Origin of the sequence: Nocardioides sp. PD653-B2, assembly GCF_002117935.1 — a bacterium.
In the GTDB taxonomy this organism is placed as follows: domain Bacteria; phylum Actinomycetota; class Actinomycetes; order Propionibacteriales; family Nocardioidaceae; genus Nocardioides.
Genome location: NZ_BDJE01000026.1, coordinates 1 through 111,625, shown reverse-complemented (window position 1 = coordinate 111,625; position 111,625 = coordinate 1). Strand labels below are relative to the sequence as shown.

The following is a 111,625-nucleotide window of genomic DNA, read 5'->3' as shown; positions in this document are numbered from 1 at the left end:
TCCGTCCCCCTTCGCGCCCTTCGCCCGCGACGGCGCCCAGCCAGCTCTGGAGTGATTCGCCCATGCCTGCCGTGACCCCCGCCGTCGAGTCGGCGTTGCTCGACGCCCTGCCGACCGGGCTGTTCATCGGTGGTGCGTGGACCGCCGCAGCCGACCAGGCGACGTTCCCCGTGTGCGACCCTGCCACCGGCCTCGTCCTGGCCGAGGTGGCTGACGCCGGCGTGTCGGACGCCCTGGCCGCCCTCGACGCCGCGGACGCGGCCGCCGCCGGTTGGGCCGCTACCAGCCCCCGCGAGCGCTCCCGGGTGTTGCGCACGGTCTTCGAGCTGCTGCACGAAAGGGCGGACCAGGTCGCCCTGCTGATGACCCTCGAGATGGGCAAGCCGCTGGCCGAGGCGCGTGGCGAGGTCGGGTACGGCGGCGAGTTCCTGCGGTGGTTCTCCGAGGAGGCCGTCCGGATCAACGGTCGCTACGGCCGCAACCCCGAGGGGACGGGGCAGATGGTCGTCTCGCAGCGCCCGGTGGGCCCCTGCTACCTGATCACGCCGTGGAACTTCCCGCTGGCCATGGCCACCCGCAAGATCGCGCCGGCGTTGGCGGCGGGATGCACGGTGGTGCTGAAGCCGGCGGACCTCACGCCGTTGACCACGTTGGTCCTGGCGGCCCTGTTCGAGGAGGCAGGCTTGCCGCCCGGCGTCCTCAACGTCGTCACCACCCTGCAGGCGCCGGCGGTCTCGGAGGCGCTGATGACCGACCGCCGCCTGCGCAAGGTCAGCTTCACCGGCTCCACCAGGGTGGGGAAGGTGCTGATGCGACAGGCGGCCGACAACGTCCTGCGCACGTCGATGGAGCTCGGCGGCAACGCGCCGTTCCTGGTCTTCGAGGATGCCGACCTGACCAAGGCGGTGGAGGGCGCCCTGCAGGCGAAGTTCCGCAACATCGGCCAGGCGTGCACGGCGGCCAACAGGTTCCTGGTCCACCGGTCCGTGGCCGACGAGTTCACCGCGCGCCTCGCCGAGCGGGTTGCTGCGCTGCGGATCGGCCGCGGCACGGACCCGGAGGTGGAGGTGGGTCCGCTCATCCATGCCGACGCGGCCCGCAGGGTCGACGCGCTCGTGCACGACGCCGTCGCCCGGGGCGCCGAGATCGTGACCGGGGGTTCGCCAGGCGAGGGCGAGGGCGCGTTCTATCGGCCCACGGTCCTGCGAGGCGTGCCGCTCGGCTGCGAGATCCTGGCCGAGGAGATCTTCGGTCCGGTGGTCACGATCGTCGAGTTCGACGACGAGGACGAGGCCGTGCGCCTGGCCAACGACACCGAGTACGGGCTGGTCAGCTACGTCTTCACCGAGAGCCTCTCCCGCGGTACGCGGATGATCGACCGGCTGGAGACGGGGATGATGGGGCTCAACGTCGGGATCTTGTCCAACGCGGCCGCGCCCTTCGGTGGCGTCAAGCACTCGGGAATCGGCCGGGAGGGTGGCGCCGAGGGAATCGAGGAGTACCTCGCCTCCAAGTACACCCTGATCCCCGGCTGATGAGGGACGGGCCGTCGTTGCCTCGTGGGTCTGGGTACGCTGCGCGACACCGGCGGACCGTGATCGCCCCCGGCCCCGCGACCCCGCTGAGGTGAACGTATGTCCGGCCTGACCATCGACGACCTGGTAGCCATGGAGCAGCTCGGCTGCACCGTGATCGCCGGCGCCGACGGCGGACGCCGACCGGTGGTGTGGGCGCACTCCTGCGAGCTCGAGGACCCGTGGAACTGGGTCGGCGCCGACGAGCTCTTGATGACCGTCGGCATGTGCGTGCCGCGCGACGACACGGCACAGGTCCGCTTCGTGCGGCGGCTGCGCGAGCACGGTGTCGCCGGCGTCGCGATCGGCGACGACCTCAAGGCGCCGCCCATCTCGGCGGCGATGGCGGCCGAGGCGGACCGGCTCGCGTTCCCGGTGATCACGGTGAGCCACACGATCCCCTTCGCGGCGCTGGGGCGCACGGTGGCGTTGGCCAGCCAGAGCGGCCAGATCCGCCGGATCGCCCGGCTGAGCCGGCTCTACGAGCTCGCCCGCACGGCCACGTTCGGTGACGCGTCCCTGCTGAGTCGGTTGTCCGCGGAGCTCGGGCACCGCCTGCACATCGTCGACGTGCGGTACGCCAGCGAGGTGATGCGCGAGGGTCCGCCCCTCGCCCGCGGGGTGGTCGAGGAGCTGGCCGATCGTGTGTGCGACCAGCTGGACCGCCTGCCGGCGCGGATCAGCCTGGAGTCCGACGGTGCGGTGACGGCGACCGCGCTGGCCCTGTCGACCCACCGCGCCTGCATGTTGGTTGCCGAGGGTCCCGGCGAGGTCGACGTCGACGTCTTCGTGCTGCTGCATGCCCAGAGCCTGATCGCGATGGAAGTCGAACGGATCACCCGGGACCGGGAGCGGGCCGACCTCGACGGCGAAGAGATCTTCCGCCAGGTCATCCACGGCACCCTGGGCCTCGACGCGGCCCAGCTGAGCCTGCGTCAGGTCGGGCTGGCGGTGGCGGAGCCGCTGACGGTGGTGGGGTTCGACGCGGCCCACCTGCCGACGGTGCGGCTGCTGATGGGCGACGCGCCGCTGCCCCACCTGTCCTGCGAGCTGGGCGAGCACGGCTTCCTGATGGTGCCCACCGCCGGCGCGGGGGAGGCCGTCGAGCTGCTCACGCCCCACGTGCCGGCCCTGGGCATCTCGGCGTCGAGCTCGTCGCTGCAGCACGTGGGTGACAGCACCCGGCAGGCCTCATGGGCCCTGCAGGCGGCGCATGCAGCCGGTGGCGGGGTCGCCGACTACACGACAGCCGCCCCGCTCTTCCTGCCGCGGACCCTGGCCGACGCCCACTTCGCGACCCGGATGATCCTCGGCAGCCTGATGGAGCACGACGAGGCCCACGGCTCGGACCTGGTGAACACCCTCGAGGTGTTCCTCTCGACCGACCGCAGCTGGGTCGAGTCCTCCCGGCGCCTGATGATCCACCGGCAGACGCTGGGCTACCGGCTGCGCAAGATCGAGACGCTGAGCGGACGCAGCACGAGAGGCTCGGCCGACATCGCGATGTTCTGGATGGCGCTGGTTGCTCGGCGCATCACCCGCGAGGCCGAGTGATTCGTACGGTGGTCTGAACCGCTCGCCCCGATTCGACCGAGCGGACGATTCCGGCTCCTTGCCAGCCATCCCAGACTCGGGGTGGGGCGATCCGCGGGCGAAGTGCGGCGGAATCCCATATCTTCGTATTATTGATCTTCCGCAGAAAGTGGTCCCCATGCTCACCCGACTGTTCACGCCCCTGCGCGTCGGACCCACCGAGCTGAAGAACCGAATCGTGTCCACCGGGCACGACACGGTGATGATCGAGGACGGGCTCGTCACCGACCAGCTGGTGGCCTACCAGGCCGCCCGCGCCGCCGGGGGCGCGGGACTCATCGTCCTCCAGGTCGGGGGGGTGCACGAGAGCGCCAAGTACACCTCGCACGCCCTCATGGCGCACACCGACGAGTGCATCCCCGGATACCGTCGGCTCGCGGACGTGGGTCACGAGCACGGATGTCTCGTCTACGCCCAGCTCTTCCACGGTGGGCGCGAGGTCATGGAGAGCGAGGACGGGTCGCTGGGTGTCTCGTACGCCGCCTCGGCCGTCCCCAACGAGCGGTTCCGGGTCTTCCCGCGGGCCATGGACATCGGCCTCGTCCGCGAGGTGGTCGAGGGCTTCGGCGCGGCCGCGCAGCGGCTGCAGGCGGCGGGCCTGGACGGCGTCGAGATCGTGGCGTCGCACGGCTACCTCCCGGCCCAGTTCCTCGGACCCAGCACCAACCTGCGCACCGACGAGTACGGCGGCTCGTTCGAGAACCGCCTGCGCTTCCTGCGGGAGGTGCTGGAGACGGTCCGGCGACGCACGGACGGCAAGATGGCCGTCGGCGTGCGGATCAGCATCGGTGAGGACGCCCCGGACGGCCTGACCGCCGAGGACGCCCTCGAGGCGCTGGCGACCCTCGATGCTGCGGGACTGCTGGACTACGTGTCGGTCACTCGCGGCAGCTCGGCGACCCTGGCCGGGTCCGACCACATCGTGCCCTCGATGGCGCGGGAGCCGGGCTACACCGCCCCGCTGTCCGCACGCGTGAAGCGGCGGGTGTCGGTGCCGGTCATCGTGGCCGGGCGGATCAACCAGCCCCAGGACGCCGAGCTGGTCCTCGAGCGCGGGGACGCCGACGCGATCGGCATGACCCGGGCCCTGATCTGCGACCCCGAGATGCCGAACCTCGCCGAGCGGGAGGAGTTCGACAGCATCCGGGCCTGCATCGGCTGCAACCAGGCATGCATCGGGCACTTCCACGCGGGCTACCCGATCTCGTGCATCCAGCGCCCCGAGACCGGCCGCGAGCTGCTGTACGACCTCAAGGTCCCCGTCCGCGAGCCGCGCGAGGTGATGGTGGTCGGAGGCGGTCCCGGCGGCCTCAAGGCGGCCGTGGTCGCCGCCCAGCGCGGGCACCGGGTGACCGTCTACGAGGCCGGCCGGCGGGTCGGCGGGCAGGTGCTGCTGGCCGAGCGGCTCCCCGGCCGTGCGGAGTTCGGGGGAGCGGTGACGAACCTCTTGAACGAGGCGGCGCGCAGCAACGTCAAGATCGCGACCGGGGTCCGGGTCGACGCCGCCTTCATCGCGGAGCAGTCGCCCGACGCGGTGGTGGTCGCGACCGGAGCACAGCCCTACCGGCCGAACTTCGAGTTCTCCGACGAGGCCGTCGTGCTGGAGGCCTGGGACGTGATCCGGGGCGAGGTTCCGCCTCAGGGCCCGGTGCTCGTCGCCGACTGGCGCGGGGACTGGGTGGGCATCGGCACCGCGACCATGCTCGCCGAGCGCGGTCGACGGGTCACGCTGGCCACCATCGGCTACCAGGCCGGCGAGCTGCTCCAGCAGTACGCCCGCGACGAGCTTCTCAAGCAGATGTTCCGGGCGGGGGTGACGGTCGTCCCGCTCACCCGGCTGTTCGGTGCCGACGACGACACCGCGTACCTGCAGCACGTGCTGACCGACGAGCCGGTGCTGGTGGAGGGCATCAGCGCCGTGGTCCTCGCCCAGGGCCACGCGCCCGACACCACGCTGGGCGACGAGCTGGCGGCCCTGCCGGCCGACCAGAGGCCCGAGGTGCACGCCGTCGGCGACTGCGTGGCCCCCCGCACCGTGGAGGAGGCGATCCTCGAGGGCATGCGGGTCGGGCACGCGCTGTGAGCAGCCCGGCGAGCGATCCGACGAGCTCGACGAGCGGCCCCGGGAGCCGGCTCGCCGGCAGGGTTGCGCTGGTGACCGGGGCGTCCCGCGGCATCGGCGCCGCGATCGCCGAGCGGTTCGCGGCCGAGGGCGCCCGCGTGGTCGGTCTGAGCCGGACGGCGCCGAGTGGTGCGCCGATGCCCTCGGTGGAGCACCTCACCGCCGACGTGGCGCGAGACGACGAGGTCCGTGCGGCCGTCGAGCAGGTGGTCGCCCGGCATGGCCGCCTCGACGTGGTCGTCAACAACGCCGCGGTGGAGCGCGAGGGCACCGTGGAGGAGACCAGTCTGGACGTGTGGACCGAGGTCATGGAGGTGAACGTGCGGGGCGTCTTCCTGGTGAGCAGGCACGCGATGGTCCATCTGCGCCGTACCCGCGGGTCGCTCATCAACATCGCGTCGGTGGACGGGTTCTGGGCGGAGCCGGGGCTGGCCGCCTACAGCGCCTCGAAGGGTGCCGTCCTTGCGCTGACCCGGGCGATGGCGCTGGACCACGGTCCCGAGGGCGTGCGCTGCAACAGCATCTGTCCCAGCTACGTCTCGACCGACATGCTCGAGCAGTTCTACGACGCGCAGCCCGACCCGCAGCGCGCCCGCGCCCAGGCGGCGGGGGTGCACGCGCTGCGCCGCATCTCCGCACCCGAGGAGATCGCCGGGGTCGCCGCTTTCCTCGCCTCGGCCGACGCCGCCTTCGTCACCGGCCAGGCGATCGTGGTCGACGGCGGACTGACCGCCGGGCGGGCCTTCCCACTCGAGAACGTGGTCGTCTGAGGGCCCCGGCGACCGGGCTGCGCCGGTGTCACTGCGCCATCCGTCATACTGACATCGACGGTTCGCACCCGTGAGGAGCCGTTCGACACCCTGCCCGCACCGAGGAGGAACGCCGTGGCCCCCCGATCGCTCCGCGTGGGTCGGGACCTGACCGCCGAGGAGCGCCGTACCGCGGTGCTGCGGGCGGCCGTCGAGTGCGTGGCCGTGAGCGGCTACGACAACCTGCGGCTGCGCGACGTCGCCCGCGCGGCGGGCGTGTCCACCGGTCTTCTCCAGCACTACTTCGAGACCCGCGACGAGCTGGTCGCCGAGGCGTTCCGCCAGGCCAGTGAGGACCTGCTGCAGGAGTGGGGCGTCCTGTTGGCCTCGAACCCCCCGCCATGGGAGCGCCTGGACGCGCTGGTGAGCCAGCTGGCCCTCCGGGAAGGGCTGCGCACCCACTGCATGGTCTGGGTGGAGTTCGCCACCGCGTCGGCGCGCATCCCCAGCATGCGCGAGGGGTTCAGGTCGATCTACGACAAGTGGTATGCGCTGGTCCGCGAGACCGTCGAGGACGGCACGAATGCCGGCATCTTCACCCCGGTCACGTCCGTCCCCGACGTCGTCGAGCTGCTGCTGAGCCACATCGACGGCTGCGAGCTGAACATCGCCTCGGACCCCGAGGGGATGACCGGACCCCGGATGCGCGAGCTCACCCTGCGCCTGGCGGCGACCCTGCTTCAGTACGACGGGTACGACGCGGCCGACGGCTCGACCGGGAGTGGTGCACGCGAGGTGGCGCGCAGCGCTCCGTAGCCCAGGACCGCCGCGAGGGTGCTGCCCACCAGGATGCCCATCCGCGCCGAGTCCGCGGACGCTGCGTCGGTGAACGCGAGGCCGGCCACGAACAGCGCGACGGTGAAGCCGACGCCGGCGCACATCGCGACCGACGCGAGCTGGAGCCAGGAGACCCCGGTCGGCAGGACCGCCAGCGGCGTGCGGCTGACCAGCCAGACGGCGAGCAGGATCCCGACGGTCTTGCCGAGCACCAGGCCCAGCACGATCCCCAGGGCCACGGGGGCCTGGTGGAGGTCGCGGAGGTTGCCCAGGTCGATGGGGAGCCCGGCGTTGGCCAGGGCGAAGACGGGCAGCACGACGAAGGTGACCCACGGGGTGAGCCGCCACTCCAGGCGCTCCAACGGTGACTCGGCCTCGACGGTCATTCGTCGCAGCTCGCGCAGCGAGTGCGTCTTCGGCGAGTCGACGCGCACCAGCGAGCGCACCCACGCCAGGTACGGCTCTCGCGGGTGGAACGGGCGGGCGGGCGTCAGGAAGGCGAACACGACCCCGGCGATGGTGGGATGCACGCCGGACTGCAGCAACGCGTACCAGCAGAGCATCGCCAACGCGGCGTACACGGCCAGCGCCCGGACGTGCGCGCGGCGCAGCACGAGGGCCGCGAGGACGGTGAGGACGGCAACGCCGATCCAGCTCGCCACGACCCCCTGGGTGTAGAACACCCCGATCACGACGATGGCTCCGAGGTCGTCGACGATCGCGAGCGTCAGCAGGAAGAGCCGGGCGCCGGTCGGGACGCGGTCGCCCACGGCGGTGAGCACCGCCACCGCGAAGGCGATGTCGGTGGCCATCGGGACACCCCACCCGTGCTGCCCGGGGCCGCCGAGGTTGACCGCGGTGTAGATGAGCGCAGGGACGACCATCCCGCCGAAGGCCGCCGCGATCGGCAGCGCGGCCGCCCGTGGGTCGCGCAGCTCGCCGTCGACCATCTCGCGCTTGATCTCCAGGGAGACCAGGAAGAAGAAGACCGCCATGGCCGCGTCGTTGACCCAGTCACGCAGGGAGTGGCCCGAAAGCCCGGTCCAGCGGCCCACCGTGACGGTGACGGGGGAGCTCCAGAACTGTTCGTAGTGACCGGCGAGCGGGGAGTTGGCGAGGACCAGCGCGACCAGCAGTCCCACCATCATCACGACGGCGCCGGCCGTGGCCGTGGCGCCGAGCTGCTGGAGGGGCTGCACGACCCGGCGGGGCAGGGTGCGGTCCGAGCGGCTCCAGGGAGCCGGCAGGAGCGCCTCGTCCAGGTGCCGGGTCCGGGTCGGCGAGGGGCCCACGCCCGTCACAGGTCCAGCACCAGTCGCGGGGTCCGCGAGCGGCCCACGCAGACCATCATGGTGTCGTTGGTCGCCTGCTCCTCGTCGCTGAGGAGGCTGTCGCGGTGCAGGGGAACGCCGCCGAGCACCCGGGTCTCGCAGCTGCCGCAGATTCCCTCCCGGCAGGAGGTGTCGACCGCGACACCGACGCGCAGCAGCGCGTCGACGATGGGCTCGTCCGCCGGCACCTGCACGGTCAGCCCGGAGCGCTCGAGCACCACCTCGAAAGCGGCGTCCGCCGCGGCGTCGGGGTCGGCCGCCCGCGGCCGGAACCGTTCGACGTGCGTGGACCCGGCCGGGAGCGCCTGCGTCCGCTCCTCGACCGCGGCGAGCAGCGGCTCGGGCCCACAGCAGTACACGTGCACCCCGGGGCCGCACCGGTCGAGCACCCCCACGATGTCCGGGTGCCCGCCCTCGTCCTGGGGCGAGATCAGCACGCGGTCGCCGTACGCCTCGAGCTCCGGCAGGAACGCCATGCTCGCGCGCTGCCGGCCGCCGTAGAGCAGCCGCCAGGGGAGCCCTCGGGCCTCGACGGCTGCGATCATCGGGAGCAACGGGGTGATCCCGATCCCGCCGGCCACGAAGAGGTACTCCGCTGCCGGCTGGAGGATGAAGTTGTTGCGTGGTCCCACCACGGCCAGCTTGTCGCCACGCTCGAGGCTGTGCACGAACTGCGAGCCGCCCCGGCTCTCCGGCTCGAGAAGGACCCCGATCCGCCACGTGGCCAGGTCGTCGGTCCGGCCGCACAGCGAGTACTGGCGGGTCAACGGCCCCAGCTGCACGTCGATGTGGGCCCCCGGCGTCCACGGCGGGAGGTCCGTGCCGTCCACCTGGGCCAGGTGGACGGCACGGACGCCGACGGCGACCTCCTCGATTCCCACGACCTTGACGTCCAGGCGATGTTCGTCGTGCGAGATCACGCGTGTCTTCCTTCTAGGCAGGGTGCTGTCGGTGAGCCGGTCGGCTCAACGGGCCGAGCCACCGTGGATGGCGTCCCTGGTCAGCTTCTGGAAGTGCTCGATCTGGTTCTCGTCCGGGACGAGGCGTCCGGTGTCGATCAGGCCGCTGGTCATGCCCCGCTGCACGGACTCGATCAGCGGCACGTCCTCGGCGCCGACCTCGTCGAGGAACGCCATGAAGTCGCGCTCCACCTCGGGGTCGCTGTCGGGGTCGAAGAAGTAGTCGAAGTACCCGATCGTGTGGTCGACGGCCGTCGGCCGGAAGGAGTAGATCAGCAGGTTGTTCTGGCCCGGCCACGTCATCGGCGCGAAGTTCGGCCAGACGTAGTCGTTCTGGTTCACGCCGATCGGACCGTCGGCCTTGTACGGCGCCGCCGCGGCGTCGTGGAGGACACGGTCCTGGGGCGCGGTGTTCGAGATGAACGTGTGCGCGTCGGTGGCGAACGTGTAGCCGAGGGCGCTGGTGTCGAACGTCCGGGAGTAGTTCGGGTGCGCGACCAGGCAGTGGTAGCACTCGAGGTAGTTCTCGGCCACGATCTTCCAGTTGCCGGCGATGTCGAAGGTGGTGCGCTTGCGCATCGTGAGCCTCTCGAAGTCCACGTTCGCTTCGCGCAGCGACGCCTCGACGGGCCCGATCCAGTCCTGGAACGCCCCCACCTGCGGGTCGAGGCTGACGAAGACGAGGGGCCCCCACACCGCCACCGGCAGCTTGGTCAGGGGGAGCTGGGACTTGTCGAAGTCGTCGATCTGCTCCGAGCGCGGCGCGCCGACGAGCGTCCCGTCGAGGCCGTAGGTCCACGCGTGGTACGGGCACTTGAAGGCGCGGGTGTTGCCGCACCCGCTGGCGACCTCGGAGAACCGGTGCCGGCACACGTTGACCATCGCGTGGACCCCGTCGCGCGAGCGGGAGACGATGATCGGGGTGTCGACGAGAGTGGTCGTGATGTAGTCGCCCGGCTTGGCCAGCGCGTCGACGGTGCCGACGTACTGCCAGGTCTTGGCGAAGATCTCCTTCTGCTCGATCTCCAGGATCGTGGGGTCGGTGTAGTACGACGCGGGCAGCGTCTCGACGAGCGCGCCTGTACGAGGCCGCGGTTCTGCGTGGGTGGTCATGGTCGCTCCTTCGTGTGACTCGGAGCACGGTAGGCCGTAGATTGCTCTTTGCGCAAGAAACGTGCCGACTACTTCCGAAACACGCAGCACACTTCGCGAAGACATCCGGGTTCCGTAAGCCTGAGTTTCCCCCCGGCGGACAACCCCCGGGCGCACGGCTATGCTGCGAGGGTGTCAGAGACCCCCGAGGCGGGTTCCGGTGTCGGCTGGTCGGCGCACCGTTCCCCCCACCAGCTCGACGACCTCGACCGGGCGGTGCTGCACGAGCTGCAGCTCGACGGCCGTCGCTCGTTCCGCGACATCGCCCGCACGATCGGCGCCTCCGAGGCCACGGTCCGTTTCCGGGTGAACCGGCTGCGCGAGAACGGCGTCCTGCAGATCCTCGGCTTCGTCGACCCCGCCGCGCTCGGGTACGGCGTGCTCAGCAGCCTCTTCGTGCGGGTGCGGCCTTCCGCGACCATGGCGGTGGTGGAGACGATCGCGAGCTGGCCCGAGGCCATGTACGTCTCGAGCACCGTGGGCCGCGCCGACCTGTTCGTCCAGATCGTGTGCGAGGACCAGGAGAGCCTGTTCCGGCTCATCAGCGAGCGGATCGGGGCCTTGGCCGGCGTTGAGGGGGTCGAAACGCTGATGGAGCTCAAGGTGCACAAGGCGCAGTACGTCTACGCGAGCCTGGAGTGACCGCGCAGGCGGACAGCGCTCGCGGCCACCACCCGTTCCGGGGCGAGATGTGAACGCAATCACGCGAAGCGCTTGACAATTATTACAGAAATATTGGAATGTGAGCGCCGCCATAGTCCTCCAGCTCGGCGGGGGTCTCGGCTTCCCCGTCGCCGACCGGGGGCCCGATCGGTTCACAATCACGCTGGAGGATCCATGAGCGCGTCCGCTTCAGATCAACCCCTGGGGTCTCCCCCCGTCACCCCCGCTCGGTCTCGGCACCGGGAGCCTGCTGGGCTGCCCGCCGACGTGGCTGAGCGCTTCCGAGCGGCCACCTCGCCGGAGAACGAGGGCGAGTCGTTCGTCCGCAACGACTACCTGGTGTTGCTGGCCGCGTGCCTGGTGGCTCCGGTGCTGTTCATCGCCCTCGCGTGGCTGGCATGAGCGCCCCGAAGACGTCCGGCGGGAGCGATGGCGTCCCCCTGCTGCTGTCGGAGCGGAGCTGGACCGGACTGGACCTGCTGGCGTCCTCCGCCTCCACGTCGGTGGCCACCTGGTGCTTCATCATCGGCGGCACCGTCAGCTACTACCTCGGCGCGGTGGCAGGCTCCCTCACGATGATGGCAGGCGTGCTGATCGGCATGCTCTTCATCATCTTGGCCCTGGTGCCGGCCTCCACGAAGTACGGGCTGGACTCGACCTCCGCGTCCAAGGCGTTCCTCGGCAGCCGGGGCTGGGGATTCTCGGCCGTGCTGCTGTTCGTCAGCCTCGCCGGCTGGAACGCGTTGCTGCTCATCGTGCTCGGCCGCGCCGCCGATGCCATCTTGGTGGCAGCAGGGGTGGTGCGCGAGGACAGCGGTGCCTGGGTTGCCACCCTGGCGATGCTGCTCGGAGCCCTGGCGGTCTGGTCGATCGCGCGCAAGGGCCCCGATGCGGTGCGTGACTCCCAGAAGTGGATCGCCGCCGGGGTCCTGGTGCTCTCCTGCGTGGTCATGGGCCTGCTCGTGAACAAGGTCGGAGTCTCGGGCCTCCTCGACGCGAAGCCCAGTGCTCCCTCGCCGAACAAGGCCTTCAACGTCACCACCGGCGTCGAGCTGTTGATCGCGTCGGCGGTGGGCTGGTGGCCCTACGTGGGCGGCATGGTGCGTCTGGTTCCCAGTGCGCGCCGCGCCCTGTGGCCGAGCATCGCCGGCCTCGGCGTCCCCGTCGCGATGGTCTCGCTGATCGGTCTCTACGCGGGCCTGGTCGTGCCCGCCTCCGGCGGTGACCCCACCGTGTTCCTGACCCAGGTGGGGGGTCTGCTGTTCGGCGTCATCGGTCTGTCGTTCATCATCCTGGCCAACATCGGCTCCACGGTGGTGGGTGTCTACGCCATGACGGTGAGCCTGCGCAACGTGCCGGCGATCGCCAAGCGGACCTCGTGGAACACCACCACGATCATCTCCCTGTTGCCCGTGGTGTTCGTGATGGTGTTCCTCGCCGACGAGTTCTTCGAGAACTTCCCGTCCTTCCTGGCGATGTGCGCGCTGATCTTCGGTCCCATCTGCGGCGTGCAGATCGTCGACTACTTCATCCTGCGTCGTCAGCAGCTCGACCTCGCGGACCTGTACGGCGCCAGCCCCGACAACAAGTACAACTTCTGGGCCGGGTTCAACCCCGCCGGCTTCGTGGCGATCGCGGCGGGTGTGCTGGCGTACCTGGCACTGCTCAACCCCCTCACCTACGAGTCGCACGCCTTCTACTCCTACACCACCGCCACCGTGCCGTCGGTGCTCACAGCGGGAGCCGTGTACTGGCTGGTGAGCCAGCTCGTCATCGCCCGGGGCAAGGGCGGGTACTCGCGCGCCGCCCGTGACCGGGTGCGCTCGTCCGCGTCCTCGGGCTGAGCCGGCGAGCGACCAGGGGGCGGGGCCGCAGCAGCGGTCCCGCCCAACGGCGGTGTGGGCGAGCTGTGGCCGGGTGGGACTCAGGATCCGGTGAGGCGGGCGACCTGGAGGCGCAGGGCGTCGAGATCCAGGTCCTGTCCTGTGACCAGGGTCTGGAGCATGGCCCCGTCGATGAGGGTCACCAGGGCTCGGGCGGTCTCGACGCCCACCGACGGCTCCAGTGCCGCGGTGGCGTCCTCGAGCCACGCCAGTGCCAGGGGTCGGAGGCGGAGGTCGCGGGCAGCGGCGAGGTAGAGCTCGTAGTCCACGAGGGCTCGGTTCCGGTCGGCCAGGTACTCCTGCACGAGGTCGGGCAGGACGGTCGAGACCTGCACGTTCGTGGCCAGGGCCGCCGCCCAGGTGGACAGCTGGGCTCGCGACGTGGCCGCGGCGTGCTCCAGCGCAGCCTCCAGCAGGTCGTGCAGGGTGGGGAAGTAGTAGGTGGTGGCCCCGAGCGGGACACCCGCGCGGGCCGCGATCGCGCGGTGGGTCACCCGTTCGAGGCCCATCTCGGCGATCATCTCCGTGGCTGCCACGACGAGGTCGCGTCGGCGCCGTTCCGGATCCCGGGCCCGACGGCCCGTGCCGCCGCTAATGGGCGCCGGCCAGGTTGAGGACGATCACGCCGCCGACGATCAGCGCGATGCCCGAGACGGTCGCCGGGGTGAGGCGATCGCCCAGGAACGCCAGTCCGATGGCCACGATGGCGGCGGTCCCGAGACCCGACCACATCGCGTAGGCGACGCCGGTGGGGATCTCGCGCATGGCCTGGGCCAGCATGGCGCAGGCGAGGAGGTACGACGCCATCGCTCCCATCGAGGGCCACAGCTTGGTCAGCCCCTCGCTCGGCTTGAGGAGGCTGGTGCCCAGGACCTCGAAGCCGATCGCGACCACGAGCCACACATACGCCATCGCCAAACCCCTTGTGTACGTTTGTACTAATAGGAGCACCTTACCTCAGTGCGCGACCGGCTGTCGCGTTCGACCGAGCTCGGCCGGCGAGTCCGGCAGCTCGGGGGTCGAGGGGTCGGCCTCAGCGCAGGGTGGCGGGCCCGGATACGCCCAGGAGTGCCGCGGCAGCTGCCTGCAGCTCGGCCGTCAGCACGTCGCGGTCCATGGCCCGGACCTTCAGCGCGACGGCAGTCTCGCCTCCGTCGATGACCGCCAGGATGGTGGCGACCACGGAGTCGACGTCGGTGACGGGGGCGAAGGATCCGTCGTCGACGCCGCGCCTGACCGCGTGCCGGATCGGCGCGCTCCACGCGTTCCAGAACTCTGCCATGAGCTCGCGGAGCCGGTCGTCGTGACGAGAGGCGGCCACGAACTCGATCCACAGGGCGCATCGCTGCGCCAGGTCGGACCCGGCGTACACGTTCGCGAACATGGTGCGCAGGGCTTCCCAGGGCGTGGCTGTGGGGGATTGGGTGCCGAGCACGCCGTCGATGACGCCGTAGGCGTGTTGGGTGAAGGCCTCGCGGATGAGCTGGTCGCGTGAGTCGAAGTAGTGCTGCAGTGTCCCGACCGACACGTTCGCGCTCGCCGCGACGTCCTTCAGCCTGACGTTCGACGTGCCGCGTTGGGCGACCAGGCCGAGCGTCCTGTCCAGGATCAGCCGCTTGCGCTGGTACAGGACGTCGTCATCGAGGGCGGGTCGTCCGACGCGATTGACCGTGGTCACTGCACTCCTCAGATCGCCTGGTGCGGATTGCCCGTCTCACCCTAGGACGCCGGCCGCCAGTCACACGGTGCCCGCGTCGCGGCGGTTCGGGACGGCGAGCGCGGCCGAGTCATTGACAGTCGGCGTCCGCGTGCATTAATAATACCGCACTATGAGGAAGATGTCGTGAACACCGCCCCCGCCCAGCCCTCGTACCGGGTGACCAGTCCGGTCACCGGTCAGGTCCTCGAGGAGTTCCCCACCGCCACCGACGCCGAGATCGAGGTCGTCCTCGCCCGTGCCGCGGCCGCCCAGAAGGACTGGGCGAAGCGGCCCGTGGTGGAACGAGCCGCGATCGTCGCGGCGGCGGCAGAGCTGTTCGCCGAACGGGCCGACGAGCTCGGCAGCCTCGCCACCGCGGAGATGGGCAAGGACCGGGAGTCGGCCGCGGGAGAGGTGGAGTTCTGCGCCGACATCTTCGCCTACTACGCCGACCACGGGCCGGAGCTTCTCGCCGACCAGGTCCTGCCCGCCGACGGGGGAGCGCAGGCGCGCGTGCAACGGCTCCCGACGGGTGCGCTCCTGGGAGTCATGCCCTGGAACTTCCCCTTCTACCAGGTCGCGCGCTTCGCGGCGCCCAACCTCGTCGCGGGCAACGCCGTCATCGTCAAGCACGCCGAGAACTGCCCGACGTCAGCGGTGGCCATCGAGCGACTGCTGCGCGAGGCCGGGTTGCCGGACGGCGTCTACGTCAACGTCTTCGCCAGCCATGACCAGGTCGCCGGCATGATCGCCGACCGGCGAGTGGCCGGGGTCTCGTTCACCGGTTCCGAGCGCGGCGGCGCCGCCGTCGCCGAGCTGGCGGGCCGGAACCTCAAGAAGGTGGTGCTCGAGCTCGGCGGGTCCGACCCCTACATCGTTCTCGACACCCAGGACGTCGCCGCGGCGGCGTCCGCCGCCTGGGGCACGCGCATCTACAACAACGGGCAGGCATGCAACTCCAACAAGCGGATCATCGTGATGGCCGACATCTACGACGACTTCGTCGCCGCCCTGACGGCCGAAGCCACCGGCCTCGAGCCCGGTGACCCGGCCGAGCTGGGCCCGAACGCCTTCCCGCCGATGGCGTCGCGGCCCGCTGCCGAGGCCCTCGTCGCCCAGATCGAGGACGCCGTCGAGCAGGGCGCCACGCTCCATGTCGGAGGTTCGCTCGTCGAAGGACCGGGCGCCTACGTGCGCCCGGCCGTCCTGACGGGGGTGCGACCGGGCATGCGAGCCTACGCCGAAGAGCTGTTCGGGCCGGTGGCCGTGGTGTACCGGGCGGAGTCCGACGAGGACGCGGTCCGGATCGCGAACGACTCCGACTACGGACTCGGCGGCGCCGTCTTCAGCGTCGACCCGGCACGGGCGGCGGCCGTCGCCGACGCCCTGGACGTCGGGATGACCAACGTCAACACGGCGGCGGGAGAGGGAGCTGCGCTTCCCTTCGGCGGCACCAAGCGGTCGGGATTCGGCCGCGAGCTGGGGCCGCTCGGCATCGAGGAGTTCGTCAACAAGCGGCTCTACTACGTCCACGGCTGATCGTGGGGCGGGTTCCTGTCCGGACAGGCGGCCGGGAACCCCTCGGTAGGGACCTGAGGAGTGTCGGACCAATGGCAAGGGAGGTGGGCGTGTTCGCACAGGCCCTGGCAACGTGGCGCGGCCGCCGGTCCTCGGGGCGTCGGCGCGACGCGCTCGACCGGAGGACGATCGTGTGTCCCTGCCACGACGCGACCCTCTTCGACCTGCGGAGCAGCTGGGAGGCGGGCTACCGGCATCCCGAGACGCTCAAACGGGCGACCGCGGTGTTCATGGGGCCGTGCCAGGGCAAGTTGTGCGGGCAGGTCACCGGCGACGTCATCGCGGCGCTGCAGGGGGCCACGGAGCCGGAGGAACGTCGCCCCTCGGTCCGTCCGCCCCTGTTCCCGGTCCGGATGGGCGACCTCGTGTACGAGGACGAGTCGAAGCCGGCCGGAGGCGCGGCATGACCCTTCCCGGCGTGGCCACCGGTCGCCCGAGGGCAGGCTACGACGTCGTCGTCGTCGGAGCCGGGGTCCAGGGCCTCGCCACGGCCTACGAGCTCGCGCGGTCGGGCGTCACCAACGTCGCCGTCCTGGACAGGTCCTGGCCGGGCGGCGGCGCCAGCGGGCGCAACGGGGAGATGATCCGGTCCGCCTTCTCCAGCCGCGAGTGGGCACAGCTGTTCGACCTCAGCCTGCGTCGGTTCTCCGAGCTGTCGGCGGAGCTCGACTTCAACATCCTCTTCAGTCCGTCCGGCTACCTGGTCCTGTCCACCACCGACGAGGAGCTGCGCCGACAGGACCTCGTCGCCGCGAAACAGGCCGAGTACGGCGTGCAGAGCGAAGTGCTCGATGCAGCCGAGGTGCGCAGGCTCGTCCCGCATGCCAACCCGGAGCTCGCGCGCGGCGGCATCTTCCAGCGGCGCGCGGGTTTCGCCCACCACGACGCCGTGGTCTGGGGCTACCTCCGTGCCGCCGCCCGGGCGGGGGTGTCCGTCTTCAGCGGCGTCGACGTGCACGCGGTCCTGACCAGCGGCGGTCGGGTGACCGGTGTCCGGACCGACGGCGGTGACATCGCGGCAGATGTCGTCGTGAACGCGGCGGGCGCCTACTCGGACGACTTGAACCTCACCGCCGACGTCCATCTGCCGTTGGTCAAGGCCCGGCTCGAGATGATCGTGACCGAGCCCGTGAAGCCCTTCCTGCGGTGCGCTGTGGCGACACCTCACCTGCTCGGCTACTGCCACCAGACCGCCCGCGGAGAGTTCGTCGGCGGCACCGAGCTCCCCGGCCACGACGAGACCGACAGCCTGAACACGACGTACCACATGCTGCGCGACATGGCCACGAAATGGGTCCGGCTGTTCCCCGACCTGGGCGGGGTGCGCATCCTGCGCAACTGGGCCGGGACCGTCTCCCAGGCCCCGGACCTGGCGCCGGTCCTCGGAGAGGCGCCGGGTGTGTCCGGCTACCACCTCAGCATCGCGTGGGTGTACGGATTCATGGGCGCGCCCGCGGCGGGCCGGCTGCTGGCCGAGAGCATCACGACGGGTCGGGTCCCCGACGTCATGGCGCCCTTCGACGCACGCCGCCTCATCGAAGGGCGCTCCATCGCCGAGTCCACCCTCGTGGTCACCACCGACGGAAGGTCCTGACGTTGACCAGCGCTCACCCCGACGGGCCCGTGGCCTTCACGTTCGAGGGCCGCACGTTGTCGGCCCGGCCGGGACAGTCGATCGCCTCCGCGATCCTGCAGTCCGGCACGCCGGTCCTGACCCGGAGCTTCAAGTACCGTCGCCCGCGCGGGTACACCTGCGGGTACGACATCTGCGGCAACTGCCCCGTCACGGTCGACGGGCTCCCCGGCGTGACGTCCTGCACGACCCCCGTGCGGGGCGGCGAGGTCGTACGGCGCGAACGAGGTTGGCCGAGCGCGGACCGGGACCTGCTGAGGGCCACCGATCTCATGGCCAGGTTCGTCCCGGCGGGATTCCAGTTCCGGCTCTTCCGGTCGCGGCCCCGGCTCGCGCACCTTGCCGAGAAGGTGATGGGACGGGTCGCGGGTGCGGGCCGGTTCCCGACACCACAGGCGGCGCGGGCAGTCCGCACGCGTACCGAGGTCGACGTGGCCGACGTTCTCGTCGCCGGCGGCGGGGTGTCCGGCTGTGCGGCCGCACTCGGAGCCGCGGGGAGCGGCGCGTCGGTGACGCTGGTGCATCCCGGCCGGCTCGGCGGCCGGGGGAGCGCTCGAGACTCCATCGTCACCTACGGCCGAGAGACGGCACCGGCCGCCGAGGTCGCCGGTCGTCTTGCGTCCGCCGTGCTGGCCCACGACGGCATCAGGGTCGTCGACGGGTTCGTGATGTCCTACTTCGAGACCGGCGTGATCCCCGTGGTGGCCGACGGGCTCGTGCTCGAATGCCGCCCGAAGCACCTGGTCGTCGCCACGGGCTCCTACGACGTACCGGGCCTGTTCCCCGGCAACGACAAGCCTGGCGTCGTCCTCGCCGACGGCGTCGGCAAGCTGCTCCGGGTGGATCGCGTCGTCCCCTGGCGGCGAGCCGTGGTGATGACGGACGGCGACCGCGGCCGCGCCCTGGCCGATCAGCTCGAGCAGGCGGGTGTCGAGGTCGTGGCCATCGTGGTCCAGCAGGGTGCGGGCGCTTCGCCCGAGCCGGGGGCCGGGCCTGCCGACCGTCAGCTCGACGACGAGAGGGTCCTCCTCGGGACCGTGCGTGCCGCTCGGGGCGCGAGGGTGCTGCGCGCGGTGGACGTGGAGGTGGATGGCCGAGTGCGGACGATCCGCGCCGACCTGCTCTGCGTGGCCCTGGCTCCGCGTCCCGCCAATGACCTGGCGCTGCAGCGGCAGTACGTCGCGGCCGGCACCACGCAGGCGGTGGGCGGCGGGTGGGCCGGTGCCGACCTGTCCTCCTCGACGCCCGGCCTGTCGGTCGTCGGGTCGGCGGCCGGCTGGACCAGTGACGATCCCGACCGCGCTCATGCCGTGGGTGCCGCCGCCGGCTCCGCCCAGGAGAAGTGAACGATGGCCATGACCGCCAGCAACCCCCAGACGACGTCCTTGTGGGACATCGGCGCTGAGGAGAACTCGCACGGGCGGGATGCCCTGACCGGCGACACGTCCTGTGACGTGCTCATCGTGGGCGCCGGGTACACCGGGCTGTGGACCGCCTACTACCTGACCGAGCTCGCCCCGCACCTGCGGATCGTGGTCGCCGAGGCCGAGCATGTCGGCTTCGGCGCCTCCGGCCGGAACGGCGGCTGGCTCTCGCATCTGCTGCCGGGGAACCGGAACGTCTTCGCGCGCGGGCCGCGTGGGCCCGAGGGTCTGGTCGCGTTCCAGCGCGCGATGGTCGAGGCCGTCGACCACGTGCTCGACGTCAGCTCCACCCGCGGACTGGAGATCGACGCCCACCGGGGCGGGAACCTCGTGGTCGCGCCCAACGAGGCCGGTCTGCAGCGGCTCCAGGCCCGGCACGCCGCAGACCTGCGCGCGGGGCTGACCGATGAGGAGGTGCGACTGCTCACGGCCGGCGAGGTCCGGGAGCGGGTCGACGTCGTTGCGGCGGTCGGCGGCCTCTACGCGGCCCCCTGCGCCCGGATCCACCCGGGCAAGCTGGTCCGGCAGCTCGCCCGCCTGGTCGAGGCGCGCGGCGTGCGGCTGTACGAGGGGACGCGCGTCGACCGGGTGGAGCCGCGCCTCGCGCACACGGCCTCCGCGCAGATCTCGACGGAGCACATCCTGCTGTGCACCGAGGGATTCAGTGGTCCGCTGCTCGGGCCACGGGCGGTCGTGCCGATCAGGAGCTCGATGATCGCGACCCAGCCTCTCTCCGCCGAGGAATGGAGCAGGATCGGTTGGGCGAACGCGGAATGCCTCTCCGACACCTCGCACACGTTCATCTACGCCCAGCGCACGGCCGACGGCCGCATCGCCCTGGGTGGGCGCGGGAAGCCCTACGAGTTCGCCTCCGGCATCGACGGGCGCCACGCCTGCCATCCCGACACCCAACAGGCCTTGCTCGACCGCCTGTCGCTCTACTTCCCCGACGTCCACTTCGAAGCGGACTACGCCTGGTCCGGGGTGCTGGGTGTGTCGCGCGACTGGTGTGCGAGCGTCCGGCACGACCCCCGGACGGGCATCGGGGCATCGGTCGGCTACGCCGGCCACGGGGTCGCGGCGGCCAACCTGGCGGCGCGCACCCTCGTCGACCTGGTGCTCGCCCGGGACACCGATCTCGTCCGGCTACCGCTGGTCGACCACCGCCCGCCCCGTTGGGAGCCCGAGCCCCTCCGCTGGGCGGGGATCCACGCGATGTACCGGCTCTTCCGCACCGCCGACGGGCGAGAGGAGCGTCGGGGAGCGACCTCGACCTCGCTCATCGCGCGCTTCGCCGGCCGGTTGGCCGGTCTCGCGGACTGACGCAGCGGCACCACCTCGACCTGGTCGCGGCACCTACGGCAACGTGCTCCGGTTCCTGCCGCCGCTCGCGATCTCCGATCAAGTGCTCAGCGCGGGTCTCGACCTGCTCGTCGCAGTCTTCGAAGACATCGGCTGACCAGGTCGGGTCCCACAAGCCGGCCCCGCGGCTCGACGACAGCTCCGCCGCTGTCGCGGCACCGACGTTCAGGCCCTGTTCCCACCGACCACTCGTCCTGACTGGACGATGCTCCTGAGTCCTCGGCGTCTCGCTCACCCACGGTTCGCGGAGCATGCGCTCCCGAGATCAGGGTAACGACGGGCGTAACCAAGGGAAGGAGCACGTGCTCACATGGGCATCATCGGATTTCTCATCGCAGGTCTCATCATCGGAGCGCTGGCCCGCCTCATCAAGCCGGGCAAGCAGAACCTCAGCATCCTCATGACCCTGCTGTTGGGCATCGCCGGGTCGGTCATCGGGGGGATCATCGCCAGTGCGATCGGTACGGGCGACATCGGCGAGCTGAACGTCATCGGGTTCGTGGTGGCCGTGATCGCTGCCGTGCTCCTCATCGGAGTGGCGGAGAGTCTCTCGGGCAGGAGTAGGTCGCACGCGTGACCACAGGCTCGCGCGGCTGTCCGCGTGAGCCCAGGTGACAGAGCCCCCGGAGTGACGTCATCCATGACGACCTCCGGGGGCTCTTCACCCAATGTCCAGGTACCTGGGCTCGAGGTGTCCTCGTCCGCCACGCGCGCGGCGCGCGGCCGGGCGCGGCGCGACCCCAGCTCTCGGCGGCAGGCTCAGGTGTCGCTCAGGGCCTCGCGCAGCCACTGTTCGACGCCGGCGATGTGCACCGTCGCCCAGGCGCTTGCGATGTGGGGCTGACGTGCCGCGATCGCCTGCTGGATCGAGCGGTGCTCGGCCAGTGTTCGCGCGATGGCGGATTCCTCTGTGAGCGATCGCCACACCCGGGCTCGCTGTGTCTGCCCCGACAGGCTGTCGAGGAGCGATGCGAGTATCGGGTTGCCGGAGCCGGCCGCGATCCGACGGTGGAACTCGATGTCGTTGGCCATCAGATCCTCGGACGTCGAGCTCGGGCTCATCTCATTGAGCAGGTCCGCCAGCCCCTGCACGTCGGCGTCCGGCATCGTCGTCGCGGCGAGCTCGGTCGCGGCGGGCTCCAGCAGGCGGCGTACCTCGAGCGTGTGGAGCACGGTGTTCTCGCGGTGGAAGTCCATCACGAATCCCAGGGCGTCCATCAGCAGGCCAGGGTCCAGCCGGGTGACGTAGGTTCCGTCGCCTTGCCGCACGTCCAGGACGTGGATCATCGACAGCGCTCGGACCGCCTCACGCAGGGAGCCCCGCGAGATTCCCAGGCGTTCGGCGAGATCCGCTTCTCGCGGCAGACGGTCACCCGGACGGAGGTCACCCGACACGATCATCTGCTTGATCTTCTCGATTGCCGAGTCAGTGACGGCCATGGTCCCTCCCAGGTTGGCGAGCTGCAGCCTATATGCGCAACGGTCCCGCATCGGATCCCGAGCACTAGGGTCGACTTCCTTGCACCCATGCAGCCAGGAGGTAGCAGTGTCCGCAATCACGCCGCCGCGGCGTGCGCCAGAGCTCTCCGACACCGAGCTCGCAGCGCTCTTCGACCGATGCTCCAACCGCGGACGGTGGGGGGACGACGATGAGCGAGGAACCCTCAACTACATCGATGACGAGGTTCGCCTGGCGGCGTTCTCGACGGTCACGCTCGGCGCCATGATCTCGCTCGGGCGAGACATCTCGACCCAGCACTCGCCCGTGAACCCGCGACCGGCCGTTCACCTGCCGATCTACGAGCAGCACCGGCCGGTCTCGGCCCTCGACTACGTGGGCATCGCGCCGCACGGGTTCGCCGTGACGCACCTCGACGCGGTCGGTCACGTCTTCTGGAACGACGCCGTCTACAACGGACGGTCGGCAGCCGATGTCGTCCAGGCCAGCGGGCTCACGTTCGGATCGATCCTCGCCATGGGCGAGGGCATCGTCACGCGAGGCGTGCTGCTGGATGTCGCTCGCGCACGCGGCGTGGACTGGCTCGCCGACGACGAGTACGTGACGGTGGAGGACCTCGAGGCCGCCGAGGCGCTGGCCGGTGTCGAGGTCGGCCGGGGTGATGCCGTCCTGGTCCACGTCGGGCTGGAGCGTCGCGAGCAGGTCCTGGGTCCGGAGGACCCGACCCGGAGGGCGGGGCTGCACGCGTCCTGCCTGCCGTGGTTGCACGACCGCCAGGTGGCCGTCTACAGCGGCGACTGCGTCGAGCGGATGCCGTACCCGAGCGAACTCCTACCGCTGCCCTTGCACCAGATCGGGTTGGCGGCGATGGGGCTGTGCCTGCTGGACTGCCCGCGGATGACGCCGCTGGTGGAGACGGCCGAGCGCCTGGAGCGAAGCACCTTCGTCCTGGCGATGGCCCCGCTGCGGATCCCCGGAGGCACGGGCTGCGCGGTGAACCCGCTCGCGGTGTTCTAGCGCGGTGGTCGAACGCGGCCTGCAGACCAAATTGATCGGATGATCCGGGCGTCTCAGCGCCGTGCAATCGGATGCATGTGGATCTGGATGCAGAATTGTGCCGGAAACATTGGATGTATTTGTTGACACCTCCGACGTGCGTTCGTAACCTCTGTCACACCGACGACGAATGGAGGGCAGCCCGAAGTGATGGCAGAGGCAGTAGCTGACGAGGCGCGTTGGGCTGATCTCGACGAGCTGGGTTACGTGGTCCTTCCGGGACACATGGACGACGCCTGGCGCACCGAGGCGGCGGCAACCTTCGATCGGTTGATCGAAGCGCAGACGCAGACGTCCGGAGGCGAGGGGCTGGACACGCTGACCGTCGGCGGCGTCGAACGGGGGGCGCCTCGGCTCTGGAACTGCGTCACCAAGGGCGAGGTCTTCGATCGCGCGTACCTGGACCCGACGGTCCTCGCGGCCGCCGAGCACGTCATCGGCCGGCCGTTCAAGCTGCACAGCTTCAACGCGCGAGACGTGCTGCAGGGTGAAGGTCACCAGGACCTGCACGCGGACATGGAGCGCAGCAGCGCGGACGAGCCCTACAGCTCCATCAACACGTTGTGGCTGCTCGACGACTTCACGGCCGACAACGGGGCCACCCGCCTCGTGCCCGGGAGCCACCGGCGCTGGGGTGCCGTCAGCGAGCAGGTCGAGGACCTGCAGGCCGCGCACCCGGACGAGATCCGCGTCATTGCGCCGGCCGGCACGCTCGTCGTGTTCAACTCCCACATCTGGCACGGCGGGACCCGCAACGACGCCGGCACTCGGCGGCGCGTCCTGCACGTCTCCTACGTCGCGCGTGAACTCCCGCAGCAGGTGTCCCAGCGTGACGAGATGACCCCCGAGACCCTGGCCCGGCTCACGCCGGACATGCGTCACCTGCTCGACGTATAGCCCGACTTCCTACGACGGGCCGTGCCGCCGGCACGGCCTGCGGCCGGCTGCTGCCTGATTCTCGTGACAGCGCTGCAGCTGGCTTCCCTCTTCAGACACCGAGGTACTGATGATGAGTCTCCACTCACGAGTCGCCATTCCGTGCTCGATCGCCATGGCGGCCGTTCTCTCCCTGACGCTCGCCGGCTGCGGCGGTAGCAGCGAGCCCTCGGCCGACAGCGACGGCAAGGTCACCATCACCGTCCTGGACTCCGAGACCGACGAGCCCGCGAACTCCGCGACCGACGCCCTGTTCGCCCACTGCGCCAGCAACCAGCCGGGGGTGACGATCAAGCGGGTCACCGTGCCGGCCGCGGAGTACATCACCAAGGCGGTGCAGCTGACGGCCTCGGGTGAGGCGCCGGACATCCTCGACACCGACGGCATCAACGTGCCGACCCTCGCCCAGGCGGGCGTGCTGGCACCGATCGACGACCTGGTCTCGAGCGACAAGATCAACGCCGACGACTACGACGAGGGCCCGTTCTCGGCGGGCAGCTACGACGGTCACCAGTACGCGATGCCGCTCGGCAACAACGGCGAGGCGCTGTTCTACAACAAGACGATGCTCGAGGACGCCGGGATCGAGCCGCCGAAGACCTGGGCCGACCTGCAGAGCGCGGCACAGGAGCTCACTGCCGGTGGGGTGTACGGCTTCGCCTTCAGCATGCAGCCGGGCGAGGAGGCGACCTGGAACTGGCTGCCGTCGCTGTGGAGCAACGGCGGTGACCTGGACGAGGTCAACTCGCCGGAGGCCGTCGAGGCGATGGAGTACTGGACGGGATTCGTCGAGGACGGCGTGTCACCCAAAGCTCAGCTGAACCTGTCCTCGGCCGACATCGAGCCTGCGTTCGTGCAGGGCAAGTACGCCATGGCGCTGCTCGGCACCTGGACGGTGCCGGGTCTGGTCAAGGACGCCGAGGCGGCCGGCATGGAGTGGGGAGCGGTCCCGCAGCCCTCGCCGGACGGGTCGCCGTCGGTCACACCGTTCGGTGGCGCCGTCCTCGCGGTGGGCGCCAAGGTCGTCACCGACGACGCCAAGCAGCAGGCCGTCTTCGACTGCCTGGCGGGGCTCCAGGACTCGGCGACGATGGTGGAGTACGCCGACAGCGCCGGCTACATCCCCTCCTACCACCCCGCGGCGACGGACTTCCTGGCAGACCGCCCGCAGTACCAGGCGTACGCCGACCAGTTCGCGTCCTCGAAGTCGCGGACCGGCGTGGTCGGCGCGGACTACGCCAAGGTCAGCCAGGCCATCTCCACCGCCATCTCCGAGGTGGCTACCGGCCAGAAGTCGGCGCAGGACGCCCTCGACACGGCCCAAGCGGCTGTCCCCGCGAGCTGACGGAACCCTCGATGCTCAGTGGCAAGACGAAGGCCGACCTCGGGGTCGGGGCCGAGGCCTCGCTGACCCCCAGGCCTTCCGCCGCCCCTCGGCCCACGCGTCCGCGCGCGGGCCGAGGGCTCGGCGCGCTTCGGCGGCACTCCATCTTGTTCTTCCTGCTGCCGGTGGTGCTGTACCTCCCGTTCTTCGCCTATCCCATCGGCTACAACTTCCTGGTCAGCCTCCGGGACTACACGCTCAGCTCGCTGATCACCGGCGAGGCCCCGTTCGTGGGCCTCCGCAACCTCTCCAGCGTCTGGCACGACCCGATCTTCCTCACCGCGCTGCGCAACACCCTGTTGTTCACGCTGCTCTCGATCACCTGCCAGTACGTGATCGGCCTGGCGATCGCCGTCTTCTTCTCCCGGCCGTTCTTCCTCAGCCGGACCCTGCGGTCGGTGATCATCCTTCCCTGGCTGGTGCCCGGGGTCGTCACGACCGCGGCGTGGAAGTGGATGTTCAACGAGTCCAACGGCCTGGTGAACCGGCTTCTCATGGACGTCGGCCTCGATCCGATCGGGTGGTTCAGCACGAGCTCGGGTGCCTTCGCGGCCGTCACGATCGTCAACATCTGGACGGGGATCGCGTTCACCGTCGTCATGCTGCACAGCGGTTTGCAGGGCATCCCGGCCGACCAGTACGAGGCCGCGTCGCTGGACGGCGCCGGCGCCTGGGGGCGGTTCTGGCACGTGACGATGCCCGGCCTGCGGCCGGTCACCGGCATCGTCATCATCTTGTGCCTGATCGGGACCCTGAAGCAGTTCGACATCGTCTGGGTGTTGACCCGCGGCGGGCCGGGCAACGCGACACAGCTGCTGTCCACCTGGTCGTACCAGCTGTCCTTCGGTGAGCAGGCATTCGGCCGCGGCGCGGCGGTCGGCGACTTCCTGTTCGCGCTGTCGCTGTTGGCGGCCGCCGTCTACGCCATCTGGAACAGGAGAACCACGAGATGAATCGGCGTCACAGCCAGGCGGTGGGCAGGGTCCTGAAGCCGATCATCGGGGTAGCGATCACCGCGGTGATGCTCTCGCCCTTGCTGTGGATGATCTCGGCGTCCCTGCAGACACGCACCCAGCTCTACGAGATCCCCGCGCACATCCTGCCGCCGACGCCCACGCTGGCGAACTTCGAAGCCGTCATCAGCACCCAGATCGGCTCGCTCGGCACCAGCGTGGTGATCAGCGTCGCCACCGCGATCCTCTCGCTCATCATCTCGGTGCCGGCCGCCTACGCGCTGGCCCAGCGACAGTTCCGGTGGACGGGAACGATCGTCCTGCTCCTGCTGATCACGCAGATGATCCCGAACGTGATGACGGCGACGCCGTTCTACCTCATGTTCAGCCGCCTGGGTCTCGTCAACTCCTATCCGGCGCTGGTCCTGGCCGACAGCACCTATGCCGTGCCATTCGCGATCCTGGTGCTCCGCGCGTTCTTCGTGGAAGTTCCTGCGGAGCTACGCGAGGCGGCGTTGATCGACGGCGCCGGCGAGCTGGGTGCGCTCCTGCGTGTCGTCCTCCCCGTGGTCCGCACGGGTGTCATCGCCGTCGGGATGTTCTGCTTCCTCTTCGCCTGGGCCGACTTCGTCTACGCACTGACGCTCAGTACGGACGGATCGGTCGTCCCGTTCACGTTGAGCATCTACTCGTTCATCGGTGCCCAACAGACGAACTGGAACGAGCTGATGGCGGCGGCGGTCCTGGGCATCATCCCGGGTGCAGTGCTCCTCATCGGCGCTCAGCGCTACATCGCGGCCGGCCTCATCGGTGGTGCGGTCAAGGGGTGACGCCCCTCGATCCGGCCAGACGCTCTCACACTCATCGACGGACAGGTACTGCTCAGCCATGAAGTTCACTGCTGGATTCTGGTATGCGCGCCCGGGCGTGCAGATCGTCTATCCGGTCCAGGTCCACGACGTCGAAGCCGACGGTGAGTCGCTCACCGTTTTCGGTGTCACGCGTCGGGTGACCACGCGTGGCGACACCCTCAACCAGCCGACCCTCACGGCGACGTACTCCTCCCCGATGCTCGACGTCATCCGCGTCAGTCTCCGGCACTTCGAGGCTCGGAGCCCGCTTGCACCGAGGTTCGAGCTGGCCGCCGAGACGGGGCCGGCCCCGGACATCACCCTCGACGACGCAGGCACGGCCTCCCTGCGCTCCGGCAACCTGGAGGTCGTGGTCCGGCCCGGTGAGGACTGGGGAGTCGAGTTCCGCGATGCGGCCCGCGGCCGGGTGCTGTCCTCCAGCGGAGCCAAGGGTGCCGCGTACGTCGAGACCGATGGTGGGCAGCGCTACGTGAGGGAGCAGCTCGACCTGGCGCCCGACGAGTACGTCTACGGACTGGGGGAGCGCTTCGGCCCGTTGGTGAAGAACGGGCAGGTCGTCGACATCTGGAACGAGGACGGCGGGACCAGCAGCGAGCAGGCGTACAAGAACATCCCCTTCTACCTGACCAACCGTGGTTACGGCGTCTTCGTCGACCATCCCGAGCTCGTCTCCTTCGAGGTCGGCTCCGAGGTCGTGTCACGGGTCCAGTTCAGCGTCGAAGGTGAACGACTCGACTACTTCGTGATCTACGGACCCACGCCCGCCGAGATCCTGGACAAGTACACGGCACTGACCGGCCGCCCCGCCCTGCCACCGGCCTGGTCCTATGGTCTCTGGCTGTCCACGTCGTTCACCACCTCCTACGACGAGGCGACGGTCACCGGCTTCATCGACGAGATGTCCGCTCGAGACCTCCCGATGAGCGTGATGCATTTCGACTGCTTCTGGATGCGCGAGTTCCATTGGTGCGACTTCGAGTGGGACCCGCGGACGTTCCCGGAGCCGGCCGCGATGCTGAGCCGGCTCAAGGCGCGAGGGCTGCGGATCACCGTGTGGATCAACCCCTACGTGGCGCAGCGGTCGGCGTTGTTCGAGGAGGGCCGCGAACGCGGCTACTTCGTGAAGAACCTCGAGGGCGAGGTGTGGCAGACCGACGTGTGGCAGCCCGGCATGGCGGTCGTCGACTTCACCAACGAGGCCGCGCGCGAGTGGTTCTCGAGCAAGCTGCGGCGGCTGCTCGACATGGGTGTCGACGGCTTCAAGACCGACTTCGGCGAGCGGATCCCCGTGGACGCGGTCTTCTCCGACGGCTCGGACCCGCACCGGATGCACAACTACTACACCTACCTCTACAACAAGACCGTCTTCACCACGATCGAGGAGGCCAAGGGTCGCGGCTCGGCGGTGGTGTTCGCGAGGTCGGCCACCGCCGGTGGGCAGCAGTTCCCGGTGCACTGGGGCGGCGACTGCACCCCCCAGTTCAGCTCCATGGCCGAGAGCCTCCGTGGCGGCCTGTCTCTGGGACTGTCGGGCTTCGGCTTCTGGAGCCACGACATCGGCGGCTTCGAGGGAACTCCGGACCCGGCCGTGTTCAAGCGGTGGGTCGCGTTCGGGTTGCTGTCCAGCCACAGCCGCCTGCACGGGAGCGACTCCTACCGGGTTCCGTGGGAGTACGACGAGGAAGCCGTCGACGTGCTGCGGTCGTTCACGAAGCTGAAGCTGCGGCTGATGCCCTACCTGACGCAGCTGGGGGCGACGGCGCACGAGCGCGGCCTGCCGGTGATGCGGGCCATGGTCCTGGAGTTCCCGTCCGACCCGGCCGTGACCCACCTCGACCGCCAGTACATGCTCGGCGACGCCTTGCTGGTGGCTCCCGTGTTCTCCGCGGAAGGTGGGGTGACCTACTACGCGCCGGCCGGCGTCTGGACCCACCTGATCAGCGGCCGGTGCGTGGTCGGGCCGGGGTGGTTCGAAGAGACCCACGGCTACGACAGCCTGCCGCTCCTCGTCCGGCCGAACACGGTGCTTCCGCTCGGCGCTCGCGACGACCGGCCCGACTACGACTACGCCGACGGCGTGCGTCTCGCCGTCTTCGAGCTCGCGGACGGGGCTGAGATCGAGACGGTGCTCCGCACCGTCGACGGAGCGCGCGGCACGGTCTTCACGACGTCTCGTGCCGGCACGACCATCCGGGTCACCACCGCCGAGCCACCGGACCGCTGGCAGGTGCTGCTGGTCGGTCACACACGTTCAGCCCAGGTCGACGGCGGCACCGACGCCGGTGTGTCGACGGGTCCGACGGCGCCGGGGTCGCTCATCGAGGTGAACCCCGGCGCGCGCGAACTGGTCATCACTCTCATCGCGGACGAGTCCGCCCCCTAGAGGAGTCACTCTTGCCTGTCATCGAGCGCGTGGAAGTCCGCGACATCCGATTCCCCACGTCGGCCACCTTGGACGGTTCGGATGCCATGAACCCCGACGGCGACTACTCGGCCGCCTACGTCGTGCTGCACACCGGCGACCCCGAGCTCTGCGGGTACGGCCTCACGTTCACGCTGGGTCGCGGGACCGAGCTGTGCGTCACGGCCGCCGAGTACCTCGCGGAGAACCTGGTGGGGCTCGAGGTCGACGGCATGGTGGGCCGCCTCGGCTCCATCTACCGCGAGGTCCTGGTCGACAGCCAGCTGCGGTGGCTCGGCCCCGACAAGGGCGTCGTCCACCTGGCGAAGGCCGCGGTGATGAACGCGGTGTGGGACCTGGTCGCTCGCCGGGAGCGGAAGCCGGTCTGGCGGTTGATCTGCGACATGACGCCGGAGGAGCTCGTGGCGGCGTGCGACTTCCGCTACCTCGAGGACGTCCTGACCCAGGACGAGGCGATCGACATGCTGACCGCGTTGTCGCCCACGCGGGAGGAGCGCGTGGCCGAGCTGCTGCGCGACGGCTACCCGGCGTACACGACCTCGCCGGGGTGGCTGGGTTACGACGACGACAAGCTGCGGCGGCTGTGCGAGGAGGCGGTGGCCGACGGCTGGGATCACGTCAAGCTGAAGGTCGGTCGGTCGCTCGACGAGGACCGGCGGCGCTGCGCGATCGCCCGCGAGGCGCTTGGCCAGGACCGCGTGCTGATGCTCGACGCCAACCAGGTGTGGGGCGTGCGCGAGGCGATCACCTGGGTGAACGAGCTGCGCTCGTTCGATCCGCTGTGGATCGAGGAACCGACCAGCCCCGACGACGTCCTGGGGCACCGTGAGATCCGGCGACACGTCGCACCGGTGGGGGTGGCCACCGGCGAGCACGCCGAGAACAAGGTCATCTTCAAGCAGCTCCTGCAGGCCGAGGCGATCGACTTCTGCCAGATCGACAGCTGCCGGCTGGCGTCGATCAACGAGATCGTGCCGGTCATGCTCATGGCGGCGAAGTTCGGTATTCCGGTGTGCCCGCACGCGGGTGGCGTGGGTCTGTGCGAGTACGTCCAGCACCTGTCGGTCATCGACTACGTCTGCATCAGCGGAAGTCTGGCCGGCCGGATGACCGAGTTCGTCGACCATCTCCACGAACACTTCGTCGACCCGGTCGTCATCCAGCGCGGTCGGTACGTGACCCCGACCGCCGTCGGCTACAGCATCCGCATGCGGGACGAGTCGATCGGCACGTACAGCTACCCCGACGGCGCGTACTGGCGCGGGTCGTCCGACGGTGTCGCCGCCTCCCCGGAGGCCAGGGGCCACGTCGCGCGGTCCCTCGGATGACTCCGCGTCGGCGGGTACCGCTCGCCAGCGTCACGGTGACCGACGGCTTCTTTGCCGGCCGGATCGAGACGATCCGGCGCACGACGCTGGAGCACCAGTACCAGAACCTGGTCGACACCGGACGGCTCGACGCCCTGCGCCTCCGCTGGAAGCCCGGGGACCAGCCGGTCCCACACATCTTCTGGGACAGCGATGTCGCGAAGTGGATCGAGGCGGCGAGCTACTGCCTGGCCACGGCGTACGACCCGGAGCTGGATCTGCGGGTCGGCGCCGCGATCGATCTGTTGGGGGCGGCACAGCAGCCCGATGGCTACCTCAACAGCTACTACTCGAACGTCGCTCCCGAGCTGCGGTTCACCGATCTGCGCGACGGCCACGAGCTCTACTGCGCGGGTCACCTCATCGAGGCCGCGGTGGCTCATCATGAAGCGACGGGTGGGCGCGCCTTGCTCGACATCGCGCGCCGCTACGCCGACCTGATCGTCGAGACGTTCGGAGTCGGCCCCGACCAGGTGTCCGGCTACGACGGGCACCCCGAGATCGAGCTCGCGCTGGTGAGGCTGTACGAGTGCACGGACGATCAGCGCTACCTCGACGCAGCCGCCTACTTCGTGGATCAGCGCGGTCAGGAGCCCTACTTCTTCGCCGAAGAGGCGGCTCGCCGCGGGACGCCCGGCTACTTCGGAGCTGAGTTCCCCGGGAGAGACAGCGATCCGGCGGCACTGCGGGTCTTCCGCGAATACCAGCAGACGCACCTGCCCGTTCGTGAGCAGGCGACCGCGGTAGGACACTGCGTGCGCGCCATGTACCTCTACTCGGCGATGACCGACCTCGCGCAACTCCGTGAGGACCAGACCCTCCTCGCAGCGGTGCGTCGACTGTGGTCCAGCGTCGTCGAACGTCGCATGTACGTCACCGGGGCAGTCGGGTCCTCCCGGGTCAACGAAGGCTGGACCGAGGACTACGACCTCCCCAACGAGACCGCCTACAACGAGACCTGCGCCTCGATCGGGCTCTTCCTCTGGGCGTTCCGGATAGCCGACATCGACGAGGACGGCGCGTACATCGACGTGGCGGAACGTGCGCTCTACAACGGAGTGCTCAGCGGCATGTCCATGCGAGGCACGGAGTTCTTCTACGAGAACCCCCTCGCCAGCGACGGCACCGTGCACCGTCAGCCGTGGTTCGGGGTGTCCTGCTGCCCGCCCAACCTCGCCCGACTGCTCACCTCGCTCGGCAGGTACGTGTACACCGCCAAGGACGCCGAGCTGCGAGTCAACCTGTTCGTCGGCAGCGAGCTGAGCGTCGTCCTGGGCGGTGTCCCCACCGTCGTGAGGCAGTCCGGCTCCTACCCGTGGTCGGGCCGGGTCCAGATCGAGGTCGAACCGGACCGCCCGGCGGAATGGACCCTGTCCGTGAGGATTCCGGCCTGGGCCGACGGCGCGAGCGTCTCGGTCAACGGAGAGGAGTACCGCTCCGAGGCGAGACTGCGACGCGGGTTCCTGCGGATCACCCGCCGGTGGGCGGCGGGCGACCGCGTCGTCGTCGACCTCCCGCTGACGCCGCGGCGCGAGAGGGCCCACCCCCGGGTCGTGGCAGCGGCGGGCAGGGTCGCCATCCTTCGGGGCCCGATCGTGCACTGCGTGGAGGGCGTCGACAACGGCGACCCGGTCGAGCGGCTCCACCTCCCCGAGGATGTCGAGCTGAGAACCGAGCCGGCGAGCGACGCCACGCTGGGTGAGTTCGTGAGCGTGGCGGCGGACACGCCCTCGATGCCGCTCACGACGGTCCCGTACTTCCTCTGGGACAACAGGCAGCCCTCGACCATGGGGGTGTGGATCCGATCCGACGCCGACGCCGACGACGAGCCGCCCAGCCACCCTGACCGAACCTGATCGACCGAGATAGAGGACGACATGAAATTCGCACGAAGCCGCACCGCGGCCGGGGTCACTCCGGTCATCGAGGCCGACGGGCACTGGTACGACCTGACTCCGATCGCGCCCGACATCGACGCGACCGTCATTGCGCTCGACTCGCAGGCAGACATCCGGACCGCCATCGACAACCAGACGTTGCCACCCACGCAGGCGCCGGTAGCGTATGCGGCGCCGTTGTCGGGGATCGGCAAGATCGTCTGCATCGGGCTGAACTATCGCGATCACGCCGAGGAGACTGGCGCGACGCCACCGGACGAGCCCGTGATCTTCATGAAGGCACCGGACACCGTCGTGGGCCCGGACGACGAGGTCCTGGTGCCCCGTCGTTCGGTCAAGACCGACTACGAGGTCGAGCTCGCGGTCGTCATCGGCCGCACGACCCGTTACCTGGACTCGCCGGCTGACGCGCTGCGGCACGTGGCCGGGTATGCGATCAGCCACGACGTCTCTGAGCGGGAGTTCCAGATCGAGCGTGGTGGTCAGTGGGACAAGGGCAAGAACTGCGAGACCTTCAACCCGTTCGGACCGTGGATCTGCACGACCGACGAGCTCACCGATCCGCAGGACCTCGCGCTCCGACTGTGGGTCAACGGCGAGCTTCGCCAGGACGGCAACACCAAGAACATGATCTTCGGTGTGGACCACGTCGTCTGGTACGTCAGCCAGTTCATGACCCTCTATCCCGGTGACGTGATCAACACGGGTACGCCGGCCGGCGTCGCGATGGGTCGGCCGGGACAGCCCTACCTGCGCCCGGCCGACGTGGTCGAGCTCGAGATCGACGGGCTCGGCCGTCAGCGCCAGCTCGTGGGGCAGGCCTGACATGGCTGAGCTGAGCGGGCTCCGCGCCCTCGTGACCGGCGGGTCGTCGGGCATCGGCCTCGAGATCGCCATCCTGTTCGCCGAGAACGGCGCGTCGGTGGTGGTGCTCGACCGGGAGGCGCCGGAGAGTGGGGCGCTGCCCGTGGGTGTCGGCGCGGTGGTCGCGGACGTCACCGACAGTGCCGCCGTCGACGCCGCGGTCACCGACGCGGCCCGACAGCTGGGCGGACTCGACATCTTGGTGAACAACGCGGGGATCGGCGCGCAGGGAACCATCGAGGATGCGACGGACGAGCAGTGGCGATCGGTCCTCGACGTCAACGTCATCGGCACCGCGCGCGTCTCGCGTGCCGCCTGGCCGTACCTGCGGCAGTCCACGGCCGCAGCGGTGATCAACACCGCGTCCATCGCGGCGACCGCGGGCCTGCCGCAGCGTGCGGCGTACTCGGCCAGCAAGGGCGCCGTGGCCTCGCTGACCCGTGCGATGGCCGCGGACGGGGTGGCGGACGGCATCCGCGTGAACGCCGTCGACCCGGGCACCGTCGACACGCCCTGGGTCGGCCGGCTGCTCCGGAGCACCGACGACCCGGCGGCCGAGCGGGCAGCGCTGGAGGCGCGTCAGCCGCACGGGCGGCTCGTGAGCGCCGCGGAGGTGGCGCACGCAGTCCTGTACCTCGCCTCGCCACGGGCCGGCTCGACGACCGGCACGTCCATCGCCGTCGATGGGGGCATGTCGGGTCTGCGTCTGCGACCCCGCTCGTGACGGAATCGGTCAGTCGCAGCTAGGGGGCCGATGATGACGGTGGTCGACGCACACCTGCACCTCTGGGATCTGGACGCGCACCCGCAACCGTGGACGCGGCCCTGGCCCGTGCTGCGCCGCTCGTTCTGCGTCGAGGAGCTGCGTGCCGTGCTGGGGGCGCACGGCGTCGGCAGCGCGATCGTGGTGCAGGCGGGCGACACCACGGGGGAGACCCTCGACCTGCTGGTCCTGGCTGCGTCCGAGACGGTGATCGCCGGCGTGGTCGGCTGGGCCGACGTGCGGGCACCCGACCTGCTCGTCCAGCTCGACCGCCTGGTCGCGTCGCCGGGCGGGCACCGTCTCGTCGGGCTTCGCCACCAGCTGCAGGTGGAGCCGGACACACGATGGCTGGCGCGCACGGACGTCCGCGCCGGTCTGCGCCGGCTCGCCGACCGAGCACTCGTCTTCGACCTGGTCGTCTCCCCGGAGCAGTTGCCGCTGGTCACCGAGACGGTTCGGGCCGTGCCGGAGACCAGCTTCGTGCTCGACCACGCCGGGAAGCCGCCGATCGCCGGCGGCGACCTGTCGGCGTGGCGCCGGGACATCACGGCGCTGGCCGGGCTGCCCAACGTCGCGGTGAAGCTCTCCGGTCTGGTCACCGAGGCCGCATGGGACACGTGGACGCAGGAACAGCTCGACCCCGTCATCGACCACGTGGTCGACTGCTTCGGCCCGGGCCGGGTGATGGCCGGCTCCGACTGGCCGGTGTGCCTGCTCGCGGCCGACTACGCCGCGGTGCAGGCCACGCTGCAGGGACTGCTCGATCGACTGGACCCGGACGAGCGCCGGGCGGTGCTGGGTGGCACGGCGCGCCGGTGGTACCTGGGGTGGGCAGCCTTCACGGCTGCCGGGCAGGAGGGACGATGACGTCGTCGCAGACGTCCGTGCAGCTGGCCTACGGTCGGACGGGGCTGGACGTCGAGCTGCCCACCGAACGCACGACCGTGGTCAGGCCGGTGCACGCCCCGGCCGCGGCCGACCCGTCGGCTGTGCTGCGAACGGCCTTGCGCAGTCCCGTCGCGGGTCCACCACTGCGCGAGGCGGTGCCCGCCGGGGCACGGGTGGCGGTGTCGCTGTGCGACGGCACCCGTCCGCAGCCTCGCGAGGCGATGATCCAGGCCCTGCTCGACGAGCTCGACGGCATCGTCGCCCGTCAGGACGTCGTGCTGCTGGTGGCCACCGGGACCCATCGCGGCAACACCGACGCCGAGCTGCGCGCCATGCTCGGCGACCACATCGTCGACTCCGTGCGCGTGATCAACCACGACTGTCGCGACCCGCAGATGCTGACGTGGTGTGGCACGCACGGTGCCGACGTGCCGGTCTGGCTCAACCGGCACTGGGTGGAGGCCGACGTCCGGATCACGACCGGCTTCGTCGAACCCCACTTCTTCGCCGGCTTCAGCGGCGGCCCGAAGCTGGTGGCGCCGGGCCTGGCCGGGCTGGAGACCGTGCTCACGCTGCACGATGCGGCCCGTATCGGCAGCGAAGCGGCCACGTGGGCGGTCTGCGAGGGCAACCCCGTGCACGACGACGTGCGCGCCATCGCTGCCGCGACCGGGGTGGACTTCGGCTTCGACGTCGTGCTGAACGCTGGTCAACAGATCGTCGCTGCGTTCGGCGGCGACGTGCTGGCCATGCACGAGGCTGCGCGGGCGCTGGTGCGGCACACCGCCATGCGGCCGGTGGACGGTCTGTACGACGTCGTCGTCACCAGCAACTCCGGCTACCCGCTCGATCAGAACCTCTACCAGGCTGTGAAGGGGATCTCCGCCGCAGCCACCATCGTCAAACCGGGCGGCCTGATCATCTGCGCTGCCGAGTGCGTCGACGGGTTCCCCGACCACGGCTCCTTCCGCGCGGAGCTCGCGGCCGCAGCCTCTCCGATCGAGCTCCTGGCGCAGATCGCGCGCCGCACGCGAACCGAGCCCGACCAGTGGCAGGTGCAGGTGCTGGCACGCACGTTGTTGCGCGCGCGGGTCGGCGTGCACACCACCCACCTCTCCGCACCCGAGCTCGCGCAGGCGCACCTGCACCTCGTGCCCGACATCGCAGCGGCCGTGCGAGACGAGCTGGCCGCGGCCGGTCCCGACGCGCGGGTGTGCGTGCTACCGGAAGGCCCGCAGACCATCGCGTTCGTCGAGCTCGGCGCAGCGCTGGAGTGAGCCGCCACCCTCAGGCGTCCGGGCCAGCTGCTCGACGTCCGCGTCGCCGCTCCTGGTCCGCCGGGTCCTCGGCTGCTCGCACCGTCTCGTCGTCCGGCGTGTGCGTCACCCGCGCGGCGTGCAGCCGGGCGTGGGCGATGGCCTCGGGTGTCGTGGCGAAGAGATGACGCTCGTGCGTGAGCCGGTGGTGGACGCCGAGCCCGCGCAGGATGCGCTCGTGGTCGGGGCGCAGGCCGGAGAGCAGGACGGCGATGCCGCGGTCCTCGAGCCGGGTGATGGTGTCGGCGAGGACGGAGGCGCCGGTCGCGTCGATGGTCGACACCCGCGACATGCGCAGCACGACGACGCGGACGTCGCTGACCTCGGCGAGCTCGAGGAGGAAGTCGTGGGCGGCGGCGAAGAAGAGCGGACCGTCGATGCGGAAGGCCACGATGTGCTGGTCGAGCAGGGAGCGCTCCTCGTCGGCGTGGTCGGTGTCGTCGAGGGGCACCTCGTCGAGGCGGGCCGACAGGGCGGTCTGGCGCAGCGCGAGGAAGCCCGCGACCACCAGCCCGACGACGACAGCGGTGACCAGGTCGACCACGACGGTGGCGACCGCGGTGACCACCACGACGGCCGCGTCGCCGCGGGTGGCGCGGGCGAGGGCCATCAGGCTCGAGACCCGCACCATCTGGACCGCCGTCGCGATCAGGACCCCGGCCAGCGCTGCCCTCGGGATCTCTCCGACCCACCGGGCCGCGACCAGGACGATGAGGAGCAGCACGAGGGCGTGGGTGACCGCGGCCAGCCGCGACACCGCGCCGGAGCGCACGTTGACCGCCGTACGCGCGATGGCCGCCGTGGCGGGGATCCCGCCGAAGAGCGGTGCGGCGACGTTCGCCAGGCCCTGGCCGACCAGCTCGCGGTCGGAGTCGTGACGGCCGCCCACGCTCATCCCGTCGGCCACGGTGGCTGAGAGCAGGCTCTCGAGCGCCGCGAGGCCGGCCACTGCGACGGCCGGGAGCAGCAGCCCGCCGAGGTCGGTGACCGGCACGGTGGGCAGCGACGGTGCGGGCAGGCCCGACGGGATGTGCCCGATCGACGTGGCGCCGAGCCCGGCCACCGAGTTGGCGACCGTGGCGGCGACGACGGCGATCAGCGACCACGGCAGGCCCGGCCGCAGCCGGGCCATGCCCAGCACCGCCACGGCGACGGCCGCCGCGATGCCGATCGATGCCCCGGTGGGCTGTTCGACCCACGCGACCACCGCGTGGCCGGCCTGGCCGAGCACCTGCGTGCCCTCGACCCGGACGCCGAGGGCCGACGGCACCTGCTGGAGGGCGATGATCGCGGCGATCCCCACGGTGAAGCCCTCGACGACGGAGATCGGGACGTAGCGGATGAACCGGCCCGCGCCGGCGACGCCGAGGCCGACCAACAGGAGTCCGGCGAGCAGGCCGACGACGAGCACGCCGTCGGGACCGTGGGTCGCGACGATCGGGACCAGGACGACCGTCATCGCGCCGGTCGGGCCGCTGACCTGGAAGCGGCTGCCGCCGAAGACGGCGGCCACGACCCCCGCCACGATCGCGGTGACCAGCCCCGCGCCCGCACCGAGCCCGGAGCTCGCGCCGAAGCCGAGCGCCAAGGGGAGGGCGACCAGGCCGACCATGAGGCCGGCCGTCAGGTCGGCGCCGACCCGGGCCTGGCGCCAGTCGGCGGCGCGGGGGAGCAGCTCGGTGACGCGACGGACCCGCATCAGGGACGGTGGGACGGAGCGAGCTCCGACTCCAGCTCGCCCTGGACCGCGATCAGCCCCGCGAGGATGGTGCGGGCGGCCAGCAGCAGGTCGCGCACCTCGGGCACGCTGACGGAGTAGACGACCTCCCCGCCGCTGCGGTGCGAGACCACCATCGACGTACGCCGCAGGACCGCGAGCTGCTGGGACAGGTTGCTGGGCTCGATGTCGATCTCCTCCAGCAGCTCGTGGACCGCGTGGTCGCGCTCGGAGAGGAGCTCGAGGATCCGGATGCGGGCCGGGTGGGCCAGCGTCTTGAAGAACTCGGCCTTGGCTTGGTACAGCGGCACGCCCACCAGTGGCTCCTCCTCGACGACGGCAACGCCATGAAGACTACATGACTTGCGAATGTCTTCATGTTGGATCTGAATAAGCCAAGGAAACGCTCACCCACCGGCGCCCTACCCGGCGCTCCCTGCTCGCCGGGCGGAGGCCCTCACCGGCCGCGAACGGGGCGACTCGCAACGCCTCCCACTCGCGGCCCGACAGGAAGCAGTCCCGGGGTGCGCGTCGTCAGTCCCAGGGGTTGTCCTCGACCGACAGCTGGTATTGCGTGCTGACCCGAGCCTTGGGGCCGAGCCACATGTCGATGGCGCCGGGCTGCTCCGGGTCGAACCAGCGCGGGGTCCAGGCCGAGTCGTCCTCGATCCGGCGGACGCCGTACGAGTACTCGTAGGTGAGGCCCTCGGGACCCTTGAAGTAGAGGAAGACTGCCGTCGACTGCGGGTGCCGGCCCGGCCCTTGCTCGATCTCGACGCCGTTCTCGACCAGGAAGTGCCAGCTGCGCATGACGTCATCGATGGACTCCACCTGGAAGTTGATGTGGCACAGGCCGGGCTGGTCGCCGCGGAAGACGGCCAGCTTGTGGTGCACGGGGTCGATCCGCATGAGGCAGGCCATGTCGCGGATCCAGTCCGACACACGAGCGTTGAACGTGCCGGTCCAGAACTCGCCGGCCTCGTTGACGTCGGGTGCGTCGAGGCAGATGTGGCCGAACTCGGTGATGCCGGCTGGTCGGTTGAACTTCACCGGGGTCGTCGATGTCGTCTGTCCCACGACGAGGTCGATGCGGTTGCCGAACGGGTCGTCGAAGGCAATGTAGTCCGTGACGTAGCGCTTGAGTGCGCCCTCCTTGCTCCCACGCTTGACGGTCAGGCCCGCCCGCTCGAGTTCGCTCTCGGCCTCGCTGAGCGCGTCGAGGTCGGCGAGGGTGAAGCCCGAGCTGAGGATCCCGGCACGACCCTCGGTGAACGACAGGCAGTGGTGCCGATGGTCCACGCGCAGGTACGACGTACCGCTCTCCTCGGCGACCAGCTCCATGCCGACGATGTTGGTGGCGAAGTCCACCGCAGTCTTCATGTCCGCAGTGCCCGAGCGCACGTACGCGATGTCCTTGAGTTCGATCATGGTCAGTTCTCCTCTCGGCTGACGTGCAGCCAGATACGTGCCAACAACTCGGGCGCGACCGAGCGCCACGCCTCCTGTTCCGCGAGCGAAAGCGGCTCGGGGGTGCCGACAGAGGCGGCGGTTGCGTTGAGCTGCGCGCTGGCCTCGAGCACCCACATCAGTGCGACGGCCGACTCGACGTCCGAGCCGACGGTGACGGCGCCGTTGCCGCGCATGATCACGCTGGCAGACTCGCCCAGGGTCTCGGCGAGGGCGGTTCCGGCGGCCTGGTCGCGGACCAGCCGGGAGTCGGGGTGGACCGAGACCTCGGCACCCAAGAACGAGCCCTGTCCGTGTATCGGTCGGACCGCCACGCCGGCCGACGCCAGCGCGGTTGCGACCGGCGGCTGGCTGCGGCAGATGGCGCGCACATCGGGCCGCCGGCGATAGATCTCGTGGTGGATCCAGGCTTCCTTGGGAGTCCCGCTCGGGAGTTCGGTCACGCCCAGACCCACCGACTGCACCTCATCGGCGGTGAAGGCGTCCAGCGCCGTCGGTGGCGTGATGACGAACGTGTCCGCTCCGTCGCGGATCGAGACGTGGCCGAACGCGCTGACCAGCCCGTGCCGGGCCAGCGCTGCGCCCGCTTGGACCAACCGATCTCGATGTGCCATGGATGGACCGCCTCTCGTCGTACGCCCACGTGACGGAGCGCACGTCGCAGAGTACGCCTAAATAGGAGTACTGCACTAGAGGAGTACTAGGTCCTAGACTCCGAGATGTGTCCCTCAAGCACGCGCTCCTGGGCGTCCTCGCGGCGCGGCCGATGAACGGCTACGCGCTCTCGAGGTTCTTCGCGAGCTCGCAGAACTGGGTCTGGTCGGCCCCGCAGAGCCAGATCTACAGCGCGCTGAAGGGGCTGGAGTCCGAGGGTTTGATCGAGGCTCGGCGCGAGGAGGGCAAGAACGGCCTCGACAGCAAGGTGTTCTCGCTGACTGATGCGGGCCGCGGCCTGTTGCTCGGTTGGGTTGCGACCTCGCACGACAGCCCGCCGGTCCGCGATGCGTTCGCCCTCCAGGCGCTCTACTTCGACTCCGTCCCGGCCGAGGCCGCGCGGGCCGTGCTGGAGGACTTCATCGAGACCCAGATCAGGCTCTGCGATGAGTGGACGACCCAGCGCGACGCGCTCGCCGTGGGGGACACACCGCTGTTGCGGGAGCGTCTCGCGCACCGACCGCGCTCCGAGCATGCGCGGATCTCCCGGCTGAAGGCGCACGTCTTCGATGGCCAGGTGCGTCAGGCGCAGGTTCGCATCGACTGGGCTCGAGAGGCGATCGCGCTCCTCGACGAGCCTGGCTAGCAGTCGGGTTCCTGGCATTCCGCGTATTGGTCATTATTGTTTCCGTTGTGGCGATCGAAACGAAGGTCCATGGCCCCCCCATTGCCGGCGCCCGGGTGTCTCGCGCGGAGTTGGTCGCGGAGAACCTGAGCGAACGCATCATCGAAGGATCGTTCGTCGCGGGCCAGCGGCTCGGGACGAAGACCGAGCTTCGGGAGGAGTACGGCGTCGCGGTCGGCACCCTCAACGAGGCGGTGCGGCTGCTGGAGAGTCGCGGCCTGGTCAACGCCAAGCCGGGCCCTCAGGGTGGCATCTTCGTCGCGGCGCCGCCGGCCCACATTCGGCTCAGCCATCTGATCCTCGGCCTCGGCAAGAACGCGCTGTCGGTGGCCGACAGCCTCGAGATCCGGGATGCTCTCGAAGCGCCGATCGCTCTGCATGCCAGCCGAACCGCTTCGGCCGCTGACCTCAAGCGGTTGCGCAAGATGGTGGCGCAGATGGGGGAGTGCGAGGATGACCCGACCAGCTACCTCAGCAGGAACTGGGCACTGCACGAAGCGATCGCCGAGCTGTCCGCGAATCGGCTGCTGCGGACGATCTACATCTCGCTGCTCGACACGGCTCGCGGCGGCGTTCGCGACGTCGAGCCCGACGAGCACTTCCGCGCCGTGTGGCGCGAGAACTGGCGGCTGCACGTCGACCTGGTCGAGGCGATCGCCAGCCGTGACGAGCGGCGGGTGGTCGCTGCAGCCGAGGCGCACCAGCCGCTCAGCACCACCCTGCCCAGCTGCTGAGCTATCGCCGTCGTGGTGCGCCGGTTGGACGGGCCGTCCGGGTGTTCCGGCCGCCCCCGGCGATAGGACGGGAGGCCACTCCTGTCAGCTGGAGTGGCCTCCCGTCCGCGTGGTGTGGAGGCCGGCGGCATCACGCCGCCGGCGCTGAAGCCTCCAGGAAGCTGGTGACCTGTGCCAGGAACTCGGCGCGGCGTTCGATCTGCACCCAATGCCCGGCGTCGCCGAAGCCGACGAGGCGTACGTCGCGCAGAAGATCGAGGAGCCGCAGGGACGTCTCGGCGAACGGAATCACCTTGTCGTCGCGTCCGTGCACCAGCAGAGTCGGCTGTGCGATGGTCGCCAGCTCCTCGTACGAGAGCGCCAGGTCGTCCCACCAGCGCTGGCGCGGCGCCGGGAACATGCGCTGCCACGCCTCGTCGATGCCGGGCGCGGTGCTGGCCCGGTAGCGCAGTTCGACCAGCTCGGGAGTGTTGACGCTCTGGTCGTGGGCGAGCAGCTCGATCGACCGACGCATGTTGTCGTGGCTGGGGGTGTAGGCCCACAGCTCGTCCAGTCCCGGCGGAATGGTTGCGGGCACGCCCATGGCACCCATCAGGACGAGGCGACCGACCCGCTGGGGTGCGGCGACAGCCATGGACAGTGCGACGGCGCCGCCCATCGAGTTTCCGGCGACGTCGAAGTCCTCGATGCCGAGCGCGTCCAGGAAGTCGAGCCCGTGGCGGGTCCAGGTCTCCCGGCCGTAGCCCGCGCCGGGTTCTCCCTGCGTGCCGTTGAAGCCGACCTGGTCGTAGGCGACGACGTGATAGCGCTCGGCGAGATCGGGGATGATCTGCCTCCAGTTCGACCAGGCCGAGACGCCCGGGCCCGAGCCGTGGATGAGGACGAGGGTGCGACCTTGCCCCGCCTCGTGGTAGTGGGTGCGAACCCCGTTGACGTCGATGAAGCTGCCCTGTTCCAGGTCAGCGGCCGCTGGGTTGCTCACGCAACCTCCTTCGTTCTCGTGTGGGTGTGGTCTGTGCAGGCGTAGGCCGCCACCGCCGCTTCCGACGATCAAACGGTCGGCGCCGGTGGTCGACCCGGGCCTAGCGACGTTCAGCTGTCGGTTGCGAGGCGTCCGACGGTCTGCGGCCGGTAGACCGGAGCGCCGAGGGGCCCGTCGGCCGGCTTCCAGTCGAACGGCTCGCCAGCCCGCATGAAGTCCTCCATGCCCGGCTCGAAGTGCTTCGTGTAGGGCAGGGCGAAGGCAGCGGCAGGCTCAGACAGCTCTTCGAAGAAGCGCTCGAATCCCCCCGGCAGCACCAGGCACAGGAACTTGGCGGTGGTGGACGTGATGATCCACTCGTGAACCGTGTCGACCGGAGCGTAGAAGAACGAGCCGGGGCCCACCTCGTGGTGGACTGCGTCACCGACGCCGACGGAGAGCTCGCCGTCGAGCACCCAGAAGGCCTCGGCCTCGCGCGGGTGGGTGTGACCAGGTGCTGACATGCCGCGCGGGCCGGCGAACTCGATCATCGCGAACTTGCCGTCGGTGTCGCGTTGCCGCGCCTTCATCGTCAGCAGCCCGCCACCGAACCACCATGCGGGCCCCTCGCCGTCTCGCAGCAGGTAGCCGGGGGCGACTCCATCTGGGCTGCCGCCCGCTGTCTCGGTGGCGACCGGCTCGTCATCGCCGATCTCCTGCGGCTCAGGGCCAAAGGACGTTGCCATTTCCTGTTCCTCTCGTACGACCATCTCGTCGGCTCATGAGACCACAATCACTATGATGAATGCAATGGATTCGGGCGAGGCAGGTCCTCGTGGCGTCGGTCTTCACTCGATCCCGAGGGCTTCTGCAACGACGGCGCCGCGACCAGACACCCATACCGTCTCGGGGCGGTGCTGCCACCCGCGGACCTCGTGAACGACGGTGCCGATGATCGTGGAGACCAGGTTCACCGGTCTTTACCCACAGGTGGCGAGCGGCCGGTTTGGGGCCGGGGGGCGACGGCAAGACTGAGCGGCAAGGAATCCACTCGGGGGACCCCATGTCACTGACCCAGCCCGCCGCACACGCAGCGGCACGCCGTACGGCGAACGCGCACGAGGAGCTGGTCGAGGAGCTCGACCAGCAGGTGCGCGAGATCGTGCGCCGCGAGGGTGTCGACCCGCAGCGCGACGCCGCGCTGGTGCGGCGGATCGCCGAGAGCGTGGTCCGTGAGCACGACGACCGCAGCCTGACCGGCGCGGTCGCGCCGGTGCCCGACGTCGACGCGATGGTCGGCGAGCTGGTGGCCCGGGTCTCCGGCTTCGGGCCGCTGCAGCCCTTCCTCGACGACCCCGCCGTGGAAGAGGTCTGGATCAACGACCCGAGCCGGGTCTTCATCGCGCGCCACGGCCGCCACGAGCTGACCAACCTCGTGCTGACCACCGCCCAGGTGCAGGAGCTGGTCGAGCGGATGCTGAAGTCCAGCGGCCGGCGCATCGACATCAGCCAGCCGTTCGTCGATGCCATGCTCCCGGAAGGGCACCGGCTGCACGTCGTCCTCGAGGGGATCAGTCGGGGCTTCTCCGCGGTGAACATCCGGAAGTTCGTCCTCCGGGCCGCGCGGCTGCGCGACCTGGTCGAGCTCGGCAGCCTGACCCCGCCGGCCGCCGCGTTCCTCGAGGCCTCGGTCCGGGCGGGGCTCAACATCCTGGTGGCCGGCGGCACGCAGGCCGGCAAGACCACCATGCTCAACTGCCTCGCCGCCGCCATTCCCGGTGGCGACCGGGTGGTCTCCGCGGAGGAGGTCTTCGAGCTGCGGTTCCCGCACCCCGACTGGGTGCCGCTGCAGACCCGTCAGTCCGGGCTCGAGGGCACCGGCGAGATCCGGCTGCGCGACCTGGTCAAGGAGAGCCTTCGCATGCGCCCGAGCCGGATCATCGTCGGCGAGGTCCGCGCCGAGGAGTGCCTCGACCTGCTGCTCGCGCTGAACGCCGGCCTGCCCGGCATGTGCACCATCCACGCCAACAGCGCCCGCGAGGCGCTGGTCAAGATGTGCACGCTGCCGCTGCTGGCCGGGGAGAACATCTCCGCGCGCTTCGTCGTGCCGACCGTCGCGGCCTCGGTCGACCTGGTCGTCCACCTCGGCATCGACGAGACCGGTGTACGCCGGGTCAACGAGATCGTCGGGGTCGCGGGCCGGGTCGAGAACGACATCATCGAGACCGAGCCGGTCTTCGAGCGACGCGGCGGCGAGCTACGCCGTACCGGCGGGATGCCGCCCCACCCCGAGCGCTACGAGCGCGTCGGGATCGATATCCACCGGGTCATCGCCGGAGCGTCGTGATGGGTGCGCTCGTCGGGCTCGGGGTCGGCATCGGACTGATGCTGGTCTGGAGCGCGTTCGCGTTGCCGCGACGCTCCCGCGACGAGGTGCGTACGACGGGCCGGGCCGCCGACCTGCTCGCCCGCGCGGGCCTCGGCCAGGTGTCGGTCACCGGCTTCGCCGTCCTCTGCCTGGTGTGCGGGCTCGTCAGCACGCTGGTGCTGCAGGTCGTCTCGGGCACGCCGCCGGTGGCGGTCGCCTTCGGACTGATGGGCGCGTACCTGCCGGTCGCCGTCGTGTCGGGCCGCGCGCGCCGCCGTCAGCGCGAGCTGGCCGAGGTCTGGCCGGAGGCGGTCGACAACCTGACGTCGGCGGTCCGCGCGGGGATGTCGCTGCCCGACGCCCTTGCTGCGCTCGGCTCCCGCGGGCCGGAACCGCTGCGTGAGGCGTTCGACCGGTTCGCCCTCGACTACCAGGTCACCGGCCGCTTCGGGGAGAGCCTCGACCGGCTCAAGGACCGGCTCGCGGATCCGGTCGGCGACCGCGTCATCGAGGGACTCCGGATCGCCCGTGAGGTCGGCGGCGGCGAGCTCGGTCGGCTGCTGCGCAACCTCTCGTCGTACCTGCGCGACGACGCCCGCACCCGCTCCGAGATGGAGGCGCGCCAGTCGTGGACCGTCAACGGCGCCCGGCTCGCCGTGGCGTCGCCCTGGCTGGTGCTGCTGTTCATGTCCTTCCAGTCCGACGTCATCCGGCGCTACGCATCGCCGGGCGGGGTCCTGGTGCTCGCCCTCGGCGCCGTCGCGTGCGTCGTCGCCTACCGGCTGATGATGCGGATCGGACGCCTCCCCACCGAGCGGCGGATCCTGTCGTGACGCCGGTGACGTGGGGCGCGACGCTCGGGGCGGTCCTCGCCGCCGGGCTGCTCCTCGTCGCCGCCCGGATCCGGGTGATCCGTCGGCCCCAGCTCGCGTTGCGGGTGCTGCCCTACGTCCGTGACCTGCCGCAGGTCGGCCGCACGCCGACGCTGCGCGTCGCCTCGTCCTCGCCGACCTCGGCCGCGGCCGGGGTCTTCGGACCGCTGATCCGGTCGGCCGCCGACACCGTGGAGCGGGTGCTCGGCGGTGCGACCTCGGTCCGCCGGCGGCTCGAGCGGGCGAACATCGACAAGACCGTCCACGAGTTCCGCGTCGAGCAGGTGCTCTGGGGACTCGTCGGCTTCGCCGTCGCCGCGGCGTACGGCGTGCTGCGGATGCTCACCGCCCCCGGCTCCGCGCTGAGCTCGCTGCTCGTCTGCGCGATCGCCGTCGTGGTCGGCGTGCTCGCCCGCGACACCTGGCTCACCAGCCAGGTCCGCTCCCGCGAGCGTCGGATCCTCGCGGAGTTCCCGACCGTGGCCGAGCTGCTCGCGCTGGCGGTCGCCGCGGGCGAGAGCCCGGTCGCCGCCCTCGACCGCGTCGTACGGCGCAGCGGCGGCGAGCTGTCCGCCGAGCTGGGCCGGGTGCTCGCCGACATCCGCACCGGCGAACCCGTCGGCACCGCCTTCGACCGCCTGGCCTCGGTGACCGGGCTGCCGCTGGTCGCCCGCTTCGCGCAGGGCATCGCGGTCGCGGTCGAGCGGGGCACCCCGCTGTCCGACGTGCTGCACGCCCAGGCCGCCGACGTCCGCGAGGCCGGACGCCGCGAGCTGATCGAGACCGCCGCCCGCAAGGAGGTCTTCATGATGGTGCCGGTCGTGTTCCTCGTGCTGCCCATCACCGTCCTGTTCGCCTTCTGGCCCGGTGTGATCGGCCTCCACCTGACGACGACGTAACCCCTCGGAAGAACGGAAGACACCATGGAACACATCTCGCTCGCGATGACGAGGATCTGCCTCGTGCTGCTCGCGCCGCGGCGGCGTGACGAGCGCGGGGACGTGCCCGGCTGGGTCATGATCACGGTCATGACGGCTGGCCTGGTCGCCGCGATCACCGCGGTCGCCGCCCCGCAGCTGCAGTCGATGCTGACCTCCGCCCTCAACCAGGTGAAGTAGCGCCGATGCGGGTCCTCCGGCGACGGGGCGAGCGCGGGTCCGCGGTGGTGGACTTCGTGCTGGTCCTGCTCGTCCTGGTGCCGGTCTTCCTCGGCATCCTCCAGGTCGCGCTGGTGCTGCTCGTGCGCAACACGTTGGCGTCGGCTGCCTCGGAGGGCGCGAGATACGGCGCCACCCTCGACCGCAGCCCTGCCGACGGTGCGGCCCGCACCCGCAGCCAGATCGACGGGGCCGTCTCCGGGCGCTTCGCGCAGGACGTCGACGCGCACCCCGCGGTCGTCGACGGGGCGCCGGGCGTCGAGGTGGTCGTCCACGCGTCGGTGCCGGCGCTCGGCATCGGCGGCCCGGCCATCGAGCTGACCGTCACCGGCCACGCCGTCGAGGAGCAGCGGCCGTGAGCCGGCGCTGCGACGAGCAGGGCAGCGCGCTGGTCGAGCTGACCTGGCTCGGGATCCTGCTGCTGATCCCGATGCTGTGGATCATCCTCTCGGTCTTCGAGGTGCAGCGCGGCGCCTTCGCCGTCAGTGGAGCCGCCCGCGCGGCCGGTCGCGCCTACGCGCTGGCACCCACCGACGCCGTGGGCAGGCAGCGCGCCGAGGCGGCGGCCGCGCAGGCACTCGCGGACCAGGGTGTCCACGGTGTGCCGCTCCGCGTGCGGATCACCTGTACGCCGTACCCCCACGACTGCCACAGCGGCACGTCGGTCATCACCATCGTCGTCACCTCGAGCGTCGACCTGCCGCTGCTCCCGACGTTCCTGGGCGGCAACGCCCCGAGCTTCGCGCTCGACGCCACCCACACAGTGCCGATCGGCCAGTTCCAGGAGATCGACCGTGCGGCGCCCTGAGCGGAGCGAGTGCGGCCAGGCGACGATCCTGATCGTCGGCTTCGCGTTCGTGCTGGCGATGGCGGTCGCGATGGTCGTCGACGTCTCGGCGGCCTACCTCCAGCGGCAGGGCCTCGACACCGTCGCCGACGGCGCGGCCCTGCGCGGCGCCGACCTGGGCGCGACCGGCCGCGAGGTCTACACGGGCGGCGTCCCTCGGGACCGGCTCGACCTCACCGCCGACGCCGTGCGCGCGTCGGTGCGCGACTACCTCGCAGCTACGGGCGCCTATGCGGACTACCCCGGTCTCTCCTTCACGGTCGCCATCGACCCGCGCACCTCGAGCGTGAGCGTCCATCTCACCGCGCCGCTCGACCTGCCCCTCACCGTCCCCGGCTCGCCCGAGATCGCCACCATCGGCGCGATCGGGTCGGCGGTCGTGGTGGCCGAGCGGTAGCCCGTGAGGCGCCCCAGCGACCGGCTTGACACGGCGCGATCCCTCCGGCCTACCCTCCTGTGTGACCTCAGCCACGCCACGGGCTAAGGGCCAGTGCCTGTGCGGTGCGATCCGGTTCTCGGTCCTCGGTGAGCTCCGCGACGTCTACAACTGTCACTGCCACCGGTGCCGGCGGTTCACCGGCCACCACATGGCCGCCACGGCGACGGATGCCTCCGCTCTCGTCGTCGAGGACGAGGGCGGCAACCTGCGCTGGTTCCACCCCGCCCCGGACGCCGGCTATGCCTTCTGCCGGCGGTGCGGGTCGTCGCTGTTCTGGCAGTCCGAGGACATGCAGCGCACCTCGATCTGCGCGGGCACCCTGGATCCACCGACCGGGTTGTCGACCGAGCGGGCCTGGTGGGTGAGCGAGGCCAGCGACTACCACACCAGGCCACCCCTTCCCGAGTACAAGACCGAGTGACTCGCCATGCGCTCGACGTGGCACCCCGGCGGGAGAGTCCGCACGCGCGTGGTGACGAGCCCTGCGCCCGCACCGAGCCCGGAGCTCGCGCCGAAGCCGAGCGCCAAGGGGAGGGCAACCAGGCCGACCATGAGGCCGGCCGTCAGGTCGGCGCCGAGCCGGGCCTGGCGCCAGTCGGCGGCGCGGGGGAGCAGCTCGGTGACGCGACGGACCCGCATCAGGGACGGTGGGACGCAGCGAGCTCCGACTCCAGCTCGCCCTGGACCGCGATCAGCCCCGCGAGGATGGTGCGGGCGGCCAGCAGCAGGTCGCGCACCTCGGGCACGCTGACGGAGTAGACGACCTCCCCGCCGCTGCGGTGCGAGACCACCATCGACGTACGCCGCAGGACCGCGAGCTGCTGGGACAGGTTGCTGGGCTCGATGTCGATCTCCTCGCGGCCTACCTCTGGCGACAATAGAGACTGGCGGCCGCAATCCGACGCTCGACGTCCTCGTGAGGCTTGCCGGTGCTCTGCGGGTCCCGATTGCTGACTTGTTCAGACTGGAGGAGCCCTGACCGTCCCCGGACTTCCGGAGGTAGCCTCGACCGGGGCCACCGGAAGCGCCGTGGTGGCCGAGCGATGAGGCCTAGGGGACCTTCCAGTCCGCGACCGTCATCGGCCGGATGCAGGCCGCTCGCATCCAGGTCGTCCCGCTCGACCAGCCGCGCTCGCTGAAGCTGTTCGCCCAGACCACCAGGCCCTCCCAGCCCGGCTGCCCGCGGGCGTGGGACGAGCTCCGCCACTCCAGCAGGATGCCGACGCTGGGAGGCCGGCCGCCGTTGTGGTTCCACATGCCGGTGGAGTCGATCCAGACCGGGCGCGGGAGCGCGGTGGCTCGCTCCCGTCCGCCCGCCGCACCCATCGGTGCAGACTAGAACACATGTTCGAATGACTGGTAGAGCGGGTCAGCGTCCGGCCGGGGAGATGTAGCCGATCGGGCGGTAGGTGCTGCCGCCGAGGTTGGGGGAGAGGCCGGCCGCGTAGGAGTAGCCGCCCCCGGGGGCGGTGACGACCGCGGAAGCGTAGGTGCCGGGGCCGCCGAGCGGCGCCACCCGCTCTCCGGTGGCGGCGTCGAGGAGGCGCTGCGGGCCGCCGTCGACGAAGAGCAGGTCGCCGGCGACGTGGAGGCGGAGCAGCACCCGGTTGCCGCCGAAGGGGGCGGGGTCGAAGGTGCCGTCCTGGTGGGAGGCGGCGGACAGCTTCGTCAGCCCGGGCCGCTCGGAGTCGGCGAGCTCGAGGACCTGCTTGAAGAGGCCGGAGGCGAAGAGCGAGCCGTCCTGGGCCACGACGTCGTAGACGGGTCCGTTGATGTGCGGGTCGAACCCCGGGCGCCGTACGCCGGTGGCCGGGTCGAGCCGGATGATCGCCGTGTTGCGCGGGAAGCCGGCCCGGGTGCTGCGCTTGAAGCTGCCGGCCGCGACCAGGTCGCCGTCGACCGTGGTGAGGGTGGTGACGTAGCCCCGCAGCGGCAGCAGGAAGGTGTCCACCCGGTGGCCGGCCGCGTTGTAGACGTCGACCCGGTTGCGGGGGAACTTCACGTCGCTCTCGAGCCGGCGGGCGACGTACAGCCTGTCGTCGATCGTGGTGAGTCCGGTCAGGTTCTTGACCGACCGGGTCAGGGCGGGGAGCGCGGCGCCGGTGTCGGGGTCGAAGGCCCGGATCCGCGACGTGTAGGGGTAGTAGAGGTGCGGGCTGCCCTCCCGCTTGTCGAAGCCCTGGTAGTGGTTCGGGGCCAGGTAGAGCGCCGACGGGCTGAGGATCGGGTCGCCGTACGCGTAGCGCTTCACCTGGAAGGCGGGGTCCGGCTCGAGGGTGTCGGCGTCGAGGACAGCGACGCTGTCGGAGCGGACCCAGTCGGTCATGTAGAACGTGCCGCCGACGTAGACGTCGCCGCCGGACAGCTCGACCGCGTTGACCTGCTGGTTGTACGCCGGGAGGTCGGTCTCGATGCGATCGCCGGTCGCCGCGTCGAGGACCGCCAGGTCGCGGGCCGGCTCGCCGCCGGCCGAGGTGAAGCTGCCGCCCACCCACAGCCGGTTGCCGTCCAGGGCGAGGTCGTAGACACCGCCGGGGGCGCCGAACGTCGAGTCCTGGCCGCCCAGCAGCGGGGCGAAGTCCGGCACCGGCGCGCCGGTGCCCGGGTCGAGGGCCATGAGGCGCGCGGCGCGGTCGGAGCCGGCGTAGAGGACCGAGTCCGTCCAGAGCAGCGCGTGGAAGGAGCGGTAGTCCTGCGGGCTGCTCGGCGGGTCGAAGGTCGGGTCGACGGCGCCGGTCGTCGGGTCGAGCGCGACCAGGCGGTCGGTGCCGACGTAGAGGTGGCCGCCGCCGAGGGTGAGGGCGTGCACGCCGCCGGGGTCGTGCGCGGGGGAGGTGAATGTCGAGATCGCGGCGCCGGTGACGGGGTCGAGGGCCACCACGCGGTCGCTGCCGACGTAGAGGGCGGTCGGCGACACCGCGATCTCGGTCACCCGCTCGGCCTGCGGGGCGTTGAGGGACAGCAGCGACCCGTCGACGGTGGAGATCGCGGCGAGGTGCTTGCGGGTCTCGCCACCGACCTTGCCGAAGTCGCCGCCGACGTAGAGCGTCGTGCCCTGCAGGGCGAGGGCGCTGACGAGGCCGTTGGTCACCGGCAGGAAGGCCGGGTCGAGGGTGTGGTCGGCGAGCACGTGCGCGAGCCCGCCGGTCGCCTGGCCGTCGATCGAGGTGAAGTCGCCGCCGACGTACCAGCCGCCGGCACCGTCGCTCACCGAGACCGAGACCTGGCCGTCGCCGAGCACCGGGCCGGCCACGGCCGCGCCGGTGGTGCCGTCGACCACGCCGCCGGCGCCGGAGTAGCGCCCGATGGTCTGGAAGCCGCCGACGGCGTAGAGCCGGTCGCCGTCGCGGACCAGGTCGTAGATCTGCCCGTCGCTGATCACGGAGCCGGCCACCAGGTCGCCGGGGTGATCGGCCGGGAGGGGGGCGCGCGAGGAGGTGACCGGTGCGGCGGTGACGGGCGCGGGCTGCTGTGCGGAGGCGCTCGTCACCCCCAGGCCGAGTGCCAGGACGACGGGAACGGAGACGACGAAGTGGCGGGGGACCATGGCCGGGACAGTAGTGGCGGCTGGGACTCCGACCGGTGGTTACGGTGAGACAAGGCCCGACGGTCTAGCCCATGGAATCGATCCGGAATCGGAGGACACCATGCCCTCAGTACGACGGACCACCCCGGCCCTGCTCGCGGTCGCAGCTACCGCCGGAGCGCTCTGGCTCGTGCCCGCCCGGGCGGCCACCCCCGAGGCGAGGTACCAAGGCCAGGCGTACGCCGCGACCAACCACCAGCGGGTCCGCCACGATCGCGCGGAGCTGCACAAGCAGGACTGCGTGCAGCGGTTCGCGGTCAAGCAGGCCCGCAAGCAGGCGCGGCGCGACCGGATGTCCCACCAGGACCTCGGACCGGTGCTGCGCGCCTGCGGGCTCTCCGCCGCCGGGGAGAACGTCGCCTACGGCTACCCCACCGGCAGGTCGGTCGTGAACGACGGCTGGATGCACTCGCCGGGACACCGGGCCAACATCCTCGACCCGCGCTTCCGGCTGATGGGGATCGGCGCCCGCAGGAGCGACTCCGGTCACTGGTACGTCGCGCAGGTCTTCGGCCGCGCGGCCGGCTGAGCGCCGTGACCGAGGGCGGGGAAATTTCCTCGAAACGGCACATCTAGACCTCTGGACTAGACAGAATGGCCGGGTGGAGGTCCCACACGTCACTGGGTCGAGCCGCGTCGCGAGGGGGAAGTCGTGGCAAGGAGTTCGCATGGCAGTCCAGGTCACGGGCGTCGGAGGAACGGCCGTCAGCATCCAGCGGGTCGATCAGCACCCCACCGCATCCACGATCTTCGTCGAGGAGGGTCACCTGTACGTGGCCACCGGATGGTCGATGAAGCCGCACCAGACCCTGGCGGTCTACGCGCCCGGTGAGTGGCGCTCCGCCGAGGTGATCGACGCCCAGCCCCGCGGCGCGCCCGTGCGGCCGAACGAGGCGGCCGCGATCGACCAGCGCGGGGGCGACCAGGTCCCCGTCCTTCTCGAGGCCGGCCGGAGCGGCTGACGACACGGGGTCCGATCTGCGTTAGGTTCCGGGCGTGGCTGGGGGAGATGCTCGGGAGTCAGGCCTGCCGACGATCGTGGTCGTCGACGACGCGGCCGAAGTGCGCACGCTGGTGCGCACCCGCCTGCGGCTGTCGCGCAAGCTCGACGTCGTCGGTGAGGGCGCAGACGGCGCCGAGGCGATCGAGGCCGTACGACGGCACCGGCCCGCGATGCTCCTCCTCGACGTCTCGATGCCGGGCATGGACGGGCTCGAGGCGCTGCCCCGCGTCCTCGAGACGGCGCCCGGGACCTGCGTGGTGATGTACAGCGGCTTCCAGGAGCAGGGTCTCGCCGACCGGGCCCGCGAGCTCGGCGCCGCGGCGTTCTTCGAGAAGTCCACCGCGCTCGACACGCTGGCCGACGACCTGCTCGCGGTGCTCGCCGGGCGGGCGGAGGTCGTTGCCGCGCCCGCGCCGACGCCGGAGGGGTCGTCGGAGGACGAGGCCGACCGGACCGTCCTGCGCGAGCACCTCGAGCGCTTCGGCGAGGTCTTCGAGGACGCGGCGATCGGCATGGCGACGGTGACGCTCGCCGGCCGGATCGTGCGTGCCAACGGCGCGCTCGCCGACCTCCTGGAGCGCCCGGTCGACCGCCTGGTGGGTGCGGCGTACGCCGACTTCACCGCAGGCCGCGGCGACCTGGTCACCCAGGCCCTCGGCGACATCCTGGACGCCGGCACCCGGGTCGTGCAGTTCGAGCACGACGTGAGCGAGGCCGGCTCCGCGCGCCGGGTGCTGGCGACGCTCGCCCCCGTCCTCGACAGCCGCGACCGCCCGCTCTACCTCTTCCTCCAGGTGCAGGACGTCAGCGGCCAGCGCGGCGCCGAGGAGATGCTGCGGCGCAGCGAGGTCCGCTTCCGGCTGCTGGTCGAGAACGTCGAGGACTACGCGATCTTCATGCTCTCGCCGCTCGGCACGATCGAGAGCTGGAACGCCGGCGCCCAGCGGATCAAGGGCTACACCGCCGACGACATCATCGGGCGCCACTTCCGGACCTTCTACCCCCGCGAGGTGCAGGAGTCGGGACACCCCGAGCGCGAGCTCGAGCTGGCGCTGCGCGACGGGCACTACGAGGAGGAGGGCTGGCGGGTCCGCAAGGACGGCTCCCGGTTCTGGGCCAACGTGCTCATCTCCGCGGTGCACGACCAGGACGGGCGGCACCTCGGCTTCGCGAAGATCACCCGCGACATCACGGCCCGCCGTGAGCAGGAGGAAGCGCTGCAGCAGAGCGAGGAGCGGTTCCGGCTCCTGGTCGAGACCGTCGGCGACTACGCGATCTTCATGCTCGACCCCGACGGCCGGATCACCAGCTGGAACGCCGGCGCGCAGCGCTGCAAGGGCTACACCGCCGACGAGATCATCGGCCAGCACTTCCGCGTCTTCTACCCGCCCGAGGTCCAGGCCGCCCGCCACCCCGAGCACGAGATCGAGATCGCGCTGAGCGAGGGCAGGTACGAGGAGGAGGGGTGGCGCGTCCGCAAGGACGGGTCCCGGTTCTGGGCCAACGTGGTCATCACCGCGGTCCACGACGCCCGGGGTCGCCACGTCGGCTTCGCCAAGGTCACCCGCGACACCTCCGAGCGCCGCGCGATGCTCGAGGAGCGTGAGCGGGCGGCGACCGCGCTCGCCGAGGCCAACGCCCAGCTCGCCCAGGCTGCGGAGGACCAGGCCCACTTCCTCGCCGTCACCGCCCACGAGCTGCGCACCCCGGTCGGCGTCCTCGGGGGTACGGCGGACACGCTCGTCGCCCACTGGGCCGATCTCGAGGACGACGAGCGGCGCGAGCTGCTCGAGGGGATGAGTGCCAGCGCGGTCCGGCTGCGCCGGCTGCTGGCCGACCTGCTCACGGCGTCCCGTCTGCAGGCCAGCGCCCTCGAGCTCGAGCTCGGCCCCGTCGACGTCGCCACCCTGGTCGCGACGGCGGTCGCGACGGCGCGACGTACCCGACCCGACGCGGAGATCGTCATCGACGCCGAGCCCGGACTGGTCGTCGTGGGCGACGTCGACCGGCTCGCCCAGGCGGTCGACAACCTGATCGCCAACGCGCTGCGCCACGGCGTGTCGCCGATCCGCGTCTCGGCGCGCGCGGTCGGGTCCGTCGTCGAGATCGGCGTCGAGGACTCGGGCCCGGGTGTGCCCGACGAGATGCGGGCCCGTCTCTTCGACCGGTTCGCGACCGGCCGCGGGCCGGGTGGCACCGGTCTCGGGCTCTACATCGTGCGCCAGCTCGCGCGCTCGCACGAGGGCGATGCGACCTACCGGTCGCCGTCGGCCGACGGCCACGACGGGGCGTTCGTGATCAGCCTGCCGCTCGCCGCGACCGACCCGGCCGTATGAACTGGTGCCGACGCGCGGTCCCTGGCATGTCCCTGCGGCCTCGGACCGCCTAGGCTCACCCCGTGCCGATCCGCGTCCTCCTGGTGGACGACGTCGTCGAGGTACGCCGGTTGGTCCGCACGTCGTTGCGCTTTCGGGGCGGTTTCGAGGTCGTGGGAGAGGCTGCGGACGGTGCAGAAGCCGTCCGTCTCGCCGAACAGCTGCGTCCCGACGTCGTCGTACTGGACCTCGGCCTGCCCGACATCGCGGGGCAGGAGGTCCTCAGCCGCGTGCGCGAGCGGTCCCCGGCGTCCAAGGTCGTGGTGTTCTCGGGCCTCGAGACCGTCGATCGGGCCTGGATCGCCGACAACGCGGCGGGCTTCGTCCTCAAGGACGCCGACCTGGGCTACCTCGTCGACCTGCTCGAGTCCGTCGGCCGGATCGCCGACAACGAGGCCGTCATCGACCTGCCCCACGACCTGAGCAGCGTGAGCGACGCCCGGCGCTTCGTGAAGCAGAAGCTGGCCGACTGGGGCATCATCGAGCCGGTCGACGACGCGCTGCTCGTCGTCAGCGAGCTGGCGGCCAACGCCCTCACCCACGCGCACTCGTCGTATCGCGTCCGCATCGCCGCCACCGAGGCGGCGCTGCGGATCGAGGTCGACGACGACGGCACCGGCACGCCCGAGCCGCAGCCGTTGACCGAGACCGATGAGCACGGCCGCGGTCTCCACCTGGTCGGCGCGCTCGCCGCGTCGTGGGGGATGGAGGCGGCCGACACCGGCGGCAAGCGCGTCTGGGCGGAGCTTCCGCTCCCTGCCGCGGCCGCCGAGTAGGCCGCCTCGGGCGTCGCCCCGTAACCTTGAGCCTTGTGGCAGGCCCAGACATCGATGCACAGATCAAGCAGCTCCAGGCGACGATGCACACCATCGAGCAGGTGCTCGACGTCGACGCGATGCGCCGGGAGATCGCCGACCTCAGTGAGCAGGTCGCCGCGCCGGACCTGTGGGACAACGTGGAGAGCGCGACCCGGGTGACCGGGCGGCTGTCCGCGCTCCAGGGTGAGCTCGACCGCGTCTCGGCGCTCGGGGGGCGCATCGACGACCTGGCGATCATGGTCGAGATGGCGCAGGAGGAGGGCGACGCCGACGCGATGGCCGACGCCGACGCCGAGCTGAAGCGGCTGCACAAGTCCGTCGAGGCCCTCGAGGTCCGCACCCTCCTCAACGGCGAGTACGACGCCCGCGAGGCGCTGGTCTCGATCCGTGCCGGCGCCGGTGGCGTCGACGCGGCCGACTTCGCGGAGACCCTGATGCGGATGTACACGCGCTGGGCCGAGCAGCACAACTACCCCGTCGAGGTCTACGAGACGTCGTACGCCGAGGAGGCCGGTCTCAAGTCGGCCACCTTCGCCATCCACGCGCCGTACGCCTACGGCACGCTGTCCGTCGAGGCTGGCACCCACCGACTGGTGCGGATCAGCCCCTTCGACAACCAGGGCCGCCGCCAGACGAGCTTCGCCGCGGTCGAGGTCGTGCCGGTGCTCGAGCAGACCGACGAGATCGACGTCCCCGACGAGGACATCCGCGTCGACGTCTACCGCTCCGGCGGCCCGGGCGGCCAGTCGGTCAACACCACCGACTCCGCCGTCCGCCTCACGCACATCCCGACCGGCACCGTCGTCAGCTGCCAGAACGAGAAGTCGCAGCTGCAGAACAAGGCCAGCGCGATGGTCGTCCTCAAGGCCAAGCTGCTCGCCTTGAAGAAGGCCGAGGAGAAGGCGCATCTCGACGAGATGCGCGGCGACGTCCAGGCGTCGTGGGGCGACCAGATGCGCAACTACGTGCTGAACCCCTACCAGATCGTCAAGGACCTGCGGACCGGCTACGAGCAGGGCAACCCGTCCGCGGTCTTCGACGGCGACCTCGACGGGTTCCTCGAGGCCGGCATCCGCTGGCGCCGGGGTGCCGAGAAGGCCGCCGAGAACTGAGCTGCCCTGGTCCGAGCTCGCGAGGGCCAGGACGCAGCAGCCAGGTCGATGCGCTCGCCGGCGCTCGCTGCTCGACCACCGAGATGGCGACTCGGTGGGCGGGTCTGCTCTAGTTTGGCGACATGAAGCGTGACCACTGGAAGGTCCGGAACGACGCCCTCGACCCGGTGACCGACTTCGTCGAGATCTACCGCAACGTCGTGATGCACGAGTTCCCCTGGGACATGAACCAGGCGCTCAGCTTCGCGCTCTTCCGCACCTACGCCGTGCCCGGCATCGGCCGGCTGCTCGATGCGACGGGGGAGTTCACCGGCGACGTCCAGCGGCGGTACGACGACACCGCGCTGCTGCTCGAGCCCCCGACCCGGCTCGGCTTCGACCACCCGGAGTCGAAGGCCGCGATCCGCCGGATCAACGCGATGCACCGCGCCTACGACATCCCCGACCACGAGTTCCGCTACGTGCTGAGCACCTTCGTCGTCGTGCCCAAGCGCTGGCTCGACGACTACGGCAAGCGCCCGATGACGGCCCACGAGGTCGAGGCGTCGGTGCACTACTACCGGGCGCTCGGCCGGCACATGAACATCAAGGACGTCCCGGAGACCTACGCGGGCTTCGAGGAGCTGATGGACTCCTACGAGGCCGAGCACTTCGCGTTCGACGCGGGCGCCCGGCGCGTCGCCGACTCGACCCTGGCGCTGATGAAGACGTTCTACGCCCGACCGGTCCGCCGCCCGGCCGGCCTCTTCGCCCAGGCCCTCATGGACCAGCCGCTGCGCGACGCGTTCCGGTACGACGCCCCGCCCGTGGCCGTGCAGCGGGCGAGCCGGGCCGCCCTCAAGGCCCGCGGCGTGGCCCTGCGCGCCTTCCCGGCGCGCCGCAGGCCCAAGCAGGTCGAGGACATCTCCTGGATCCGCAGCTACCCCGACGGCTACGACGTGGAGCAGCTCGGCACCTTCCCGGTCCCGGGCGTGCGGGGCTGCCCGGTCACCCACGCGGCGCGGGACACGACACCCGCGTAGCGATCAGGCCGCGGCGGCCTGGGCGACCGTCACGCACCACCGGCCGGTCCGGTCGAGCAGCGCCGTGCGGTCGCCCCCGGCCGCCTCGACCGAGCACGACAGCCAGGCGTCGCCGAAGAGCCCGTGGAACGACGTCTCCGAGCCGCAGCGCACCGCCACCGACGGGTCGCCGTACGCGGGCGCGCCCCGGAGGGGCCGGCACCCCTTGCCGGTGGCGGCCTTCCGGAGCGCGCCGGCCTGCTCGACGGTGACCGGGGGAGCGAAGACCCAGGCCCGGGCGACCGTGCCGTCCGCGGCCTTCCAGGTGCAGCCGTACTCGTGGGCGACGTCGTGGACGCCGGCCGCGACCCGCGCCCGGTCGCCGTTCGCATAGGTCTCCGACGACTCCGCGGTGCCGCCGAGCGCCTCCTCGACGGCGTTCGGCGCCACCCGGGAGCAGAAGTCGGCCCGGGTGATCGTGATGTCGTCGGTGGAGAAGTCCGTCAAGGGGGTGCTGACGGCCGACGGTGTCGGCTCCTCCGGCTGCTCCTGGTCGTCGCAGCCGGTGAGCGCGGCCGCGGCGGCCAGGGTCGCGAGCACGGCGGCCATGGCACGCAGGAGCATGTGCTCCAACATACGGTGCCGGATCCGTGGAGCAGCTGGGGCCACCGTCTACCCTCGATCGGGTGATCCGCTTCGAAAAGGTCGTCAAGACCTACCCCGGCCAGTCGAGGGCCGCCCTCGACCAGGTGTCGGTCGACATCGAGAAGGGCGAGTTCGTCTTCCTCGTCGGCACCTCGGGCTCCGGCAAGTCGACGTTCCTGCGCCTGGTGCTGCGGGAGTACCGCTCCACGTCCGGGCGGGTCTACGTCGCGGGCAAGGAGGTCAACCGGCTCGCCAGCTGGAAGGTGCCGCGGATGCGACGCCAGATCGGCACCGTCTTCCAGGACTTCCGCCTGCTGCCCAACAAGACCGTCAGCGAGAACGTCGCCTTCGCGCTCCAGGTGATCGGCCGCTCCCGCTCCGAGATCAACCGGGTCGTCCCCGAGACCCTCGAGCTCGTGGGCCTGGAGGGCAAGGGCGACCGGATGCCCGACGAGCTGTCCGGCGGCGAGCAGCAGCGCGTCGCGATCGCCCGGGCCTTCGTCAACCGGCCGATGATCCTGATCGCCGACGAGCCCACCGGCAACCTCGACCCGACCACGTCGGTCGGGATCATGAAGCTGCTCGACCGGATCAACCGCACCGGCACCACGGTGCTGATGGCGACCCACGACGCCGGCATCGTCGACCAGATGCGCAAGCGCGTCATCGAGCTCGACGACGGCCGCGTCGTCCGCGACCAGGCACAGGGCATCTACGGCTTCCAGCACTGAGCCGGCCCACCCGACCCGATCGAAAAGAGCCTCACCCTTCATGCAGCTGCGTTACGTCTTCTCCGAGCTCGGCCAGGGCCTGCGTCGCAACCTGTCGATGCACCTCGCGGTGATCCTGACCCTCTTCGTCTCCCTGACCCTCGTCGGACTCGGCGTGCTGCTGCACCAGCAGGCCGACAAGGCCGCGCAGCAGTGGGGCTCCGAGCTGCAGATCACGGCGTTCCTCTGCAAGGCCCGCGACGACAACCCGAGTTGTACGACGGAGGTCACCCAGTCGCAGAAGGACCGCATCGTCGAGGAGATGAAGAACAACCGCGAGGTCGACGACTACCGCTACGAGTCGAAGGAGGAGGCCTTCGAGAAGATCAAGGACCTCCTGGGTGCCGACAAGTTCGAGGGGCCCAACCCGGCGGCGACCGCCGACGACATGCCCGAGTCGTACTGGATCACGCTCAAGGACCCCGACGAGTACGAAGGGATCGAGAGCGCGATCATCGGTCTCGACGGCGTCTCCAGCGTGCGCGACCAGCGCAAGATCGTCGGCCCGGTCATCCAGGGCCTCGACGTCATGCAGAAGGGGGCGCTCGGCATCGCGGCGTTCCTCGTCCTGGCGGCCCTGCTGCTGGTCGCCAACACCATCCGGCTCGCGGCCTTTGCGCGGCGCCGGGAGATCGGCATCATGCGGCTGGTCGGTGCCTCGACCCTCTACATCGCGCTGCCGTTCCTGATGGAGGCGGTGGTCACCGCCGCGGTGTCGGTGGCGGTTGCCGTCGGGGCGCTCGGCGCGTTCATGTGGTTCGGCGTGCACGGGCAGCTGGAGGACCTCGTGGGGTTCATCCCGTGGATCGGGCTGCAGGAGTTCTGGGTCGCCGCGATCGTCGTCGCGATCCTCGGTCCGCTGCTGACGCTGCTTCCGACACTCGTGTTGACGCGCAAATACCTCAAAGTCTGATCGGCGCGGGTTACCGTCGACGGGTTCACTTCCCCGAACACGTGAAGGCATACCGGTGCGTATCTTCCCCCGTACCGCACGCCGCCGCCTGCTCACGGCCTGTGCCGTGAGTTCGCTGGTGGTCGGTGCGCTGGCGCTACCCCAGGCGTTTGCCAGCGACGGCAAGGACCTGAGGCACCAGCAGAAGCAGGCCCAGTCGCAGATCAAGCACGCCCAGCACGACCTCGACGAGTCGAGCTCGCGGCTGCGCGCCACCCAGGCCGCTCTCGAGAAGGCGGTCCGCGAGCTGTCGGACGCCCGCGCGGCGTACACCGTGGCGACCGCGAAGCTGGAGGCCGCCGAGCTCCGCGACCAGGAGATGCAGGCCCAGCTCCAGGCCGCCGAGGCGAAGCTCGACACTGCCCAGTCGGACCTCGAGCAGGGCCAGTCGGCGCTCGCCGACCAGCGGCTCCGGCTCACCGACACCGTCACCGACATCTACGAGCAGGGCGACCCGCAGCTGCTCGCCTTCGCCACCCTCCTGGAGTCCCAGGACACCGCCGACCTCACCCGGCAGTCGGAGTTCAGCGACGTCGTCGTGGGTCGTGAGGCCCGCGCGTACGACGACCTGCACGCCGCCGAGGTCCTCCTCCAGGTCCGCGAGAACGAGGTCGAGTCCGCCCGCGACGATGTCGAGGTGCAGCGCGAGGCTGCGGCCGAGCACCTGGTCACCATGGAGCAGCTCCACAGCGATGCGCGCGATGCCAAGAACGCCGTGCTCACGCTGGTCGGGACCCGGCGCGACGCCCGGGCGGACGCCACCCAGGCGCGCCGGCAGGACCTCCGCGACCTGCAGGAGGCCAAGCGCCGGGAGAACCACATCAAGCAGCTCATCCTGGCCGCCGCGCGGCGCGCCAAGGGCGGCTACACCGGCTCCACGAACGGGCTCTTCATCCCGCCGGTCACCGGACCGGTCACCTCGCCGTTCGGCTACCGGATGCACCCGATCTACCACTACTGGGGCCTGCACGACGGCACCGACTTCGGGGTCGCCTGCGGCGAGGGCATGCGGGCCATCGCCGGCGGGACCGTGATCGCGCAGTACTGGTCCGACGTCTACGGCAACCGGCTCTACCTCAGCCTCGGCCAGATCAACGGCAAGAACGTCACCGCCGTCTACAACCACGCCAGCGGCTACCGCGTCGGCGTCGGCGACCGCGTCCAGCAGGGCGAGGTCGTCGGCTACGTCGGCTCGACCGGCTGGTCGACCGGCTGCCACCTCCACTTCACGATCCTCGTCAACGGCACCGCCGTGGACCCGATGAACTGGCTCTGAGCCGAGCCGGCGCCAGTTTCCTTGGAGGACTCCCCGAGTCGGCGCCAGTTTCCTTGGAGGACCCGCCGAGCCGGCGCCAGTTTCCTTGGAGGACCCGCCGAGCCGGCGCCAGTTTCCTTGGAGGACCCGCCGAGTCGGCGCCAGTTTCCATGGAGGACTCCCCGAGTCGGCGCCAGTTTCCGGAAACTCTCGCCGACTCGCTGGGCTGGTGCGGGAAACTGGCGCCGACTCGCCGGGCTGGTGCGGGAAACTGGCGCCGACTCGCTGGGCTGGTGCGGGAAACTGGCGCCGACTCGCCGGGCTGGTGCGGGAAACTGGCGCCGACTCGGCATTGCGGTTGTGGCTCCTGAGAGAATGGTGGGATGGCCAAGGAGACGGGGCGCAAGCTGATCGCGCAGAACAAGAAGGCGCGGCACGACTACCTCATCGAGGACACCTTCGAGGCGGGCATGGTGCTGATGGGCACCGAGGTGAAGTCGCTGCGCCAGGGTCGGGCCTCCCTGGTCGACGGGTTCGTCGACATCGAGGGCCACGAGGCGTGGCTGCACGGCGTGCACATCCCGGAGTACACCCAGGGCACCTGGACCAACCACTCCGCCCGCCGCAAGCGCAAGCTGCTGCTCAACCGGACCGAGATCGACAAGATCGAGCGCCGGGTCAACGAGAAGGGCCTCACCGTCATCCCGCTCGCGATCTACTTCCTCGACGGCCGGGCCAAGGTCGAGATCGCGCTCGCCAAGGGCAAGAAGTCGTGGGACAAGCGCCACGCGCTGGCCGAGCGGCAGGCCACCCGTGAGACCGAGCAGGCCATCGGCCGCCGGGCCAAGGGCATGGATTGACCGACCCTCACGCCGACGTTCCCGACGTACGCCGGTTCTGGGAGTCGCTCGGCCTCCCGGGGCTCTTCGACGTGCACACCCACTTCCTGCCGCCGTCGATCCAGCGCGCGGTGTACGCCGTCTTCGACGCCGCCGGGCCGAAGATCGGGCGGGAGTGGCCGATCCGCTACCGCCAGTCGATCGAGGAGCGGGTCGAGCTGCTCCGGGCGATGGGCGTGCGCCGCTTCCCGACCCTGCCCTACGCCCACAAGCCCGGGGTTGCAACGTTCCTCAACGACTGGGCGGCCGACTTCAAGCGCGACGTCCCCGAGTCCCTCTGGTCGGCGACCTTCTACCCCGAGCCCGAGGCGGCTGCGTACGTCGAGGGCCTGGTCGCCGGCGGCGTCGAGATCTTCAAGGTGCACGTGCAGGTGGGGGAGTTCCACCTCGACGACCCGCTCCTCGACCCGGTCTGGGGCATGCTCGAGGACGCCGGCACACCCATCGTGATCCACGCCGGCGGGGCCCCGGTCGGCAACGACTTCACCGGCCCGGCACCCATGGCCCGGGTCCTGGCGCGCTACCCCCGGCTGGCCGCGGTGATCGCCCACATGGGCGCACCCGATCTCGTCGAGTTCCTCGAGCTGGCCGAGACCCACGAGCGGGTCTGCCTCGACACCACGATGGTCTTCACCGACTTCTGGCCGCAGCCCTACCCGGTCGAGCTGCTGCCGCGGCTGGTCGACCTCCAGCACAAGGTGCTGCTCGGCACCGACTTCCCGACCATCCCCTACCCCTACGCCCACCAGCTCGAGAGCCTCGCCCGCCTCGACCTCGGGGAACACTGGCTGCGCGACGTGTGTTGGAACAACGGAGCCCGACTCTTCGGCATCGGTGGTTGAGGAGGTTGCGCAGCAACCGTCTCGGAACCACTTAGGTCCCAGCACCACCGACCCGTAGACTGGACTCACAACTCAAGAGGGGCTGATCGGTTTCGACTTGGGACGTTAGTTCCAGGGGAAGCGGGTCGAGAAGCCAGCGTCATCTCGTAAACGATCGCTGGAAACCTATAACTGCCAACACCAATCGCAGTTCCTTCGCTCTCGCTGCCTGAGCAGTGATCGAAGCGCACGTCCGGGCATCCGTCTCCGTCCCGGGTCCGTGTGTCATCTAGGAGACTTGCTGCTCATCTCCTGTCAGGAGGGGTGAGCGGGACTTTTTCCTGACTGAGCCTGTCGGGGACGTGTCTGTGCGAGCCCCGGGGCCGAGAAAAGCGTCAATGCAGACTGCACCCGGAGAAGACCTGGTTCGACGCTCGAGGACGCGGGTTCGATTCCCGCCAGCTCCACGACGAGGTCTTCGCAGATTGATCGCGAATTCTTCGCAGAATTGCCGGTCCCGGTGGGTCGCCCCACCGAGAGCCAGCCCTCTTGAACGAGAGCCGCTCCGACACCCGTCGGCGCGGCTTTCGTGCTCTGTCTGCGGGCGTCGGCGACGCCCCGCGGGAGGGGACTCCTGCGTGGTCTCGAGCTCTGGCCGACCGGGTGAGCAAGGCACGGAGGTGGCTGCGTCGATTGGTTGGTAATTCACCTATCCTTGTAGACTAGCGCGACTGTTGAATCGTACGAGATGAGTACTCATGTGGATCGTCCTGGCCTTCGCCCTGGCGGGTGGGGTTGCCCAGCTCGTCGACGGCACCCTGGGTATGGGGTTCGGCGTCACCTCGGCCACGGTGCTGCTGTTCATGGGGGTCGCCCCGGTCACCGCCAGCGCTGCGACGCACGCGGCCAAGCTGCCCACGACGCTCATCAGCGGACTGTCGCACTGGCGTGAGGGCAACGTCGACAAGGCGGTGCTGCTTCGCGTCGCCCTGCCCGGCGTGGTGGGGGGCTTCCTGGGAGCAGTCGTCCTCACCAACATCAGTCTCGCCTCGGCGAAGGCGGGGATGTCGGGACTGCTGATCTTCTTCGGCCTGGTGATCTTCGCCCGGTTCGGCCTCGGCATCAGGCTGATCCCGACGCCGAGGAACGGCCACACCGCGCGCTGGCTCGCACCGATCGGCCTGCTCGGCGGCTTCGTCGACGCCACGGGTGGCGGCGGATGGGGTCCTGTCGTGACCCCCAGCCTGATGACCGTCACCCGCCACGAGCCGCGCAAGGTCGTCGGCACGGTCAACGCCGCCGAGTTCCTGGTCGCGGTCTCCGTCTCGTCCGGCTTCCTCACCGGGGCCGCCCAGCACGGCATCCCGTGGCTGCCCGTGATCGGCCTGATGTTCGGTGGCGTCATCATGGCCCCGATCGCGGCGCGGCTGGCGGGTCGCCTGCCGCACGCGCCGATGGGCACCATGGTCGGCGCCCTGGTGATCGTGGTCAACGTGGTCACGATCGTCGCCGCACTCGGCGGGCTCCCGGGCTGGATCGACGCCGTCCTGATCCTGCTGGCGATCGCCGTCACCGCGCGGGTCGCCCTCCTGGCCTGGCGGCGGGAGCGCGACGAGCGCGCGGTCGCCAGCCTCGTCGCGTCGGCGTAGCCGACCGTATGTGCTGATCCAGGCCGGCGGCGGGTGCAACCCGTGGGCGGCTGCGCACGAACGGATCGTCGACCTGGTCGGCGTCAGCCTCAGACCGTGCCACCAACCCTCACCCGTCAGTCCGGCAGTTCGAACCACGCCGTCGTGCCACCCCACGGAGAAGACGTCACACCGATCTGACCCCCATGCGCCTCCACGATGCGCCGACACGTCGTCAGGCCGATCCCCGAACCCTCGACGTCGTCATCGACTCGTGCCAGCGGCTCGAAGACCCGCTCACGATCTGCCTCCGCGATCCCCGGCCCACGATCGGAGATCTCGACCCGCCAACCTCCGGCGATCCGGGAGGCGGCGACCAGCACGTTCGCCTTCTCCCCGGGCCGGGTGAACTTGGCCGCGTTCGCCATCAGGTTCTGCACCACGGCCCCCAGCTGCACGGGGTCACCGGTGACCGTGGGGAGGTCACGCACCTCGACGGTGGCGCCGAGCAACGCAACCGCCAGGTCTTCGACCACCGCAGCGGCCACCGCAGAGAGATCGACCGGGACCCGGACGAGTTCACCGCCCAGACGCGCGAAGGTCAGCAGGTCGTCGATCAGGCGCTCCATCCTGTTCGCGCCGCCGATCGCGCGCGTGACCAACCACCCGATGTCGTCGAGGGCGTCGCCGGTGAGCCCCTCGCTCCCGACTGCATCATCGATCATCCGCAGCGCCATCGTCACCGCCGTCAACGGATTGCGCAGGTCATGGCTCACCTGGCCTGCGAAGGCGGTCAGCCGCTCGTTGGAGCGGCGGAGCTCCGCCTGAGCCGACTCGAGTTCTGCCACCGTGCCGCTGAGCTCGCGGGTGCGCAACTCCAGTTCGAGCAGGTCGACCGCCCGCTCAGCCAATGCCCCCAGGGCATGCGCCTGCTCGCCGCTCATGGTGCGCGGCTTCGTATCGAAGACGCACAACGCCCCGATCGTGACCCCCTGCGGGGTGATGAGGGGATGGGAGGCGTAGAACCGGACGGAACCGGCGGTGCCGTCGACGTTGGGACTGTTCTTGAAACGCTCGTCCTTGCTGGCGTCGGGCACGACCACCGGGTGCTCGAGGTCCAGCAGGACGTTGCACATCGAGTTCTCCCGGGCACGGACCCCGGCGGCGTAGCCGTGTGTCACGACCGGGTGTTCCTCGATGTCGGTGAACAGGTTGATCGCCGCCATCGGCGTACCGGCCATCTGCGCTGCCACCTCGACCACGGCAACCAGGTCGCTGCGGGGCGGCTGCTCGATCACCTGGTACTTGCCGAGCTCGGCGACCCGGGCCTGGTCCTGCTCCGACGTCGTCAGTGTGCAGCCTTCCTTGAGAACGCGCCCGCGAATCGCGTCGGGGGAGTGGTGGTAGCGGCACAGGCGTACCGGCGATACGGCCGATGGCGAACCGTCATTCTCTGTGGATCGAGGGTGGTGGGGGTGGTCGTTGGTGGTGTCCCGGTGGCTTGGGCAGCGATGCGGGGCGACCAGGTCCGGCAGGGAACCGGGCAGGACCGTGAGGTGATGGTTCCATCGGTTCCACCGAGGGTGCTCGAGCAGTGTCGCAGTCAGGTGGACCGACACCGGCATCGCCGGTCAGCGGCATGAGTGGACGCAGTGTCGATGGAGCAGGTGGCGCGATCACGGGCGCCCGTCTCGATCCAGATTCAGTGAGGTCGGCTCGCCTTCCCTCGCTCTCAGAGGTGTGGGCGAGGTCGATCCATTCAGAGATCGACGTCACCACCTCATGGAGGCGCTGGACCGCCCGCCACAGCGTGTGGAGCGAACCGGCGGCTTCAGGGGGGAAGTCGTCTTGTTGGTCCAGCAGCAACTCGGCGTGCCCCAGGACCGTGGTGAGTGGTGTCCGGAGGTTGTGGTTCACGGTCTCGGCCAGGGACCGGTTCAGCTCCCCGCGGGCGGCGGCCACCAGGCTGGTGACGTCTGTCATGACGGCCCACGCGCCCTGCCGCTCGCCGTTGAGGTCCACGATCGGCGTGGCGTTGACGCGAAGGTGACGGACCGGCTGTCCCGGAGCTCTCACGGTGACGATGACGTCATCGACGACCTCCCCGCGCGAGGCCCGCACGATCGGCACTTCATGAGGTTGAAGGAGAAGGGCGCCGCCCTCGCTGTAGAGATGGAACACCTCCGCCACCGACTCGGCCGGCACGGCCGCGAACGGTCGCTGCAGCAGCTGCTCCAGGCCCGGACTGAGCATCGACAATCGGCCGGACCCGTCCATGACCGCCACGGCGAGCCCCGCGCTACACATCAGCGTCTGGAGCGCGGCTGGATCGATCGGGGGGACCGAGGCGGGGAAGTCGTCCTGGGACATCACCATGCTGCTTCCTGCCTCCGATGTGGTTCGGGCTCCTCACCAAGCCAGTGGCTCTGGCCCCCGGGCACCGGGACCGCCGGCCCTCCAACGGTCCTCGCCCGACCGAAGCGCCCACGAAGGGCGTTGCACGACCGTGCTGGGAGCGCCGTTCGTCTTTCGTCCGGTTCGGCTGGGTGTTCCGGACTTCCTAGTTGAAGCATGAACGCCCAGCGGCGCTCGCGAACGACCTGGCCAGCGAACTGCGCGTGCTGGACGGGTAGGAGCGCTCGGCGGCTAGGCAGGACGGATCTGCTGCAGGGATGGGCGCCACCGGCCGGGAACGACCTGTCGGGGCTGTCCCGGCCTGCCCCTCCAGGCCCTCTGGGCCCGGGCACCCGGCCAGGCCCAGAGGTCGCTGTCGTGTCAGTCCGCGAAGACGTGACGGAAGATCTCCTCGGGCCCCGGTGCCGGGTGGGAGAGGGCCCGGTCGAGTGCCGCCTCCACCTCGGCCCGGACCTCGGCCTCGACCGCCTCGATCGCGTCCGGCCTCATGACGCCGGCACCGGTGGCGTAGGCCACCAGTCGCGCTACGGGGTCGTTCTGGCCGGCCGTCGCCACCTCGCTCGGGTCGCGGTAGAGAGAGGGGTTGTCCGAGGTGTTGTGGAAGCTCATGCGGTAGGTGACGGCCTCGATCATCGTCGGCCCCTGACCGGCGCGGGCGCGCTCCACGGCCTGGCGGGTGACCTCGTACATCGCGAACAGGTCGTCCCCGTCGACGGCCACGCCCGGGAAGCCGTAGCCGCGGGCCCGGTCGGCGAGGCGGGTGGCGCGCGTCTGCCGCGAGACGGGTGTCGAGATGGCGTACTGGTTGTTGATCACGACCAGCACCAAGGGGACGCCCATCACCCCCGCGAGGTTGCAGGCCTCGTGGAAGTCGCCTTCGGAGGTCGCTCCGTCGCCGCAGTAGGCCAGGGTCACGCCGTCCAGCCCCCGGATCGACGTGGCCCAGGCGATGCCGACCGCGTGGGGGAGCTGGGCCGCGATCGACTGTTGGCGGGGCAGCATCCGCACGTGGTCCGGGATGCGCGCTGCATCGATGCGGCCGAGGAAGGATGCCAGCATCCGGTCGAGCGCCCACCCGTGGCGCAGCATCGCCGGCTGCTCCCGGGAGGCCGGAACGAGCCAGTCCACCGCGGGGTCGATCGCGAGGTGCGAGCCCACGACGGCCGCTTCCTGTCCCTGCACCGGGGCGTACAACCCCAGCCGGCCCTGTCGGTGCAGGTTCGTGCACTTCTCGTCGAGTGCGCGGGACAGGAGCATGAGTCGCAGTGCCTCACGCACCAGGTCGTCGGGCGGTCGAGGGAGGTCCGGTTGGACCAGCCCGCCGTCGGGCCCCAGGAACCGGAGCGGCTCGCCGCCGCCGGTGGCCCACTCGGCCGCCCAGTCGCGCGTCACGTGCTTCACGTGCGTCATGGTCGGTCCATCACTTTCAGCGCCGCCTCGACGATCTTGTCCTGCGAGGGGAGGAACGCGTCCTCGAGCCGCCCCGGTGGGTACGGCGTGTCCGGGGCGGTGACCCGCAGGATCGGGAGCGAGATGGTGTCGCAGAGCGACTCCTGCAGGCTCGCGACGACCTCGGCCCCGAGTCCGGCGGTGCGCACTCCTTCGTGGACCACGACGACGCGTCTGCGGACCGCAGCCTCCTGATGGAGGCGGGCGTGGTCCAGCGGACTGAGCCAGCGCAGGTCGAGGACCGCGGACCGGACGGCGTGGCGTTCCTCGAGCTCGTCCGCGGCGGCCAGGCAGGCGTGGACCGACGGCCCCCAGCTCACCAGCAGCAGGTCGTCCCCATCACGACGCATCCGGGCGCCGAAGTCCCCGTCAGCCGCGCCATCGTGCGGGACCCGACCGCGCACGGACCGGTACAGACGTTGTGGCTCCAAGAAGAGCACCGGGTCCGGATCGCGGATCGCTGCGCGGAGCAGGCTGTAGGCGTCCTCGGCGAAGGCCGGCGTGACGACCTTCAGCCCGGGGACGTTCGCCAGCTGCGACTCGAGGGAGTCCGGGTGGAACTCCGGCATCCGCAGTCCGCCGCCGTACGGCGCGCGGATGGTGACCGGCAGGTGGAACCGGCCCCGGGTCCGGAACCGGTAGCGGGCCAGCTGCTGGGTGACCTGGTGGAAGGCCTGGTGGAGGAAGCCGAGGAACTGGATCTCGGCCACGGGGACGAGTCCGCCGATCGCGAGCCCGATCGAGGAGCCGACGATCGCGCCCTCGGCGAGCGGTGTGTCGAAGACCCGGCCCGGGAACTGCGCGTGCAGGCCCTCGGTGGCCCGGAACACTCCGCCCAGGCGGCCGACGTCCTGCCCGAGGAGCACCACCCGGTCGTTGTCCTCCATGGCATCGAAGAGGGCGGCGCGGACGGCCTCCAGCAGGGTGACGTCCTTCTCGGCGCGCACGCGACCACTCTCCGAAGTGATGACACTTGACACTCCTGATCCGAGCCTTTCCGTCCGAGTGCGGCGAATTGACTGTGGACGGATTGTGACTGCTGTCACTACCATCTGACAACTGTCAACACTCCCCGTCAGGGAACAGGAGCAACTCATGTCGATCAAGGTCGCGAAGTTCCTGGACGTCGCCGAGGGCACGCAGCCCGGGCAGTTCACCGTCGGAGACCACGAGGCGGTCCAGTCGCTCGAGAGCCTGGACCCCATCTACAAGCAGCTCCTGGACGAGCCGGTCACCGCCGTCGTCGCGGTGATCAGCCCGTCGGGACGCGCCAACCTGACCCCGGTGTGGTTCGACTACGAGGGCGACACCGTGCTCCTCAACCTCGCGACCCATCGCAAGAAGGCCGAGTGGCTGCGCCAGCACCCGGAGGCGACGTTCCTGCTGATGAACCCCGAGAACGCCTACCACTGGCTGAGCATCAAGACGACCGTCACGCGGGAGGTCTCCGAGGACGACGCGGCCGAGGGCAAGCGGGTGACCGAGCAGCTCAACCGGATCTTCCACAAGTACACCGGCGGAGACGAGTACTCCCTGCGGGACCCCTCCTTCGACGAGCGCCGGGTGCTCTTCGAGCTCAAGGTCGACTCGATCGCGACCTTCGGGCGACCCTGACCGCGTTCTCTGCCCTGGAGAGGACCGGCCGGTCGTGATCATGCCCGCGGTCGCGGTCGTCGGAGGCTCGCTCGGGGGCCTCACCGCCGCCCTGGTGCTGCGGGACGCCGGCTGCGACGTCACCGTCTACGAGCGCTCTCAGGCCACCCTCGATGCGCGGGGAGCGGGGATCGCCGTCCTCGAGCAGACCCTCAGGTATCCCGTGGAACGGCTCGGCCTCGCGCCGGAGGCGATCAGCACCCGGACGGAACGGGTGCGGTTCCTCGAGCGCGACGGGTCCACCGCCTACGAGGAGCGACGTGCGAACCGGTTCTCGGCGTGGAACACCATCTACCGCGTGCTCCACGAGGCATTTCCCAAGACGCGATACCTGCTCGGGCAGGAGCTGACCGACGTCGCGGACGAGGGCGATGGCGTGCAGCTGAGGTTCGGCAACGGTGAGGTGCGCCGTGCCGACCTGCTGGTGTGCGCGGAGGGGATCACCTCCCCCTCGCGTCATCGGATGCTCCCCGAGGTGACGCCGAGCTACGCCGGGTACGTCGGCTGGCGCGGCACCGTCCCGGAAGCGACGTTGACCCCGGCGACCTTCGAGGCGCTGCACGACGCCATCACCTACCAGGTGCTGCCCAATAGCCACATCCTGGTGTACCCGATCCCCGGGCCGAACGGGTCGGTCCAGCCGGGCACTCGCCTGATGAACATGGTCTGGTACCGCAACGTTCCGGCGTCGCAGCTGCCGGACTTCCTGACCGATCGCGAGGGCGTGCGCCGGGAGGTGTCCTTGCCTCCGAACCAGGTGCGCGCGGAGCAGGTCGACGAGATGCGGTGCTTCGCCGACCGCAACCTCGCCCCACCGATCGCTGAGCTGGTCACCTCGGTGGCGGAGCCCTTCGTGCAGGGCGTCTTCGACATCGAGGTGCCCCGGATGGCGGTCGGCCGTGCCTGCCTGGTCGGCGATGCCGCGTTCGTGGCGCGGCCCCACGCGGCCGCAGGCACCGCGAAGGCGGCCGAGGACGGCTGGGTGCTGGCCGAGGAGCTGGTGCGGGCGGGCGGTCGGGTCGACCTCGCCCTGCCCAGGTGGGAGCGGCGGCAGGTCGCCCTCGGGGCGAGCCTCTTGGCGCGGACCCGTCAGATCGGGGACAGTTCGCAGTTCGGCCACGACTTCAGACCGGGCGATCCGCGGCTGGTCTTCGGGCTCTACGGGCCTGGTCGGTAGAGACGGGAAGGCATCGCATGGTGACGGACACGTCGACTCCGGCCGTATCGGCCGGGGGGCCAGGAGGCGGGGGCCGCGACCATGTGTCCGCGATCCGTGAGCGCCTGCGAGCCGAGATCCTGGGGGGTCACCTGATGCCCGGCTCCCAGATCAGCCAGGCCCGGGTCGCCGCCGAGTTCGGAGTCAGCCGGGGCCCGGTCCGTGAAGCGTTCCGGCTGCTGGAGCGTGAGGGCCTCATCGAGGCCCGGGTCAACCACCGGGCTCGGGTCACCGGCCTGTCGGTCCACGAACTCGAGCACCTCTACACCCTGCGTGTCGCCAGCGAGTCGATCGCGTTGTCGGCCAGCGTGCCGTCGTTCACGAGCGACGAGCTCGACGAGCTGGACGAGCTCGGCGAGGTCCTGAAGAGGACCCACACGGAGTCGTTCGACTTCGACTCGTGGGACGTCATCCATCAGCGCTTCCACATGCTCCTGCTCGCACACAGCGGCGCGAAGATGCTCGGCACGGCCGCGGAGTGGGCGGCGCACACCCAGCGCTACCGCCGCGTGTTCGCAGAGGAGGGGCGTGGCCTGCCCCCTGGAGCCGGCGAGCATGCCGTTCTCGCCGGGCTGTGCCGCGACCGGGACGGCGGGGCGGCCGCCCGACTGTTGGCTCTCCACCTGTCGCGCGCTGCACTGACCCTGATCGCCCAGATGGCGCCCACCTATGAGCCCGTCCTGCTGCGCGCCGGCATCCGTCAGGTGCTCGGCGCCGAGAGTCGTCCGTGAGTCCGGAGGAGGAGTTCGTGCTGGTGCCCGAGGTCGGCCGATCGAGAGCCGAGATCGCCGAGCAGATGAGCGTTGCGGCGCACGCGTGGATCGACGCGTTGACGGCCGATCAGCGGGCCGTCGGGTGGTGGGCCGGCCCGAGCGACGGCGCGGCCGAGGAGGAGCGGGTCCGGTGGTTCTACACGCCGACCGACCACGGGGGCCTTCCGCTCGGGGAACAGCGCCCCGCGCAGCAGCGACTCGCCATGCACCTGCTCTCGACCGGCTTGTCCACGGCCGGGTACGTCACGGCGGCGACCATCATGGGCTGGGAGAACGTCCTGGACCTGGTGGAGCGCTTCGCGCTCACCTGGGGTCGCGAGCGGGCCCGGGATCCGGGCATGTACTACCTGCGGGTGTTCGGCGCCCCGGCGAGCGACCGGACCTGGGGCTGGCGCTTCGGCGGACACCACATCTCCCTGAACTACCTGGTGGTCGAGGGCGAGGTACGCGCCGTCACCCCCTGCTTCCTCGGAGCCGACCCCGCCAGCGGTCCGGGGCTCGGGGGAGCGAGGATCCGACCGCTGGCCCAGGTCGAGGACCTCGCCCACGAGCTGGTCAGCTCGCTCGACCCCGACCAACGGCGTCGGGCCCTGCTACTCGACAAGGCCCCGACGGACATCATCGGCGGGAACCGTCCCCGCGTGGCCGAGGGTGACCGCATGATCACGCTTCCGGACCTCTGGCGAGGCCATTTCACCGACCCGGAGCTCGCGGGCCGAATCAGACAGCTCAGCGACGCCGCCGAGGCCGCCGCGGGGCTCACCGACGCCGACCATCACCGGTTGGCGTTGACCCAGGCACCCCAGGGTCTGGCGGCGGCGGACCTCACGCCGTCGCAGAGGGAGGTGCTCGGCGCGCTGGTGTCGACGTACACCGGTCGCGTCCCGTCGGCGCTGGCACCGGATGTCCCGCTCGGCGACCTCCACCTGGCCTGGGCGGGCTCGCTCGCAGCCGGAGAGCCGCACTACTACCGGTTGCACGGCCCGCAGTTCCTCGCGGAGTGGGACAACACCCAACGCGACGCGAACCACGCCCACTCGGTGTGGCGCGACCCCACCAACGACTTCGGTCTCGACATCCTGGCCGCGCACCGGGCAGCTCACCACTGACCGGACAGCCACCCAGCCGGCCCAGGCGTCGTGCGCCAGGGGTCCGGCTCCGCGCGTCCCGGCGACCAACCGGCAGCCAACGCTCCCCGGGCACCATCGACGGTGTGACGTCCGTCACGACCGATCTCGGAAGGAGCCCCCATGCACACACGCGGCGCAGTCATCAAGGAAGCCCCCGGCGTCTACGAGGTGGTCGACCTGGAGGTGGAGGACCCGCGGCAGGGTGAGATCCAGGTCGAGATGGTCGCGTCGGGGCTGTGCCACTCCGACGACCACATCGCGACCGGCGACATCCCCGTCGGGATGTACCCCTTCTGCGGGGGCCATGAGGGAGCAGGCGTGGTCTCGGCGGTCGGCCCGCACACACCGGGCTACCAGGAAGGCGACCACGTCGTCTTCTCGTTCCTGCCGTCCTGCGGGCAGTGCACCTGGTGCTCACGGGGGATGCAGAACCTGTGCGACCTCGGGGCCACCCTCCTCATGGGCTCGCGCTGGGACGACCCCACCAGCTTCCGCCTCTCGTACGAGGGCCAGCCGGTCGGCCAGATGTGCGGCATCTCGACCTTCGCCCACGTCACCACCGTCGCGGTCGACTCGGCGGTGAAGATCCACGACGACATCCCGCTCGACAAGGCCTGCCTGGTGGGATGCGGTGTCGGCACCGGCTGGGGCTCGGCGGTGAACTCAGCCGAGGTCGCGCCGGGCGACACGGTCATCGTGATGGGCGTGGGCGGCATCGGCATCAACGCCGTCCAGGGTGCGGCCCATGCCGGCGCCTCCCTGGTGATCGCGGTCGACCCGGTCGAGCTGAAGCGCACCAAGGCGCTCGAGTTCGGTGCGACCCACGCCGTGGCGACCATGGAGGAGGCCACCGAGCTCGCCCAGTCGGTCACCAACGGCCAGGGCGCGGACTCCGCGATCGTCACCGTCGGTGTCATCACGGGTGACCACCTCGGCCAGGCGATGGCCTCCATCCGCAAGGCCGGCACCGTGGTCGTCACCGGCCTCGGCGACGTGCAGGCCGTGGGCGCACCCATCTCGCTGGCCGACATCACGCTCTTCCAGAAGCGGATCCAGGGCTCCCTCTTCGGCGCCTCCAACCCGAAGGCCGACATCCCGAAGCTGCTGCGCCTCTACCAGGAGGGCCACCTCAAGCTCGACGAGCTCGTGACCCGCACCTACAAGCTCGACGAGATCGCCCTGGGCTACGAGGACATGCATGCGGGCCGGAACCTGCGGGGCGTGGTCGTCTACTGAGTCCGTCCAGTCGGCGCGAAGGAGCTGCGAGGTCCCGACCACCCTGAGACGTTCGCCGTACGCCGGGGTCTCGTGGGCCCTAGTGTTCAGCGTTGTGCCTACGAACCCACGGCGACGGTCCACCGTCGTCACCGCGACCGCTGCCTTCCTCCTGCTGACCGCGGCCTGCTCGAGCGGGAGCTCGGACGACGACGCCGACAAGAAGCCCGCGGCCCACACCGGCCGCGAAGGTGACGGGTGGACGGTCCTCCACTACTCGATGGCCGACACCAACCTCGAGCCCTTCATGGTCGCCGACGTCAACGAGCTCGGGACGGTCGGCTCGAACGACAACCTGCACGTCCGCGAGTTCATGGACCGCTCCGCGGACTACGGCGACGACGAGCTGCTCGACCAGGGCAGCTGGGTCGGCGGCCGGACGCTCGACCTCGGCGCGCCGGGGACCAGTGAGGTCGTCGAGGACCTGGGCGACGTCGACTCGGCCGACCCGGCGGTGCTCGCGAGCTTCATCGCCGACGGCATCAAGGACAACCGCGCCGGGCACTACGCGCTGATCATCTCCGACCACGGTGCGTCCTGGCCGGGCATCGGTCCCGACGAGGGCACCGCCCCGGAGTACGACGTCCTCGACCTGGCGGAGATCACCGACGCGATCTCCAGCGGGCTCGAGGAGGCCGGCGTGGACAAGCTCGACCTGCTCGGCTTCGACGCCTGCCTGATGGCCAACTACGAGGTGGCCAGCGCCGTCGCGCCGCTCGCCGACCGGCTGGTGGCGTCGCAGGAGCTCGAGCCCGGTCACGGCTGGGACTACGGCTCCCTCCAGGTCCTCGCGGACGACCCGGACACGTCCGCGGACGCCTTCGGCGAGGCGCTGATCGACGGCTTCTCCAGCCAGGCCGAGGAGCAGGGCACCGAGGACCAGATCACCTTGTCCATGACCGACCTGACCAAGATGGACGACGTCGACGACGCGGTCTCCGACTTCGCTGCGGCGCTCGCCGACCAAGCCGGCGAGGTCGCCCCGGCGGTCGGCCAGTCCGAGGCCACCACCCTGGCCTTCGGCAAGAACCCCGACGCGACCCAGGACAAGCACCTCAGCGACCTCGGCCTGCTCGCGACGGCGATCGGCGACGCGGCTCCCGACGTGGCCGAGCAGGCCGACGCCGTGGTCGACGCGCTCGACGCCGCCGTCCTCGACGAGGTCTTCGGGGCGGCCACCGCCGGTGCGACCGGTCTGTCCATCTACCTCCCGCCGACCAGCGACCTGGCCGACGGCGCCTACCTCGACGTGCCCAGCGCGGACTCGTGGGGCAGCTTCCTGGACGCCTACTACACGGCGGGCGCAGCGATCCCGGAGGCCGAGCAGCCGGAGTTCACCGACCCCGCCGACGGCCCGGACGTCAGCTTCGACGACGACGGCAGCATCACCCTGACGGGCGCCTTCGACCCGGCCGGCCTCGAGAACATCACCGAGGCCACGATCAGCTACGCGCTGGTCAACGACGACGACTCGATCACCTACCTCGGGGAGGAGGTCGCCGACTTCACCGACGACGGCGACGCCCCGACGGCGACGGGCAACTACGACCTGACCGTCATGGAGATCTCCGACCAGGAGGACTCGGCGTACGCCTATGTCGACCTGGACCTCAGCGACGACCTGGCCACGGCGTTCTTCGACGTCCCGATGACCTACTACGCCTCGACGACGCCCAACCAGGCGCAGGACGCGCTGCTGTCGCTGGTGCTCGACATCGACGCGGGGGAGTTCGTCAGCGAGACGCTCTACATCTACGACGAGGAGTCCGGCGGGTACGGCGAGCTCGCGCCCGACCCCGAGGGCATCCTGACCCCTGACGTGCTGACCGTCGCGGCGAACGGTGACCAGACCTGGGAGCCCACCACCGACGTCGGTCTCTACGCCGACGTCGCGAACCTGACCTACGACTTCGTCCCGCTCGACTCGGGCTCGACCATCCAGGCCGACCTCACGCTCTACGACTTCGGCGGCAACACCAGCACGCTCAGCTCGCTGGTCGAGGTCCCGTAGTCGGGTCTTCCTATGCTGTCCGCGTGGACCTGGAGTTCAGCGGCGAGGTGTGGTTCTGGCGTGGGCCGGCGCCCTTCCACTTCGTCACCGTCCCCGAGGACGAGAGTGCCGAGCTCCAGCAGATGGCCGCGGCCGTCACCTACGGCTGGGGGATGATCCCGGTCGCCGCCCGGGTCGGGGAGACCCACTGGACGACGTCGCTCTTCCCGAAGGACGGCGGCTACGTCGTCCCGCTCAAGGACCTGGTCCGCAGGGCCGAGGGGATCGGCGTCGGCGACACGGTCACCCTGCGCCTCACGGTCGACGCGTGACTCACCCCAACAGGTGAGACCGGTCGAAGCGAGGTCGTTCCCACGGCGCCGGGTGGTTGAATCGGGCTCCCCGAGACCTGATTGAGGCTGATGCAGCAAGGAAGCACCGTGGCTGGGAGCCGACGGCGGCCGCACTCGGCGCGCGCCGTGGTCCGGGTCGTGGCGGGGCTGGTCACCGCCCTCAGCGTCGTGGTCGGGATCCTGCTCGCGGTGACCGCGGGGCAGGTCGCGTCCGCCCAGCACGAGATCGAGGGCGAGCTGAACCCGGCGCGGGTCGAGCTGGGCAGGGTCCTGGCCCTCTACGTCGACCAGGAGACCGGACAGCGCGGCTACATCCTCACCGGACGCGAGGAGTTCCTGGATCCGTACGACGCGGCCGGGCCCCAGATCGAGAGCAACCTGGCGCTGCTCCGCAACCAGGTCTCGCCCGAGGTGCGTGCCGCGCTCACCACGATGACCGACGCGCACCAGGCGTGGCTGACCCGGACCGTGGAGCCGGAGCTCGCCGCCGCCCGGCGGGGTGACCGCGACCGCGCCACCGCGCTGGTCGCGTCCGGTCGCGGCAAGGAGCTCTTCGACCGGGTGCGCGCGGCCCAGACCGCGGCCGACTCCGCGATCGCCGACGAGCAGCTGGTGGCCACCCAGCGCGCCGACGACCTGCTCCGGAAGCTGTCGATCCTGCTCGCCCTGACGGTGGTGGCGTTCCTCTCCACGACCCTGCTCGCGACCGCGGCCTTCAGCCGGACCGTGCTGCGCCCGCTGGCCCACCTGGGCCGCGACAGCCGCGCCGTGGCCGGGGGCCGGCTCGACCAGTCCGTGCGCGCGGAGGGTCCTCTCGAGGTGGTCCAGGTCGGCGAGGACGTCGACACCATGCGCCGCCACCTCCTCGACGAGCTCGACGCCTCCCGCCGGGCCACCGAGGCCCTCACCCTGGGCGAGCCCGCGGTCGTCGCACTCCAGGCGTCCCTCACCCATGACCCCGTCGTCCGGCACGGGCTCGACATGGCGGGCCAGATCGAGTCGGCGCAGGGGGTCCTCGCCGGCGACTTCCTCGACATCGTCGAGCTCGACGACCAGCGGGTCGCCGTCGTGCTCGCCGACGTGGCGGGCCACGGACCCGCCGCCGCCGTCATCGGGCTGCGGCTGAAGACCGCGCTGGCCGCGATCCTCGGCCAGGCGCCGCTCGACGAGGTCCTCCCGCGCATCCGCGACGGTCTGGTCGGTGAGGGCGAGATGTTCGCGACCGCGTTCGTGGGCATCGTCGACCTCGCCCAGGACTCGCTGACCTACGTCAACGCCGGCCATCCGCCGCCGCTGCTGACGTCGACCGCGGACGGCACGGCCGTCGAGCTCGACCCCACCGGGCCGCTGGTCAGCCCGGTGCTCGCCGGCGTGGGCTGGGAGGTGGGCGTCCGCTCCTTCGGGCCCGGCGACTCGCTGGTGATCTTCTCCGACGGCGTGCTCGAGGCGCGCGACGCCGGGGACCAGGAGTTCGGGCTCGACCGGGTGCGCGCCGCACTCGCCGACACCCGCGGTCGCCCCGCCGCGGACGTGGTCGACCGGATCCGCGCCGAGGTCCGCGACCACGCCGCGCGTCAGCGCGACGACGTCACCGTGCTCGTCGTACGCCGGGCCTCCGTGTCCACGCCGGTGCGGTGACGACGTCCCACCCGATGGTGCGCTGCCGGGAATCGGCGACGGCGTCATGCACACTCGATCGCATGCATCTCGGGCATCGACTCTCCATCGGGCTTCTCGCCGTCCTCGTCGGCGTCGGCCTCTTCGTCCCCGCACACGCCGCGCGCGCGGCCACGGCAGCGCTCTCGCTGGCCGCGGACCCGGCGTACGCCGACACCGAGACCACGTTGCGGATCGACCTGGTCGACGGGGGCGGGGCCGGGGTCGCCGGCGCCACGGTCGACCTCGAGCGCCGTACGGCGGGGGCCTGGGCGCCGGTCGGGACGGTCACCACCGACGAGGCCGGACACGCGACCCAGGTCGTCACCCTCAGCCGGGCCGCCGACGACAACGTCTTCCGGGGCACCTATGCCGGTGACGAGACCCACGACCCCGCGACCGCGCAGGTCTCGGTGACGCTGAAGCGCCGGGCGAGCCGGGTGGTGGTCAGCGGCCCCGGCCAGGTCGTCGACGGCACGTCGGTGCCGGTCAGGGTGCGGTGGACGACCGCCGACGGCCGGCCGGTCGCCGGCAAGGTCGAGCTCTCCCGCGCGCTCGGTGACGGCCCGTGGCGCACGATCCGCACGCTCCGGACGGGGGACGACGGGCGGGCCGAGGTCCGCACCGACCCGCGCCAGGACTCGCGCTGGCGCGCCACGGCCGTGCAGCAGGCCTGGGTCGAGGGGGGCCGGAGCGCGGTGCACCGCATCGACAACCTGCCTCCGGGCAAGCCGGTCCGGTTGCCGAAGGCGGCGCCCAGCCCACGCAAGAAGCTGCCGCGCCAGGGCCACGCCGTCGGTGCCGGACCGAACGTCGTCGTCACCGCGGTCCCGGACGGGATCTGGGCCCAGATGACCGGCCGCACGTGGCACTCCGGCTGCCCGGTCGGCCGAGACGGCCTGCGGCTGGTGCGGGTGAACTACTGGGACTACCAGGGCTACCGCCGTCGCGGCGAGATCGTCGCCGCGTCCAGCGCGGCCGGCCCGATGGGCGCCGCGATCGCCGAGATGTACCAGCGCAAGCTGCCGATCCGGGCGATGTACCGGGTGGACCGTTTCGGGTGGGGCAAGCGCTCGCACGGCGGCGACGACTACGCCTCGATGGCGGCCGGCAACACGTCGGCCTTCAACTGCCGCGACGTCACCGGCCGGCCCGGGGTGCGCTCGCCGCACAGCTACGGCCGCTCCCTCGACATCAACACCTGGGAGAACCCCTACCGCTCCGCACGGGGCACCGTCCCCAACAGGTGGTGGCAGCCGCGCTCGCACCCGCGGGTCGCCTGGCGCTCGAGGTCGCACCCGGTCGTCCAGATCATGGCGCGCCACGGGCTGCGCTGGACCTACGGCCTGGGCGACACCCAGCACTTCGACTACGTCGACGGCAGCGGCCGGGCGGCGTACGCGCGTCCGATCCCGTGTGACCGGTACTGCGACTAGCGTCGCGTCATGACCCGCGACCCCGACTGCGTCTTCTGCTCGATCGTCGCCGGCGACGTGCCGGCCGACGTCGTGCTCGACGAGCCGGACTTCGTCGCCTTCCTCGACCGGCGGCCGTTGTTCAAGGGCCACGCGCTGCTGGTCCCGCGCGAGCACGTCGTCACCCTCCCCGACCTGCCCGCGGGCCTGCGCGACGGCTTCCTGGCCGCGGCCCAGCGGTTGGCGAGCGCGGTGGTCGACGGCCTCGGTGCGCAGGGCAGCTTCGTCGCGATGAACAACGTCGTCAGCCAGTCGGTCGCCCACCTGCACCTGCACGTCGTCCCGCGCACCAAGGGCGACGGCCTGCGCGGCTTCTTCTGGCCGCGCACGACGTACGCCGACGGCGAGGCCGCCGAGGTCGCGGCCCGGCTGCGCGACGCGCTCGGCTGATCGCCCGACTCGGCGACCGCCAGGCCACGGCGTACCGGCGTCGAGCGCTGTCCTAGGGTGGGGCCTCGACAGGCTCGACGCCCGAGCGTGCCGACAACGAGGAGCCACACATGGGTCGTTTTGACGGACGGGTCGCCGTCGTCACCGGGGCCGCGCGCGGCATCGGTTTCGGGACCGCCACCCGCTTCGCCGAGGAGGGCGCCTCGATCGCCGTCCTCGACCTGGACGAGTCGTCGGCCGCCGAGGCAGCCGCGAAGCTGCCCCTGGTCGAGGGTGCGAAGGCCGTCGGCATCGGCTGCGACGTCGCCGACAGTGCGTCGGCCGACGCCGCCGTCGAGCGGGTCGTCGCCGAGCTCGGTGGCATCCACGTGCTCGTGAACAACGCAGGCGTCACCCGCGACAACCTGCTGTTCAAGATGACCGACGACGACTGGGACATGGTCATGAACGTCCACCTGCGCGGTGCCTTCCTCATGACCCGGGCCGCTCAGAAGCACTTCGTCGCCCAGAAGTACGGCAAGATCCTCAACCTCTCCAGCGTCTCCGCGCTCGGCAACCGCGGCCAGGCCAACTACTCGGCCGCGAAGATGGGCATCCAGGGCTTCACCCGGACCCTCGGCATCGAGCTCGGCCCGTACGGCGTCAACGCCAACGCGATCGCCCCCGGCTTCATCGCCACCGACATGACCGACGCCACCGCCGCCCGGCTCAAGATGGACGTCGACGAGTTCCGCAAGCTCAACGCGGACGCCAACCCGGTCCGCCGCGTCGGCTACCCGGAGGACATCGCCGCCGCGGCCGCGTTCCTCTGCAGCGACGAGGCGTCGTACATCACCGGCCAGACCCTGTACGTCGACGGCGGCGCCAAGCTCGGTTAGGGCGAGCTGCGCCCCTCGGGCGCGCCTCCCTCACGTCGGCGAGCCGCAACGGCACACTTGAAGTCGACTGAAACGCTAGACAACCCCCGAACGGAGCGTCGCCGTGCGCCGTGCCCACCTGACCACTGTCCTTCTCGTGGCGGCCAGCCTGGTGCTCGCCGGCTGCGGGGGAGGCGACGACGACTCCTCGGGCGGCGCGGCGCCCGCTTCGCAGCAGGTCGCCGGCAGCACCCAGGTGGACGCGACCTGGCCGATGACCGGCCTGCCGGTCACCGGCGACGAGGAGGCCGCCCAGACCCACCCGGTGCTGGTCGCCAAGATGGACAACACGTACTCCAGCTCGCCGCAGATCGGCCTCGGTGAGGCCGACCTGGTCGTCGAGGAGCTGGTCGAGGGCGGGCTCACCCGGCTCGCGGCGTTCTACTACTCCCAGACGCCGGATAACGTCGGCCCGGTGCGGTCGATGCGCGCCAGCGACATCGGCATCGTCTCGCCGGTCGACGCCACGGTGGTCACCAGCGGTGCCGCCGCGCGGACGATCGCCAGGATCAAGGGCGCCGGCATCTCCTTCTACCAGGAGGGCGACACCGGCTTCGAGCGCGACAGCTCGCGCAGCGCGCCGTACAACCTCTTCGCGAACCTCGCCGAGGTCGCGGCCGACGCCGAGACCGACGCGACCCGCCCCGACGACTACCTGCCGTGGGGCGACGAGAAGGACCTGCCCGGCGGTCAGCCGGCGAAGACGATCGCCGCGTCGTTCGGCGGCGGCCACACCACGAACTGGACCTACGACGGCAAGGGCTACGTCAACGAGAACACCTACGCCGCGGACGGTGACGAGTTCCCCGCCGACACCGTGCTGGTGCTCCGCGTGCAGGTCGGCGACGCCGGCTACCTGGACCCGGCCGGCAACCCCGTCCCGGAGACGAAGCTGACCGGCAAGGGCGACGCGATGATCTTCCACGGCGGCCGGCTGGTCCGCGGCACCTGGAGCAAGTCCGACCTCGGCTCCCCGCTGGAGCTGTCGACGAAGGCGGGCAAGCTGACCGTGCCAGCCGGTCACACCTGGATCGAGCTGGTGCCGGCCGCCAACGGCGACGTCACCTTCGCCGCCAAGTAGCGCTCAGGCCTCGCCGGAGCGCAGCTCGACGCCGTTCTCGGCGAGGGCGCGGAAGCCGGCGAGGATGAAGCCGATCGCGGTCTCGACGTTGGCGGCCGCCTGGATCGGGTCCTCGGCGCTCGAGACGGACTCGCCGGCCGACGACATCGCGCCGAAGAAGATCCGCGCGAAGGTCTGGGACAGGTCCTCGTCGAGCTCCCACTCGCCGGCGCTCAGCACCGAGCGCACGATGTCGAGGACGTTGGCGAACGTCGAGCGCTCCTCCTGCTCGCGGTAGCGCTCGTAGCCGAGGACGGACGGACCCTCCTGGATCACGATCCGCCGGTAGCGGGCCTCCTGGACGACCTCGAGGAAGGCGCGCAGGCCGGCCTGGGCCTTCTGCCACGGGTCGCGGTGGCCCTTGAGGGACTTCTGGATCGCGCGCGACGCGTCGGACTCGACGCGTTCGAAGACCGCCTCGAACAGCGCCTGCTTGCCGCTGAAGTGGTGGTAGAGCGCCCCCTTGGTGACCCGCGCGCCGGCCACGATCGCGTCGAGCGACGTGGCGGCGTACCCGTTCTCGGTGAAGAGTTCCTCGGCGACGTCGACGAGCGCACGCTTGGTGGAGGCGGAGTACTGCTGGCGGCGGCTGGCACCCGGGACCCCGGGCACGCCCGGGACGCGCGGCACCAGCTTGGAGACCGAGGACTTGCTCATAGTTCCGGGAGTCTAAGACCGACGGTCGGTATGCGTGACTCGGATCACCGCGCGGGAGTTTGCATACCGTCGGTACGTCTACGTACCGTGGGTACATACTTACGGTATGTAAGTCCTCCCGAAGGAGCAGACCATGACCTGGAAGTCCTTCCACAGTCGCGGAGAGATCCTCCGTGACGTCATCGCCGTGGCCAACCGGCGCCGCGACGGTGCGCTACCTCTCGACGTCGACGGCGTCGCCGACGTCTTCGACGACGACCTGACCCTGCTCGGCGACCTCCAGCTGCGCTGGCACACCCGGCTCGCCGGCCGCATCGAGCGCGAGCTCCTGCAGCAGCCGATGGACCTCGAGAAGGCCGTGGTCGCCGCGTGGCACGCCACCGCCGACGAGCTCCCCGGCGTGCTCGCCATCCTGGACCGGTACCGGGCCGACCGGCACGGGGCCCCGCTCGACCAGGCGACGGCCGACGCGATGGCCACGTCCACCGCCAAGGAGCGGATCCTGCTGGCCATGATGGCCGGGCGGGTCAGCGTGGCCGACGACCGGGCCGTCCGCGTCGGTGCGGAGATCGAGCGCCGCGCCCGGGCGTCGTACCAGCCCCAGCGCAGCGTCACCCACCGCGGCGAGCAGACCCGTCTGCTCGACCGCATCAAGGCGGCTCTCGCGGCCTGACCGCGGACCGTCCCTCCAGCCCGGCGGCCCCGGGACCGACCTATCTCCCTCCCGCGGCGCCCCCTCGCCGCACGCCCCACGTCGGTCCCGGGGCTGTCGCACGTCCGGCTGCCGGGAGATGATGGAGCCATGAGCGAGGTCCGGGCCGGAATGCTGCTGGTGGCGACACCGGCGCTGCTGGACCCGAACTTCACCGACACCGTCGTGCTGCTCCTCGACGTGGACGACGACGGGGCGCTCGGGGTCGTGCTCAACCGGCCCTCCGGCGTCCGGGTCGCCGACGTCCTCGGGGACTGGGGCGACGCCGTCGACGAGCCGGACGTGCTCTTCCAGGGCGGCCCGGTCAGCACCCAGGCCGCGCTCGCGCTGGCCCGGCTGCGGTCCGAGGACGACGCGCCGGTCGGCTTCCGCGCCGTCGAGGGGCCGCTCGGGCTGGTCGACCTGGACACGCCGGTCGAGCTGCTCGAGGGCACCCTGGCGGGCCTGCGGATCTTCGCCGGCTACGCCGGCTGGGGCGCCGAGCAGCTGCTCGGCGAGATCGAGGAGGGGAGCTGGTACGTCGTACCGGGCGAGACGCCGGACGTCTTCCGCCTCGACCCCGCCGACCTCTGGCGCGACGTGCTCCGTCGCCAGCCGGGCGAGCTGGCGTGGCTGTCCACACGCCCCTTCGACCCGAACCTGAACTGAGGAGGAACTCGATTACAGTGGGGTCCGTGACCACCATCGGCTTCTCGACAGACACCGACGTCCGCGAGGACCGTCGTACCGTCCCGACCGATGAGGGGGACCACGAGCGGTTCTCCCACTACGTGGAGAAGGACAAGCTCACCGAGGCGATGGTGATGGGCACCCCGGTCGTCGCGCTCTGCGGCAAGGTGTGGGTCCCGAGCCGGGCGCCGGAGAAGTTCCCGGTCTGCCCCGAGTGCAAGGAAGCCTGGGAGAGCCTCAACGACGAGCCGGGCTCGAAGGAGTGACGGGTCGGCCCGAGGCCGACCCCCTGCCCATCGCGCTGACGCCGGCCTGGCCGGAGCGTGCGGCCTGGGGGACGGCGCCCTCGCTGCGTGCCTGGCAGACGGCGGCGATGCGGCAGTACTTCGAGCAGCACCCGCGCGACTTCCTCGCCGTGGCGACGCCCGGTGCCGGCAAGACGACGTTCGCGCTGTCGGTCGCAGCCGAGCTGCTGGGGCGCCGGATCGTCGACCGGATCACGGTCGTCGCCCCCACCGAGCACCTCAAGCTCCAGTGGGCCGAGGCGGCCGCGCGCGCGGGCATCCCGATCGACCCGACGTACGCCGCCGGCAAGGGCAAGACCTCGCAGGACTTCGTCGGCATCGCCGTGACGTACGCCGGGGTGGCGGTCAACCCGCTGGCGATGCGGATCCGCACCGAACGCTTCAAGACCCTGGTGATCCTCGACGAGGTGCACCACGCCGGTGACGCGATGTCGTGGGGCGAGGGCGTGCGCGAGGCGTTCGAGCCGGCCACCCGCCGGCTCGCGCTGACCGGTACGCCGTTCCGCTCCGACATCAACCCGATCCCGTTCGTCACCTACGCCCCGGGCGACGACGGGGTGCCGCGCTCGGTCGCCGACTTCACCTACGGCTACGCGCACGCGCTGGCCGACCACGTCGTCCGGCCGGTGCTGTTCATGGCCTACTCCGGTGAGATGTCCTGGCGGACCCGGGCCGGCGACGAGATCGCCGCGCGCCTGGGGGAGCCGCTCACCAAGGACCTCACCGCCCAGGCGCTGCGCACCGCCCTCGACCCGAGCGGATCGTGGATCCCGTCGGTGCTCGCGGCCGCGGACAGCCGCCTCACCGAGGTGCGCCGGCACGTCCCCGACGCGGGCGGCCTGGTGATCGCCTCGGACCAGGACACCGCGCGGTCCTACGCCAAGACCCTGAAGCAGATCACGGGCGAGCCCGCGACCGTGGTGCTCTCCGACGAGAAGGCGTCGTCGAAGAAGATCAGCGAGTTCACCGACAGCGACCGGCGCTGGATGGTCGCCGTACGCATGGTGTCCGAAGGGGTCGACGTGCCGCGCCTCGCGGTCGGTGTCTACGCCACCCGGACCTCGACCCCGCTCTTCTTCGCCCAGGCGGTCGGCCGCTTCGTGCGGGCCCGCACCCGGGGAGAGACGGCGTCGGTGTTCCTGCCGTCGGTGCCGGCGCTGCTCGGGTTCGCCTCCGAGATGGAGGTCGAGCGCGACCACGTGCTGGGCCGCAGGATCAGCGACGAGGGCGACATCTTCGCCGCCGAGAACGACCTGCTCGCCCAGGCGAACGCCGGGGAGTCGGCGTCCGACGAGCTCGAGGCGTCGTTCGAGGCGCTGGGCTCGGAGGCACGCTTCGACCGGGTGCTCTTCGACGGAGGCGAGTTCGGCCACGCCGGCGAGGTGCACGTCGGCTCGGAGGAGGAGATGGACTTCCTCGGCATCCCGGGCCTGCTCGAGCCCGGCCAGATGCGCGAGCTGCTCCAGCAGCGCCAGAGCGACCGGGCCCGCAAGCAGAAGGCCGCACCGAAGCCCGAGCCCGACACGGTCGCGGAGGTGACGACCCACGAGCAGCTGGCGGTCCTGCGGCGCGAGCTCAACGGCCTGGTCGCCGCGTGGTTCCACCGGACCGGACAGGCGCACGGCATCACCCACGCCGCGCTGCGCAAGGAGTGCGGCGGCCCGGCGGCCGCGGTCGCCACCGCCGAGCAGCTGCACGCGCGGATCGACAAGGTCCGCGAATGGGCGGTCCGCAAGTCGTCCTGAGGTCCCTAGACTCCGAGGCATGCCGGCCGAGACGTCCCAGACCCTGGACCGCGGGCTCCGCGTCCTCGGGGTGCTGGCGTCGTCGCCCGACGGGCTGACGGTCACCGAGCTGGCCGGCCGGCTCGCGGTCAACCGCACCGTCGTCTACCGGCTGGTGAGCACGCTCGAGCAGCACGCGCTCGTACGACGCGACGCGCGCGGCCGCCTCCACGTCGGCCTGGGTGTCCTGCACCTCGCCTCCGCCGTGCAACCGGTGCTGCGCGACCTCGCCGTACCCGTGCTGCGCGACCTGGCCGAGGCGGTCGGCTGCACCGCCCACCTCACCGTCGCCGACGGCGACGAGGCTCTGGCGCTCGCCGTCGTGGAGCCGTCGTGGACCGACTTCCACGTCAGCTACCGGGTCGGGTCGCGGCACCCGCTCAGCCAGGGCGCGGCAGGCAAGGCGATCCTGCTCGGGCGGGGGTCGGACCCGGCGCCGTACGCGGTGACGGCGGGCGAGCTGCAGGCGGGCGCACGCGGGCTGGCCGCCCCGGTGCGCGGGGTCGAGGGCCTCGAGGCGAGCGTCGGCATCGTCACGCTCGGCACCGAGATCGACGTGGACACGATCGGGCCGCTGGTCGGCCGGGCGGCCGCCGAGGTGGCCGCGCGGCTCAGCCCCCCGTGACCGTGCGGGCCAGCGGGCGGACCCGGTAGGGCACCTGGGTCGCGAGCGCGATCACGGTCGACGACCGCACGATCGCGGGCGTCTCGAGGACCAGGTCGATGACCCGTTGGAGGTCGGTGTTCGAGCGGGCGACGACCCGGGCCCACATGTCGCCGGCGCCGGTGATCGTGTGTGCCTCGAGCACCTCGGGGATCGCCGCCAGGTGCGCGCCGACCGCGTCGTGGCCGCTGGTCTCCTGGCGGATCTCGAGGGTGAGGAACGCCGTGACCGGGTAGCCGAGCGCGGCGGGGGAGAGGTCCGGTCCCCACCCGGTGACGACGCCGGAGGCGACCAGCTTGTCGAGCCGGGCCTGCACCGTGCCGCGCGCGGCCCCGAGCCGCCGGGACGCCTCGAGCACGCCGACGCGCGGCTCGGCGGCGAAGAGCTCGATCAATCTGCCGTCGAGATCGTCCATGTCGGCGCCTTCCCTAGGACAAGTTGCACAGAGTATCGCCGTACTGTTGCACACAATGACTCGTCCCGTCAGGCTCTGCGCATGACGACGACCCACCACGCCCTGACCGCCGACGAGCTCAAGGCCGACCTGACCCTCGAGCAGCTGCAGCAGCTCGTCGGGCTCGTCGAGTACGACGAGGAGGGCGACGTCTTCCCGGTCACCGGATGGGACGCGATCGTCTTCGTGGTCGGCAACGCGACCCAGGCCGCGCACTACTACCAGTCCGCGTGGGGCATGGAGCTGGTCGCCTACTCGGGCCCCGAGAACGGCAACCGCGACCACAAGTCCTTCGTGCTGCGGTCCGGCTCGATCAAGTTCGTGCTCAACGGCGCCGTCGACCCCGACTCCGCGCTGGCCGACCACCACCGCCGCCACGGCGACGGCGTCGTCGACATCGCTCTCGAGGTGCCCGACGTCGACCGGTGCATCGCCCAGGCCAGGCGCGCGGGAGCCCGCGTCGTCCGCGAGCCCGAGGACGTCACCGACGAGCACGGCACGGTGCGGATCGCCGCGATCGCGACGTACGGCGAGACCGTCCACACGCTCGTCGACCGCAGCCGCTACGACGGCCCCTACCTGCCCGGCTACGTCGCGAGGGTGAGCACCTGGGTGAAGCCCGAAGGCCAGCCGAAGCGGCTGTTCCAGGCGCTGGACCACATCGTCGGCAACGTCGAACTCGGTCACATGGACGAGTGGGTGCAGTTCTACAACCGGGTGATGGGCTTCGTGAACATGGCGGAGTTCATCGGCGACGACATCGCCACCGACTACTCCGCCTTGATGAGCAAGGTGGTCGCCAACGGCAACCACCGGGTGAAGTTCCCGCTCAACGAGCCCGCGATCGCGAAGAAGAAGTCGCAGATCGACGAGTACCTCGAGTTCTACCGCGGTGCCGGCGCCCAGCACCTCGCGGTCGCGACCAACGACATCATCGCGTCGGTCGACGCGCTGCGCGCCAACGGTGTCGAGTTCCTCGCGACGCCCGACTCCTACTACCAGGACCCCGAGCTGCGCGCCCGGATCGGCAACGTGCGGGTGCCGATCGAGGAGCTGCAGAAGCGCGCGATCCTGGTCGACCGCGACGAGGACGGCTACCTCCTGCAGATCTTCACCAAGCCGCTCGGCGACCGGCCGACCGTCTTCTTCGAGCTGATCGAGCGGCACGGCTCGCTCGGCTTCGGCAAGGGCAACTTCAAGGCGCTCTTCGAGGCCATCGAGCGCGAGCAGGACGCCCGCGGCAACCTCTGACCCGCGCCGCCCGCCCGCAGCTGTAACGCGGTGTTAGACCCTCTGGTGACCCTGTTCTAACGGGTTCATAGTGGGTCCAACACCGCGTTACATGCGGGGAGCGGTCAGGCGAGATCGCCGACCAGCTCCGCCTCGGCCTCGGCCACGCTGTGGCCTGCAGGGGAGTCCCCGTGCAGGGCTCGGCCGATGGTGCGGGTGCCCGCAGCCAGGATGACCACCCCGATCCCGACGGCGATCGCGCCGAACCAGAACGGCGCGTGCACGCCGACGTGCTCGGCCAGCTTGAGTGCGACGTAGGGGCCCATGGCGCCACCGGTGAAGCGGACGAAGGAGTACGCCGCGGACGCGACCGGCCGCTCGACCGGGGCCGCTCCCATCACGGCCTCGGTGACCAGGGTGTTGATGACGCCGAGGAAGGCGCCGGCCACGATGATCGCCGTGGCGACCGCTGCCTCACTGGTCGTGAAGACGGCCATCGCGACCAGGTCGAGCCCGAAGAGCACGAGCATCGCGAGCAGCGTCGGCAGCGTGCCGAAGACGCGCTGCAGCCGCGGGGCGACCGCGACCGAGGTGAGGGCGAGCAGGATGCCCCAGCCGAAGAACGTCCAGCCGATCTGCATGATGTCGAAGCTCGGCAGCGCGAACGGGCCGGCGGCGAGCAGCGTGAAGAAGCCGAGGTTGTAGCAGATCGCGACCAGCGCGATCAGCAGCAGCGCGGGGTGCCGCAGGGCGCGGAACGGGTCGGCCAGCGACGTACGGCGTCCTCGGGGCGGCGTGGCCGGCAGGAAGAAGGCGGTCCCGACCAGGGCGATGGTCATCAGGACCGAGACGCCGAAGAACGGCCCGCGCCAGGACTGCTCACCGAGCAGCCCGCCGATGAGCGGGCCGGACGCGATGCCGAGACCGAGGGCCGCCTCGAACAGGATGATCGCCTGGGCGACGGAGCCCCGGGAGGCGCTCACGATCGTGGAGAGGGCGGTGGCGACGAAGAGCGCGTTGCCGAGGCCCCAGCCGGCGCGGAAGCCGATGATCGCGCCCACGCTGTCGGACGAGCCGGCGAGCGCGGCGAAGACGATGATGAGGACGAGGCCGGTGAGCAGCGTGCGCTTCGGGCCGATCCGGCTGGACACGACGCCGGTGACGAGCATCGCGACGCCCATGATCGCCATGTAGCTGGTGAACAGCAGCGACACCTGGCTCGGCGTCGCCTCGAGCTCGGCCGCGATCTCCTTGAGGATCGGGTCCACCAGGCCGATGCCCATGAACGCGATCACGCAGGCGAAGGCGACGGCCCACACCGCGCGCGGCTGCTTGAGGAAGGAGCCCGCCTCGGGCTCGGTGGTGGAGGAGAGGTGACTCACGAGGTGCCTTCCTGGAGGATCCCGCGGAGCACGGCGACGGCCGTGGCGAGGTCTTCGGTAGTGAGGTCGGGGTGCTGGGCGACGAGGGCGGCGACGCGCTCACCGTGCCGACGGCGGACGCGACGCAGCTCGTCGCGACCGGTGTCGGACAGGGTGACGACGGTGCCGCGGGCGTCGTCCGGGTTGGGCTTCTTGGTGACCCAGCCGCTCTCGACGAGCTGGGCGACCGCCGCCGACATCGTCGGCTGCGAGCAGCGGTCGAGCTCGGCGAGCTGGGTGATGCCCAGCGGGCCGTGCTCGTCGAGGAGGGAGATGATCCGGGTCCCGGCGGGCAGCTCGAGATCGCGCCGTACGGCGCGCACGAGCCGGGCCGCGTGGACGACCAGGTCGCTGGCGAGCTCGGTGTCGGACACGTCTCCAGATTACATAGGCAACCTATGTAGTGCTCCGTGAGCCGGCTCACGAGGCAGGATGCGCGCATGGCGACGTACATCGCGTTCCTCCGGGCGATCAACCTCGGAGCGAAGCGCAAGTTCCCCAAGGACGCGATCAGGGCGGCGGTCGAGGAGGCCGGGTTCACCGAGGTCGAGACGTACATCAACACCGGCAACGTCCGACTCGAGAGCGCGCTGCGGTCGCGGGCGAAGGTCGAGGCAGCACTGGAGAAGGCGTTCGCCGACGACCGCGGCTTCGAGGTGCCGACGATCGTCTTCACGCCGAAGGAGCTGAGGGCGATCGCCGACGAGGCGGAGTCGTTCGGCCACGGCGGCCGGCACTACGTCTCGCTGCTCAAGAACCCGCCGACCGCCGCGGCGATCAAGGCGGTCGAGGCGGCCGGTTCGGCGGACGAGGTCGCCCGGGTCGGCGGTCGCGCCGTGCACCTGCTGCTGGGGGCCAACTACCACGAGGCAAAACTGACCAACGCGGTCATCGAGAAGCACCTCGGGGTCGCGACCAACCGCAACCTGACGGTGATCAGGAAGCTGGCGACGACGTGGTGCTGACCCGCGGCAGGGTGCGGACCGACCGCGAGAGCAGGACCGAGAGCGCCCCGACGAGGTAGACCACGCCGCCGACGAGCAGCACCTCCTGGATGCCGAACGCCGATGCGAGCGGGCCGAAGGTGAGCTGGCCGACCGGGATCGCGACGAACGAGCCGAGCATGTCGTACGAGTACGCGCGCGCCAGCATGTCGTCGGGCACGTTCTCCTGCATGGCGAGGTTCCACCCGAGACCGAAGACCTCGATGCCCATGCCGGCCAGGACCGCGGCGGCCATCACGGCGACCGTGTGCGGGTAGGCACCCATCACGATCAGCGGGACACCGAAGAACGCGACGCCGACCATGCCGACCAGCAGCGGCCGCTGGAGCGGGAACCGCAGCAGCACCAGGCTCATGACGAGCAGCCCGACCGCTTGTGCGGACATGATCAGGCCCCAGCCGTGCGCCCCGATCGAGGTGTCGTGGGCGAGCACCGGCCCGAGGGTGTCGAGCCCCCCGGCGTGGATCGCGTTGAGGAAGCCGAACGCGAGGACCACCACCCACAGCCAGGTCGTGCTGCGGACGTAGTGCCACCCCTCGCGCAGCTCGCGGACCATCGACGGCTGGATCCCGGTGTGGGCGCGACCGGGGAGACGCACCGGCGCCAGCAGCACCGCGGCGACCAGCCAGGTCAGGGCATCGGCCGCGAGCGCCCAGCCCGGGCCGATCGTCACGACCAGCACCGCGGCGACGCTCGGGCCGAGGACGGCCAGCGCGTTGCGGCACAGCGAGGTGAGCACGTTGGCGGCCTGCAGCTGGTCGCGGGGCACGAGCGCCGGCACGACGCCGGCGAGGGCCGGCATGCTGATCGCCGACACCGTGCCGTTGAGTGCGCTGAGCGCCACGAAGTGCCACAGCTCGGCGTGGCCCGTCACCAGGAGCACGGCGAGCAGTCCCTGGGTCAGGCCCGCGCAGACGTTGGCGACCTGGATGACCACGGTGCGGCCGAATCGATCCGCGATCACACCACCGGCCAGCAGGAAGACCACCTGCGGGATGCTGCGCGCCGCCAGCACCAGCCCGAGTGCGCTTGCGGAGTTGCTCACCTCGAGCACCGCGAAGGCGAGTGCGACCGGGGCCATCGTCGTACCGGTGAGGTTGACGAGGCGGGAGAGGAAGAACCAGCGGAAGCGTCGTTCCCGCAGGGGCGCGAGAGCGGGACCGGACGTGAACATCTCGTGGCGGATCATGTCACCTCCGGTGTCGAGGCTCTCGTTGGTGGACGGACCGGACGCGCCGCGCCGATTTCCTCCTCCGCCGCCTCCGCCCGCTCGCTGTAACGCGGGGTTAGGACCACTGGTGACCCCGTTCTAACGGGTTCACAGAGGGTCTAACCCCGCGTTACAGCTGCGGGGGCGGGCCGGCGGCCATCCACAGGGGACGAGGGTGCGGGGTCGTCCACAGGAGCAGTGATGGCGCCGGCGGGCGAGGGTGCATGTCGCCGACCGTGAAGCATGCAGCCTCGTTTCGCCTACTACCTGACCCACCAGCACGGACTGATCCTGCGCCGGCAGGCGATCGCGGCCGGGATGACGCCCAAGGAGATCGCGGCCCTTCTCCGCCGTGGAGAGTGGGTCGCGGTACGGCGCGGTGTCTACACGACCCGAGCACACTGGGACTCGCTCGATCCGTACGTGGGTCGGCCGAGGCTCGAGGTGTGGGCGGCCACGCTCACGACGCGGACGCCGCACATGATCAGCCACGACTCGGCGGCCTACCTCCACGGTCTGCCGATCCTCGAGGCCCGACCGCGGCTGGTGCACGTCACCCGGGTGGGCGTGCTCGGTGGCCGGACGCGGCATGGGATCAAGCACCACAAGGCACCGGTCCGCACGGGGCTCATCGACTTCGTCGACGACCACGCCGTGCTGAACGTGCCGCGCACGGTGGCCGACATCGGTCGGGAGCACGGCCTGCGGCACGCGATCGTGGCGGCGAACTCCGCCCTGCGGGCCGGCGAGACACGGCGCGCCCTGAGTGCCGCCGTCGGCGACATGACCAGCTGGCCGTACGTGACGGTCCCGCGCCTCGCGGTCGAGTGGGCCGACGGCCGGTGCGAGAGCCCGGGCGAGGACCTCACCATGTTGATGCTCAAGCAGCTCGGTGTCGGCTACGTCCAGCCTCAGTTCGGCCTGCAGGAGCACGGCCGCGTGGCGTGGGTGGACTTCCGGATCGGCCGCCATCTCGTGGAGTTCGACGGACAGCACAAGTACCAGCCAGTCGAGGCGGGCGGGTACGCCGACGCGTCTCCGGACGAGATCATCTGGCGCGAGAAGCAGCGCCAGGACTGGCTGTGCGGGTTCAAGCTCGGCATGTCCCGCGTGGTGTGGTCCGAGGTCCAGCCTGACTCCTGGGAGGCCACGCAGCTCAGGTTGCACCGCGAGATCCGCGACACCGACGCCCGGTTCGGAACGTCGATCGACGACCTCGCGCCGTACGTGATCCGACGCCCGCGCTGAGACCGCGCCCGCCAGCTGTAACGCGGGGTTAGGACCACTGGTGACCCCGTTCTAACGGGTTCATAGAGGGTCTAACACCGCGTTACAGCGGGTCAGTCGCCGTGGAAGTCGGGCTTCCGGCCGGACGCGAAGGCATCGAGACCCTCGGTGAAGTCGCGGGTGGTGAAGAGCGCGCGCTGGCCGGAGTGCTCGCGGTCGAGGGCGGCCTCGAGGTGGGGGAGCGTGGCGGCGTTGATGGCCTTCTTCATCCCGGCCAGCGCGAGAGCGGGCCCGGAGGCGAGCCGCCCGGCCAGGCGGGCGACCACGGCAGGGAACTCCCGGTCCGGGGCGACGTGCGTGATCAGCCCGCACGCGAGCGCATCGGCGGCCGACAGCGGCTCGGCCAGCAGCGCCATCCGCATCGCCCGCGCCCGCCCGATGGACGCCGCGACGGTCGCGGACGAGCCGCCGTCGGTCATCAGGCCGATCCGCGAGAAGGGCAGCAGGAACGCCGCCGACTCGGCGGCCACGATGATGTCGGAGGCCAGGGCCGCCGAGCAGGCCACGCCGGCGGCGACGCCGTTGACGGCCGCGAGCACCGGCTTGTCGAGGCCGACCACCGCGCGGATCACCCGGTTGGCGCCGTCCATGGTCTCGACCGGGTGCTCCGGTGCGAGGCGCAGCGACGCCATGTCGGCGCCGGCGCTGAAGCCCGCACCGGTGCCGGTGATGACGACGACTCGTACGTCGTCGCGGGCCCGGGCTTCCTCGAGCGACGTGGCGAGCGCCACCATCATCGGGCCGTCGACGGCGTTGAGCACCTCGGGCCGGTTGAAGGTCAGCCACAGGACGCCGTCCTCGGTGCGGACCTCCAGGTCAGTCAACGCTCACCCCCGCCGACCGCAGCTCGGCGAGGGCCGCGGCCGAGGTCTCCGGCGCGACACCCGCGCAGAGCGAGGTCAGCACCCGGGTCGTGAAGCCGGCGGCCAGCGCGTCGAGCGCCGTCGCCCGCACGCAGTAGTCCGTGGCGATGCCGCACACGTCGACCTCGGTGACCTGGTGCGACCGCAGCCAGTCCGCGAGGGCGACGCCGTCCGCGGTCCGTCCCTCGAAGCCCGAGTACGCAGCCGCCTGCTCGCCCTTGAGGAAGACCGCGTCGAACGGCTGCGGGTCGAGGTTCGGGTGGAAGGCCTCGCCCTCCGTGCCGACCTCGCAGTGCACCGGCCACGAGTCCCGGAAGTCCGGCGACGCGGACCAGTGCGCGCCGGGCGCGACGTGGTGGTCCTTGGTCGCCACGACGTGGTCGTAGTCGGGCTTCTCCGGGTCCTGGGCCGACCAGTGGTGGAGCACCTCGGCGATGTCGGCAGCGACCCGAGCGCCCCCCGCGACGGGTAGCGACCCGCCCTCGCAGAAGTCGTTCTGGACGTCGACGATGATCAGCGCGCGACTCATCCTCCGAATCTACCGGTCACGAGAGGAGGGTCGGGATGACCGGTTCGCCCTTCGACATCTGCTGGACCGCCACCGGCAGCTCGTCTCGTACGGCGAGGTGACGCGCCCGCGCGGACTCCAGCGGCTCGCGCCCGACGGCCTCCCCGGCCCGCACCAGCGGGACCAGCAGCGACCGGTCGTCACCGTCGTCGACGGGCGGGCGCCCGATCCCGACCACCTCCAGCTCCGCGACCCCCGACGCGGAGCGCCGGCGCAGCGCGTACTTGCGTCCCCCCACCGACGTCTTGTCCGGGCTCCGCTTCGCGACCGGCGCCAGCTCACCGCTCGCGTCCTCGCGGGACACCAGCTTGTAGACGAAGCCGCAGGTCGGGTGGCCGCTGCCGGTGACCAGCTGCGTCCCCACGCCGTACCCGTCCACCGGCGCGGCCGCCAGCGCCGCGATGGCGAACTCGTCGAGGTCGCTGGTCACGATGATCCGCGTCCCGGTCGCGCCGAGTGAGTCCAGCTGGGCACGCACCTCGTGCGCGAGTACGCCGAGGTCGCCCGAGTCGATCCGCACCGCACCGAGCGACGGGCCGGCCACCGACACCCCCAGCGCGACCGCCTCGGCGATGTCGTAGGTGTCGACCAGCAGCGTCGTGCCGGCGCCCAGCGAGTCGACCTGGGCCCGGAACGCGTCGGCCTCGGAGTCGTGCAGCAGGGTGAAGCTGTGGGCGCTCGTCCCGGTGCTCGGGACGCCGTAGCGGTGCCGCGCGGCGAGGTTGGACGAGGCGGTGAAGCCGGCGACGTACGCCGCCCGCGCGGCGGCGACCGCCGCCTCCTCGTGGGTGCGCCGCGAGCCCATCTCGATGCACGGGCGGTCGCCGGCGACCAGCGTCATCCGCGACGCCGCCGACGCGATCGCCGAGTCGTGGTTGTAGATCGACAGGAGCACGGTCTCGAGGAGCACGGCCTCGGCGAACGTCGACTCCACGATCAGCACGGGGGAGTGCGGGAAGTACGCCTCGCCCTCGGCGTAGCCCCAGACGTCGCCCGAGAAGCGGTACGACGCCAGCCACTCCAGCGTCGGGGCGTCGACGACGTCGGTCAGCGCCTCCAGGACCGAGGCGTCGAAGCGGAACGCCTCGATCGCGTCGAGGGCGCGCCCGACGCCGGCGACCACGCCGTAGCGGCGCCCCTCGGGGAGCCGCCGGGGGAAGAGCTCGAACACCGCGCGACGGTGCGCGGTGCCCGACCGCAGCGCCGCCTGGAGCATCGTCAGCTCGTAGTGGTCGGTCAGCAGAGCGGTGCTGGTCGTCGGGCTCGGTGTCGGGGAGTTGGCCACGGGTGACAGTGTGCCAACATGGGAAACGTGTCCGCCCCCGTCGAGGTCGAGCCGACCCTCACTCCCGACGAGATCACCCAGTCGGCCAAGCCGTGGGTGACGATCGTGTGGAACGACCCGGTCAACCTGATGTCCTATGTCACCTACGTGTTCCAGAAGTACTTCGGCTACCCGAAGAAGAAGGCCGAGAAGCTGATGATGGAGGTCCACGAGGACGGCAAGTCCGTCGTCAGCAACGGGACCCGCGAGGAGATGGAGCGCGACGTGCAGGCGATGCACGAGTACGGCCTGTGGGCGACGATGGAGCACGCTGAATGAGCCGGTCATGAGTGGCTTCCACCGCCATCGCCGCAGCAAGCTGATCATCGCCAACTTCACCGGCTTCGAGGCGGACCTGCTGCGGTCGCTGGCCTCCCAGCTGGTCGAGCTGCTGCGCAACGAGGCGGCCGTCCCGCGCGACGACGTCGACCCGTTCGAGGCGATGATGGACTTCTCCGGGCCCACGCAGGAGCCCGACGACCCGGTCCTCGCGCGGCTGTTCCCCACGGCGTACCCGAAGGACGAGGAGTCGGCGGCCGAGTTCCGTCGCTTCACCGAGGGCTCGCTGCGCGACGGCAAGGCCGCGGCCGCGGTCGCGATCATCGACGGCGTCGAGGAGGCCGGGCTGCCGCCCGAGCTCACCGAGGACGGCCTGATGATCGACGTGGAGCTCGACGAGCCGACGGCCGAGACGTGGATGCGGTCCTTCACCGACCTCCGGCTCGCGCTCGCGACCCGGCTCGGCGTCGAGGAGGACGACGAGGCCTACTGGCTGTCGCTGCCGGACGACGACCCGCGCGCCCAGGCCCACGACATCTACGAGTGGGTCGGCTACCTCCAGGAGACCCTGATCCAGGCGTTGAGCGCCTGATGCCGATCCCCCCGTTCGTCGTCGAGCTCCGCAGGCTGGTCGGCACCCACGAGCTGTGGCTTCCCGCCGTCACCGCGGTGATCCTGCGCGGCGACGAGGTGTTGCTCACCAAACGCGCCGACAACGGGGAGTGGGCGCCCGTCACCGGCATCCTCGACCCCGGGGAGGAGCCGGCGGTCGGCACCGCCCGTGAAGCGCTCGAGGAGACCGGCGTCGTCGTGAGCGTCGACCGGCTGGCGTCGGTGGGCGCCAGCCCCCAGGTCGAGCACGGCAACGGCGACCTCGGCGTCTACCTCGACCTGACCTTCGCCTGCACCTGGGTCAGCGGCGAGGCCCGGGTGGCCGACGACGAGAACACCGAGGTGCGGTGGTGGCCGGTCGAGGCGCTGCCCCCGATGTCGGGCTGGCTCCGCGAGCGGATCGACGACGTCCTCGCGGGTGAGACCGCGGCGAGGTTCCGCCGCTGAGCCTCGTAGGCTGGTCCGGTGCTGACCATCGACCAGGCGACGTACGACGCGATCGTCGCCCACGCCAAGCGCGACCACCCCGACGAGGCGTGTGGCGTCGTCGCCGGCCCCGAGGGGAGCGACCGCCCCGAGCGGTTCGTGGAGATGGTCAACGCCGCCGGCTCGCCGACGTTCTACGAGTTCGACTCCACGGACCTCTTCCAGCTCTACAAGGAGATGGACGCGAACGACGAGGAGCCCGTCGTGGTCTACCACTCGCACACCGCCACCGAGGCCTACCCGAGCCGCACCGACATCGGCCTGGCCAGCGAGCCCGGAGCGCACTACGTGCTGGTGAGCACGCGCGAGCACGGGAATAACGAGGGCCCTGTGGAGTTCAGGTCCTACAGGATCGTCGACGGCGAGGTGACCGAGGAAGAGGTCACCGTCGTGGACGAGCTGCCCCGCTAGAAGAAGCAACCGAGGAGAGAACCAGATGGCCATCGAGGTCAGGATCCCGACCATCCTGCGCACCTACACCGGCGGCGAGAAGGCCGTGACGGCCGACGGTGCCAGCCTGAGCGCGCTGATCGACGACCTGGAGGCCAACCACCCCGGGCTCAAGGAACGGCTCATCGAGAACGGCGACCTGCGCCGCTTCGTGAACGTCTACGTCAACGACGAGGACGTCCGCTTCATCGGCGGCCTCGAGGCCGAGCTCAGTGACGGCGACCAGGTCGTCGTGCTGCCGGCCGTCGCCGGCGGGTCTCGATACGCCCTCGCCTAGCGGCTCGGGCTACTCGACCACCGAAGGAACGCGACGCCCTCGCCTAGCGGCTCGGGCCACTCGACCACCGAAGGAACGCGATGACCCGCTACGACAACCTCCTGGCGTCGGTCGGCAACACGCCGCTGGTCGGCCTGCCGAGGCTGTCGCCGCACCCCGACGTACGCCTGTGGGCGAAGCTCGAGGACCGCAACCCCACCGGCTCCATCAAGGACCGGCCCGCCCTCAAGATGATCGAGGAGGCGGAGAAGGACGGCACCCTCCGCCCGGGTTGCACGATCCTCGAGCCGACCTCCGGCAACACCGGCATCTCGCTGGCGATGGCCGCCAAGCTCAAGGGCTACCGGATCGTCTGCGTGATGCCCGAGAACACCTCCGCCGAGCGCCGCCAGCTGCTCCGGATGTGGGGCGCCGAGATCGTGTCGTCGCCCGCTGCGGGCGGCTCCAACGAGGCCGTCCGGGTTGCCAAGAAGGTCGCCGCCGAGCACCCCGACTGGGTGATGCTCTACCAGTACGGCAACGCCGCCAACGCGCTCGCCCACGAGGAGGGCACCGGCCCCGAGCTGCTCGCCGACCTCCCCGGCATCACCCACTTCGTCGCCGGGCTCGGCACCACTGGCACCCTCATGGGCGTCAGCCGGTTCTTCCGCTCCGCCAAGCCCGAGGTCAAGATCGTGGCCGCCGAGCCGCGGTACGGCGAGCTCGTCTACGGGCTGCGCAACCTCGACGAGGGCTTCGTCCCGGAGTTGTACGACGCCTCGCTGATCGACTCGCGCTTCTCGGTCGGCCCGCGTGACGCCGTACGCCGGGTCCGCGAGCTGCTGGAGCTCGAGGGCATCTTCGCCGGCATCTCCACCGGCGCGATCCTGCACGCCGCGCTCGGGCAGGCGGCCAAGGCCGTGAAGGCGGGGGAGTCCGCCGACATCGCGTTCGTCGTCTGCGACGGCGGCTGGAAGTACCTCTCCACCGGCGCCTACGAAGGCACCGTCGACGAGGCCGAGGAGCGGCTCGAGGGCCAGCTCTGGGCCTGACCGCCCAGCACTCTCCCGCCCGCACCCGGACCGCGGCGGGCTATGGCCGCGGGCCCGTCCGGGGGTTACGGTGGCCACCCCACGCCGGCCCTCCTTCCAGGAGCACTCTTGCGCGAGATCGTCGTCTTCAGCGGCAGCGCCCACCGCCCCCTGGCCACCGCGATCTGCGACGCCCTCGGCCTCGAGCTCTCGTCGGTCGAGGTGACCCGGTTCAGCAACGACTGCCTCCAGGCCCAGCTCCAGGCGAACTGCCGCCAGCGCGACGTCTACATCGTCCAGCCCCTGTCGCCGCCCACGCAGGAGCACCTGATGGAGCTGCTGCTGATGGTGGACGCGGCCCGCGGCGCCTCGGCCGCCCAGATCACGGTCGTCATCCCGTACTACGCCTACGCGCGCTCCGACAAGAAGGACGCGTCGCGGATCTCGATCGGTGGCCGCCTCGTGGCCGACATGCTGGTCGCCGCCGGCGTCGACCGGGTGCTGACGATGACCCTGCACGCGCCCCAGGTGCACGGCTTCTTCTCGGTGCCGGTCGACCACCTCACCGCGCTCGGCGTCCTCGCCGACCACTTCCAGGGCCAGGACCTCACCGACGCCGTGGTGGTCTCGCCGGACTTCGGGAACGCCAAGACCGCCAGTCAGTTCGCCCGCCTGCTCGGGCTGCCCGTCGCGGCCGGCAGCAAGAAGCGGCTCGCCGACGACCAGGTCGTGATCGACGCGATCGTCGGCGACGTGGTGGGTCGCCGGGCGATCATCCTCGACGACGAGATCGCCACCGGCGGGTCGATCATCGAGCTCCTCGACCGGCTCGCCGACCAGGGCTGCACCGAGGCGGCCGTCGCCTGCACCCACGGGCTCTTCGTCGGCAAGGCCCTCGAGCGGCTCCGCGAGCACCCGATGATCACCGAGGTCGTCACCACTGACACGGTGCCACCGCCGGTGGACTGGCCCGAGCTCACCGTCCGCTCGGTGGCCGGTCTCTTCGCCCAGGCGATTGAGCGGATCCACGCCGGTGAGTCGGTCAGCAGCCTCTTCGACGGGGTCGACCCGTCGCTGGGCCCGCCCCAGCCCCGGCTCTTCGACTAGCGGAGACGCGTCAGCGGATCCGCTGATGGTGGTCGAGCGAGCCGCGCGACCGAGGAACGAGGTCGCGACCGGCGTGTCGAGACCGGGCCACGTCAGTGGCTCTCACTGACGGCCAGCGACTGGTCCGCGTCGATCCCGCTGCCCGGCACGGCGCCGAGGCCGAGCAGCATCGCGGCGAGGTTGGCCACGTCGCCGTTGCGCACCGGCTGCTTCCCGGCGTACGACGGCCGCTTCGTGCCCGGGTCGCGGAAGCCCGGGTTCATCGCGTAGAGGTCGCCGGGGTCGACCCCCGCGCCCCAGGCGACGAACGGGATCCGGTAGTTCTCGATGTCCCGGCGCGCCGAGTGGTCGGTCTTGCCGGTGGCGAACCCGTGGTCGGCGGTCAGGATCACGGTCACGTCGCCACCCGCCAGCGCGCGGACCAGGGTGCCGAGCTGCTTGTCGGTCTTCTGCACGGCCGCGACGTACCGGCTCGACATCCCGCCGAACTCGTGGCCGGTGCGGTCCGGCAGCGAGACGTGCAGGAACGTGAACGTCGCCGCCCCGTCGAGCAGGTCGGCCCGGGCCAGGGCGACCAGCTTCCTCTGGTTCTCCCGGACCGTGTAGCTGTCGATGCCGGCCGGCCAGGACCGTTCGTAGAGGCCGAACTTCGTCTTGGTCGAGTAGAGCGCGGTCGACCCGCCGTCGGCGTGCACCACGGAGAAGATCGACGCGACCGGGTGACCGGCCGCACGCTGCACGGTGGTGCCGCGACGGTCGTCGTCCCACGTCACCCCGTGACCGTCGCGGGCGGCGTCGATCCGCCGGCTCGTCATCATGCTCGTGTGGTTGGGCAGGGTCACGGTCTGCTCGAACTCGGTGCGGGCGTTCAGCGTGCCCGCGCCCTCGGCCAGCAGCCGGTGCAGGGTCGGCGCGCCCGTGGCGCCCAGCTGGGTGATCGCCTCCGTGTTGAGGCCGTCGACCGAGATCGCGAGGACGTGCTGGTCGGGCGCCGGGGTCGCGGTGGCACCGGGCGTCGTGCTCGCACCGCGCAGAGCCGCCTCCTCGGGTGCTCCTCCGGCCCGGCCGTCGCAGGCGGTGACCGGGACCACCAGGGCGAGGGCGAGGGCGGCGGTGGCGAGGGAACGGGCGCGCAGCATGCTCCGAACGGTACCCACCGTGACGGCTGTCTCTCGTGACGTGCGTCGCGAGCCCCTGCGCGAGAGCCTCCGACCGCCTAGCCTTGCGTGCTGTGCGCTCAGTGACGACGTCCGTCGAGTCGAGGGAAGCCCCGATCGGCATCTTCGACTCCGGCTTCGGTGGCCTCACCGTGGCCCGGTCGGTCATCGACCAGCTGCCGCACGAGTCGATCGTCTACGTCGGCGACACCGCCCGCCAGCCCTACGGGCCGAAGCCGATCGGCGAGGTCCGCGAGTACGCCCTCGAGTGCCTCGACCACCTGGTCGAGCAGGGCGTCAAGGCGCTGGTCATCGCCTGCAACTCCGCCAGCGCGGCGATGCTCCGCGACGCCCGGGAGCGCTACGACGTCCCCGTGGTCGAGGTCATCTACCCCGCGACGCGGCGCGCGGTCGCCGCCAGCCGGACCGGGCGGATCGGGGTCATCTGCACCCGTGCCACGGCCGAGTCGATGGCGTACGACGACGCCTTCGCCGCCGCCCCGCACGTGCGGCTCTCCACCCAGGCCTGCCCGCGCTTCGTCGACTTCGTCGAGGCCGGGATCACCGGCGGCGACGAGCTGATCGGCGTCGCGCACGAGTACCTCGACCCGCTGATCTCCGAGGGCGTCGACACGGTGATCCTCGGGTGCACGCACTACCCGTTGCTGACCGGCGTGATCTCCTACGTGATGGGCGACAACGTGACCCTGGTCAGCAGCGCCGAGGAGTGCGCCAAGGACGTCTTCAAGATGCTGGTCCGCACCGACCTGATGCGCGACGGCGGCGACGCGTCGTACGCGTTCCTCACCACGGGTGCCCCCGCCGAGTTCGAGACGATCGGGCGCCGGTTCCTCGGTCCCGAGATGGTCGCCGCCTCCCAGTTCGTCGGCGGCCTGGCATGAACACCCCGATCGATGCTCCGCACCCCCGCTTCGCTCCTGCGCGAACCATCGATCGGGGACCCCGTTGAGGCTCACCATCGTCGGCTGCTCCGGCTCCTACCCCGGGCCGCACTCGCCGGCCAGCTGCTACCTGCTCGAGGCCGACGACGCCGACGGCCGCACCTGGCGGGTGCTCCTCGACCTCGGCAGCGGCGCGCTCGGCGCGCTGCACACCTACGCCGACCCGCTGGCCGTCGACGCCGTGCTGCTGAGCCACCTGCACGCCGACCACTGCCTGGACCTCTCCGGCTTCTACGTGATGCGCAAGTACCACCCGACCGGTCCTCAGCCCCGGATCCCGGTGTGGGGCCCGGTGGGCACCGCCGACCGGATGGCCCGTGCCTACGACCTGTCCACCGACCCGGGGATGACCGAGGAGTTCGACTTCCGGGAGTGGGCGGGGTCCGCGCAGGTCGGCCCGTTCGCGATCGAGGCGATCCCGGTGGCCCACCCGGTGCCGGCCTTCGGCCTCCGCGTGTCCGCGGACGGGGTGACCGTCGCCTACAGCGGTGACACCGGGCCGTGCCCGGCCCTCGACGACGTCGCCCGCGACGCGGACGTCTTCCTGGCCGAGGCGTCGTTCATCTCCGGCGAGGACAACCCGGCCGACCTCCACCTCACCGGCACCGACAGCGCCCGGGTCGCCGCCCGCGTCGGGGTCAAGCGCCTGCTCCTCACGCACATCCCGCCGTGGTACGACCCGGAGACCGCGCTCGCCGAGGCGGTCGCGGCGTACGACGGGCCCGTCGAGCTGGCCCGTGCCGGCGCGACGTACGACCTCTGACCACCACCGGCGGCCTCGATCTCCCGACGGCTCCTGGACCTCACAGGTTCAGTCCAGCGTCGTGCACGCAGATCGCGATCTGCACCCGGTTGGTCACCGCCAGCTTGTCGAAGAGCCGCGACACGTGTGCCTTGACCGTGGGCACCGAGAGGAAGAGGTCGCGGGCGATCTCGGCGTTGCTGAGCCCCCGACCGACGGCCAGCGCGACCTCGCGCTCGCGGTCGGTCAGCAGTGCGAGCCGGGCCTCGGCATCGGCGGCGCGGGCGGCGGTGGAGTCGTCGGCGACGTCACCGCGCAGCCGCCGGATCAGGGTGCGGGTGACCGAGGGGGAGAGCATCGGCTCGTCGTCGACGACCCGCCGGATCGCCTCCAGGATCTGCGCCGGCGGGGTGTCCTTGAGCAGGAAGCCGTCGGCCCCGGCGGCCAGGGCCTCGACGACGTGCTCGTCGGCGTCGAACGTGGTCAGCACGATGACCCGGGGCGGGTCCGGGCGGGAGAGCAGCTCACGGGTCGCCTCGAGCCCGTTGAGCTCGGGCATCCGGATGTCCATGAGCACGACGTCCGGGCGCAGCTGACGGGCCAGCGCGACGCCCTGACGCCCGTCGCCCGCCTCGCCGACGACGTCGATGTCGGCCTGGCCCCCGAGCATCAGCCCGAGTGCGGAGCGCACCAAGGGGTCGTCGTCGACGACCAGCACTGACGTCACAGCTGCCACGAGATGCCGGGGTCCCTGCGGGAGCCGGCGCGAAGCGAGCGTCTCCGTGGGGTGGTCATGACGCCCACGGTATCCAGCCGTGCAGCACGAACGTCGAGCCGTCGCGGCCGTGGTCGAGCCGCCCGCCACGCAGCTCCGCCCGCTCGGCGAGGCCGATCAGGCCCAGGCCGGCACCGGGTGTCTGCGTCGGCCCGAAGCCGACCGGGTTGCGGAGCAGGACGTCGATGCCGTGCTCCTCGGACCCGCTCACCTGGACGGTGAGCAGGGCTCCTGGCGCGTGCTTGCGGGCGTTGGTGATGCCCTCCTGGATGATCCGGTAGACGGTCCGGCCGACCGCGTCGGGCACCGACCGGTCGGCCACGAAGTCCTCGAGCTCCACCCGCGCTCCCGACCGCGTCGCGTCGGCGACGAGCTGCGGTAGGTCGGCGTACGTCGGCTGCGGGGCGTGGGACAGCTCGCCGGTGCTCTCGTCGCGGAGCACGCCGAGCACGCCCCGCAGGTCGGTGAGCGCCTCGTGCGCCTGCTGCTGGATCACCCCGGCGCTCGCCCGCATCTCGTCCGCGGTGAGGTCGGTCCGGAAGGTCAGGGCGCCGGCATGCATCGAGACCTGGGAGATGCGGTGGGCGAGGACGTCGTGCATCTCGCGGGCGATCCGGGCGCGCTCGTTGCTGCGCGCCTGGACGATGCGGAGCTCCTGCTCGGCCTCGGCCCGTTCGGCGCGGTTGCGCAGGGTCCAGATCAGCTCGCGCCGGGACCCGACGTACATGCCCCAGCTGAGGACCGCGGCGGTGAAGACCGCGTTGACGAGGAGGTCGAGCCACGCGGGCTCGCCGTTGTCCGTCGGGAAGATCGTGGTGAAGAGCTGGGACGCGGCGAACGCCACGGAGCCGACGACCGCGAGCTCGCGCCACCGTCGCCGGGTCGCGAGCGACGCCAGCGCGAGTACGGCCGGTCCCGCGATGGTGCCGGACACCGCGCTGGCCAGCGCGAGCGCGAGCGCGACCGGCACCGGCCAGCGCCGGCGGAAGAAGACGGCGACGTAGCCCGCGAGCCCGATGAGGAGGTCGGCGAAGAACCAGTACGGGTGGTCGTGGGCCTGCTTCGAGGCCACCGGCAGCCACGCGACCGCGCTGATGGCGAGCATGAGGGAGACGCGCCACACGTGGCTCCACAGCCGCAGGGGCGGCTGGTACTCCTCCGGCGCTGGGCGGTCCACGCCGCCAGGCTAGGCGGCCCTCCGTCCGGCCGCAGGCTCCCACGGTCTGCCGCGACCCCCTACTTTGGTCAGCACCCCTTCATCCGCGTGGCCGATGCGACGGCGCCCGCCGGTCGGGCACAGTGGCCTCATGATTCAGGTCGAAGGACTCACCAGGAAGTACGGCACGTTCACCGCGGTGGACAACGTGAGCTTCGTCTGCCAGCCCGGGAGGGTGACCGGATTCCTCGGTCCCAACGGTGCCGGCAAGACGACCACGATGCGGGTGATGGTCGGGCTCACCCCGCCCACCTCGGGACGGGTGACCATCGGCGGTCACCTCTACCAGGACATCCCCAACCCGGGCCGCCACGTCGGCGTGCTGCTCGACGCCTCGGCCCAGCACGCCGGACGCACCGGCCGCGAGATCCTCGAGCTCGGCGCTCGCACCATGGGCCTGCCGTCGTCGCGCATCGACGAGATGCTCGACCTGGTCTCGCTGAGCCCGGCGGAGTCCAAGCGCCGGCTGCGCAACTACTCGCTCGGCATGAAGCAGCGTCTCGGCATCGCGCACGCGCTGCTCGGCGACCCGTCGGTCCTGATCCTCGACGAGCCGGCCAACGGCCTCGACCCCGCCGGCATCCGGTGGATGCGCGGGCTGCTCAAGGGGTACGCCGAGCGCGGCGGCACCGTGCTGCTGTCCAGCCACCTCCTGCACGAGGTGGAGATCATCGCCGACGAGATGATCCTCATCGGGCACGGCCGGATCGTCGCCCAGGGCGACAAGAAGTCGCTCCTGGCGGGAGCGGTCGGGTCGGGCTCGACGTTCGTCACGGCCCTGGACAACCGCCAGCTGTCCGACGCGCTGGCCGCCAAGGGCTTCGTGGTCGCGAGCGCCGGTGACGGCCTCCGGGTCGAGACCGACCCGGTGGAGGTCGGCCGTACGGCGGCGGAGCACTCGATCGTGCTCACCGACCTGCGCGCCGCCGACGGCGGCCTCGAGGACCTCTTCCTCGAGCTGACGTCCGACACGCAGCGCGAGGTCGTCGCATGAGTGCCACCGCCGTCCCGGGCCTCGGCCACGCGCTGGACCTGTCGTCCACGTCGCCGACGCCGTTCTCCCGGCTGGCCCGGGTCGAGCTGCGCAAGACCTGGGACACCCGCGCCGGGCTGTGGCTGCTGATCTCGACCGCCGTCCTCACGGCCGCGGTCATGGTCATCCAGCTCTCGGTCGTGGTCGCCCAGGACCTCAACGTCTCCTACAACGACTTCCTGACGTCCACGAACTTCTCGATGGCGCTGCTGCTCCCGGTCCTCGGCATCCTGCTGCTGACCAGCGAGTGGAGCCAGCGCACCGCGATGGTGACCTTCTCCCTCGAGCCCCGGCGGCCGCTGATCATCGCGGCGAAGTTCGTGGTCGGGATCGGTCTCGCCGTCGCCGCGGTGGTCATCGCCCTCGTCCTCGCCACGATCTGCAACGCGCTCTACGGGCTGCTGTCGGGCGACGAGGTGGTCTGGGACCTCGGCCTCGCCAACGTGGGCGGGTTCGTGCTGCTCCAGGTGATCGGGATGCTGACCGGCTTCGCGTTCGCCGCGCTGCTGCTCAACTCCCCGGCCGCGATCGTGCTCTACATGGTCTACTCGTTCGTCCTGCCGGGCCTCTTCGGCCTCGGCGCCGCGCTGATCGGCTGGTTCGACACCATCCGTCCCTGGATCGACTTCAACTACGCCCAGGGTCCGCTGGTCGACGCGACGATGACCGGCGAGGACTGGGCGCATTTCGCGGTCTCCGGCTTCGTCTGGCTCGTGGTGCCGCTCGCGATCGGTGTGGCACGCGTGCTGCGCGCGGAGGTGAAGTGACGTGAGCACGACCGCTCCGGGCCTCGGCCACGCGCTCGACCTGTCGTCCACCCGGCCCACGCCGTTCCTCCGGCTGGTGCGCGTCGAGCTGCGCAAGTCCTACGACACCCGCGCCGGGTTCTGGCTGCTCGCCGTGATCGGCTTCCTGGTGCTCCTCACCGAGGGCATCGTGCTCGCCGTCGTGGTCACCCAGGACCAGGCGATGACGTACGGCGACTTCGTCGCGGCCGCGGCCTTCGTCACCTCGATCCTGCTGCCGGTGCTCGGCATCATGCTGGTCACCGCGGAGTGGGGTCAGCGCACCGCGATGGTCACCTTCGCTCTCGAGCCGCGCCGCCCGCTGGTGTTCCTCGCCAAGGCCACCGTCGGGATCATCCTCACCTTCGCGACCATCGCGATGGCGCTGGTCGTCGGGCTGGTGTGCAACCTGCTCTACGGTGCGCTCCAGGGTCCGGCGGACTGGGAGTTCGGGTGGGCCGGCTTCGTCGGCTTCCTGATCACGCAGACGTTCGCGATGCTCGGCGGCTTCGCGCTGGCGACGCTCTTCCTCAACACCGCCGCCGCCATCGTGGTCTTCTTCGTCTACCGGTGGGTGCTCCCGGGCCTGATCGCCCTGGGTGCCGCGCTGATGGCCTGGTTCGACTCGCTGGCGCCCTGGATCGACTTCCAGTCGGCCCAGGGCCCGCTCTACGGCATGTCGCTGGACGGCGGCGAGTGGGGGCACCTGATCGTGTCCGGCATCATCTGGCTGGTGCTGCCGCTCGCCATCGGCATCTGGCGGGTGCTGCGGGCCGAGGTCAAGTAGTCACCCAGCTCTGCACCGGGCATCGACCGACACCTCCCGGCGTCGGCAGCACGACGTACGGCATCGGCGACCCGGTCCCTCGGCGGTGCCGACGGCCCTGTCGGAGGTATCGCAGGGGCGCACTAGGGTCGGGGCATGACAGCAGCACCGCGAGAAGACGGCCGCGCCGACGACGAGCTCCGCCCGATCACGATCACCCGCAACTGGCTCGACCACGCGGCCGGCTCGGTGCTGATCGAGTTCGGCCGCACCAAGGTCCTGTGCGCGGCGTCCGCGTCGCCCGGGGTGCCGCGCTGGCGCAAGGGATCCGGGCTGGGCTGGGTCACCGCGGAGTACGCCATGCTCCCCGCCTCGACGAACACCCGCTCGGACCGCGAGTCGGTCAAGGGCCGGATCGGCGGGCGCACCCACGAGATCAGCCGGCTGATCGGCCGCTCGCTGCGCGCGGTCATCGACTACCAGGCGCTGGGGGAGAACACCATCCAGCTCGACTGCGACGTGCTCCAGGCCGACGGCGGCACCCGCACCGCCGCGATCACCGGGGCGTACGTCGCGCTCGCCGACGCGGTCGCCCACCTGCGCTCCACCGGCGCGCTGACGGGCGAGCCGCTGACCGGCTCCGTCGCCGCGATCAGCGTCGGCATCATCGACGGCGTCCCGCGCCTCGACCTGCCTTACGTCGAGGACGTGCGTGCCGAGACCGACATGAACGTCGTGATGACCGGCGGCGGCAAGTTCGTCGAGGTGCAGGGGACCGCCGAGGGTGCGGCCTTCGACCGGGCCGAGCTCGACGCCCTCCTTGCGCTCGCGGAGAAGGGCTGCGCCGACCTCACCCGGCTGCAGACCGAAGCACTCGGCTCATGACCACCCGGATCTTCCTCGCCTCCCGCAACCGCAAGAAGATCGAGGAGATGGAGCGGATCCTCCGCGAGCACCTCCCCGACATCGAGGTGGTCGGCATCGACGACGTCGACGGCTACGACGAGCCGGTCGAGGACCAGGCGACGTTCGAGGGCAACGCGCTGCTCAAGGCCCGGGCCGGGATGGCCGCGACCGGGTTGCCGTCGCTGGCCGACGACAGCGGCCTGTGTGTCGACGCCCTCAACGGGATGCCGGGGGTGCTCTCCGCCCGATGGTCGGGTCCGCCGCTGGGCTCGAAGTCGGGGCAGGACGCCCGCAACAACGAGCTGCTGCTCGCCCAGCTGGCCGACGTACCCGACGAGCGGCGGGGGGCGCACTTCATGTGTGCGGTGGCGTTCGTCCACCGCGGTGGCGAGGAGTGCGCGAGCGGCACCATGCCGGGCCGGGTGATCCGCGAGGTGCGGGGGAGCGGTGGTTTCGGCTACGACGTGCTCTTCGAGGCCGACGACCGGCCGGGCCTCACGACCGCCGAGTTGTCCGTCGAGGACAAGGACGCGATCTCCCACCGGGGCTGGGCGCTGCGCCGGATGGCGCCGATCGTGGCGCGGATCATCTCGTCATGAGGCGGCACTTCTTCGTCCGCCGCAACCTGGCCCGCCTGCTGCTCAAGGTGTCCCGCTGGAAGACCGTCGGAGAGGTGCCACGCAAGGGCATCCTGGTCGGCGCTCCGCACACGTCCAACTGGGACTGGGTGCTCACCATGCTCCTGGCGTGGGACAACGACGTGCAGATCCGGCTCCTGGTCAAGGAGTCGTTCTTCAAGGGCCCGCTCGCGCCGATCATGCGGGCGAGCGGCGCCGTGGAGCTCGACCGGGACAATCCGGGCGCGACGATCCGGGCGCTGCTCGCCGACGCCGAGACCGACGAGACGTTCCTGCTCGGGATCGCGGCCGAGGGCACCCGCAGCAAGGGCGACTACTGGAAGTCCGGCTTCTACCGGATCTCCCAGCAGACCGGGCTGCCGATCACGCTGGCCTTCCTCGACGGGCCCTCGCGGACCGTCGGCTGGGGTCCGACGTTCGACCTCACCGGAGACGTGGTCGCCGACATGGACCGGATCCGGGCGTTCTACGCCGACAAGACCGGCATCAGGCCGGCGGGCACCACCGTGCCGCGGCTGCGTGAAGAGGGACACGGCGGGAGCTGAGCGCACGCAGCGTCGCATCTGGTGCCGAAGGGGGGATTCGAACCCCCACGCCCTAGGGCACAGGTACCTAAAACCTGCGTGTCTGCCTGTTCCACCACTCCGGCTGGCGGCGCTCAGTCTAGGGATCGGCCCGGTCTCACCTTCGAGGCGGCGTACGTGCCGCGACTGCGCCCGCTGAAGTCGTCCGCCTGAGTGTGGCAGTCGAGCACAGGAAGCGGAGGTTCGCGGCAAGGGCGTTGTGGTGGTCGCCGTCGATGTGTCCGCCTCGAGGCGGAGCGGGCGACCACGCCATCGCCCTGGTGCTGAGGTCGCGCACCGGTGGGATTGCCGGATCTCGGCGAGCACGCGCCGGACTTCTCGCAGAGGACGCCGTTGTGGCTGTTCGCCGGGATCGGCGGCCGACCGGTGAAAC

Annotated in this window: 116 protein-coding genes, 1 tRNA gene and 1 other RNA gene; 84 read left to right on the top strand and 34 right to left on the bottom strand. The window is 70.9% G+C overall.

Going from position 1 to position 111,625, the window contains the following annotated elements; genetic code table 11:
- The first annotated feature begins 62 nt into the window (after positions 1-62).
- The 5 genes from PD653B2_RS12055 to PD653B2_RS12035 all read left to right on the top strand — a co-directional run bounded on the left by PD653B2_RS12055 (position 63) and on the right by PD653B2_RS12035 (position 6,854).
- Positions 63-1,535 carry an NAD-dependent succinate-semialdehyde dehydrogenase gene (locus PD653B2_RS12055; protein ID WP_089503954.1) on the top strand — a complete coding sequence of 491 codons (1,473 nt, stop codon included), beginning with the start codon at positions 63-65 and terminating at the stop codon, positions 1,533-1,535.
- 99 nt (positions 1,536-1,634) lie between these two features.
- Positions 1,635-3,128, top strand: coding sequence for a PucR family transcriptional regulator (locus tag PD653B2_RS12050; protein ID WP_085872621.1), 1,494 nt, complete (start codon positions 1,635-1,637; stop codon positions 3,126-3,128).
- A 157-nt stretch (positions 3,129-3,285) separates the two neighbouring features.
- The gene (locus tag PD653B2_RS12045) at positions 3,286-5,250 is read left to right on the top strand and encodes an FAD-dependent oxidoreductase (RefSeq protein WP_085872620.1); all 1,965 of its coding nucleotides are present in this window, start codon (positions 3,286-3,288) and stop codon (positions 5,248-5,250) included.
- Entirely contained in the window at positions 5,247-6,059 is an 813-nt protein-coding gene (locus tag PD653B2_RS12040) for an SDR family NAD(P)-dependent oxidoreductase (RefSeq protein WP_085872619.1), read from the top strand. The genes PD653B2_RS12045 and PD653B2_RS12040 overlap by 4 nt, the downstream gene beginning before the upstream one ends.
- Positions 6,060-6,173: 114 nt before the next feature.
- Positions 6,174-6,854: a TetR/AcrR family transcriptional regulator gene (locus PD653B2_RS12035; protein WP_085872618.1), complete on the top strand. Its 681-nt coding sequence runs from the start codon at positions 6,174-6,176 to the stop codon at positions 6,852-6,854.
- On the opposite strand, the gene nhaA is transcribed toward PD653B2_RS12035, so the two are convergent.
- From nhaA to PD653B2_RS12020, 3 genes are read right to left on the bottom strand one after another with little or no spacing between them, the layout of a single operon-like run.
- Complete coding sequence (nhaA, locus tag PD653B2_RS12030) at positions 6,779-8,167, bottom strand: Na+/H+ antiporter NhaA (RefSeq protein ID WP_133058973.1); 1,389 nt, start codon at positions 8,165-8,167, stop codon at positions 6,779-6,781. The genes PD653B2_RS12035 and nhaA overlap by 76 nt on opposite strands.
- 5 nt (positions 8,168-8,172) lie before the next feature.
- Positions 8,173-9,126 (bottom strand): PDR/VanB family oxidoreductase, encoded by a 954-nt coding sequence (locus tag PD653B2_RS12025; protein WP_089503953.1) that lies wholly within the window; start codon positions 9,124-9,126, stop codon positions 8,173-8,175.
- A gap of 45 nt (positions 9,127-9,171) precedes the next feature.
- Positions 9,172-10,278 carry an aromatic ring-hydroxylating oxygenase subunit alpha gene (locus PD653B2_RS12020; protein WP_165763449.1) on the bottom strand — a complete coding sequence of 369 codons (1,107 nt, stop codon included), beginning with the start codon at positions 10,276-10,278 and terminating at the stop codon, positions 9,172-9,174.
- A 171-nt stretch (positions 10,279-10,449) separates the two neighbouring features.
- Here PD653B2_RS12020 and PD653B2_RS12015 point away from each other — a divergent pair, with 171 nt between their 5' ends.
- From PD653B2_RS12015 to PD653B2_RS12010, 3 genes are all read left to right on the top strand, one after another.
- A complete protein-coding gene (locus PD653B2_RS12015) occupies positions 10,450-10,959 on the top strand; it encodes an Lrp/AsnC family transcriptional regulator (protein ID WP_165763448.1) in 510 nt (169 codons plus the stop codon).
- A 288-nt stretch (positions 10,960-11,247) separates the two neighbouring features.
- Entirely contained in the window at positions 11,248-11,382 is a 135-nt protein-coding gene (locus PD653B2_RS25880; RefSeq protein ID WP_278247458.1) for a hypothetical protein, read from the top strand.
- On the top strand, positions 11,379-12,824 hold the full coding sequence (locus PD653B2_RS12010) for a cytosine permease (protein WP_085872613.1): 1,446 nt from the start codon (positions 11,379-11,381) through the stop codon (positions 12,822-12,824). Before PD653B2_RS25880 ends, PD653B2_RS12010 begins: the two co-directional genes overlap by 4 nt.
- A gap of 80 nt (positions 12,825-12,904) precedes the next feature.
- On the opposite strand, the gene PD653B2_RS12005 is transcribed toward PD653B2_RS12010, so the two are convergent.
- From PD653B2_RS12005 to PD653B2_RS11995, 3 genes are all read right to left on the bottom strand, one after another.
- Complete coding sequence (locus tag PD653B2_RS12005) at positions 12,905-13,399, bottom strand: TetR/AcrR family transcriptional regulator (RefSeq protein WP_207559363.1); 495 nt, start codon at positions 13,397-13,399, stop codon at positions 12,905-12,907.
- A gap of 55 nt (positions 13,400-13,454) precedes the next feature.
- Complete coding sequence (locus PD653B2_RS12000) at positions 13,455-13,775, bottom strand: DMT family transporter (protein WP_085872611.1); 321 nt, start codon at positions 13,773-13,775, stop codon at positions 13,455-13,457.
- Between the two features lie 121 nt (positions 13,776-13,896).
- Complete coding sequence (locus PD653B2_RS11995) at positions 13,897-14,541, bottom strand: TetR/AcrR family transcriptional regulator (protein ID WP_085872610.1); 645 nt, start codon at positions 14,539-14,541, stop codon at positions 13,897-13,899.
- Between the two features lie 165 nt (positions 14,542-14,706).
- Between PD653B2_RS11995 and PD653B2_RS11990 the strand changes: the two genes are divergently transcribed.
- The 6 genes from PD653B2_RS11990 to PD653B2_RS11965 all read left to right on the top strand — a co-directional run bounded on the left by PD653B2_RS11990 (position 14,707) and on the right by PD653B2_RS11965 (position 21,136).
- Entirely contained in the window at positions 14,707-16,101 is a 1,395-nt protein-coding gene (locus tag PD653B2_RS11990) for an aldehyde dehydrogenase family protein (RefSeq protein WP_085872609.1), read from the top strand.
- Positions 16,102-16,190: 89 nt separating this feature from the next.
- On the top strand, positions 16,191-16,547 hold the full coding sequence (locus PD653B2_RS11985) for a (2Fe-2S)-binding protein (RefSeq protein ID WP_165763447.1): 357 nt from the start codon (positions 16,191-16,193) through the stop codon (positions 16,545-16,547).
- Positions 16,544-17,734, top strand: coding sequence for an NAD(P)/FAD-dependent oxidoreductase (locus PD653B2_RS11980; protein ID WP_085872607.1), 1,191 nt, complete (start codon positions 16,544-16,546; stop codon positions 17,732-17,734). The genes PD653B2_RS11985 and PD653B2_RS11980 overlap by 4 nt, the downstream gene beginning before the upstream one ends.
- Before the next feature lie 2 nt (positions 17,735-17,736).
- Positions 17,737-19,119 (top strand): (2Fe-2S)-binding protein, encoded by a 1,383-nt coding sequence (locus PD653B2_RS11975; RefSeq protein ID WP_165763446.1) that lies wholly within the window; start codon positions 17,737-17,739, stop codon positions 19,117-19,119.
- A gap of 3 nt (positions 19,120-19,122) precedes the next feature.
- On the top strand, positions 19,123-20,520 hold the full coding sequence (locus tag PD653B2_RS11970; protein WP_207559362.1) for an NAD(P)/FAD-dependent oxidoreductase: 1,398 nt from the start codon (positions 19,123-19,125) through the stop codon (positions 20,518-20,520).
- 349 nt (positions 20,521-20,869) lie between these two features.
- Positions 20,870-21,136, top strand: coding sequence for a GlsB/YeaQ/YmgE family stress response membrane protein (locus PD653B2_RS11965; RefSeq protein WP_242665254.1), 267 nt, complete (start codon positions 20,870-20,872; stop codon positions 21,134-21,136).
- 182 nt (positions 21,137-21,318) lie between these two features.
- Here PD653B2_RS11965 and PD653B2_RS11960 read toward each other — a convergent pair whose 3' ends face one another.
- Positions 21,319-22,050, bottom strand: coding sequence for a FadR/GntR family transcriptional regulator (locus tag PD653B2_RS11960; RefSeq protein ID WP_242665253.1), 732 nt, complete (start codon positions 22,048-22,050; stop codon positions 21,319-21,321).
- Positions 22,051-22,105: 55 nt separating this feature from the next.
- Here PD653B2_RS11960 and PD653B2_RS11955 point away from each other — a divergent pair, with 55 nt between their 5' ends.
- The 12 genes from PD653B2_RS11955 to larA all read left to right on the top strand — a co-directional run bounded on the left by PD653B2_RS11955 (position 22,106) and on the right by larA (position 36,698).
- The gene (locus tag PD653B2_RS11955; RefSeq protein WP_165763445.1) at positions 22,106-23,035 is read left to right on the top strand and encodes a cyclase family protein; all 930 of its coding nucleotides are present in this window, start codon (positions 22,106-22,108) and stop codon (positions 23,033-23,035) included.
- 189 nt (positions 23,036-23,224) lie between these two features.
- Positions 23,225-23,971, top strand: a complete 747-nt coding sequence (locus tag PD653B2_RS11950) for a phytanoyl-CoA dioxygenase family protein (RefSeq protein ID WP_085872603.1) — start codon at positions 23,225-23,227, stop codon at positions 23,969-23,971.
- Positions 23,972-24,083: 112 nt separating this feature from the next.
- Positions 24,084-25,355, top strand: a complete 1,272-nt coding sequence (locus PD653B2_RS11945; RefSeq protein WP_165763444.1) for an ABC transporter substrate-binding protein — start codon at positions 24,084-24,086, stop codon at positions 25,353-25,355.
- Positions 25,356-25,366: 11 nt separating this feature from the next.
- The gene (locus PD653B2_RS11940; protein ID WP_085872601.1) at positions 25,367-26,347 is read left to right on the top strand and encodes a carbohydrate ABC transporter permease; all 981 of its coding nucleotides are present in this window, start codon (positions 25,367-25,369) and stop codon (positions 26,345-26,347) included.
- The gene (locus PD653B2_RS11935) at positions 26,344-27,177 is read left to right on the top strand and encodes a carbohydrate ABC transporter permease (RefSeq protein ID WP_085872600.1); all 834 of its coding nucleotides are present in this window, start codon (positions 26,344-26,346) and stop codon (positions 27,175-27,177) included. The genes PD653B2_RS11940 and PD653B2_RS11935 overlap by 4 nt, the downstream gene beginning before the upstream one ends.
- Before the next feature lie 58 nt (positions 27,178-27,235).
- Positions 27,236-29,602 carry an alpha-xylosidase gene (yicI, locus tag PD653B2_RS11930; protein WP_085872599.1) on the top strand — a complete coding sequence of 789 codons (2,367 nt, stop codon included), beginning with the start codon at positions 27,236-27,238 and terminating at the stop codon, positions 29,600-29,602.
- Between the two features lie 86 nt (positions 29,603-29,688).
- On the top strand, positions 29,689-30,969 hold the full coding sequence (locus PD653B2_RS11925) for an enolase C-terminal domain-like protein (protein ID WP_085872598.1): 1,281 nt from the start codon (positions 29,689-29,691) through the stop codon (positions 30,967-30,969).
- Positions 30,966-32,864, top strand: a complete 1,899-nt coding sequence (locus PD653B2_RS11920) for a glycoside hydrolase family 127 protein (protein ID WP_085872597.1) — start codon at positions 30,966-30,968, stop codon at positions 32,862-32,864. Before PD653B2_RS11925 ends, PD653B2_RS11920 begins: the two co-directional genes overlap by 4 nt.
- A 21-nt stretch (positions 32,865-32,885) precedes the next feature.
- Positions 32,886-33,731: a fumarylacetoacetate hydrolase family protein gene (locus PD653B2_RS11915; protein WP_085872596.1), complete on the top strand. Its 846-nt coding sequence runs from the start codon at positions 32,886-32,888 to the stop codon at positions 33,729-33,731.
- A 1-nt stretch (position 33,732) separates the two neighbouring features.
- Positions 33,733-34,494 (top strand): SDR family NAD(P)-dependent oxidoreductase, encoded by a 762-nt coding sequence (locus PD653B2_RS11910; protein WP_085872595.1) that lies wholly within the window; start codon positions 33,733-33,735, stop codon positions 34,492-34,494.
- A gap of 33 nt (positions 34,495-34,527) precedes the next feature.
- A complete protein-coding gene (locus PD653B2_RS11905; RefSeq protein ID WP_085872649.1) occupies positions 34,528-35,400 on the top strand; it encodes an amidohydrolase family protein in 873 nt (290 codons plus the stop codon).
- On the top strand, positions 35,397-36,698 hold the full coding sequence (gene larA / locus PD653B2_RS11900) for a nickel-dependent lactate racemase (protein ID WP_085872594.1): 1,302 nt from the start codon (positions 35,397-35,399) through the stop codon (positions 36,696-36,698). Before PD653B2_RS11905 ends, larA begins: the two co-directional genes overlap by 4 nt.
- A gap of 10 nt (positions 36,699-36,708) precedes the next feature.
- Here larA and PD653B2_RS11895 read toward each other — a convergent pair whose 3' ends face one another.
- The 4 genes from PD653B2_RS11895 to PD653B2_RS11880 all read right to left on the bottom strand — a co-directional run bounded on the left by PD653B2_RS11895 (position 36,709) and on the right by PD653B2_RS11880 (position 40,535).
- Entirely contained in the window at positions 36,709-38,436 is a 1,728-nt protein-coding gene (locus tag PD653B2_RS11895; protein WP_085872593.1) for a SulP family inorganic anion transporter, read from the bottom strand.
- Positions 38,436-38,771, bottom strand: coding sequence for an ArsR/SmtB family transcription factor (locus PD653B2_RS11890; RefSeq protein ID WP_085872592.1), 336 nt, complete (start codon positions 38,769-38,771; stop codon positions 38,436-38,438). The genes PD653B2_RS11895 and PD653B2_RS11890 overlap by 1 nt, the downstream gene beginning before the upstream one ends.
- A gap of 217 nt (positions 38,772-38,988) precedes the next feature.
- Positions 38,989-39,882 carry a VOC family protein gene (locus PD653B2_RS11885; protein WP_089503951.1) on the bottom strand — a complete coding sequence of 298 codons (894 nt, stop codon included), beginning with the start codon at positions 39,880-39,882 and terminating at the stop codon, positions 38,989-38,991.
- Positions 39,883-39,884: 2 nt separating this feature from the next.
- On the bottom strand, positions 39,885-40,535 hold the full coding sequence (locus PD653B2_RS11880) for a class II aldolase/adducin family protein (protein ID WP_085872591.1): 651 nt from the start codon (positions 40,533-40,535) through the stop codon (positions 39,885-39,887).
- A gap of 107 nt (positions 40,536-40,642) precedes the next feature.
- Here PD653B2_RS11880 and PD653B2_RS11875 point away from each other — a divergent pair, with 107 nt between their 5' ends.
- Both PD653B2_RS11875 and PD653B2_RS11870 read left to right on the top strand, forming a co-directional pair.
- The gene (locus PD653B2_RS11875) at positions 40,643-41,221 is read left to right on the top strand and encodes a PadR family transcriptional regulator (RefSeq protein ID WP_207559360.1); all 579 of its coding nucleotides are present in this window, start codon (positions 40,643-40,645) and stop codon (positions 41,219-41,221) included.
- Between the two features lie 47 nt (positions 41,222-41,268).
- Positions 41,269-41,994, top strand: coding sequence for a FadR/GntR family transcriptional regulator (locus tag PD653B2_RS11870; protein WP_165763443.1), 726 nt, complete (start codon positions 41,269-41,271; stop codon positions 41,992-41,994).
- Between the two features lie 130 nt (positions 41,995-42,124).
- Here the strand turns inward: PD653B2_RS11870 and PD653B2_RS11865 are convergent, their stop codons facing one another.
- Both PD653B2_RS11865 and PD653B2_RS11860 read right to left on the bottom strand, forming a co-directional pair.
- Positions 42,125-42,976 carry an alpha/beta fold hydrolase gene (locus tag PD653B2_RS11865; RefSeq protein ID WP_085872589.1) on the bottom strand — a complete coding sequence of 284 codons (852 nt, stop codon included), beginning with the start codon at positions 42,974-42,976 and terminating at the stop codon, positions 42,125-42,127.
- 110 nt (positions 42,977-43,086) lie between these two features.
- Positions 43,087-43,701 carry a quercetin 2,3-dioxygenase gene (locus PD653B2_RS11860; protein ID WP_165763442.1) on the bottom strand — a complete coding sequence of 205 codons (615 nt, stop codon included), beginning with the start codon at positions 43,699-43,701 and terminating at the stop codon, positions 43,087-43,089.
- A 317-nt stretch (positions 43,702-44,018) separates the two neighbouring features.
- Between PD653B2_RS11860 and PD653B2_RS11855 the strand changes: the two genes are divergently transcribed.
- The 8 genes from PD653B2_RS11855 to PD653B2_RS11820 all read left to right on the top strand — a co-directional run bounded on the left by PD653B2_RS11855 (position 44,019) and on the right by PD653B2_RS11820 (position 49,059).
- Positions 44,019-45,302, top strand: a complete 1,284-nt coding sequence (locus PD653B2_RS11855) for a CpaF family protein (protein ID WP_085872587.1) — start codon at positions 44,019-44,021, stop codon at positions 45,300-45,302.
- Positions 45,302-46,156, top strand: coding sequence for a type II secretion system F family protein (locus PD653B2_RS11850; RefSeq protein ID WP_085872586.1), 855 nt, complete (start codon positions 45,302-45,304; stop codon positions 46,154-46,156). Before PD653B2_RS11855 ends, PD653B2_RS11850 begins: the two co-directional genes overlap by 1 nt.
- The gene (locus PD653B2_RS11845; protein ID WP_085872585.1) at positions 46,153-47,094 is read left to right on the top strand and encodes a type II secretion system F family protein; all 942 of its coding nucleotides are present in this window, start codon (positions 46,153-46,155) and stop codon (positions 47,092-47,094) included. Before PD653B2_RS11850 ends, PD653B2_RS11845 begins: the two co-directional genes overlap by 4 nt.
- Before the next feature lie 24 nt (positions 47,095-47,118).
- Positions 47,119-47,313: a hypothetical protein gene (locus PD653B2_RS11840; protein WP_085872584.1), complete on the top strand. Its 195-nt coding sequence runs from the start codon at positions 47,119-47,121 to the stop codon at positions 47,311-47,313.
- Positions 47,314-47,318: 5 nt separating this feature from the next.
- Complete coding sequence (locus PD653B2_RS11835) at positions 47,319-47,711, top strand: TadE/TadG family type IV pilus assembly protein (RefSeq protein ID WP_085872583.1); 393 nt, start codon at positions 47,319-47,321, stop codon at positions 47,709-47,711.
- Positions 47,708-48,160 carry a hypothetical protein gene (locus PD653B2_RS11830; RefSeq protein WP_085872582.1) on the top strand — a complete coding sequence of 151 codons (453 nt, stop codon included), beginning with the start codon at positions 47,708-47,710 and terminating at the stop codon, positions 48,158-48,160. The genes PD653B2_RS11835 and PD653B2_RS11830 overlap by 4 nt, the downstream gene beginning before the upstream one ends.
- Positions 48,147-48,596, top strand: a complete 450-nt coding sequence (locus PD653B2_RS11825) for a Tad domain-containing protein (RefSeq protein ID WP_085872581.1) — start codon at positions 48,147-48,149, stop codon at positions 48,594-48,596. Before PD653B2_RS11830 ends, PD653B2_RS11825 begins: the two co-directional genes overlap by 14 nt.
- A gap of 61 nt (positions 48,597-48,657) precedes the next feature.
- Positions 48,658-49,059 carry a GFA family protein gene (locus tag PD653B2_RS11820; protein ID WP_085872580.1) on the top strand — a complete coding sequence of 134 codons (402 nt, stop codon included), beginning with the start codon at positions 48,658-48,660 and terminating at the stop codon, positions 49,057-49,059.
- Here PD653B2_RS11820 and PD653B2_RS25345 read toward each other — a convergent pair.
- The 4 genes from PD653B2_RS25345 to PD653B2_RS11800 all read right to left on the bottom strand — a co-directional run bounded on the left by PD653B2_RS25345 (position 49,017) and on the right by PD653B2_RS11800 (position 52,185).
- The gene (locus PD653B2_RS25345; RefSeq protein WP_085872579.1) at positions 49,017-49,277 is read right to left on the bottom strand and encodes a hypothetical protein; all 261 of its coding nucleotides are present in this window, start codon (positions 49,275-49,277) and stop codon (positions 49,017-49,019) included. The two genes, PD653B2_RS11820 and PD653B2_RS25345, sit on opposite strands and share 43 nt — an antisense overlap.
- A complete protein-coding gene (locus PD653B2_RS25340) occupies positions 49,277-49,516 on the bottom strand; it encodes a helix-turn-helix transcriptional regulator (protein ID WP_085872578.1) in 240 nt (79 codons plus the stop codon). Before PD653B2_RS25340 ends, PD653B2_RS25345 begins: the two co-directional genes overlap by 1 nt.
- 172 nt (positions 49,517-49,688) lie before the next feature.
- The gene (locus PD653B2_RS11805; RefSeq protein ID WP_085872577.1) at positions 49,689-49,964 is read right to left on the bottom strand and encodes a hypothetical protein; all 276 of its coding nucleotides are present in this window, start codon (positions 49,962-49,964) and stop codon (positions 49,689-49,691) included.
- Positions 49,965-50,007: 43 nt separating this feature from the next.
- On the bottom strand, positions 50,008-52,185 hold the full coding sequence (locus PD653B2_RS11800) for a PQQ-binding-like beta-propeller repeat protein (RefSeq protein ID WP_085872576.1): 2,178 nt from the start codon (positions 52,183-52,185) through the stop codon (positions 50,008-50,010).
- Positions 52,186-52,285: 100 nt separating this feature from the next.
- Between PD653B2_RS11800 and PD653B2_RS11795 the strand changes: the two genes are divergently transcribed.
- The 6 genes from PD653B2_RS11795 to PD653B2_RS11770 all read left to right on the top strand — a co-directional run bounded on the left by PD653B2_RS11795 (position 52,286) and on the right by PD653B2_RS11770 (position 58,554).
- A complete protein-coding gene (locus PD653B2_RS11795; RefSeq protein ID WP_085872575.1) occupies positions 52,286-52,753 on the top strand; it encodes a CAP domain-containing protein in 468 nt (155 codons plus the stop codon).
- Between the two features lie 139 nt (positions 52,754-52,892).
- Entirely contained in the window at positions 52,893-53,186 is a 294-nt protein-coding gene (locus tag PD653B2_RS11790; RefSeq protein WP_085872574.1) for a hypothetical protein, read from the top strand.
- A gap of 34 nt (positions 53,187-53,220) precedes the next feature.
- Positions 53,221-55,563 carry a PAS domain S-box protein gene (locus PD653B2_RS11785; RefSeq protein WP_085872573.1) on the top strand — a complete coding sequence of 781 codons (2,343 nt, stop codon included), beginning with the start codon at positions 53,221-53,223 and terminating at the stop codon, positions 55,561-55,563.
- Positions 55,564-55,625: 62 nt separating this feature from the next.
- On the top strand, positions 55,626-56,378 hold the full coding sequence (locus PD653B2_RS11780) for a response regulator (protein WP_089503950.1): 753 nt from the start codon (positions 55,626-55,628) through the stop codon (positions 56,376-56,378).
- A 35-nt stretch (positions 56,379-56,413) separates the two neighbouring features.
- Positions 56,414-57,532: a peptide chain release factor 2 gene (gene prfB / locus PD653B2_RS11775; protein ID WP_085872572.1), complete on the top strand. Its 1,119-nt coding sequence runs from the start codon at positions 56,414-56,416 to the stop codon at positions 57,530-57,532.
- 122 nt (positions 57,533-57,654) lie between these two features.
- Complete coding sequence (locus tag PD653B2_RS11770; RefSeq protein WP_085872571.1) at positions 57,655-58,554, top strand: oxygenase MpaB family protein; 900 nt, start codon at positions 57,655-57,657, stop codon at positions 58,552-58,554.
- 3 nt (positions 58,555-58,557) lie between these two features.
- Here PD653B2_RS11770 and PD653B2_RS24615 read toward each other — a convergent pair whose 3' ends face one another.
- Positions 58,558-59,157 (bottom strand): hypothetical protein, encoded by a 600-nt coding sequence (locus PD653B2_RS24615; RefSeq protein WP_133059100.1) that lies wholly within the window; start codon positions 59,155-59,157, stop codon positions 58,558-58,560.
- Positions 59,158-59,219: 62 nt separating this feature from the next.
- On the opposite strand from PD653B2_RS24615, the gene ftsE reads away from it, so the two are divergent.
- The 7 genes from ftsE to PD653B2_RS11730 all read left to right on the top strand — a co-directional run bounded on the left by ftsE (position 59,220) and on the right by PD653B2_RS11730 (position 65,524).
- Positions 59,220-59,909, top strand: coding sequence for a cell division ATP-binding protein FtsE (gene ftsE / locus PD653B2_RS11760; protein ID WP_085872569.1), 690 nt, complete (start codon positions 59,220-59,222; stop codon positions 59,907-59,909).
- Between the two features lie 40 nt (positions 59,910-59,949).
- Positions 59,950-60,861, top strand: a complete 912-nt coding sequence (gene ftsX / locus PD653B2_RS11755; RefSeq protein WP_085872568.1) for a permease-like cell division protein FtsX — start codon at positions 59,950-59,952, stop codon at positions 60,859-60,861.
- A gap of 106 nt (positions 60,862-60,967) precedes the next feature.
- The gene (locus PD653B2_RS11750) at positions 60,968-62,176 is read left to right on the top strand and encodes a M23 family metallopeptidase (protein WP_133059101.1); all 1,209 of its coding nucleotides are present in this window, start codon (positions 60,968-60,970) and stop codon (positions 62,174-62,176) included.
- A gap of 362 nt (positions 62,177-62,538) precedes the next feature.
- The gene (gene smpB, locus PD653B2_RS11745; protein ID WP_085872566.1) at positions 62,539-63,015 is read left to right on the top strand and encodes an SsrA-binding protein SmpB; all 477 of its coding nucleotides are present in this window, start codon (positions 62,539-62,541) and stop codon (positions 63,013-63,015) included.
- Positions 63,012-63,896, top strand: a complete 885-nt coding sequence (locus PD653B2_RS11740) for an amidohydrolase family protein (protein WP_085872565.1) — start codon at positions 63,012-63,014, stop codon at positions 63,894-63,896. The genes smpB and PD653B2_RS11740 overlap by 4 nt, the downstream gene beginning before the upstream one ends.
- Before the next feature lie 78 nt (positions 63,897-63,974).
- Positions 63,975-64,345, top strand: a transfer-messenger RNA (tmRNA) gene (gene ssrA / locus PD653B2_RS11735).
- A gap of 288 nt (positions 64,346-64,633) precedes the next feature.
- A complete protein-coding gene (locus PD653B2_RS11730) occupies positions 64,634-65,524 on the top strand; it encodes a sulfite exporter TauE/SafE family protein (protein ID WP_085872564.1) in 891 nt (296 codons plus the stop codon).
- A 116-nt stretch (positions 65,525-65,640) separates the two neighbouring features.
- Here the strand turns inward: PD653B2_RS11730 and PD653B2_RS11725 are convergent, their stop codons facing one another.
- From PD653B2_RS11725 to PD653B2_RS11710, 4 genes are all read right to left on the bottom strand, one after another.
- Complete coding sequence (locus tag PD653B2_RS11725; protein ID WP_165763441.1) at positions 65,641-66,801, bottom strand: GAF domain-containing sensor histidine kinase; 1,161 nt, start codon at positions 66,799-66,801, stop codon at positions 65,641-65,643.
- 148 nt (positions 66,802-66,949) lie between these two features.
- Positions 66,950-67,879 carry a histidine kinase dimerization/phospho-acceptor domain-containing protein gene (locus PD653B2_RS11720; RefSeq protein WP_085872562.1) on the bottom strand — a complete coding sequence of 310 codons (930 nt, stop codon included), beginning with the start codon at positions 67,877-67,879 and terminating at the stop codon, positions 66,950-66,952.
- A gap of 399 nt (positions 67,880-68,278) precedes the next feature.
- A complete protein-coding gene (locus PD653B2_RS11715; protein ID WP_165763440.1) occupies positions 68,279-69,319 on the bottom strand; it encodes a thiamine pyrophosphate-dependent enzyme in 1,041 nt (346 codons plus the stop codon).
- A 5-nt stretch (positions 69,320-69,324) separates the two neighbouring features.
- Entirely contained in the window at positions 69,325-70,314 is a 990-nt protein-coding gene (locus PD653B2_RS11710) for an alpha-ketoacid dehydrogenase subunit beta (protein ID WP_242665252.1), read from the bottom strand.
- 148 nt (positions 70,315-70,462) lie between these two features.
- Between PD653B2_RS11710 and PD653B2_RS11705 the strand changes: the two genes are divergently transcribed.
- From PD653B2_RS11705 to PD653B2_RS11650, 12 genes are all read left to right on the top strand, one after another.
- Entirely contained in the window at positions 70,463-70,981 is a 519-nt protein-coding gene (locus PD653B2_RS11705) for a pyridoxamine 5'-phosphate oxidase family protein (protein WP_085872560.1), read from the top strand.
- Between the two features lie 40 nt (positions 70,982-71,021).
- The gene (locus PD653B2_RS11700; RefSeq protein WP_085872646.1) at positions 71,022-72,197 is read left to right on the top strand and encodes an FAD-dependent monooxygenase; all 1,176 of its coding nucleotides are present in this window, start codon (positions 71,022-71,024) and stop codon (positions 72,195-72,197) included.
- Positions 72,198-72,214: 17 nt separating this feature from the next.
- Positions 72,215-72,967, top strand: a complete 753-nt coding sequence (locus tag PD653B2_RS11695) for a GntR family transcriptional regulator (protein ID WP_085872559.1) — start codon at positions 72,215-72,217, stop codon at positions 72,965-72,967.
- On the top strand, positions 72,964-74,118 hold the full coding sequence (locus tag PD653B2_RS11690) for a DUF3500 domain-containing protein (RefSeq protein WP_207559524.1): 1,155 nt from the start codon (positions 72,964-72,966) through the stop codon (positions 74,116-74,118). Before PD653B2_RS11695 ends, PD653B2_RS11690 begins: the two co-directional genes overlap by 4 nt.
- Positions 74,119-74,259: 141 nt before the next feature.
- Entirely contained in the window at positions 74,260-75,375 is a 1,116-nt protein-coding gene (locus PD653B2_RS11685) for an NDMA-dependent alcohol dehydrogenase (RefSeq protein WP_085872558.1), read from the top strand.
- A 94-nt stretch (positions 75,376-75,469) separates the two neighbouring features.
- Complete coding sequence (locus PD653B2_RS11680) at positions 75,470-77,425, top strand: clostripain-related cysteine peptidase (protein ID WP_165763438.1); 1,956 nt, start codon at positions 75,470-75,472, stop codon at positions 77,423-77,425.
- A 23-nt stretch (positions 77,426-77,448) separates the two neighbouring features.
- The gene (locus PD653B2_RS11675; RefSeq protein ID WP_085872556.1) at positions 77,449-77,736 is read left to right on the top strand and encodes a DUF1905 domain-containing protein; all 288 of its coding nucleotides are present in this window, start codon (positions 77,449-77,451) and stop codon (positions 77,734-77,736) included.
- Positions 77,737-77,844: 108 nt separating this feature from the next.
- Positions 77,845-79,395 carry a PP2C family protein-serine/threonine phosphatase gene (locus PD653B2_RS11670; protein ID WP_165763437.1) on the top strand — a complete coding sequence of 517 codons (1,551 nt, stop codon included), beginning with the start codon at positions 77,845-77,847 and terminating at the stop codon, positions 79,393-79,395.
- 62 nt (positions 79,396-79,457) lie between these two features.
- The gene (locus PD653B2_RS24415; RefSeq protein ID WP_085872554.1) at positions 79,458-80,849 is read left to right on the top strand and encodes a M15 family metallopeptidase; all 1,392 of its coding nucleotides are present in this window, start codon (positions 79,458-79,460) and stop codon (positions 80,847-80,849) included.
- Positions 80,850-80,858: 9 nt separating this feature from the next.
- Entirely contained in the window at positions 80,859-81,278 is a 420-nt protein-coding gene (locus PD653B2_RS11660; RefSeq protein WP_085872553.1) for an HIT family protein, read from the top strand.
- A gap of 110 nt (positions 81,279-81,388) precedes the next feature.
- Positions 81,389-82,156, top strand: coding sequence for an SDR family NAD(P)-dependent oxidoreductase (locus PD653B2_RS11655; RefSeq protein WP_085872552.1), 768 nt, complete (start codon positions 81,389-81,391; stop codon positions 82,154-82,156).
- A 136-nt stretch (positions 82,157-82,292) separates the two neighbouring features.
- The gene (locus PD653B2_RS11650) at positions 82,293-83,276 is read left to right on the top strand and encodes a DUF3048 domain-containing protein (RefSeq protein ID WP_133059102.1); all 984 of its coding nucleotides are present in this window, start codon (positions 82,293-82,295) and stop codon (positions 83,274-83,276) included.
- A gap of 3 nt (positions 83,277-83,279) precedes the next feature.
- Here PD653B2_RS11650 and PD653B2_RS11645 read toward each other — a convergent pair whose 3' ends face one another.
- Positions 83,280-83,972, bottom strand: a complete 693-nt coding sequence (locus tag PD653B2_RS11645; RefSeq protein ID WP_085872550.1) for a TetR/AcrR family transcriptional regulator — start codon at positions 83,970-83,972, stop codon at positions 83,280-83,282.
- A gap of 133 nt (positions 83,973-84,105) precedes the next feature.
- On the opposite strand from PD653B2_RS11645, the gene PD653B2_RS11640 reads away from it, so the two are divergent.
- The 5 genes from PD653B2_RS11640 to PD653B2_RS11620 all read left to right on the top strand — a co-directional run bounded on the left by PD653B2_RS11640 (position 84,106) and on the right by PD653B2_RS11620 (position 88,067).
- Positions 84,106-84,645, top strand: a complete 540-nt coding sequence (locus PD653B2_RS11640) for a hypothetical protein (RefSeq protein WP_085872549.1) — start codon at positions 84,106-84,108, stop codon at positions 84,643-84,645.
- A 129-nt stretch (positions 84,646-84,774) separates the two neighbouring features.
- A complete protein-coding gene (locus tag PD653B2_RS11635) occupies positions 84,775-85,332 on the top strand; it encodes a YqgE/AlgH family protein (RefSeq protein WP_085872548.1) in 558 nt (185 codons plus the stop codon).
- A gap of 35 nt (positions 85,333-85,367) precedes the next feature.
- Entirely contained in the window at positions 85,368-85,619 is a 252-nt protein-coding gene (locus PD653B2_RS11630) for a DUF3039 domain-containing protein (protein ID WP_242665258.1), read from the top strand.
- 107 nt (positions 85,620-85,726) lie between these two features.
- A complete protein-coding gene (locus tag PD653B2_RS11625; RefSeq protein ID WP_242665257.1) occupies positions 85,727-87,403 on the top strand; it encodes a DEAD/DEAH box helicase in 1,677 nt (558 codons plus the stop codon).
- Between the two features lie 19 nt (positions 87,404-87,422).
- Entirely contained in the window at positions 87,423-88,067 is a 645-nt protein-coding gene (locus tag PD653B2_RS11620) for an IclR family transcriptional regulator (RefSeq protein WP_085872545.1), read from the top strand.
- Here PD653B2_RS11620 and PD653B2_RS11615 read toward each other — a convergent pair.
- Positions 88,054-88,521 (bottom strand): Lrp/AsnC family transcriptional regulator, encoded by a 468-nt coding sequence (locus PD653B2_RS11615; protein WP_085872544.1) that lies wholly within the window; start codon positions 88,519-88,521, stop codon positions 88,054-88,056. The two genes, PD653B2_RS11620 and PD653B2_RS11615, sit on opposite strands and share 14 nt — an antisense overlap.
- Positions 88,522-88,602: 81 nt before the next feature.
- Between PD653B2_RS11615 and hppD the strand changes: the two genes are divergently transcribed.
- Positions 88,603-89,811: a 4-hydroxyphenylpyruvate dioxygenase gene (gene hppD / locus PD653B2_RS11610; RefSeq protein WP_085872543.1), complete on the top strand. Its 1,209-nt coding sequence runs from the start codon at positions 88,603-88,605 to the stop codon at positions 89,809-89,811.
- A 104-nt stretch (positions 89,812-89,915) separates the two neighbouring features.
- On the opposite strand, the gene PD653B2_RS11605 is transcribed toward hppD, so the two are convergent.
- Both PD653B2_RS11605 and PD653B2_RS11600 read right to left on the bottom strand, forming a co-directional pair.
- The gene (locus PD653B2_RS11605; protein ID WP_085872542.1) at positions 89,916-91,172 is read right to left on the bottom strand and encodes an MFS transporter; all 1,257 of its coding nucleotides are present in this window, start codon (positions 91,170-91,172) and stop codon (positions 89,916-89,918) included.
- Positions 91,169-91,585, bottom strand: a complete 417-nt coding sequence (locus PD653B2_RS11600) for a MarR family winged helix-turn-helix transcriptional regulator (RefSeq protein WP_085872541.1) — start codon at positions 91,583-91,585, stop codon at positions 91,169-91,171. Before PD653B2_RS11600 ends, PD653B2_RS11605 begins: the two co-directional genes overlap by 4 nt.
- A gap of 66 nt (positions 91,586-91,651) precedes the next feature.
- On the opposite strand from PD653B2_RS11600, the gene PD653B2_RS11595 reads away from it, so the two are divergent.
- Entirely contained in the window at positions 91,652-92,176 is a 525-nt protein-coding gene (locus PD653B2_RS11595) for a DUF1697 domain-containing protein (RefSeq protein WP_085872540.1), read from the top strand.
- Here the strand turns inward: PD653B2_RS11595 and PD653B2_RS11590 are convergent.
- A complete protein-coding gene (locus PD653B2_RS11590; RefSeq protein ID WP_242665250.1) occupies positions 92,148-93,404 on the bottom strand; it encodes an MFS transporter in 1,257 nt (418 codons plus the stop codon). The two genes, PD653B2_RS11595 and PD653B2_RS11590, sit on opposite strands and share 29 nt — an antisense overlap.
- A 264-nt stretch (positions 93,405-93,668) precedes the next feature.
- On the opposite strand from PD653B2_RS11590, the gene PD653B2_RS11585 reads away from it, so the two are divergent.
- Positions 93,669-94,673, top strand: a complete 1,005-nt coding sequence (locus PD653B2_RS11585; RefSeq protein WP_085872539.1) for a type IV toxin-antitoxin system AbiEi family antitoxin domain-containing protein — start codon at positions 93,669-93,671, stop codon at positions 94,671-94,673.
- Positions 94,674-94,765: 92 nt separating this feature from the next.
- Here the strand turns inward: PD653B2_RS11585 and PD653B2_RS11580 are convergent, their stop codons facing one another.
- Genes PD653B2_RS11580 through PD653B2_RS11570 form a run of 3 tightly spaced genes read right to left on the bottom strand, consistent with a single transcriptional unit; the run spans position 94,766 to position 97,428 of the window.
- On the bottom strand, positions 94,766-95,536 hold the full coding sequence (locus PD653B2_RS11580) for an enoyl-CoA hydratase (protein WP_085872538.1): 771 nt from the start codon (positions 95,534-95,536) through the stop codon (positions 94,766-94,768).
- Positions 95,529-96,104 carry a nicotinamidase gene (locus PD653B2_RS11575; protein ID WP_085872537.1) on the bottom strand — a complete coding sequence of 192 codons (576 nt, stop codon included), beginning with the start codon at positions 96,102-96,104 and terminating at the stop codon, positions 95,529-95,531. The genes PD653B2_RS11580 and PD653B2_RS11575 overlap by 8 nt, the downstream gene beginning before the upstream one ends.
- 16 nt (positions 96,105-96,120) lie before the next feature.
- Positions 96,121-97,428 (bottom strand): nicotinate phosphoribosyltransferase, encoded by a 1,308-nt coding sequence (locus tag PD653B2_RS11570; RefSeq protein WP_207559525.1) that lies wholly within the window; start codon positions 97,426-97,428, stop codon positions 96,121-96,123.
- An 18-nt stretch (positions 97,429-97,446) separates the two neighbouring features.
- On the opposite strand from PD653B2_RS11570, the gene clpS reads away from it, so the two are divergent.
- From clpS to PD653B2_RS11535, 7 genes are all read left to right on the top strand, one after another.
- Positions 97,447-97,746: an ATP-dependent Clp protease adapter ClpS gene (gene clpS / locus PD653B2_RS11565; protein WP_085872643.1), complete on the top strand. Its 300-nt coding sequence runs from the start codon at positions 97,447-97,449 to the stop codon at positions 97,744-97,746.
- Positions 97,747-97,753: 7 nt separating this feature from the next.
- On the top strand, positions 97,754-98,338 hold the full coding sequence (locus PD653B2_RS11560; protein WP_085872536.1) for a DUF2017 domain-containing protein: 585 nt from the start codon (positions 97,754-97,756) through the stop codon (positions 98,336-98,338).
- The gene (locus PD653B2_RS11555) at positions 98,338-98,805 is read left to right on the top strand and encodes an NUDIX hydrolase (RefSeq protein ID WP_085872535.1); all 468 of its coding nucleotides are present in this window, start codon (positions 98,338-98,340) and stop codon (positions 98,803-98,805) included. Before PD653B2_RS11560 ends, PD653B2_RS11555 begins: the two co-directional genes overlap by 1 nt.
- Before the next feature lie 18 nt (positions 98,806-98,823).
- Positions 98,824-99,255 carry a Mov34/MPN/PAD-1 family protein gene (locus PD653B2_RS11550; RefSeq protein ID WP_085872534.1) on the top strand — a complete coding sequence of 144 codons (432 nt, stop codon included), beginning with the start codon at positions 98,824-98,826 and terminating at the stop codon, positions 99,253-99,255.
- Between the two features lie 25 nt (positions 99,256-99,280).
- On the top strand, positions 99,281-99,571 hold the full coding sequence (locus tag PD653B2_RS11545; protein WP_085872533.1) for a MoaD family protein: 291 nt from the start codon (positions 99,281-99,283) through the stop codon (positions 99,569-99,571).
- A gap of 80 nt (positions 99,572-99,651) precedes the next feature.
- On the top strand, positions 99,652-100,602 hold the full coding sequence (locus PD653B2_RS11540) for a PLP-dependent cysteine synthase family protein (RefSeq protein WP_085872532.1): 951 nt from the start codon (positions 99,652-99,654) through the stop codon (positions 100,600-100,602).
- Between the two features lie 108 nt (positions 100,603-100,710).
- The gene (locus PD653B2_RS11535) at positions 100,711-101,688 is read left to right on the top strand and encodes a ribose-phosphate diphosphokinase (RefSeq protein ID WP_085872531.1); all 978 of its coding nucleotides are present in this window, start codon (positions 100,711-100,713) and stop codon (positions 101,686-101,688) included.
- 92 nt (positions 101,689-101,780) lie between these two features.
- Here the strand turns inward: PD653B2_RS11535 and PD653B2_RS11530 are convergent, their stop codons facing one another.
- Positions 101,781-102,827: an alkaline phosphatase family protein gene (locus tag PD653B2_RS11530; protein ID WP_085872530.1), complete on the bottom strand. Its 1,047-nt coding sequence runs from the start codon at positions 102,825-102,827 to the stop codon at positions 101,781-101,783.
- 92 nt (positions 102,828-102,919) lie between these two features.
- Between PD653B2_RS11530 and murI the strand changes: the two genes are divergently transcribed.
- Together murI and PD653B2_RS11520 are read left to right on the top strand one after the other, a co-directional pair.
- On the top strand, positions 102,920-103,747 hold the full coding sequence (gene murI / locus PD653B2_RS11525; protein ID WP_089503948.1) for a glutamate racemase: 828 nt from the start codon (positions 102,920-102,922) through the stop codon (positions 103,745-103,747).
- Positions 103,748-103,811: 64 nt separating this feature from the next.
- Positions 103,812-104,570, top strand: coding sequence for an MBL fold metallo-hydrolase (locus PD653B2_RS11520; protein WP_085872528.1), 759 nt, complete (start codon positions 103,812-103,814; stop codon positions 104,568-104,570).
- A gap of 40 nt (positions 104,571-104,610) precedes the next feature.
- Here PD653B2_RS11520 and PD653B2_RS11515 read toward each other — a convergent pair whose 3' ends face one another.
- A complete protein-coding gene (locus PD653B2_RS11515) occupies positions 104,611-105,285 on the bottom strand; it encodes a response regulator (RefSeq protein WP_085872527.1) in 675 nt (224 codons plus the stop codon).
- 55 nt (positions 105,286-105,340) lie between these two features.
- Positions 105,341-106,501: a sensor histidine kinase gene (locus PD653B2_RS11510; RefSeq protein WP_085872526.1), complete on the bottom strand. Its 1,161-nt coding sequence runs from the start codon at positions 106,499-106,501 to the stop codon at positions 105,341-105,343.
- Between the two features lie 130 nt (positions 106,502-106,631).
- On the opposite strand from PD653B2_RS11510, the gene PD653B2_RS11505 reads away from it, so the two are divergent.
- From PD653B2_RS11505 to PD653B2_RS11480, 6 genes are all read left to right on the top strand, one after another.
- Entirely contained in the window at positions 106,632-107,534 is a 903-nt protein-coding gene (locus PD653B2_RS11505) for an ABC transporter ATP-binding protein (protein ID WP_085872525.1), read from the top strand.
- Positions 107,531-108,340 carry an ABC transporter permease gene (locus PD653B2_RS11500; protein WP_085872524.1) on the top strand — a complete coding sequence of 270 codons (810 nt, stop codon included), beginning with the start codon at positions 107,531-107,533 and terminating at the stop codon, positions 108,338-108,340. The genes PD653B2_RS11505 and PD653B2_RS11500 overlap by 4 nt, the downstream gene beginning before the upstream one ends.
- A 1-nt stretch (position 108,341) precedes the next feature.
- Positions 108,342-109,145, top strand: a complete 804-nt coding sequence (locus PD653B2_RS11495; protein ID WP_085872523.1) for an ABC transporter permease — start codon at positions 108,342-108,344, stop codon at positions 109,143-109,145.
- A gap of 135 nt (positions 109,146-109,280) precedes the next feature.
- Entirely contained in the window at positions 109,281-110,009 is a 729-nt protein-coding gene (gene rph, locus PD653B2_RS11490) for a ribonuclease PH (RefSeq protein WP_085872522.1), read from the top strand.
- Positions 110,006-110,629, top strand: a complete 624-nt coding sequence (gene rdgB, locus PD653B2_RS11485) for an RdgB/HAM1 family non-canonical purine NTP pyrophosphatase (RefSeq protein WP_085872521.1) — start codon at positions 110,006-110,008, stop codon at positions 110,627-110,629. The genes rph and rdgB overlap by 4 nt, the downstream gene beginning before the upstream one ends.
- Positions 110,626-111,213, top strand: coding sequence for a lysophospholipid acyltransferase family protein (locus PD653B2_RS11480; protein ID WP_085872520.1), 588 nt, complete (start codon positions 110,626-110,628; stop codon positions 111,211-111,213). Before rdgB ends, PD653B2_RS11480 begins: the two co-directional genes overlap by 4 nt.
- A 19-nt stretch (positions 111,214-111,232) precedes the next feature.
- Here PD653B2_RS11480 and PD653B2_RS11475 read toward each other — a convergent pair.
- Positions 111,233-111,317, bottom strand: a tRNA-Leu gene (locus PD653B2_RS11475).
- Positions 111,318-111,625: the final 308 nt, after the last annotated feature.

Bases quoted from the DNA above. Each gene is read 5' to 3' on its own strand.
- PD653B2_RS12055 (WP_089503954.1), top strand. From the start codon at position 63: ATGCCTGCCGTGACCCCCGCCGTCGAGTCGGCGTTGCTCGACGCCCTG.
- PD653B2_RS12050 (WP_085872621.1), top strand. From the start codon at position 1,635: ATGTCCGGCCTGACCATCGACGACCTGGTAGCCATGGAGCAGCTCGGC.
- PD653B2_RS12045 (WP_085872620.1), top strand. From the start codon at position 3,286: ATGCTCACCCGACTGTTCACGCCCCTGCGCGTCGGACCCACCGAGCTG.
- PD653B2_RS12020 (WP_165763449.1), bottom strand. From the start codon at position 10,278: ATGACCACCCACGCAGAACCGCGGCCTCGTACAGGCGCGCTCGTCGAG.
- PD653B2_RS12010 (WP_085872613.1), top strand. From the start codon at position 11,379: ATGAGCGCCCCGAAGACGTCCGGCGGGAGCGATGGCGTCCCCCTGCTG.
- PD653B2_RS12000 (WP_085872611.1), bottom strand. From the start codon at position 13,775: ATGGCGTATGTGTGGCTCGTGGTCGCGATCGGCTTCGAGGTCCTGGGC.
- PD653B2_RS11980 (WP_085872607.1), top strand. From the start codon at position 16,544: ATGACCCTTCCCGGCGTGGCCACCGGTCGCCCGAGGGCAGGCTACGAC.
- PD653B2_RS11970 (WP_207559362.1), top strand. From the start codon at position 19,123: ATGGCCATGACCGCCAGCAACCCCCAGACGACGTCCTTGTGGGACATC.
- PD653B2_RS11965 (WP_242665254.1), top strand. From the start codon at position 20,870: ATGGGCATCATCGGATTTCTCATCGCAGGTCTCATCATCGGAGCGCTG.
- PD653B2_RS11960 (WP_242665253.1), bottom strand. From the start codon at position 22,050: ATGCGGGACCGTTGCGCATATAGGCTGCAGCTCGCCAACCTGGGAGGG.
- PD653B2_RS11950 (WP_085872603.1), top strand. From the start codon at position 23,225: ATGGCAGAGGCAGTAGCTGACGAGGCGCGTTGGGCTGATCTCGACGAG.
- PD653B2_RS11945 (WP_165763444.1), top strand. From the start codon at position 24,084: ATGAGTCTCCACTCACGAGTCGCCATTCCGTGCTCGATCGCCATGGCG.
- PD653B2_RS11940 (WP_085872601.1), top strand. From the start codon at position 25,367: ATGCTCAGTGGCAAGACGAAGGCCGACCTCGGGGTCGGGGCCGAGGCC.
- PD653B2_RS11935 (WP_085872600.1), top strand. From the start codon at position 26,344: ATGAATCGGCGTCACAGCCAGGCGGTGGGCAGGGTCCTGAAGCCGATC.
- yicI (WP_085872599.1), top strand. From the start codon at position 27,236: ATGAAGTTCACTGCTGGATTCTGGTATGCGCGCCCGGGCGTGCAGATC.
- PD653B2_RS11925 (WP_085872598.1), top strand. From the start codon at position 29,689: ATGAACCCCGACGGCGACTACTCGGCCGCCTACGTCGTGCTGCACACC.
- PD653B2_RS11920 (WP_085872597.1), top strand. From the start codon at position 30,966: ATGACTCCGCGTCGGCGGGTACCGCTCGCCAGCGTCACGGTGACCGAC.
- PD653B2_RS11915 (WP_085872596.1), top strand. From the start codon at position 32,886: ATGAAATTCGCACGAAGCCGCACCGCGGCCGGGGTCACTCCGGTCATC.
- PD653B2_RS11910 (WP_085872595.1), top strand. From the start codon at position 33,733: ATGGCTGAGCTGAGCGGGCTCCGCGCCCTCGTGACCGGCGGGTCGTCG.
- PD653B2_RS11905 (WP_085872649.1), top strand. From the start codon at position 34,528: ATGACGGTGGTCGACGCACACCTGCACCTCTGGGATCTGGACGCGCAC.
- larA (WP_085872594.1), top strand. From the start codon at position 35,397: ATGACGTCGTCGCAGACGTCCGTGCAGCTGGCCTACGGTCGGACGGGG.
- PD653B2_RS11895 (WP_085872593.1), bottom strand. From the start codon at position 38,436: ATGCGGGTCCGTCGCGTCACCGAGCTGCTCCCCCGCGCCGCCGACTGG.
- PD653B2_RS11885 (WP_089503951.1), bottom strand. From the start codon at position 39,882: ATGATCGAACTCAAGGACATCGCGTACGTGCGCTCGGGCACTGCGGAC.
- PD653B2_RS11880 (WP_085872591.1), bottom strand. From the start codon at position 40,535: ATGGCACATCGAGATCGGTTGGTCCAAGCGGGCGCAGCGCTGGCCCGG.
- PD653B2_RS11860 (WP_165763442.1), bottom strand. From the start codon at position 43,701: ATGGCAACGTCCTTTGGCCCTGAGCCGCAGGAGATCGGCGATGACGAG.
- PD653B2_RS11855 (WP_085872587.1), top strand. From the start codon at position 44,019: ATGTCACTGACCCAGCCCGCCGCACACGCAGCGGCACGCCGTACGGCG.
- PD653B2_RS11850 (WP_085872586.1), top strand. From the start codon at position 45,302: ATGGGTGCGCTCGTCGGGCTCGGGGTCGGCATCGGACTGATGCTGGTC.
- PD653B2_RS11840 (WP_085872584.1), top strand. From the start codon at position 47,119: ATGGAACACATCTCGCTCGCGATGACGAGGATCTGCCTCGTGCTGCTC.
- PD653B2_RS11835 (WP_085872583.1), top strand. From the start codon at position 47,319: ATGCGGGTCCTCCGGCGACGGGGCGAGCGCGGGTCCGCGGTGGTGGAC.
- PD653B2_RS25345 (WP_085872579.1), bottom strand. From the start codon at position 49,277: ATGCGGGTCCGTCGCGTCACCGAGCTGCTCCCCCGCGCCGCCGACTGG.
- PD653B2_RS11805 (WP_085872577.1), bottom strand. From the start codon at position 49,964: ATGGGTGCGGCGGGCGGACGGGAGCGAGCCACCGCGCTCCCGCGCCCG.
- PD653B2_RS11800 (WP_085872576.1), bottom strand. From the start codon at position 52,185: ATGGTCCCCCGCCACTTCGTCGTCTCCGTTCCCGTCGTCCTGGCACTC.
- PD653B2_RS11795 (WP_085872575.1), top strand. From the start codon at position 52,286: ATGCCCTCAGTACGACGGACCACCCCGGCCCTGCTCGCGGTCGCAGCT.
- PD653B2_RS11790 (WP_085872574.1), top strand. From the start codon at position 52,893: ATGGCAGTCCAGGTCACGGGCGTCGGAGGAACGGCCGTCAGCATCCAG.
- PD653B2_RS11770 (WP_085872571.1), top strand. From the start codon at position 57,655: ATGAAGCGTGACCACTGGAAGGTCCGGAACGACGCCCTCGACCCGGTG.
- PD653B2_RS24615 (WP_133059100.1), bottom strand. From the start codon at position 59,157: ATGCTCCTGCGTGCCATGGCCGCCGTGCTCGCGACCCTGGCCGCCGCG.
- ftsX (WP_085872568.1), top strand. From the start codon at position 59,950: ATGCAGCTGCGTTACGTCTTCTCCGAGCTCGGCCAGGGCCTGCGTCGC.
- smpB (WP_085872566.1), top strand. From the start codon at position 62,539: ATGGCCAAGGAGACGGGGCGCAAGCTGATCGCGCAGAACAAGAAGGCG.
- PD653B2_RS11730 (WP_085872564.1), top strand. From the start codon at position 64,634: ATGTGGATCGTCCTGGCCTTCGCCCTGGCGGGTGGGGTTGCCCAGCTC.
- PD653B2_RS11720 (WP_085872562.1), bottom strand. From the start codon at position 67,879: ATGGTGATGTCCCAGGACGACTTCCCCGCCTCGGTCCCCCCGATCGAT.
- PD653B2_RS11705 (WP_085872560.1), top strand. From the start codon at position 70,463: ATGTCGATCAAGGTCGCGAAGTTCCTGGACGTCGCCGAGGGCACGCAG.
- PD653B2_RS11700 (WP_085872646.1), top strand. From the start codon at position 71,022: ATGCCCGCGGTCGCGGTCGTCGGAGGCTCGCTCGGGGGCCTCACCGCC.
- PD653B2_RS11695 (WP_085872559.1), top strand. From the start codon at position 72,215: ATGGTGACGGACACGTCGACTCCGGCCGTATCGGCCGGGGGGCCAGGA.
- PD653B2_RS11685 (WP_085872558.1), top strand. From the start codon at position 74,260: ATGCACACACGCGGCGCAGTCATCAAGGAAGCCCCCGGCGTCTACGAG.
- PD653B2_RS24415 (WP_085872554.1), top strand. From the start codon at position 79,458: ATGCATCTCGGGCATCGACTCTCCATCGGGCTTCTCGCCGTCCTCGTC.
- PD653B2_RS11660 (WP_085872553.1), top strand. From the start codon at position 80,859: ATGACCCGCGACCCCGACTGCGTCTTCTGCTCGATCGTCGCCGGCGAC.
- PD653B2_RS11655 (WP_085872552.1), top strand. From the start codon at position 81,389: ATGGGTCGTTTTGACGGACGGGTCGCCGTCGTCACCGGGGCCGCGCGC.
- PD653B2_RS11645 (WP_085872550.1), bottom strand. From the start codon at position 83,972: ATGAGCAAGTCCTCGGTCTCCAAGCTGGTGCCGCGCGTCCCGGGCGTG.
- PD653B2_RS11640 (WP_085872549.1), top strand. From the start codon at position 84,106: ATGACCTGGAAGTCCTTCCACAGTCGCGGAGAGATCCTCCGTGACGTC.
- PD653B2_RS11635 (WP_085872548.1), top strand. From the start codon at position 84,775: ATGAGCGAGGTCCGGGCCGGAATGCTGCTGGTGGCGACACCGGCGCTG.
- PD653B2_RS11625 (WP_242665257.1), top strand. From the start codon at position 85,727: ATGCGGCAGTACTTCGAGCAGCACCCGCGCGACTTCCTCGCCGTGGCG.
- PD653B2_RS11620 (WP_085872545.1), top strand. From the start codon at position 87,423: ATGCCGGCCGAGACGTCCCAGACCCTGGACCGCGGGCTCCGCGTCCTC.
- PD653B2_RS11615 (WP_085872544.1), bottom strand. From the start codon at position 88,521: ATGGACGATCTCGACGGCAGATTGATCGAGCTCTTCGCCGCCGAGCCG.
- hppD (WP_085872543.1), top strand. From the start codon at position 88,603: ATGACGACGACCCACCACGCCCTGACCGCCGACGAGCTCAAGGCCGAC.
- PD653B2_RS11595 (WP_085872540.1), top strand. From the start codon at position 91,652: ATGGCGACGTACATCGCGTTCCTCCGGGCGATCAACCTCGGAGCGAAG.
- PD653B2_RS11590 (WP_242665250.1), bottom strand. From the start codon at position 93,404: ATGATCCGCCACGAGATGTTCACGTCCGGTCCCGCTCTCGCGCCCCTG.
- PD653B2_RS11585 (WP_085872539.1), top strand. From the start codon at position 93,669: ATGCAGCCTCGTTTCGCCTACTACCTGACCCACCAGCACGGACTGATC.
- PD653B2_RS11575 (WP_085872537.1), bottom strand. From the start codon at position 96,104: ATGAGTCGCGCGCTGATCATCGTCGACGTCCAGAACGACTTCTGCGAG.
- clpS (WP_085872643.1), top strand. From the start codon at position 97,447: ATGGGAAACGTGTCCGCCCCCGTCGAGGTCGAGCCGACCCTCACTCCC.
- PD653B2_RS11560 (WP_085872536.1), top strand. From the start codon at position 97,754: ATGAGTGGCTTCCACCGCCATCGCCGCAGCAAGCTGATCATCGCCAAC.
- PD653B2_RS11555 (WP_085872535.1), top strand. From the start codon at position 98,338: ATGCCGATCCCCCCGTTCGTCGTCGAGCTCCGCAGGCTGGTCGGCACC.
- PD653B2_RS11545 (WP_085872533.1), top strand. From the start codon at position 99,281: ATGGCCATCGAGGTCAGGATCCCGACCATCCTGCGCACCTACACCGGC.
- PD653B2_RS11540 (WP_085872532.1), top strand. From the start codon at position 99,652: ATGACCCGCTACGACAACCTCCTGGCGTCGGTCGGCAACACGCCGCTG.
- PD653B2_RS11530 (WP_085872530.1), bottom strand. From the start codon at position 102,827: ATGCTGCGCGCCCGTTCCCTCGCCACCGCCGCCCTCGCCCTCGCCCTG.
- PD653B2_RS11505 (WP_085872525.1), top strand. From the start codon at position 106,632: ATGATTCAGGTCGAAGGACTCACCAGGAAGTACGGCACGTTCACCGCG.
- PD653B2_RS11500 (WP_085872524.1), top strand. From the start codon at position 107,531: ATGAGTGCCACCGCCGTCCCGGGCCTCGGCCACGCGCTGGACCTGTCG.
- rph (WP_085872522.1), top strand. From the start codon at position 109,281: ATGACAGCAGCACCGCGAGAAGACGGCCGCGCCGACGACGAGCTCCGC.
- rdgB (WP_085872521.1), top strand. From the start codon at position 110,006: ATGACCACCCGGATCTTCCTCGCCTCCCGCAACCGCAAGAAGATCGAG.
- PD653B2_RS11480 (WP_085872520.1), top strand. From the start codon at position 110,626: ATGAGGCGGCACTTCTTCGTCCGCCGCAACCTGGCCCGCCTGCTGCTC.